The following is a 110,531-nucleotide window of genomic DNA, read 5'->3' as shown; positions in this document are numbered from 1 at the left end:
TACGGGTGCATATATCCTTTCATCTCTTGCCTCGGTCAGTTCCTGCATTCGCTCGACGTAAATTCCGCCTTCGCATTCAATGCTAAATAGGCCGGGTGCTTCGGCGGATTTCGCCGAAGGTTATCTATCCTGATTAGCAACTCACACGAAGGCGAACCTTGTGCACCGATAAGGGATAGCAGGTATTGCCGAAAAAATTCTAATGGCCGTTCACAGTACCCTTCGTGCGGCAGCGAATGATAAAATTTTTACGGGTGACGCGACCGAGCCTTTTGTCGCACAGGGGCGCTACGGCGATGTGCTATACCACGATCGGATCGCACTACGCCTCATCGGTCACAGCCCCTATAGAACAAAAGGCGAGGGAGCGGCAGGACCCGTAAAAATTTGCCCATGGGAGATACCCCACCGGAGAGGGGACCGGATAGAAGACGAAAAATTTTAGGGCGACCTAGGATGGGACCCTCAAATTTTCTGTGCTCGGTAAATCGTAGGATTCTACTGGCTTAGCCAGCAAAAAAAACGGCCTTGAAGACGGCGCGTATTTATGCTATCATATTGCTATTATGAGAAGATTATCACCTGTTACTATAAGCATCGGCATATCCATGGCCCTTGCCATCGGCCTGATATCGGCGGGTTGCGGGAAGAAGGGCACCGGCGATAAGGTGCTTGCGAACGTCAGCAATAAGGCCATAACCACGAAGGACTTCGAGCGCCGGATAGCCCGGCTTCCAGCCTATTACAGGGACATCGCGGACAAGAATAAAAAGCGGTTCCTGGACGAGTACGTCATGGAGACGATATTCTATGAGGAGGCGGTCAGGAAGGGCATCGACAGGGACCGGGAAGTGAAGGATATACTGGAAGAGGCGAAGAAGAAGATATTGATCACCAAACTGCTCAAGAACGAAGTCGATGACAAGATACAGATAAGCGACGGGGAAGTGACGCAGTTTTACGAAGACCACAAAGATGATTTTAAGACGCCGGAACTGTGGAGGGCGTCCCACATACTTGTAGCTACCGAAGAAGAGGCGAGGGCGGTCCAGGCGGAACTTGCCGGCGGGGCCAGCTTTGAAGAGCTCGCCAGGGCGCGCTCAACGGACGCCACCGCCAGCCGCGGAGGGGATGTGGGATATTTCAGGATGGGACAGCTCGTCCCGGAGTTCGAGAACGCCTGCCTTAAACTGAAAGTGGGCGAGACGAGCGATATAGTCCGTACCCAGTTCGGATACCATATAATAAAATTGACCGACCGGAAAGAGCCGGGCGTGGAGACGTTGGACAGGGTCAGGCGGGCCATAGAAGAAGAGCTCAGGAAGCGTAAGCGCGCCGATCAGTTCGATCTCTTTATGGCCGGGCTGAAGGAGAGGTACAACGTCCGCGTTGACGAAGACGCGGTAGGGCCGGACGGGGGAGATGCGGATAAGCCCGCAGCGCAATGAAGACCATGAAAAAAATATTGACGACAGCATTCATCTGTTTCGCGGCGGCGGTCCAGGCGATGCCCGCCTTCGCCGAGGTGCTGGACAAGATAGAGGTGGTGGTCAACAGCGAGCTCATAACGCGGCGCGAGATCGACCGTATACTTGAACCCATATATGAGCAGTACCGTACGGTCTATTACGGCGACGATCTCATACAGAAGCTGGATGAGGCCAGGCAGAAGGTCCTCAACCAGCTTATAGAAGACCGTCTTATCCTGAGCGAAGCGAAGCGCCTTAATGTGACGGTGGACGAAAAAGAGGTGGATGAAAGGCTGGATGAGGCCAAAAAACAATTTGATTCCAACGAAGCGTTCGAGCGCGCCCTCCTGGAGCAGGGCATTGCGGCCAAAGACCTGAGGAAGCGTTACAGGGAACAGCTCATGATGAGACGGCTGATCGACCAGAAGGTCGGGTCGAAAGTGAACGTGACCCCGGGCGAGATATCCGATTATTACAAAGCGCATATAAACGAATACGAGCAGGGCGAGGACCTCAAGGTCAGGAATATACTTATAAGGCCGGAAGAAGGTCCCGACGGCGCCGGTAAGGCCTTAAGCCTGGCGAACGAGATCCTTAAACGCATCAAAGACGGGGGCGACTTCGATGCGCTCGCCAAGGGGTATTCGCAGGGGCCCTACGCCGAAGAGGGCGGCCTGATGGGGTATGTCAAGAAGGGCGACCTCCTGCCCGAGATAGAGTCGGTCGTATTCAGCATGAAGGAAGGGGAAGTGTCGGGCGTGATCGAAACGAGCCTCGGATATCACATATTCAAGGTCGAGGAGAAGCGGAAGGGCAGGATAAGAGAGCTTTCCGAAGTGAAGAGGGAGATAGAACAGGCGATATTCAGGGAAAAGATAAAGGGAAAGATAGAAGGGTGGGTTGAGGATCTGAAGAAGAATGCCTACATCGACTTCAAATAAACCCTCCGTCATCATCACCATGGGCGACCCCGCCGGCATAGGCGCGGAGGTCACGGTGAAAGCGCTGGCAAGCCGGGAAATTTCAGGGCTTGCCAATTTTTTGGTCATAGGGGACCTTTCCGTAATAGAAAAGGCGGGAAAAAGGTCCGGCGTAAGATGCGGGTTCGATATCCTCGACCTCGCGAACGTCAGCCGGAAAGATCTCCGGTGCGGCCGATCGCGCCCGGAATACGGCAGGGCGGCGATCGAGTACCTGGATACCGCGCTGGAGATACTTAAAAAGGGAAGGGCGGACGCCCTCGTCACCGGGCCCGTCAACAAAGCGTCGATCAATCTATTTTTACACGATACCCTATACCCTAAACCCTATACCCTATTCGAAGGCCACACCGAGTACCTCGCCGCCAGGACGCGCACCCGGCACGTGGCGATGATCTTCGTATCGCAAGACCTGAAGATAACCCTTGTCACAAGGCACATAGCCCTGAAGGATGTCCCCGGCGCTATAACCTCCGATGCGATATACCGGACCATAGAGCTCACGCGCGCTTCCCTGAAATACTTTTTCGGGATACGCCATCCTAAGATATGCGTATCCGGGCTGAACCCCCACGCCGGAGAGGGCGGGCGTTTCGGTGACGAAGAGAAGAGGGTGATCCTGCCGGCGGTCAGGCGCGCCGCTCTAAAATTCGGCGGTATATACGGTCCGGCGGTGCCGGACGTGGTATTCTACGACGCGCTCAATAAGAAGTATGATGCCGTGGTCGCGATCTACCACGACCAGGGTCTCATACCTTTCAAGATGCTCCATTTTAAAGACGGCGTGAACCTGACGGTCGGCCTCCCTTTCATCAGGACATCCCCGGACCACGGTACGGCGTTCGATATCGCCGGCAAAGGCATTGCCGACCCGTCATCGATGAAAGAGGCGATACGCCTGGCATGCCGCCTTGCGGCAAAACGGGACCGATGCTCACGATAAGCCAGCTGAAAGACGTCTTCTCCGGATACGGTTTCACCCCGCTGAAACGGCTCGGTGAAAATTACCTTGTCGACACCAATATAAAGGACAAGATAATAGCCGAGGCGCGCATAGGACGCGGCGACACGGTCCTGGAGATAGGCCCCGGGCTGGGGGCCCTGACGATAGACCTGGCCAAGACAGGGGCGAGGGTCTGCGCCGTAGACAAGGACAAGAAGGCTGTCGCGATCCTGCGCGATCTCGCCGGAGGAGACCACCCCAACCTTAAGATACTTAACGGCGACATCCTGTCGTTCGATATAGGAGAGATCGCCGCCGGTAAAAAGATAAAGGTCGTCGGGAACCTCCCGTATTACATAACCACGCCCGTCCTGGAGCACCTTATAAAACACCGCGCATCGATAGAGTCGATACTCGTAACCGTCCAGAAGGAAGTGGCCGGCCGCCTGATGGCTTCGCCCGGCGAGGATGATTACGGGGCCATCAGCTGTTTTGTCCAGTATTACATGTCGCCGACATATCTGCATACGATAAAGCGCAACTCTTTCTATCCCGTGCCGGGCGTAGATTCGGCGCTGATGCGCCTGGACGTCCGCGAACAACCGCCGGTGAGCGTCGCGGACGAGGCCATATTCTTCAGGATCGTCAGGGGCGCATTCAACCAGAGGCGGAAGGTGATCCTGAACTCGCTCTCCCGGAAGGGTGTCCTCAATATATCCAAGAAGCGCCTCCAGGAAGTGCTCGCGGAGAACGGCATATCCGCCGATTCACGGCCCGAGCGCCTGGCCCTCTCCGACTTCGCCGCCATCTCCGACGCATTCTCGGGTTGGTAAGAGTGACGCCTCGTTAATGTCCAATGTCAAATTAACCTGGCATTTGACAAAGCGAACGGCGTGTGGTAAGTTATAACAAAAGCGAGGTTTTTGGGACGTGAAGATCGACACGGATACCGTGAAGCACGTTGCTCTCCTTTCGCGCCTGCGCCTTAGCGATAAGGAGCTCGAGCTCTATTCGAGACAATTAGCTGCTATATTAACATATATAAAGAAATTAGATGAATTGAATACCGCCGATACCCCGCCAACGAGTCATGTCCTCTCTGATCTCAGGAACGTAGACCGCAAAGATGAAGTCCGGCCGTCTCTTCCGGTCGAAGATGTGCTGGCGAATGCGCCTGAGAGAGAGGAAGATTTCTTCAGGATACCCAAGGTGATAGAGGGGAAATAGCGCCGATGGAAAAGATCTGTGAGCTCACCGCGCACGAACTCAGAGCGAAGATGGAAAAGGGGGAGCTGGACGCGGCCTCGCTTCTGGACGGGACGTTCGCGCGGATAAAGAGCGTCAACCCGAAAGTGAACGCCTGCATAACTCTCAACGAGGCCGGTGCGCGCAAGGCGGCGGCCTCAGTCGATATCTCCGTCCCCGGAAGGCCTCTTGCCGGCATATCCATAGCCATAAAAGACAATATCTGCGTAAAAGGCGAAGAGACGACATGCGCCTCCAGGATCCTGAAAGGTTTTAAACCGCCGTATGATGCTACGGTCATAAAGCGCCTGAAGGACGCGGGCGCTCTCCTGATAGGGAAGGCCAATATGGACGAGTTTGCCTTCGGATCGTCCTGTGAGACGTCATGCTACGGCCCGACGCGTAACCCATGGGACCCATCCCGCATACCGGGCGGATCGAGCGGCGGTTCCGCGGCCGCCGTGGCGGCCGGTCTTGCCGCCATGGCCATAGGCTCTGACACGGGCGGCTCGATACGCCAGCCGGCGGCGATGTGCGGTGTCGTCGGGATGAAGCCGACATACGGCAGGGTCTCCCGTTACGGGCTCATCGCGTTCGCTTCGAGCCTGGACCAGATCGGGCCCATAACCAGGGATGTAGAGGACGCCGCGTCGCTCTTAAGCGTTATAGCCGGATACGACGATATGGATTCGACGTCCGCCGATATGGCCGTGCCGGACTACCGCCTGTCCATGAAAGCCGGGATAAAGGGGATGAGGATCGGTATACCGGGCGAATACTTTATAGAGGGGATAGACCCCGAAGTGCTGAAGGCGGTGAAGGACGCCGTAAAGCTTTTCGAAAAGCTGGGCGCCGCCGTAAAGGAGATATCGCTTCCGCATACCGATTACGCGGTAAGCACCTACTACATCGTTGCGCCGGCAGAGGCGAGTTCGAATTTGGCGCGGTTCGACGGCGTCCAATACGGCCTGCGCGCCGCCGGCTCGAAAGACCTTATCGACATGTATATAAGGACGCGCTCGCAGGGGTTCGGCGATGAAGCGAAGCGCAGGATACTTCTCGGGACTTACTCGCTTTCGAGCGGTTATTATGACGCGTATTACCTGAAGGCATTGAAGGTGAGGACGAAGATACGGGAAGATTTTATAAAGGCGTTCTCGGCCGTCGACTGTATAGTCACCCCGACCGCGCCGACCGCCGCGTTCGGGATCGGCGAGAAATCGGAAGACCCGCTCAGCATGTACCTCTCCGACATATTCACGATCCCGGCGAACCTTGCCGGGATACCGGCGATGTCGATACCGTGCGGTTTCACGAAGGAAGGTCTGCCGGTGGGGCTCCAGATACTCGCGGACGCGTTCTGCGAAGAGAAGATATTCAGCGCGGCGTACGCATACGAGCGCGCGACGGAGTGGCATAAGAGACACCCGGCCTTGTGAGGCATAGATGGAATACGAACCTGTCATAGGACTTGAGGTGCACCTCCAGCTTTCGACGAAGACGAAGGCGTTCTGCGGATGCTCCACGCGTTTCGGCCAGAGGCCGAACTCCCAGACGTGCCCGGTCTGCCTCGGCTTCCCGGGGTCCCTCCCCAAGCTTAACGCCCGGGCCTTCAGTTACGCCGTAAAGGTCGCGCTGGCGCTCAAATGCGAGGTGCAGAAGACGATAAAATTTGACAGGAAGAATTATTACTATCCCGACCTGCCGAAGAATTTTCAGATCTCGCAGTTCGACAAGCCGATAGCATATAACGGGGAAGTCATGATCCTCTCCGGCGGCAAGACCAAGAAGATCCGCATCCGCAGGGTCCACCTGGAAGAGGATGCGGGGAAGCTCATACACGACACGCCCGGCAGTTACAGCCTCGTCGATTATAACAGGGCCGGCATACCCCTTCTCGAGATCGTCACCGAGCCGGACATAAATTCCCCGGATGAAGCGTACGGCTATCTCACGAACCTGAAGGCCATCCTTAAGTACCTCGACGTATCCGATTGCGATATGGAGAAGGGGAGCCTGAGGTGCGATGCGAACATATCCGTAAGGCCCAGGGGCACGGACGGGCTCGGTTCGAAGGTCGAGCTGAAGAACATGAACTCGTTCAAAGGCGTAAAGGGCGGCCTCGAATACGAAGTCAGGCGGCAGGTCGAGGCGGTCGCCGCAGGCGAGCGTATCCCGCAGGAGACGCGCCTCTGGGACGCCGAAAAGTCGGTCACGGTATCGATGCGCACGAAGGAAGAGGCGCACGACTACCGTTATTTCCCGGAACCGGACCTCGTCCCGTTCGTCGATAGCGGCATAGCGAAGGATATAACCGTGCCGGAGCTCCCGGAGGCAAAGGCGAAGCGCTTCCGTGATACATTCGGACTGTCGGAGTACGATGCCGGGGTGCTCACGGCGGAAAAGGAGATGGCCGATTATTTCGAGCGCTGCGTAGCCATCCACGGCAATGCGAAGACGGTCACGAACTGGCTCACGGGCGAGATGATGGCGCAGTTGAACGAGAGGAATATGACCATAGGGGCGCTCGGCGTCCCGGCCGAAGGACTGGCCGGCCTGCTCAAGATGATCGATGACGGGTCGATAAGCGGAAAGATAGCCAAGACGGTCCTTGCGGAGATGATAGAGACAAAGTCATCCGCCGCCGACATCGTGAAGGCGAAAGGGCTGGCGCAGATAAGCGACGCGGGTAAGATCGAGGAGATAGCGAGGTCCGTGATCGCGCGGGAAGAGAAGACGGCAAACGATTATAAGAACGGGAAGACCGCGGCGCTCGCTTTCCTGGTGGGCCAGGTCATGAAGGAGACGAAGGGTAAGGCGAACCCCGCGCTTGTGAACGGCCTTCTTAAGAAACTCCTCGGGGGAGAGAAATGACGAAACGGCTAAGGATACTCCTGGCGGTGCTCGCCGCGGCCCTCATCTCGTCTATCGCCATAGGCGCCTACGACCAGCCGCGGAAAGAGACCGCGAAGTCGAAAGACGACCTCTACGCCCAGGTGGAGCTCTTCGCCGACGCGATAAGCGTCATCCGCAGCGGTTACGTAGATGAAGTGGAGTCGAAGAAGCTCATCCACGGCGCGCTCCGGGGTATGCTGGGATCGCTGGATGACTTCAGCGAGTTTATGGAGCCGGACGAATTCAACGAGATGCAGATGGAGGCCAAGGGTGAATTCGGCGGCATAGGGATAGAGGTGGGCATGCGCGACGGCGTCCTGACCGTTATCGCTCCCATCGCCGGCACTCCGGCCGAAGAGGCCGGCATCAAGCCCGGCGACAGGATAGTGCGGATAAACGGTAAATCCACAAAAGATATGACGCTGGACGAGTCGGTAAAGACGATGCGCGGGGAGCCGGGCACGCCGATAGCGCTTACGATATGGCGGGAGAAGGACGAAAAGGCCGTCGACCTTGCGATAAAACGCGATATCATAAAGATACACAGCATAAAGAACGCGGTCATCCTGGAAGACGGTATCGGCTATGTGAAGATCGCGGAGTTCCAGGAGAATACGCCGCGTGACCTGGAGACGGCGCTCAAAAAGCTCGAGGCCGGCGGGATGAACGCGCTCATACTTGACCTGCGGAACAACCCCGGCGGGCTCCTGGAGACGGCCGTCGAGGTATCGGAAAAGTTCCTGCCGAAGGATACCCCGATAGTTTCCATAAAAGGGCGTGCGGCAGAACAGAATACCGTCTTTAGGTCTTCGGGGAAGTTACTGCACCCGGATTATCCTGTGGTAATACTGGTGAACGAAGGGTCGGCAAGCGCCTCCGAAGTCGTCGGCGGCGCCCTGCAGGACAATAAGCGCGCGATCATAATGGGGATGAAGACATTCGGCAAAGGTTCAGTCCAAACGGTAATACCTCTGCGGGACGGCTCGGCCCTCAGGCTCACAACGGCGTCTTATTTTACGCCGGGCGGCAGGATGATACGCAACCAGGGTGTGATCCCGGATGTGACGGTAGAGTGGGAAGACGCCCGGGATGAAGCGGAGCATACGGAAGCAGGGGCCATCTTCGAAAAGGCAGAGAAGGGCCCGAAGACGGGCAAGACAGTCCCCGGGGAGGACAAGGTGGTATACGATTCCCAGCTCAAGAGGGCCGTGGACCTGGTGAAGGCGTTGAAGATATATAGGAAACAATGAAGACGAAGATCATCATGGCGGCTGTCGTGGTCCTGGCGCTTTGCGCGGCCTGGATATTGTGGCACCGCGCCTCCGGCACCGTTAAGATCAGGTATGCGCCCGGGAAGCGCGAGGCCCCGCGCGCTGTCGCGAAGAAGGGAGAGCCGCTCCCGCAAATAACGAAGCGGTTCAATAACCCGAAGATAGCCATAGTCATGGACGATTTCGGTTATAACATGAATAACATCGAAGCGTTCTTCGCCATAAAGAAACCCGTAACGCTCTCGATCCTGCCCAACCTGCCGCATTCACGCCAGATCGAAGAGATGGCACGGGCGAGGGGCTATGAGACGATACTGCATCTTCCGCTTGAACCTCACGGTAAGGGAGTGGGTCTGGAGAAGGGTACGATAAACTCCGCTATGAGCGACCGGGAGGTCCTCGCTCAGCTGGGGGAAGACCTGGACGGGCTCCCGGGCATAAAAGGGGTATCGAACCACATGGGGTCCAAGGCGACGGAAGAGAGGCCGCTTATGGCGCTCATCATAGGCGAACTCAAGTCCCGCAACATGTACTTCTTTGACAGCGTGACTTCGGATAAGTCGGTATGCCGGTCTGTCGCGAAAGAGGCCGGGGTTAGGTGTGCCAGGCGCAATGTCTTCCTGGATATGGGTAAGGCCGATGACCCGAATTACATAAAGAAACAGGTACTGGAATTGAGGCGGTTCGCGTTCAAGAACGGCCGCGCCATAGCGGTCTGCCACGACCGGAAGAATACGGTAAAGGTCCTGGCCGAGATGATGCCGCTCCTTGCCCGCGACGGCGTGCGTTTCGTATATCTGTCGGAGCTGGTCAATTAACGCGTTAAGAAGGGTGCTATGCTCACATTGGGGATAGAGACGTCGTGCGACGAGACGGGCGTTTCGGTCACGGAAGGCCGGAAGGTCCTCTCCAACATCGTCTCCTCGAGCGTCCACCTGCATAAACGTTACGGCGGGGTCGTCCCTGAGATAGCGTCGAGGTACCACGTCGAATATATACTTGAGGTCCTGTCGGAAGCGCTTAAGGTATCGGGCCGCCCGCTCAAAGATATTAAACTCGTGACCGTTACGAACGGGCCGGGGCTTGTCGGAAGCCTGCTTACGGGGATATCGCTTGCGAAGTCGCTCAGCTATGCCCTTGGGATGCCGCTCGTCGGCGTGAACCACGTCCTCGCGCACCTGTACAGCGCCTTCCTCAACGAGGGCCGGAGGCCGGAATTCCCGTTCGTAGGCCTGGTGGTCTCGGGCGGCCACACCGCCCTGTTCTACTGTGAGGATATAGGCAGGCAGAAGCTTATCGGGCAGACGCAGGACGACGCGGTCGGCGAGGCGTACGACAAGGTCGCCAAGATGCTGGGCCTCGGATATCCGGGCGGCCCGGCGGTCGAGAAGAGGGCGCGCCTGGCCGGGGACAGGAAGAGGGTCGTCTTCCCGCGTTCGTACCTTGGGAAAGATTCTTTAGATTTTAGTTTCAGCGGCGTGAAAACTGCGGTATTATATTACATACAGAAGCTCAGGGCCCAAAGCCCAAAGCTCAAAGCCACGATCGTCGATGACGTCTGCTACGCTTTCCAGGAGGCGGTGCTCGATGTGCTGGTCGAGAAGGCGAACAGGGCATGTGAAGCGAAGAGGACCGATACAATGATAGTGGGCGGAGGCGTGGCGATAAATTCGCGTCTCAGGGAGAAGTTCAGGGACTCTTCCGGCAGGAGAGGCACGAACGTCTATTTCCCGGAAGCGGAGTACTGCATGGATAATGCCGCGATGGTCGGCGTGCTGGGCGAGGCGCTCTATCGAAAAGGTGAGAGGTCGGACCTCTATCTGTCCGCTCAACCAAATCTGGAGGTGAATTGATGTTAAGCGAATGGATCATAATCTTCCGGCTTGTGATGGCGGCGGTCCTGAGCGGCGTCATCGGTTTTGAAAGGGAATTCCACGGCAGGGCCGCCGGGTTCAGGACCCATATACTTCTCTGCGTCGGCTCTACGCTCATAATGCTCACCTCCATGCATATCTTCGATGTATATGCGGCGAGGGTCGCCTGTGACCCGGCAAGGATAGCGGCCGGTGTCATAACCGGTATAGGGTTCCTCGGCGCGGGCACCATCATGCACTCCAAGGCATCGGTAAGAGGCCTCACTACGGCGGCGAGCTTATGGGTCGTTGCAGGCATAGGGCTCGCCGTAGGTTCCGGGTTCTATCTCGCGTCTGTAGTAACGACCGTCATAGTCATGGTGACCCTGATGCTATTCTCCCAGCTGGAACACGCTATGATACGGAAGGACTGGTATAAGACGATACACATAGAGATGAGAGGCGGGGTGGACCAGCTGAAAGGCATACGCGAGATCCTTTCGGAATACCGCATAGAGGTCACCGATTTTGAGGTGGAGAGGGGTAAGGAGGAGGGCGATATGGCCCTCAAGCTTGGCATAAGGTTGAATTCCGCCCGTTGTGACGACAGTTTTGTGCGGGACATAAGCCGTCTCGAAGGCGTTAAGCATGTTAAGTGGGCGGTCGATTGAGTGTAGCTTTCAGCTATCAGTCGTCAGCTTTCAGCTTTTTTGCTGATAGCTGATAGCTGATAGCTGTAATAATTTTAAAATTACGACGGAGGTGAGTATGATGGGAAGAAAAGGGAAGAAGGATGAAGGGGAAAGGATATTGGATGTAGACGCGTCGATGCAGGGGACCCTGACCTTCAGGGAGGCCGTCAACCTGAGGATAAACGGCCGGTTCGAGGGGAGCCTGAATATGAAGGGTAACCTCATGATCGGCGAGCACGCCACCGTCAACGCCGATATATCCGGCGAGACGGTCGTGATAGCCGGCAAGGTGAACGGCAATATCAACGCGGTCAAGGAGCTGAAGCTCATAGCGCCGGGATGTGTGGTAGGGGACATAAGGACGCCGCTCCTCAGCGTGGCGGAAGGGGCAGTCTTCGAAGGGAACTGCTCGATGCTGTCGAGATCGAAGCACGATACGGCCTCGCGCCAGAACGTCCTTACGCCGGAAGAGCTGGCCAAGTATCTAGAGGTCGATGCCGCGCTCATCCTCGAATGGGCAAATTCGGGGAAACTCCCCGGGATGAAGGACGGCAACTCCTGGAGATTCGACCGTCTCAAGGTCGACGAGTGGGTAGCGACAGAGAAGATTAAATAGTTTTCAGCTTTTTTTGCTGATAGCTGATAGCTGAAAGCTGATAGCAGCAATATGGTGAGTTTATGCCTGAGAAGTTATATAACATACGCGAAGTGGCGGAGTACCTGGGCGTTTCCGAAGAAGAGGTGAAGCGCCTTGTGGACGAGGGGGAGGTCCCTGCCTACAAGATAGGTGGCACGTTCCTGAGGTTCAGGAAGGAGCAGCTTGACGCGGTCAAGGCAGAGATAGCTTCTTTCGAAGAGGAGAAGCCCGCGGAGGTGAAGCCGGCCTCCGGCCCAGGGGGAAAGGAAGCTCACCCGTATACCGACATGGAGCGGGTCATAAAAGAGAAGGAGCCGGTCACCCGGCAGTACGACTACACCATTGGCGAACGGGTGATGGACTTCTTCTATTTCAACGATTTTTATATCGTCTCGCTCGCGCTCGTCGCGTCCCTTCTCTACCTCATACTCAGGACATAGAGATGAGATCCGATAGGGTGGAGAGATTGTTGGGCGACATGAAACGCGGGCGGGTCTCCGTACAGAAGGCGTTGAAGACGTTGTGCGCTCTTCCTTACGAAGATATAGGATTTGCCAAGATCGACAGCCACAGGGCGATGAGGCGCGGTTTCCCGGAGGTCATATTCGGTAAAGGGAAGACCGCCGCGCAGATAGTCGGCATCGCGAAGAGGATACTGGCGCACGACGGCATACTTTTAGTCACCAGGACGACCGGAGAGGTCTACGCTAAATTAAAGAAGGCCTGTCCCGGGGCGAGATTCGATAAAGACGCCGGGGTGATATATTTCAGCAAGGTCCGGCCCGCGCCCAAAAAAGGGACGGTTCTCATTATAACGGCCGGCACCGCGGACCTTCCCGTGGCAGGTGAGGCGAAGGTCACGCTCGAGCTCATGGGGAATAAGGTCGAGATACTGAGCGACGTCGGGGTGGCCGGCCTGCACCGGATCCTGGATAAACGGGGGGCGCTGGAGGCGGCGAACGTCATCATAGTCGTTGCCGGGATGGAGGGGGCGCTCGCGAGCGTCGTGAGCGGGCTCGTCTCTAAGCCGGTCATAGCCGTTCCGACGAGCGTCGGCTACGGCGCGAGTTTCGGCGGGATAGCGCCGCTCCTTACGATGATGAACTCATGCTCTCCGGGTGTCAGCGTCGTCAATATCGATAACGGCTTCGGCGCGGGCTACTTCGCGTCGTTGATAAACAGATAATTATGCGCATCGCCTATTTTGACTGTTTCTCCGGTATCAGCGGGGATATGACTCTCGGCGCTCTTCTGGACGCCGGGCTCGACATGAAGGTCTTATCGCGCGGGCTTAAGAAATTGAAGCTCGGCGGTTATACGATAAAGGCGTCTAAGGCCAGGCGCGGCGAGTTTGTAGGGACGAAGTTCGACTGCGTCATTACGGGCCGGGACGGCCACGACCACCGTTCTTTAAAAGATATCCTGCGTCTGATCGAGAGAAGCCCGTTGAAGCCGGACGTGAAAGAGGCGGCAAGGGCGGTATTCCTTGCAATAGGCAGGGCGGAAGCGAAGATACACGGTGTCCGGAGCATCGATGAGGTGCGGCTCCATGAGCTCGGCTGGACCGATTCCCTGGTGGACATCGTAGGTACGGCCCTCGCGCTCGACGCTCTCGGTATAGATGAGGTCCGCGCGTCGCCCGTGACGCTGGGACGCGGTTTCGTGAAGGGCGCCCACGGCGCCATCCCGCTTCCCGGGCCTGCCAGCGTCGAGCTCCTTAAGGGCGCGCCCGTTAAGATGTCACAGGTAGAAGCGGAACTCGTCACACCGACCGGCGCGGGGATATTGAAGGCGCTTGCGGGCGGTTTCGGCTCCGTGCCGGATATGAAGATATCCGCCGTAGGGTACGGCGCGGGGACCAGGGTCCTGAAAGAGATACCGAATATGCTCCGCGTCATAATAGGCGAGACCGGCAGTTCCTTTAAAGATGACGCCGTCTTTGTGATAGAGACGAATATAGATGATATGAGCCCGCAGTTCTTCGAATACATCTTTGAGCGGCTCTTCAAGGAGGGGGCCCTTGACGTTTACGCGACGCATATACAGATGAAGAAGTCGCGCCCCGCGTTCAAATTGACGGTGCTTGCGAAGGAGAAAGACCTGGAGGGTTTGAGCGCCGTCATATTCAGGGAGACGACCGCCATAGGCGTGCGGTACCATGAAGCGAAAAGGTTTAAGCTCGAACGGGAAGATATACAGGCAGGGACAAAATACGGGAAAGTGGGCGTAAAGGTAAGCACGGGCCCCGGCGGCATAAGGACCGTATCTCCGGAATATGCGGATTGCATCCGTATCGCCCGGGCTAAAAAAGTTCCATTAAAGGTGGTATATGCCGAAGCGCTTAGAAAAACTTTTTAAAAAGAGGGGTCAGGCACCTTTTATTGTTTTTTTTATCTGTGGACTGTTGACCGTGGACCGTGGACCATCATTCGCCGACACCATCCACACGCGCGACGGCAAAGAGATAAAGGGCATCGTCGTCGAAGATTACAGGGACCGGCTGACACTATCCACCGTGGACGGCGAGATAAGCGTGATGAAGACCGATATAGCGGACCTGCTCTTCGATACGGAAGAAGAGAACCTCATAAAACTCGGCGAACAGGCGCAGGGGCGCGGGGATTACTCAAGGGCGTACGCTTACTACGAACTGGCGCTAAAGATAAACCCGAATTCGAAGCCGGCCAGGGACGGCATGGTATTCACTCACGGTTACGTCCTCAGGAAGGAAGAGTCGCGGAAAGAGGCGGACATAGCCAGGCGCGATGCGATCGAGCGTTACGGCGCATTCATACAGTCGGCCGTGAGCGAATCCGACGAGCTTATAAAGAATTCCGAAAAGCTGCGGCGCGAGGCCGGCATCATACTTAAAGAGGGCGGCACCTTCCCGGAGATCGACTATGTCGCCCCGGATTCCCCGGCACATGAAGCCGGCATGCGCAGGAGGGACCTCCTCGTCGCCGTATGGGGCCGCCTGACGGGGTACCTCCCCCTGAACGCGGTGCTCAGGACGCTTACGGACAGGTCGTCGCTGGAGGTCAAGTGCACGATCGAGAGGGCGGTCGATATACGGATGCCCGAAAGAGGGGCTTCGTTGAGCATGGAGTTCGACGGCCTTATGGTATCGAACGTGAAGGAAGAGAGCCCGTCCTTCAAATACGGCCTGAGGAAGGGCGATTTTGTCGTGGCCATAGACGGTGAATCCACCCGGTACATGCCGCTTAAAAAAGCGATCGAGCTTATGAGACGTTCCAAAAAAGGTATCGTCAGGGTCACTATCAGGAGAGAGGTCATATTATGGAGAAGAGAGGGAGGACAATGATGGAGAGGAAAGCGCCTGACTACGTAAGGAAACAGTACTTCGTCGCCAAAAAGTTCCAGCTGAAGTATGTCGGCCTCATATTGCTTCTTATGTTCATGACCGCAGCCCTTTGCTCTTACGTCGTCTACTATACGAGCATGCTGCTGCTCGGTGAAAAGCTTGCGAACGTCTACCCGCAGGGGCGCCTCGTCTCGATCGTGCGCATAGTCAACTTCAGGATACTGCTGAGCGTCCTCCTGGTGACGCCGCTTGTGGCAATGATAGGCATATTCCTGTCGCACAGGATAGCGGGCCCGATATATCGCATGGAGAAGTTCCTGAACGATTTTGCCGGCGGCAATCTATCTTCCCGCCTCATACTGAGGAACGGAGATGAGCTGATAACGCTCGCAAACGGTATAAATAAGGTCATAGACAGCATGAAATCGGCCGTGGGGGAGGAGAGGACGATACTGGCGCGGGCATCAGTCGAATTGAGCGGCCTGAAGAGGGCCCTGGAGTCAAAACCATCCGATCCTTCTATGGCAAAGGATATGGCAGAACGGCTTGCCAGGGAGATAACCGCCCTTGATAAGGCGCTCAATAAATATAAGTTATAATCTATAACAAAAAAATATAGCATTAACTCTTTTATTACCAATAAGTTACAATTATATCCTGCCAAAAATCCAGTTCCTAACTATTGACAACATAGAATCTTAAGGTATACTTTATATCACCGCGAAGGAAACGGCGCGCCCTTATACGCATTAGTGTAAGGGCGTATCAGTCTATACTAATGCAGCGTAAAGTATAGAAAAGGTGGCTCAAGTATGCCAGAAGAGAACATGTTCACTGTTCAGGAGTTGGCTACTTACCTTAGGATGAAGCCCGTCACCATATATAAACACGCGAAGGCGGGCAAGCTTCCGGCTTTCAAGGTTGGCGCCAATTGGCGGTTCAAGAAGTCGACGATCGACCGATGGATCGCTGAGCAGGAAGCGAACGAAAATAACGGTTTCGCGAGATAATACCCAGCTTCATTTATATGGAGGTGGGTTTTTTATTTCGGGATGATCCAGCATAAGAGAATATATGCGTAAGCGGGTTGTTATAACAGGTATAGGTGTCCTTGCCCCTAATGGTATCGCGAAGGGCGAATTCTGGAATGCGCTTAAAGATGGGAAGAGTGGGATAAAGAGAGTGACACTTTTCGATACCGAGGGCCTGCGTAGCCGCACGGCCGGCGAGATAAGTGACTTCTGGCCTGAGACGATATTGGGGGTCAAAGGGTTGAGGAACCTGGACAGGGCTACAAAGCTGGTGCTATGCGCGTCTAAATTGGCTATGGATGATGCCGGCCTCGATACACCGCTCCCCGAAGAGGTCTCCTTAAGGACGGGCGTCTCCATCGGCTCGACGCTCGGGAGCGTCTGGTCCATAAGCGAATTTGATAAAGAGGGCCTGAGGGAAGGGCCGGGCTCGGTCAACCCGGCGCTATTTCCGAATACCGTCATCAACGCGCCGGCGAGCCAGGTCTCGATACGGTTCAACATTAAAGGGTTCAACTCTACGATATCGACAGGATTCGCCTCTTCGCTCGATGCCATCGATTACGCCGCGAACTTCATCCGGCTGTATGACTATGACGTCGTTCTGGCAGGGGGCGTCGAAGAGCTCTGCCTGCAGACGTTCCTGGGCTTTTATAAGATCGGCCACCTCGCCGGTTCAAGGGAAGGGAAGACGGAGATAAACTGCCCGTTCGACAAGAGGAGGAACGGTATCGTCCTCGGCGAAGGGGCGTGCGTCCTGATCCTCGAGGAACTCGGCCATGCCACTAAGCGATCGGCAAATATCTATGCCGAGATACTGGGTTACGGCACCAGTTTCGACCCGGATAGCAGGAATATATATAGCCCCGGGGCGAAGGGCGCCTCGGCTGCGATAGGGCTCGCGCTCGAAGACGCCAAAGTACCGGCTGAGGATATAGATTATATAGCGGCATCTGCCAATTCGACGCTCGATTGCGACGCTATGGAGACGACGGCGATAAACAGGGTATTCGGCGCACGCGCCAAAGATATCCCGGTTAGCGCCATCAAATCCATGACGGGTGACACCTTCAGCGTATCAGGCGCCATGAGCGTCGCCGCATCGGTGGGCGCGATCACCAAGGGTTTCGTCCCCCCGACGGTCAATTATGAAGTTAAGGACAGGCGCTGTGACCTCGATTATGTTCCGAATGTTTCACGGGAATCAGAGGCGGAAAAAGTGCTTGTAAACGCCTTCACTCCCACCGGGGTAAATTCGAGCATGGTGATAGGGGCTATTCAATCATGATCAACGGACTCGGTTTCATAGGACACCCGATAGATTTTGAACATCTCTATAAGATGCTCGGGCCATTCGGCCTTATTGCCAGGAAGATGCCGAAGTTCCGCGTGAAGGAATTTTTGAAAAATGTTCCGCCATACCGGCTGAGCAGTGTCCGTAATATAAGGTCGGCCAAGGGTTCCCTCATCGACTGCCATACAATAATATGCCCGCTGCTCCCGGAAGATATGGTGGCGCTGGATGAGGGATTTGTCCTTAACAGGATAGAACAAGCCGTGAGGCGGGCCGGGCGGCTAGGCGCGAAGATCGTGACGCTAGGCGGATTCACTTCGGTTATAGGTAATGAAGGCGAGGCGATCTCAAAGAGAGTCGATATTGCAGTTACCAACGGCAATACCTATACGGCGTCACTTGCCATAGACGGAATAACAAAAGCCGCTTACTGTATGGAGAAGGATCTCGGCGCTTCTACGCTGGCCGTCGTCGGTGCGACAGGCGATATCGGCTCTATCTGTACGAAAGTTCTGTCCGGCAAGGTCAGACGGCTCAACCTCGTGGCGCGAAATGAAGCGCGCCTCGAAAAATTTGCGGAAGAGGTGGGGGATAACTGCACTGCGGAAGTTAAAATTTACAAATATGCCAAAGACGCCATACAGGATGCGGATATAATACTCACCGTTACAACCGCCATCTCCTCGATTATCGGCCCTATGGATATAAAGCCGGGCGCGATCGTCTGTGATGTGGCTATCCCGGCCAATATCGCCAAGGATGTCGCGAGTACACGGGATGATGTCTTTGTCTTTGAAGGCGGATTGGCCAAACTGCCGTACCAGCACGAGATAACCGACAGGACGTTTAACGAGCTAATGCCTGCGGGCAGCATATACGGTTGTCTTGCAGAAGGGGTGGTCCTGGCGTTTGAGGGAAAATTCGAAAATTATTCCATAGGCAGAGGTGCTATTACGGAAGAAAAGATAAGCGAGATAGCAAAGATCGCGAAGAAGCACGGCCTCCAACTGGCCGATTTTTTCTGCGGGTATAGGTTCTATTCAGAGGAAGATATAGAGGCGATAAAATCTAATGCCAAAAGGAGAATTTTAAGTGGGAAATTTGTTAAAGGATAAAGTTGCATTGGTTACGGGAGGCACGCGCGGCATTGGCCGTGCCATCGTATTTGATCTTGTTCAGAACGGAGCCAAGGTATTATTTACTTATTTGCAGAGCGATGAATCCGCAGGGATAATCCTCGATGAGATAAAAGAACTTAAGGGTGAAGCGGAGGCGATAAAGGCGGACGTGCGGCTATATGATGATGCCAAAAGGGTCGTAGAGGAGACGCTCTCAAAATTCGGCCGGCTCGACATCCTTGTTAATAATGCCGGTATCGTAAAGGATAAGGCGCTCATGCTCATGGACCCTGCCGATTGGGCAGAGGTCATAAATACGAACCTCACCGGATACTTCAATATGTCAAAGGCGTCCATCGTTACGATGATGAAGGCGAAGCAAGGCGTTATTGTAAATATCTCATCCGTGGCCGGAGTTGTAGGGACCGCTCGGCAGGTGAACTATTCAAGTGCCAAGGCGGGCATTATAGGGCTTACGAAGTCGCTCGCTAAAGAGGTGGGGCCGTATGGCATCAGGGTGAACGCGGTCGCCCCCGGTTACATCGAGACGGATATGACGAAAGATTTGAAGCAGAAAGATGACTTTATAAAAAAGATACCGTTTGGCCGGTTCGGAAAACCAGAAGAAGTAGCGAACGTGGTCTCATTCCTGGCGAGTGACGACGCCAAATATATAACAGGCCAGGTGGTTAAGGTAGATGGGGGCCTGGCGATATGAGAGGGGTGATCTTATGAGTGCTATGATAACCGATAATATAGATAAAGTAATACGTGCTATTGTGGCAGAGATACTCGAGATAGAGGAAGATAAGATTACTCCAGATGCCAACTTTGTCGGAGAACTCGGCATGGACTCTATGATGGCGCTCGAAATACTCGCTTCTCTCGAAAAAAAATATAAGATAAAAATTCCAGAAGAATATCTTACAAAAGTCACAAGCTTACAGGATACGATCAATATAGTAAAAAAGATAGTCGAAAAAGATTAATAATGACAGATAGAAAAGTTGTGGTTACAGGAATAGGTATCATCTCATCCATAGGGATAGGGAAGGATGAGTTTTGGTCCAATTTGATAGGCGGAAGGTCCGGGATAAAAGAAGTGGACACTTTCGGCACCTCCGATTTTCCTATTCACAGGGGAGGGGAGGTTGGAAATTTTGAGCCGGAGAGATTTATCCCGAAATCTAAGTTAAATGGGATGGCGAAGGCATCGCAATTTGCAGTAGCGGCTACGAAACTGGCGTTTGAGGATGCCAAACTGGATCATAATAGAGTCGAAAAAGGGCGAACGGGTGTTATTGTGGGGACAACGATGGCGGATATACAATCACTCGAGCAAATAGATAAATACTGGACAAGAGACGGGGAAAAAGAAGTCTGGCCTATCAATATCATAAAATATCCCAGTAATTCTTTGGCCGATCATATCGGTTATTTTTTCAAATTTGCCGGGCCCAATTACGTTATACCCACTGCCTGTTCGGCAGGCAACTATTCCATAGGTTATTCGTTCGATTTGATGCGTGAAGGAAAAGCGGACATGATGATAGCGGGCGGGGCAGACCCGTTTTCACGTATAACCTTTACCGGTTTTAACCGTCTCTACGCCATGGCCCCTGAAAGATGCCAACCATTCGATAAGAACCGTAAGGGCATGATGATAGGTGAGGGCGCCGGAGTCCTCTTATTGGAACTATTGGAACATGCCCTTGAAAGGAAAGCCCGTATTTATGCGGAGGTCCTTGGATACGGCTTGAGCTGTGATGCCCACCACATGACGGCGCCATCCGTAGATGGAGTGGTCCATGTCATGGAGAGGGCTATAAAAAATTCAGGTATCGATAAGAGTAAAGTGGATTATATATCAGCCCATGGTACGGGGACGCCGGCAAACGACAAGACAGAGTGTGAGGCGATAAAAAGGGTATTTGGCATCCGGTATAAACAGATCCCTACAAGCTCCATAAAGTCGATGCTCGGACACACCATGGGTGCGGCAAGCGCGATAGAGGCAATTGCGTGCTGTTTAGCAATAAAGGAGAGCGTCATCCCGCCAACCATAAACTATGAAACGCCGGATCCCGAGTGTGATATTGACTGTGTCCCGAATAAGGCGCGCAAACAAGCGGTAAGAATAGCGCTAAACAATTCTTTAGCGTTTGGTGGGAATAATGCATGTTTGGCACTACAAAAGTATAATTAGGTACAATGAATAGCAAAAACAAATTTGATGTAGTCATAATTGGCTCTGGTATAGGAGGGCTAGTATGCGGATGTTACCTTGCTAAGCACGGGTTGAATGTGCTGATAGTAGAACGTCAAACATCTCCAGGGGGGTATTGTTCTTCGTTTAAAAGAGACGGTTTTACCTTCGACGTGGGAGTTCATTATTTGGGTAGTTGCGGTGATGGAAGGATGCTTCGCAAGGTTTTTGATGAATTAGAACTTTCAAACAGTTTAAAGTTTAATAGAATAAATCCTTCTGATGTAATTATTTTTCCAGACTTTGAGGTACCAATAAGAAACGATTGCTTTGAAACAGCCGATAAGCTATGTCAGGTTTTTCCACAAGAAAAAAGCAACATTGTATCTTTCTTCGAAACGATTAACGAAAAAAACTTCCTTAAAATATATAGCGAATTTCGAAACCAAACATTTAAAGAAATGCTCGATAGATATTTTAAAAAAGATGAATTAAAATCGTTTTTCCAAGTTTTATTAGGTAATGTTGGGCTCCCATCATCAAAAGTTGCGGCCATAACGGCGATAGTCATGTATAGACAGTTTGTGTTTGATGGAGGTTATTATCCCACAGGCTCAATGCAAGCCATTCCTAATGCGCTTGTGTCAAGATTTAAAAGTTACGGCGGGACTATCTTATTTTCAGCTACTGCAACTTCATTGAAGGTTAAAAATAAAAAGGTTACAGGAGTTGTTATTAATAAGGAAGAGATTGTACATTCAAAATATGTAGTATCCAATTCAGATGCAAAGAGTTTGTTTGAAATTATTGAAAATAAAGAGACCGCTCCAAATAGGTTACGAGAGAAGTTAAATACATTGAAGACATCTATCTCAGCTTTCATTGTGTATCTTGGAGTTAAAAGCATTTCATGTTCACACAAAAGCAGCGTTTGGTTTTTTAATACGTATGACGTAGACAAGGTGTACCTTAAGGCATATGAAGGCATTTTTGATCCCGCCGACGATTATTGTATATGCACATTTCCTTCATTTCACGATGATACATTGGCGCCTAGCGGTTATGATTCTATGAGCATAATAATTGCAGCTCCGTCAGAGAATAAAACAAAAGAGTTTATTTGGAGCAAGGAAAAAGAAACGGTTACAGAAATATTAATTGGCCGCGTCAAAAGAAACTTGTTGCCCAATCTCAATGAGATAAAAATCAAAATAGCGGCTACGCCTTCTACCTTAGAACGATATACGCTGAATAACGGCGGCGCTCTTTACGGCTGGGCTTCCACCCTTGACCAAATAGACGCCGGCATAGTTCCACAAAAAACTTTTTTTGAAAATCTGTATATGGCAGGCCACTGGGTTACTCCTGGACTAGGACAGGGGGGTGTAACAGGTGTTGCTTTTTCAGGACGCAGTGCGGCGAAAAGAATATTGTTATTAGAAAAGAAGCAGAATTTAGAGCTCGTGAGAAACTAAAAACATGTCACCATATTCATATCCACCACTTATAGCCGGGTTTTCCATAATGGCACTGGGCGTATTTGTTTTTTTGCACAATAAGAAAGCCGCGCTCAATAGAGTTTTTGCACTTATGTGCTTCAGTATTTTTATTTGGCTCGGAAGTTATACAATAGCTTTCTCGGTAAGGTCTAAAGAGCTTGCGTTATTTTGGGCACGCTTCAGTTATATAGGTGTAATTTTTATACCGATCACAGTTCACCATATTTCGGTACTATTTTTGAATGCCCTCGACACCGTCAATAAAAAATTAATTTTTGTTAGCTACATATTGGGTTTCCTATTTTTAATTATTAGCAGAACGCCGCTTTTTTTTAACGACGTCTATTCTTATTTTTGGGGATATTATCCAAAGGCAGAAATTCTTTATATCCCTTTCCTCGCGTTTTTCGTATTTTTTTATGGAAGAGGATTATTGCTGCTTTTGTTGTATTTATTGCGTCGCTTTCCAGCCAATTACTACGACGCTCGCAAGTATGGCCAAAACAAATATGTATTTTGGGCTCTTGCCATTGCCGTCCTGGCATCAATAGATTATATAGCAAAGTTTGGAATTCAATTTTATCCTTTTGGTTATATTTTTATGACGTGCTATGTTGTAATTTTGGCGTATGCCATTGTGGCCCATCAGTTGATGGATATAGAAGTCATTATAAAGAAGACCCTCGTCTTCGCCGGTCTTCTTGCCTCGGTCTTCGCTATACTGATACTCCCTACCCTTATCATCCAGGAATATCTCCTTAGAGGTGCTGGAACTACTGCCCGGCTTATAGGCCTTACCATAAGCGGTATCATTATAATAGTTACCATGCGTCGTATCGAAACCTTCCTAGTAAACGTCACCGACAAATACCTCTTCCAGAAGAAGTATAACTATAAGGAACTCCTCAGGACATTCACTGGAGAGGTATTGACGGTCCTGGATATGGACAGCCTGGTCAATCTCACCGTGAATAAACTCTCGGATATAGTAAAACTCACTTCATGCGCTGTGCTACTATTGGATGAGGATAAACAGCAATTCAACGTGATGGCATCGCAAGGTATCAAGGACCCGACCGTCACACTGGTACGCCCGGATGGCATAGTTACATTCCTGGAGCAGACGCACGGCTACTTATTGAGGTCAGACCTTGCGGAGAAGAAGGTATTGATACCTGACTCTATCCAGGAGATCATTGCAAAACTCAATGCTGAGCTGATCATACCTATGGTCCTGCATGAAGAAGTGATGGGGGTACTCTCACTCGGCAAGAAGAAATCTGACGAAAGCTACACCCAGGACGACCTTGACATACTACTACCGCTTGCCAAGACGCTCGCCATAGCCATCTCCAACGCGAAACTCTTCGTGGAGCTTGGCAAGACGCAGGCCGAGGCCGCCCAGAAGGAGAAGATGGCGGTCATCGGGACGCTCTCGGCAGGTATCAACCACGAGATCTGTAACCCGCTCGGTATCGCGCGGGGGCAGTGCGAGGCATTCCTCCTTAATATCAAGGACGGCTTATATAAAGAGATAAAGACCGATGACCTGCTCGAAAAGGCGAAGGAGATAATGAGAAAAGTCATAAAGGAGACCGACCGGGCTACCGCCATCACCAAGAAGTTATCGACGTTCGCTAAGCCGGCAAAGGGCGAGTCGGAGCTCGTTACGATCGAGAAGGAGATAGACGACGTCATAGGGCTCGTCGGCTACGAGTTGAAACTGGAGAAGATAGAGATAGTGAAGAACCTCCAGGATAACCTTCCCAATATCATGGTAGACAGGAAGCAGTTCCAGGAGGTCCTCTTCAACCTCATACGGAACGCGGGCCAGGCGATAGGCGAGAAGGGCAAGGTGACCGTAACGGGATATAAGGAGAAGGGCAGGGTATTCATCGACATTCAGGATACCGGCTCCGGTATCCCCGAGGATAAGCTTAAGATGTTATTTAACCCTTTCTTCACCACGAAGGAGCCGGGCAAGGGGACAGGGCTTGGGCTCTTCATCGTCCGGCAGGTGGTCGAGAAGAACGGCGGCAAGATATATCTCAAGAGCAGCAAGGTCGGCGAGGGTACGACGTTCACCATCGAGTTCCCTATGGCCACCGCAGAGAAGGTAAAGGTATAAAATGGCAAAACCAAGGATAGTGGCGATAGACGACGAGGCGGAATTCATCGACATGCTCCAGAAGTACTTCGAGCCGAGGGGATACGAGATCTCGGTGGCGATACGCGGGGCAAAGGGGATAGAGCTCGTGAAAGAGAAGAAGCCGGACGTCGTCGTGATGGACTTAAAGATGCCCGGGATAGACGGCGACGAGGTGCTGCGGCTCCTGAAGTCGCTTGTGCCGTCGCCCAGGGTGATATTCGTGACTGCGTACGACGACGGGGGAAAGACGAAGGCGCGGCTTTTGAAGCTGGGGGCATTCGCATGCATGGATAAGCCCTTACCGTCGCTTAGGGACTTAGAGGAGACGATTAACCGGGCAACGCAATAACTAGAGGTGCGGTATGCGTAAGCTATTGGTGGTCGACGATGAGCATGACATATGCGACTTCGTGAAGAACTTCTTCGGGGAGAGGGGTTTTCAGGTCTTTACGGCGCTGAACGGCGATGAGGCGCTCGCGCTCGTGAAGAAGGAGAAACCGGAGATAGTCCTCCTCGATATAAAGATGAACGGGATGGACGGGATCGCCACATTGAAGCACCTTAAGGCGATCGACCGGAATATAAAGGTGATCATGGTTACGGCGATGGAAGACCAGGACAAGATGAACGAGGCGTGCCGCCTCGGGGCGTGCGAGTACATCACCAAGCCGCTCATCCTGGACCATCTGGAACAGACGGTAGAGAAGATATTAAAATGAGCACAGACAACAAGACACCAAGCTGGGACAAACTGCACCACTGGTTCGTGGAGAAGGTTTCGTCTCACCACGACGCGGTGCCGGAGCACGGAGGGGAGGCCCCGAAAGTGATAAATGGATTTGGCAGGCCGATACCGCCTGAGAAGCTCAACTACCAGTCGTTCCTGGAGAAGGCCTCGAGGACGATGATACGGTTCAAGAAGCCCGAGCACCTCATCAAGATGATAGTCCGCACCATAGACGAGCGGCTGGGCGTGACCCATACTGCCGTACTGCTATATAAAGAGGATAAGCAGTCTTACGTCCTCATCGACTCCAAGGGCGCGGAAGGGCTCAAGATACCGGTCGGTTACATACGGCTCGACCTGACCAACCCCCTGATCCAGATATTCAGCGAAAAGAACAATTACCTCATCTCGGAGACGGGCACGGTCAGCTACGTCGATATAGTGACCGGCCTAAGGAACAGGGAGATACTGGAGAAACAGCCCGACCTCTACGACAGCCTCCTTGCCATAAAGAAGCAGATGGACCTCCTGAAGGCCTCTTTCTGCGTGCCGTGCTACTTTAAGCGGGACCTCCTCGGCATACTTATATTGGGCGAGAAGATGTCGGGAGAGGACTTCACCAGGGAGGAGATGGGGTTCTTCGTCACACTTGCCAATGACGCCGCCATGGCCATAGCGAACGCCCAGCTCATCGAAAACCTCCAGCAGAAGATAGAGGAGATAAAGGACCTCTACATGCGCGAGCACAGGATATTCATACATACCGCCATTGCGCTTGCCGCCGCCATCGATGCCCGTGACCCGTACACGCACGGCCACACCGAGCGGGTGACGAACTACTGCCTCGCCATCGCCAAGGAGCTCGACGGCGTGCCGGAGATGGGGCGCTACAAGAACTTCCGCGAGACGCTCCAGATAGCGGCCCTTCTGCATGATGTAGGTAAGATCGGTATCCCGGACTATATATTGAACAAGAGCTCGAAACTGACGCCGGAAGAGTTCGAAGAGGTGAAGAAACACTCCATTATCGGTGCCACCATCCTCAACCCCATCAAGGAGTTAGGAGATGTGGTCAGGGAGGTCCGTGCCCACCAGGAATGTTACGACGGCTCCGGATACCCCGACGGCCTCAAGGGCAGCGACATCCCGCTCATCGCCCGCATCATCGCCGTGGCCGACGCCTTCGACGCCATGACCTCGAACCGCCCCTATCGCCGCAAAAAGGAGATAGAGGAGGCCCTCCAGGAGCTGAAACGTGTATCCGGCACCCAGTTCGACCCCGTCATCGTAAGCGCCTTCCTCCTCGCCTTCGAGAAGGGCAATATCATAGTGAACGGCAAGAAGGACAGGTACCTCTACAACGGCAATAACGGTAACCACGAGTAGCAACCTCCTGGCAAAAACCCAATTAACTTGGTTGATGATAAAATAAGAAATTCAGGCACGGGATCATAGAAATGAAAAAGATCATATACGGAATAGCGCTGGCGCTATTCCTTTTGATATTGGCCGACAGGATAATGAAATTTTGTGAAGAGTCACAAAGGCCTGCTAATGCGCGAAAGGGCAGGCCGGGCACACTATTGACCGGTAAAGAGATGGCTGAGTATGAAGATGCCCAGAAATTCTGTTTATACCCCTATACGGTCTTCGGCCTCCCGGCGAACTACCATTCCGACACGGTTAATTTGAATTCTATAGGATTGAGGGGGCCTGAGGTAGGAGAGAAGAAGGCAGGGGCGTACAGGATAGCCGTCCTCGGGGGCTCGGCGGTATTCGGCGCGGAGACGACGAATGATAACCTGACATTTTGTAAGCTGCTTGAGAGCGACCTGAAGAGCGCGACAGGCAGGGATGTGGAGGTGATAAACGCAGGCCTGCCGGCGTACGTGTCGATGCAGGAGCTGGTATTGTTCGAAGACAAGATCATAGGATTAAAGCCCGATCTCGTCATCGTCTTCGACGGCTTCAATGACGTCTTTACAAGTTTAAAGAGGGACAAGAGGCCGAATTACCCGCGCTGGTTTGCCGAGATAGAGACGGTGTACTATACATCGATGCCGAAGCTTTTCGTCGAAATGAAATTAAAGAGATACCGGCCGACGAAACGTATCTTCCGTTGGCTTGAAAGGCGCAAGGCAAAGCTATCGGAAGATTTTACGGTGAACCCGGAACAGATATCTTTCTATGGAAGGAACCTCGATCTCATATGCCACCTGGCGAAGTCATACGGCATAGATGCCGTGCTCGTATTTCAACCGCTATTATATTACAAGACGCCTCTTACGGAGAACGAAAGGGCCATTATCGGTCGTCTTGATAAAAAATATGTCCTGAGCGTTGTGGAGATGTGCAATATGGCGCGCGAAGCCATGCGGAAGACCGCGGAAGCGAACAGCGTCCCTTACATAGACGGGACCGGTATATTCGACGGCTTGAACGACGATATATTTCTCGACGAGTGCCATTTTAATCAGGCAGGTCATAAGATGATCGCTGATACGTTATCCGCCGCACTGAAGGAAGGCCTGAAGGAATAGTTAAGGTAAATCATAAGATGGCAAAATTCAACAGAGTATTATCGCGCCTCGTACCGCCGGGGCCCGTCAAAGATATCCTGAGAAGCGTCTACTATCGATCCTACTACAATCTGAGACATGCGAAAGATAACGGTTTTCGCATGTACTATGAGAGGGGGCACTATAAGTTCTCGTTCGATAATGGCGTTGTCTTCAAATGCCATACCGATATCTCTGATGAGCTGAAGAGGACCCTGCCCGGATACCTGGCCAGATACGGATTAAAGAAAGGCGATACGGTCATCGATTGCGGCGCTTATACGGGCGAATTCGCTCTATATGCCGCTAAGGCGGTCGGGGATGACGGCATGGTCATAGCGTTTGAGCCGGATCCATACGCATGCAAAAAGATAGCGGAAAATCTCAGTTTGAACAGATCGAAGAATATGCTGTTGGTCGAGAAAGGCGTATGGTCGAGAGAGGATAAGATAAGATTTGCGGGAGGGACACAGGGCGCGAATCTCTTTTCGGAGAGGCTGGCTGATAACAAAGCCCTGCAGGATGTGGATGTCACGACGCTTGATGGGGAGTTGCGGAAACACGGCGTGACAAAGGTAGATTTCATAAAGATGGACATAGAGGGCGCAGAGATAGAGGCGCTTAAAGGCGCCGGAGAGATACTGGGGAAGAATAACGTACATCTCGCCATAGCATCATACCATGGAGTCGGCGGGCAACAGACATATCATGAACTGGAGAGGATGCTCAAAGGATATGGGTATGATGTCGAGACGGGATATCCGTCCCATCTGACGACTTATGGATGGAGACGCGATCAATTAATCAAGGAGAAGAGATGAATACGAGCGGTGCCGGCAGGGTAAGATCGGTCTTATATTTACTATTCTTCCTATCGGGGATAGCAGGGCTCATATATGAGGTCCTGTGGAGCCGGTATCTTTCGCTTATATTCGGCAATACGACCTACGCCAATACGCTCGTCCTGGCCACCTTCATGGGAGGATTGGCCCTGGGCAGCTTCTTCTTCGGGAAGTTCGTGGACAGGGTCGGCAATAAGCTCGCGCTGTACGCATGGGTGGAGATGGCAATAGCCGCATTCTGTATCATCACCCCAAACCTCCTCGTCTTCTCAAAGAATATCTATGTGGAGGCGGCGAAGGGGCTCCTAGTCCCGCCGCTGGGTATGGTGGCCCTGAAGTTCCTGATAGGCGCCCTCATAATGCTCCCGCCGACCATACTGATGGGAGGGACGCTCCCCATCTTGAGCAAATTTTTCGTCCAGGCAATATCCGAGCGGGGCAAGGTGGTGGCGCGCCTCTACTATATAAACTCTTTCGGCGCAGTCGTCGGCACATTCCTTGCCGGGTTCTACCTGATATACCATTTCGGGCTTGCCTTCTCGGTGACCATAGCCGCCCTCGTCAATTTCGCCGTAGGTTTCACCGCGTTCCTGCTCAGCAAGAGGTATGAGGCGGAGGCCCGCGCCGTCCCGGCCGCGGACACATTCGAGGAGAAGGACTATTACGGGAAAGATATAGTGACCATAGCGGTCATTGCCATATTCATCTCCGGTTTCGTCTCGATGCTGTACGAGATCGTCTGGATACGCCTCCTCTCCATGATACTCGGCTCCTCGACGTACTCGTTCTCGCTGATGCTGGCGGCGTTCATCTCAGGTATAACGATCGGCTCTTTCATCATATCGAAGAAGATGCCGAGGCCCGGCAGGACGTTCCTCTATTTCGGCCTGTGCGAGCTGGCTATAGGGCTTTCCCTCGTCCTAACGCTGCCGTTCTACGAAAAACTGCCGCTTCTTTTCGTGCACCTCTCCTGGATATTTTCGAGGAACGCGGAGACCTTCGTATTATACAGGATGTCGCAGTTCCTATTCTCGTTCCTGGTGATGTTGCCGCCGACCATATTCCTGGGGATGTCGCTTCCCCTGGCGTGCAAGATAGGGTCGCGCGCGTACGAATTCCTCGGCAAGAAGGTGGGCGGGGTCATCGCATCGAATACGGCCGGGAATATATCGGGCGCACTGGCCGCGGGGCTGGTGCTCGTGCCGCTTCTCGGCCTGAGGCACGCGCTGGAGCTCGGGATAGTGACCAACCTGGCGCTCGGCGCCGTCATGGTCTTCAAGGATGCGACTATGGCCGTGAGAAAGAGGTTCTTCACCGTCCTGGCGTGCGGTGCTATTTTCATCGCGTATGAGCTCACCGCCGCGGACTGGAACAAGGGCAATTTCAGCGCACAGATATTCAGGCGCAACATGAGCCCGAGGCAGTTCAATGACTTTGTGAAGAGGTTCGATAAAAAGGATATACTCTTTTATGAGGATGGGCTGAACGATACCGTCTCGGTGATAAAGCCGGAAGGAAAGCTATTCCTCTTCGTTAACGGTAAAGCTGACGCCTCGACCGACCGTGACATGGCGACCCAGATACTCGCGGCGCACATCCCGCTCATCCTGAAGCCGGAGGCGAGGGACATCCTCCTGGTCGGGCTCGGGAGCGGTGTCACCTGCGGTTCGGCGCTCGTACATCCGATCGGACGCCTCGACGTAGTGGAGATATCGCCTTCCGTGGTGAAGGCGAGCCGGTACTTTTCGGAATTCAACCACGATCCTCTGGATGACGCGCGGCTCCGCCTTTACGTGGAGGATGCCAAGACCTTTCTCCAGCGGATAGACGACAGGTATGACATCATAATAAACGAGCCCTCGAACCCGTGGATGGGGGGCATAAGCGGGTTATTCTCGACGGAGTTCTTCACCGACTGCTACAGGCGCCTCAACGATGGCGGCCTGATGGTCCAATGGGTGCAGGCATACGAGATGGACGATGAGACGTTCGAGATGATACTCAGGACCTTCTCGTCCGTATTTCCCGAAGTGGCCATATGGAGCACGGGTGTGAATGATGTCATACTCGTCGGGTCAAAGGAGAAGCATGCGGCGGACCTGTCCGGATCGGAGAAGAGGATGCTCCTGGAAGGGGTGCGGAAGGACCTGGAGAGGATAAAGATAGAGAGCCCGTCGACGTTCTTCGCCCTCCAGCTCTCCTCGGGTATAATGGAGCGCGGCGTGATAGAGAGGGCGGGGCCGGTGAACAGCGACTACTTTCCCGTGCTCGAGTACCGGGCGCCCCTCGGCCTCTATACCGACTCCACGATAATCGACTTCCTGAAGAATATCGATGAAAGGCGGCTGCCTTTAAAGAAGGGCGGCCTCCTGCTTAAGGGCTATCTCGGAGAACGCCCGCTGGGGCAGGGCGAATACGCAAACCTATATGAATTTATATCCCAGGAGAACGCTCGTTATAATACAGATATACTGCCTGCCCTCGCGGCAAAATGGCACGAAGAATATCCGGACGACATAGAAGGGAGTATCGCTTACGCTTCCCATAATAGGGCCTCGCTCGAAGATGCCGTGGATACCATGGCAGACGTTGTAGAGGCGGACAAGAGCTTCGATAACCTCGACTTCTACGCCAAGCTGCAGCTGGAGAGGTATCTCGTCATGCGCTCGTTCCTGACGCCGGAGGCGGCCGATGAGGCGGTGGCGGGCCTCGCAAGGTGCATCGAGCTTTCAGGAGGAAGGCCGGCGCGCTTTTATCATATCGCAGGGAAGGTCTTCTTCAAGGGTGCGGAATACGGGAGGGCCATAGAATATTTCGCGAAGGCCGAGTCGTCCGCGCGTTCCGCCGGCGAAGCCGGGGAGAGGGAGATAGACCGGGCCGACCTCATGAACGATATGTGCATGGCATACCTTAAAGAAGGCGACGTCGATAGGGCGCTCCAATATGCGGAGAAGGCCCTGTCGGAGGACGGAGACAACGCCCGTGCCCGCGAGATCATAAAACTGATCGGCTTCAGGATAAATTCCCGCCGTTAAAAAATGATCAAAAAAACTTGACATGGCCGGCCGCAGATGCTATACTTCACAGAATTGATAGTTAACATACTTAACTATTAAGGAGATTAAGCATGTCAAATATATCGCTTGCGGAGTTCGCGGACAGGATGACCGAGATCATGAGCATCATATCCCGGGAGTTCATGCGCCAGCAGTCGAGCACGTTCTACAAGGTAAAGGTAACTATGCCGCAGTTCGTCATACTCAATTTCCTGAAGAGGGAGGGCGAGTTGACGATGACCGAGATAGCCCGCTTCCTGAACGTCACCACGGCCGCGGTGACCGGCATCATCGACCGCCTGGTGAGAGAGAGGTACGCCGTAAGGATGAGCGACCCGAAGGACCGGCGCATAGTGAGGATAAAGATGACGCCTAAAGGGACAAGGGTCGTCGACAGCATACACCAGCACCAGCACAGGATGCTCATAGACATCTTCGGGAGGATAACGCAGGAAGAGCGCGAGCAGTATCTTAAGATACTTATGCATATACGGGAACACCTGAAATGAATCGTATAATAAAGGCCCTGGCGGTCTCTTTCCTTATATTAGGTTGCGGCGCGGGATACGCGGCGCAGGAGGATCTGCGCGCCGAGCCCCTGACCCTTTCCGAATGCTACGACCTGGCATTGAAGCAGAGCGAGCTTATAGCGATAAACGCGGACCTCATCAAAGAGACAGAGGCGCATTTCCTGCAGGCGCTCTCCATCATGCTCCCGCACGTCTCATTCATATCGACCGATAGCCAGGAGCAGGAGCCGGAAGATAAGGGCACGACATTCTCGACCCTGAAGCCCACTAAGAGTTCCTCCAGGAGATTAAATGTCACCGAGACGCTCTTCAGCGGATTCAAGGCCTTCGCCGCCATGAAAGGGAGCGGCTATGAGAAGGAACAGCGGACGAAGGAGAAAGAGCGCGCCGAGCAGCTGCTTATGGTGGACGTCGCGAACGCGTTCTATCTCCTGATGGAGGAGAGGGAAGATATCAAGGCCCTCCTGAATATAAAGAAGGCGCTCATAAACCGCATAATAGAGCTCAGGAAGAGGGAAGACCTCGGCAGGTCGAGGCCGAGCGAAGTCGTAAACGCCAAGACACAGCTGTACAGCGTAGATGCCACCATCGATGTCGTCAAGAGCCAGGAGATAGTCGCGCGCCAGCTGCTCGAATTTTTGGTCGGAAGGTCCGTCGGGAGGGTGGCCGATCCATACGATATACCGTCTTCCCTGATGCCGGAGGAGTATTATGTGGCCAGGTATATAGTCCGGCCGGACGTCGAGGCGGCCAGGTACGCGTGGCAGTACGCCGAAAAGGCGGCCGATGTCGTGGACAGCGATTTCCTGCCGACCGTAAGCGTGGAGGGGAATTACTATACGCAGAGGACCGCGTTCAATAAAGGGACGGACTGGGATGTGATGCTTACGCTGGACGTCCCGATATTCGAAGGGACCGAGGTCCTCGGCCGGTCCAAGGAGGCCGCGCTGAAAGCGCACGAAAGTTCGCTGGAATTCGCGAGGTTAAAGCGCAAGACGCCGTACGACATAAAGGACGCGTACGTGAAGCTGAAGACAGCCATGACGGTGCACGATACCCTGAGGAAGGCCTTCGCCACAGCAAAGCTTAACTATTACCTGCAGAGGAAGGACTACGAGCGGAGTCTGGTGAATAACCTCGATGTATTGACCGCGATACAGACGCTTGAGGACGCGCAGAGGAACTACATCCACGCGCTCTATGAGGCGAAGCGCCTCTACTGGCAGCTCCTCGTCGCCGCCGGAGAAAACATAAAGGAAGGACCGCATGACACTTTCTGACCTGTCCATCAAGAACCCCGTATTCGCGTGGATGCTCATGGCTGCCCTCATGATATTCGGTTTCATCAGTTACACGCGCCTCGGGGTCAGCCAGCTGCCCGATGTCGATTTCCCGGTCGTATCCGTGAGCATGACGTGGGAAGGCGCGGCTCCCGAGGTAATGGAGACGGACGTCGTAGATATAGCGGAAGACGCCATGATGAGCATCCAGGGGGTGCGCGAGATATCATCATCCATACAGCAGGGCTCGGCGAGCATCTCGATAGAATTCGAGCTGGGGCGCGATATAGACGCCGCTGTCCAGGATGTCCAGACGAAGATAGACCAGGCCCAGAGGCAGCTCCCGAAAGACCTCGACCCGCCCATAGTGACGAAGGTCAATTCGGAAGACCACCCCATAATAATGCTTGCGGTATCTTCGAAGACGATGCCGCTTCGCGACATAATGTCGTACGTGCAGGACCACCTGAAGAACCAGTTCGCCATGTTGAGCGGCGTCGGCGATATATTCCTGGGCGGTTTCGTCGACAGGAACCTGAGGATATGGGTGGATGCCGATAAGCTCGATGCCTATCAGTTCACGGTGAAGGATATCATAGACGCCGTCCAGGCGGAGCACGAGGAGCTGCCGGCCGGACGCATAGAGACCGCCGTCAAGGAATATAACGTGAGGGTCATGGGCGAGGCGCGGACCACGACGGAGTTCGAGAACCTCCTCCTGCCCAAAAGGTCGGGCCAGCCGGTGTTCAAACCTCTGTACCTGAAAGAGGTGGCGACGATCGAGGACGGGCTGGCCGACATCCGGCGCATAGCCCGCTCGGACGGCGAGCCGACGGTCGCCCTGGGCATACGGAAACAGCGCGGCGCCAACGAAGTGGAGGTGGCGCATAAGGTCCTAAAACGGCTGGAGGAGATCAAGAGATATATCCCGAAAGAGCTGAACGTGAGCGTCAGGTTCAACCGCACCAAGTTCAGCGAGGACTCCATAAACGAGCTTGTCTTCACCCTGGTCCTTTCGGCCATAGTCACTTCTCTCATATGCTGGCTCTTCCTGGGCTCATGGAGCGCCACGTTCAACATATTGCTTGCCATACCGACGTCGATACTGGGCGCGTTCATGGTAATAAATTTTCTCGGTTTTACGCTGAACACGTTCACGGTGCTGGGGCTCTCGCTTGCGATAGGTATCGTAGTTGACGACGCCATCATGGTACTGGAGAATATCGTCAGGTACAGGGAGAGGGGTGTCGAAAAAGTAGAAGCCGCCAGGCGGGGCGCCCGGCAGATCACATTTGCCGCGCTCGCCGCGACCATAGCCCTGATCGCCATATTCCTGCCCGTCGCTTTCATGAGCGGTATCATAGGAAAGTTCTTCTTCCAGTTCGGCGTCACGATCTCGGTGGCGGTGGCGCTCTCGCTTCTGGAGGCGCTGACGCTGGCGCCGATGAGATGCGCGCAATTCCTGGAAGTGGGCTCAAGGCACACCGCGATAGGCAAGGGTATCGACAGGAGTTTTAAATGGCTCGCCGCCAAATACCATACCCTGCTCGGGATGGCCCTGAATAAGCGGGCCATGGTGATAATAGCCGCCGTACTCTTTTTTATATCCTCGATCTTCATCATTAAGCTGATCCGCAAAGAATTTTTGCCGTCACAGGACATGAGCATGTTCATGCTGCGGCTCCAGACACCGGTCGGTTCCGCGATCACATTCACCGACGAGAAATTCAAGGTGGCGGAGAAGTTCATCATGTCGAGGCCCGAATTGCTCGGGTACTTCTCGCTGGTCGGAGGTTTCTCAGGCAGCGAAGCGAACTCCGGCGTTATGTTCATAACCTTCAAGGAGCCCAAAAAACGGCCTGTCGTCCCGCCGGCCAGGCACCCTCTGTCCCAGAGGGAGCTTATGGACCTCTTCCGCGCGGAACTGAACAGGATCCCCGACCTGAAGGTGACGGTCCAGGACCTGTCGCTCTCCGGGTTTTCCGCGCAGCGCGGCATGCCTATAGAGCTCTCCGTAAGGGGACCCGACTGGGAGAAATTGGGTGACTATTCCGAAGAGATACGCCAGCGTATGAGTAAGAGCGATCTCATGACCGACGTCGATACCGACTTCCTGGAGAAGATACCCGAGATAAGGGTCGAGCCTGACCGGAGCAAGGCGGATGAGCGCGGTGTGAGCGTCGACAGCATAGGGGATGCCGTTAACGCGCTGATCGGAGGGCAGAGGATAGCCAAATATACGAAGGACGGCCGGCGTTACGATGTGAGGATACAGCTGGTGCCTTCCCAGCGTACGGAGAGGGAGGACATCGAAAAGTTATGGGTCTGGAATAACAGGAACGAGCTCGTCCAGCTTAAGGATGTGGTCAATATCACCCAAAAGCTGACGCCGCTCACCATCACCAGGCGCAACAGGGAGAGGGCCATATCTCTCTTCGCTAACGTCGCGCCCGGCAAATCACAGACGGACGCTATTGCGCAGGTGGACCGGATAGCAAAAGAGGTTCTCCCTGCCGGATACCGGGTAGTCTTCGGCGGAAGCACCCAGACCTTCAAGGAATCGTTCGCGACGCTCGTCCTGGCGTTCTGGCTCGGTATCATCGTCGCCTATATGGTCCTCGCGTCACAGTTCAACAGCTATCTCCATCCGCTCTCTGTGCTGGTTGCCCTGCCATTCAGCATATCCGGAGCGTTCATAACGCTCTTATTGGGCGGCCAATCGATGAATATATACAGCATCATCGGCATAATACTCCTGATGGGCATAGTTAAGAAGAATTCTATCCTCCTGGTCGATTTTACGAACCAGCAGCGAGACCAGGGGCTCGATGTCAGGTCAGCCCTGCTGAAGGCGTGTCCTATAAGGTTACGCCCGATACTCATGACTTCTATAGCCACAATATCCGCAGCGATCCCGCCGGCCCTTGCCATGGGGCCCGGCGCCGAGACCCGCATACCGATGGCCATCACCATCATCGGCGGTGTCATCGTCTCCACGCTATTCACTCTCTTCGTAGTGCCGTGTGTATACAGTCTATTTTCAAAGATAGAACGGAAGCGCTACGGCGTGAAGTTTGAGGAGATAGAGGATAGAGAGGACGCGGTCCTGTCATAAATTTCCACCTATTTTGTTATCCACCTTTTTAGCATAACCAATTTACAATAAATGTGTTATGTCTATTAAGATTTAACAAATATCGGCACGATTTTTGCTTGCTATTGATTATTCTAATTCCTGTGTTATACTTACTTGGTTTAGGACAAAATGATCTCATTCCGCTTGGCAAATTTTGAATGGCGGTCGCTTGGCAGAGGGGAAGGTGAGAATGAGATGAGGGTGCTGATAGTGATAGAGCAAAGCCCGAAACAGAGGTTCCTCGTCACTCTTCACACGAAAGAGATCGCTGAAGAAGTGAAGGATCTCGTAAGGAGAAAAAGGCATTCTCAGGCCATGGCCACGGCCTTTTCAAGGGGTAGGTTGGAGAGAGAGGTCCTGCACCACGAAGTGTCGGGACTGAAAGTCGACCTGATCCTATCCGGCGAAACCGCGAACTGGGATCTTATGAAATAAAAAAGTGAGGGGTAATCTCCCGGTTTTGGCCTTAGAGAAGCGGAGGGCAGGCGACGCAGATGATACGGGCGTCACCCCTTCCGGTGTTGGTGAAGTAGTGAGGTATGGCAGATTCGAAATAGAGCGTGTCGCCTCTGGCCAGGTTGTATCGTTCCTCTCCTATAGTCGCCTCAAGGTTGCCTTCCAGGACGTAAATAAATTTTTCAACTCCTGTCTTTGTCTCTTCTTTTTGTGTTGTCCCGCCTTTATGTATCTTTACCAATAGAGGCATCATCTTCTTGTTGGCTGTTTTGGAGACGAGCATCTCTACGGATGAGCTCTTGGTGTGGCGGAGCACATCTGTCTTGGTCTCTTTTGTACGCCTTTCGACCTCTCTTTTGCTCAGGGCAAGGCTACTATATAGGTCAGGCAGGGAGATCTCGAGCGCTTTCGCTATGCTAATGTGTGAATCGAGGGTGCCGGTCATCTTGCCGTTCTCCATCCGGCTCAGCGTGGCGAGGGCGACGCCCGATGCCGCGGAGAGCTCCGCGAGCGTCATCTTCTTGTCCTTCCGTAACTTATGTATGATTTCTCCGATATTCATATTTTTTCCTTCCTAACCAAAGTATATCACGATTTTAGTTTTTGTCAAGATTTGTTGATTATTCAGAAAGTACACAGATGATCACAGACGGGAGGAATGGGCCCGGTCACACAGATTATCGTAGATATGATTGAAATATCGGGGACGGTGTGTTAGAATTAAACGGCTTTTGTGACTTTGCCGGCCTTGAGGCACTTTACGCAGACGGTGATCCTCTTCGAGGCGCCGTTGACGAGCGCCCTGACCGTCTTAAGGTTGGGAAGAAACCTGCGCGCCGTGATTCCGGTTATCTTCTGGCCGACGCCGCCTTTCTTCTTGGCCAGGCCGCGACGGACGATGGTCCTGCCGGCTACCGGTTTCTTGCCGCAGATCTCGCATATTTTTGACATTTTTTATACCTCTCGTTTGGGCAGTATACTAACATAGCTCAATAGATGATGCAAGAGAAAAATATTAATTTAAAGACACCGGTGAGGTATTTCAAGGGGGTAGGGCCGAAGAAGAGCGCGTACCTGGCGAAACTCGGCATAGAGACGGCGCTCGACCTGCTCTACTACCTGCCCGCGAAGTACGAAGACCGCTCAAGCATAGCGGCCATACGCGACCTGAAGGAAGGCGCGCCGGCCACCGTGCAGGGCGAGGTGATAACCCTCTCATCGCGCACAACGAAGAGCGGCATGCCGTTCTTCCAGATAGCCGTCACGGACGGCACGGGGTTCATCCACGCCATATGGTTCAACCAGCCGTATCTCAAAGATCATTTCAAACGCGGGCAGAAGGTGGTCCTGTACGGCAGGGTCGAGCGTTACGATAAGCTGCAGATCGTCCAGCCGGAGTACGAGATAGCCGAAGAGGGGGAGAAAGATTCGATAAACGTCGGCCGGATCGTCCCGATATATCCGCTCACAGCGGAGATCACACAGCGGTATATGCGTTCCCTTACACACGCGGCCCTCTCCGATTACGGGAAGGCCCTCGCCGAGAAGCTGCCGACATATATCATCGCCCGCGGCCGCCTTGTGGACGTGAAGTTCGCCATACGGAATATACATTTTCCGACAACGCCCGACGCCCTCGACAAGGCGTACCGCAGGATCGTCTTCGAGGAGTTCTTCCTGCTCCAGCTGGCGCTCGCATTGAAGAAGAAGGGGATAAAGGAGGCCGTGGCGGGTATAGCCCACAATGTGCGCGGAGAGCTTATAGACACTTTCAGGGATTCTCTCCCGTTCGAACTTACCGCAGGGCAGAATAAGGCGATCGCCGATATAGAGCGCGACATGTCGTCAACGAAACCGATGAACCGTCTCCTCGAAGGGGATGTTGGGAGCGGCAAGACGGTGGTGGCCGCGCATGCGCTAGTCCTGACCGTCCAGAACGGCTTCCAGGGGGCAATAATGGCGCCGACGGAGGTACTGGCGCGCCAGCACTTCATCGTCCTGAGCGAGCTCCTGATGCCGCTCGGGATAAACGTCGTCCTCCTGGTGAGCGGCATAGAGGGCGGGGCGAAGTCGCGGATATATACAGAGATAGAAGAGGGCAGGATGAATGTCGTCGTCGGCACGCATGCCGTGATACAGGAGGACGTCAGGTTCAAACGGCTGGGGCTCGTAGTCATAGACGAACAGCACAAGTTCGGCGTCACGCAGCGCGCCGTCTTGAGGGAGAAAGGGTATAACCCGCATGTCCTGGTGATGACGGCGACCCCGATACCGCGGACGCTCGCCCTTACGGTATACGGCGACCTCGACATATCCGTGATACGGGAGATGCCGAAGGGTCGTAAGCCGATAGTGACTTACTGGGTCGAAGAGGCGAAACGGGGCAGCGTCTACTCATTTGTTAAGGAGGAACTGGCGAAGGGGCGCCAGGCGTATGTGGTCTGCCCGCTGATCGAGAAGACGGCCAGGAGCTTGGAGCTGGGAGCCAGGAGCCTGGAGGAAACGTTTGACAAATTGAAGAACGAGATCTTCACAGATTTCAAGGTGGGGCTGCTTCACGGGAAGATGTCGACGAAAGAAAAAGACGCGGTGATGAAGGATTTCAAGAAAGGGAAGACAGCCCTCCTCGTCTCGACGATAGTCATCGAGGTCGGTATAGATGTCCCGAACGCGACCGTGATGCTCGTGGAGAACGCCGAGCGGTTCGGGCTGGCCCAGCTCCACCAGCTGCGCGGCAGGGTCGGCAGGGGCGAGCACGAGTCGTACTGCATCCTCCTCGCGGACCCGAAGACGGAGCGGGCGGCCCAGCGGCTCAAGGCCGTCGAGGGGACGCTCGACGGGTTCGAGATCGCAGAAGCGGACCTCGACATACGCGGCCCCGGAGAATTTTTCGGGACGAAACAGCACGGCCTTCCCGAGATACGGTTCGGGAATATCATTAAGGACTTCGATATCATGGAGCTTGCGCGTAAAGAGGCGTTCGCGCTCGTGGCACGCGACCCCGGTTTCAGGGAAGAGCACCACAGGGCGCTCGCCGCGAACCTGGCGGAACGGTTCAAAGGGAAGTTCGAACTGGCGAAAGTAGGATAAAACTAGACCCCGGGGGTCTATGGTGGTTCTATGCGGATAATAGGGGGCGAATACAGGAGCCGGCTCATAGCGATGCCTAAGGGCGTCGAGATAAGGCCGACACAGGACAAGGTCAGGCAGGCGATATTCAATATCCTGGGTGATATTTCGGGAAAGAGGGTCCTTGAGCTCTTTGCCGGGACCGGTGCCTTCGGCATGGAGGCGCTTTCCAGAGGCGCCGGATACGTGACTTTCGTCGATAACAACTTCAGGTGCGTCCAGACCATAAAGGCAAACCTCGACTCCCTCGGTGTCGACGGCTCCAGGTACGAGGTTATGAGAACAAATGCCCTGAGCGTCCTGCCGCGGCTCGGTAAAGAGGAGGAGAAGTATGACATCGTCTTCCTCGACCCACCTTATCATAAGGGGATGGCCAAAAAATGCTTGATAAATATAGATGATTATGATATATTATCGCCCATTAGTCTGGTAATAGCCGAACATTTCAAAAAAGACGCCCTTGACGCGGTCCTGAAGCGCCTGATCCTGGACAAGGAACGTAAATACGGCGATATCGTAATAACCGTATTCCGGAAGAAAGAATATGAGCCGAGCGAAAGTAGCGGTCTACCCGGGGACGTTTGACCCGGTCACATACGGTCACATAGACCTTATAAAGCGCGCGTCAAATATATTTGACAGGGTGATAGTCGCGGTCGTGCGAAAACCGCATAAGTCGGTCCTCTTCAGCGTCGAGGAGAGAGTGGCGATGTTGAAGGACGCCGTCCGGGATATGCGCAATGTAGTCGTCGATGAATTCGACGGCCTTGCCGTAGATTACGTCAGGAAGAGGGGCGCCAATGTAGTTCTGAGGGGCCTCAGGATGCTCTCCGACTTCGAATATGAATTCCAGATGGCCCTTACCAACCGCAAACTAGATCCGGGGATAGAGACGATATTCATGATGCCGCACGAGTCGTATTCCTACATTTCTAGCAAACTTATCAAAGAGGCCGCGGGCCTCGGCGCCGATCTCAAAAATTTCTTGCCGAAGAAGGCGAGCGCCCTGTTAAAGGAAAAATTAAAATATAAGAAAGGCAGGTAGGTCTTGACTCTTTTAGAGGAAATCAGGATTAAGGCGGCTAAAAATTTAAAGAAGATTGTCCTTCCCGAAACAGATGACACGCGCACTATAGATGCAGCGAATTATATCCTGGAGAAGGGCATAGCTAAACTTTTACTCGTGGGCAAGGATGAAGTCAGGAAGCTGATAAAGGCGAAGGACCAGAAGAACCTGGAGTTGATCGACCCGGAGAAGTTCAGGGAGACGGCGGGTTTTGCGAACGAATATTATGAGCTGAGGAAGACGAAAGGCATGACGCCGGAACAGGCGGCTGAGGCGATGAGAAAAGATTACCTCACCTTCGGCGCGATGCTCGTGAGGAAGGGCCTGGCCGACGGTTTTGTTGCAGGCGCTAACCATACGACCCCGGATGTCATCAGGGCCGCGCTCAGGTGCCTCTCGATCGACAGGTCGATAGCGGTCGTCTCGGGCGCATTTTTGATGGAGGTGCCGGCCTCGCCGTACGGCGATAAAGGCGTCTTCATATTTTCGGATTGCGGGGTGAACCCCACGCCGAACGCGAGGCAGCTTGCCGGCATCGCGGTATCATCCGCAGACCTATTCAAGCGGCTAGCAGGGACGGCGCCGAAGGTGGCGTTCCTCAGCTATTCGAGCAAGGGGAGCGCGGAAGGCGATGCGGTGAATAAGGTCCGCGAAGCGGTGGAGAAGGCCAGGGAGATCGCGCCGGGCCTGCTCGTAGACGGCGAATTCCAGGTCGACAGCGCTATCGTGCCGGAAGTGGCAAAGATAAAGTGCGCCAAGAGCGACGTCGCCGGGAGCGCCAACGTCCTCATATTCCCGACCCTCGACGCCGGAAACATCTCCTATAAACTGGTCCAGCGGCTTGCGAACGCCAGGGCGGTCGGCCCGCTGCTCCTGGGCTTCACCAGACCATGCAGCGACCTTTCGCGCGGGTGTGACGCGGACGATATAATAGATGCGGTCGCGATAACCGCGCTGAGGGCCATAAATTAAATGTTAATCCTTGTAATCAACTGCGGAAGCTCCTCGGCGAAATACCAGTTATTCGATATCAGGAGGTACCGCTCCCTTGCAAAGGGCGTCGTCGAACGTATAGGGCAGAAGGACCCGCGGCTGCACCACCAGCGCGACGGGCACGGCGGCGTGGACCGGATGGTCGATTGTAAAGATCACCATGTCGCCATCGAGATGATCGTCGACGTCCTGACGGACCCCAGGCACGGCGTCATAAAGTCAAAGAGCGAGATAAGCGGCATAGGCCACAGGGTCGTCCACGGCGGCGAGGAGTTTAAGTCGTCGACCCTCATCACCGGGAAGGTGATACGGTCGGTGGAGAAGTACAGCGATCTGGCGCCGCTCCATAACCCTCCGTCCCTTTTCGGCATAAAGGCCTGCGCGAAGATCCTCGCGGGCATACCCCAGGTAGCCGTATTCGATACCTCGTTCCACCAGACGATGCCGGAGAAGGCGTTCCTTTACGGCCTTCCCTTCAGGTATTATAAAAAATACGGTATCCGGCGGTACGGTTTTCACGGCACTAGCCACAGGTTCGTGGCCGAAGAGGCGGCCCGGGAACTGAAGCGGCCGCCGAAGGCCCTCAAGCTGGTCACCTGCCATCTCGGCAACGGCTGCAGTATGGCTGCGGTCGACAGGGGGGTCTCCGTAGATACTACGATGGGCTTCACCCCTCTTGAGGGGCTCATAATGGGGACGCGTTCAGGCGACCTCGATCCGGCGATAGTATTTTATCTAATGGAGAAGGAGCGCCTTTCGCCGCACCGTATCAACGATATACTCAATAAGGAGAGCGGTCTTCTCGGCATCTCGGGCATCAGTAACGACATGCGGGATCTGTTGAAGTCCTCCAAGCTCCAGGCCCCAGGCTCCAGGCTCGCTAAGCTGGCGATCGAGATCTTTATCTACAGGATCGAGAAATATATAGGCGCATACCAGGCGGCCATGGGCGGCCTGGACGCCGTCATATTTACGGCGGGCATAGGAGAGAACAACCCCTGGATCAGGAAGAGAATAGCTAAGGACCTCGCGAACGTCGTTTCCGGGAAGACAAAATTTCTGACGATCCCGACGAATGAGGAGTTGCTTATCGCGAGGGACACGTACGAGATAATAAAAAAAGGAGTCTGAGATGGCACTGCCTAAACGTAAACATTCGAAGTCGAGGCGCGATAAGCGGCGCAGCGCGAACAGTAAGGTCTATATGCAGAACCTTTCCGTCTGCCCGAACTGCAAAAAGCCGCGCCTCCCGCACAGGGTCTGTCCCCATTGCGGTTTTTACAAGGGGAAGCCGGTGGTCGTGATCGAAGAGAAGGTGGAGAAGAAGAAGTAGGACAAGGTATATTTAACGAAGAGGCTAAGGCATGAAGATAGTCCTTGATGCAATGGGCGGCGATAACGCCCCGGCGGTAGAGGTCGAAGGCGCGATCCAGGCGATGCAGGAGTTCGGGCACGACATCGTGCTGGTCGGCGACGAGAAGCGCATCAATGAGGAACTGGCCAAACACGGAGGCAAACCCGATAAGGTCTCCATACTTCACGCGCCCGAAGTGATCGAGATGAGCGAACCGGCGGCCATATCGGTACGGCGTAAGAGGCATTCCTCGATAGTCGTAGGTCTGGAGCTCCTGAAACACGGCGAGGCGGACTCATTCGTGAGCGCCGGCAATACGGGCGCGGTGGTTTGCGCGTCGACGCTCTCACTGAGGCTCTTGCCCGGCATAGAGCGGGCCGGCATCGCGATCGTGATCCCGGCCCTGACCGGGACCTCGCTCATCATCGACGTAGGAGCCAACATAAATCCGAAGCCGATACATCTGCTGCAGTACGGCATCATGTCGGACGCCTATTCGCGGTATATACTGCATAAGGATGATCCGACCGTCGGTCTTCTCAATGTCGGCGAGGAGGAGACGAAGGGGACGGAGTTCATAAAAGAGGCGCACACGCTCTTGAGCGAGTCGAAGCTGAATTTCATAGGCAACATGGAAGGCCGCGATATCTATTCCGGGAAGGCGGACATAGTATTATGCGACGGGTTCGTCGGCAACGTGATCCTGAAGGTCTCGGAGAGCGTCGTGGACACGATCATGCAGCTCCTGAAGAAAGAGATAAAGTCGAGCATCATAGCAACGGTGGGGGCGGTCCTGTCGAGCTCGGCCTTCAACGAACTGAAGAAGAAGATGGACTACTCAGAATACGGCGGCGCTCCGCTTCTCGGAGTCGACGGCAGCTGTATCATAAGCCACGGGTCATCGTCGCCCAAGGCGATAAAGAACGCGATACGGGTCGCCGCAGAGTTCGTGCGGCAGGATGTGAATAAGCATATAGTCGAGGAATTGGAGAGCTATTGAGATATGTGTGAGACGAAAAAAGTCGGGATCATAGGGCTGGGTGCGTATCTGCCGGAGAAGGTTCTGACCAATGCGGAACTGGAGCGCATGGTCGACACTACCGACGAGTGGATCACGACGAGGACAGGCATCAAGGAGCGCAGGATCGCCCGGAAGGATGAGGCGACGAGCGATATGGCCGCCGAGGCGGCGAGGCGCGCCCTGAGCGACGCAAAGTTGAAACCCGAAGACATAGACCTCATCATCGTAGCTACGATCACCCCTGACATGTTCTTCCCGGCTACGGCCTGCCTCGTGCAGGAGAAGCTCGGCGCGCGCCAGGTCCCGGCCTTTGACATAAGCGTAGCCTGCTCCGGATTCATCTACGGCCTCGCTATCGCCAATCAGTTCATAAGCTCAGGCGCCTACAAGCACGCCCTGGTGGTGGCCGCCGAAAAGCTTTCCTCGGTGACCGACTGGAGCGACCGTTCCACGTGCGTCCTATTCGGCGACGGCGCGGGCGCGGCGGTCCTGGGCCCCGTGGAACGGGGCGGGATACTCTCCGTGCACCTGGGCGCGAACGGCAAGGCGGGCGACCTGATAAAACTTCCGGCCGGCGGTTCGAGGATACCCGCTACGAAGAAGACGATCGAAGACAGGCTCCATTTCATCAAGATGAACGGCGCCGAGCTCTTCAAGCACGCAGTGAGGGTCATGGCGGACGCCGCCCTCAACGCTACAAGGCCCCTCAACCTCAAGGCGGAAGATATAAGCCTTGTCATACCTCACCAGGCGAATATAAGGATACTCGAAGCGGTCGCGAAACGGATGGGGCTTAGCAAAGAGAAGATATACCTTAATATAGAGAAGTACGGGAATATGTCCGCGGCCTCGAGCGCGGTGGCGCTCGTCGAAGCGGTCAAAGAAGGGCGCATCAAAAAAGGCGACAAGATACTGCTCGACGCCTTCGGCGGCGGGCTGACATGGGGAGCGATAGTAATAGAATGGTAGACGCGGCATATATATTTCCGGGGCAGGGGGCGCAATACGTGGGGATGGGCAAGGACCTGTATGGATCATTCCCTGCGGCCCGGGACATATTCGATAAGGCGAACACCCTCCTTAAATTTGACCTGAAGAAGTTATGTTTTGATGGACCGCAGGAGGAACTCGCAACGACCGAGAACAGCCAGCCGGCGATATTGACGACGAGTATCGCGGCCCTAAGGGCATATGAGGCGTCAGGCCTCGCGGCAGAATTCTCTCCTAAGTTCTGCCTGGGCCTTTCACTGGGGGAATATACGGCGCTCGTAGCGGCCGGCAGCATTTCGTTCGAGGATGCCCTCCTCCTGGTCAGGAAGAGGGGGGAGCTGATGGAGGACGCTTCGCGGAAGACGCCTGGCAAGATGGCATGCGTCATAGGCATGGAGCTTCAGGCCGTCGAAGGCCTATGTAAAGGGATCGGCTGCGAGGTCGCGAACCTCAACTGCCCGGGCCAGGTGGTCGTATCCGGCAAGACGACCAATATAGAGCTCCTGGCGAGTTTAGCCAAAGAGAAGGGGGCCAGGAGGGTGTTGATGCTTGAGGTGAGCGGGCCGTTCCATTCCTCGCTCATGACCGGCGCCCGCGACAAGCTGCAGAATTTCATCGACAAAGTCCAGATACTCCCGCCGAAGTGCTCGTTCATAAGTAACGTAGACGCCGCGGTCCAGGCCGACCCCGTGAAGATAAAAGATAATCTTATAAAACAGGTCAATTCGATGACGCTCTGGGAAAGATCGATAAGGGCCGTTGCCGCAAGCGGCATAAAGACCTTCCTCGAGATAGGGCCCGGTCAGGTCCTTAAAGGGCTCCTGAAGAAGATCGACCCGAAGCTCGAAGTCAGGAATATCGGCACCGCAGGCGATCTCCAGCCGCAGACGCAGACCCAATAAACTTGTTTTTCCGCGCCCGCTCATATGCTATTTAAAAAAGTGCCTGTAGTAACAGCCGTTCTACTCTTTGCCGCCCTGGTGTTGGTATACAGGTCCGGCAGCCGCGCCTTCCTCCGCAGCACACCCGGGTCATTCGAATACGTGCGAAAGGGCGACGACCTTCTCGATAAGGGGAAGTATAGAGAAGCGGTCGGCTCATTCGAAAAAGCGTACGAGGCGTCTCCGGATAACAGGGAGATAAAACTCGGCCTCATATATGCCTATTCAAAATATGCGGCAAGCTTCGCCGAAAAGGACGACCATGACCGCGCCGTCGAATATCTCGCAAAGGCCCGCGAAGTCCTGCCCAACGCGCACACGGGCCAGAACCTGGCGCTCATGTTGGCCCGCCGTTCGCTCAAGAGGGCCCGCTCAGGCGACTGGGCGGGGGCCATAACGGACCTGCGGGAAGCCAGGACGCTTACCGAAGGTTCGGCGGCAGCTTCGCGTAACCTCGGCATATCGCTCTTTAACGATGCCTTCGGCGAATATAAGGAAGGGCGGGAGAAGATAGCGATATTCTTATTGAAAGGGGCCGAACTCGCATATCCCGACGCGCGCATCCTGCGGTTCATCGGCGACATCTATTACAGGCGCAATGAGCCTGAAACCGCCGCTTTTTACTGGGCCCGCGGACTTGCCATGGACCCCGCCGACAAGACCCTTGCGGAAGACCTGGAAAAGGCCGCGAAAGAGGCGGGGCTGGCGGCTTCAAAAGAGAAGATCGAGCTGCCCAATTTCAATATCGTATACGGCAGGGGCCTCTCGGTGGAGATCGGGCGCGTCAGCCGCATACTCTCCGGCGCATATATGGATATAGGCAAGGACCTGGCTTATTTCCCTTCGGCAAAGACGACCGTATTCTTCTATTCCGAAGACGATTTCAGGGAGATATTCAAAGTGCCGGGGGCCGTGCGCGCCTTTTACGACGGAAATATAAGGATGCCATTCTACCGGGACACCGCGGACGATGAAGAGCTCGGCAGGTACCTGTACCATGAATATACGCACGCCGTAGTATCGGCAAAGACCAAAGGCAACTGCCCGGTATGGTTCAGCGAAGGGATAGCGACATGGGAAGGCCTCAAGGGGCGCGAAGATGAGGCAAAGGGGTCCCTGTCCGGTGATATCCTCCCGTATCTTTCCATCGACGCGCTTGACAGGGCCTTCAAAGACGGCGCCAAAGATGCGGACATGCGCGCCTGTTACATTTTATCGTATACTGTGGTAAGATATGTCATCGATAATTGGGGCATAGGCGGCTTGAGGGCCCTCCTTGACAGGATGGCAACGGGGCAGCATATAGCCAACGCCATAGACGATGAATTTCTCATGTCCGAGAAGGAGTTCGGGCGCCGCTGGGCGGAGTATGTAAGGGGTAGATATTTAAACTAAATGCGAGGTGCTCTATGGCAGTGGAGAAGACGGGTGAGAAGTACAGGTGCAACGTATGCGGCAATGAGGTGGTGGTGACCGAGGTGGGCGGCGGGACGCTCGTCTGCTGCGGCAAAGAGATGGAGAAGATAGAAGGTTAAAAAAGGGGGCATAAAAGATGGGGAAATCGATCAAAGGCTCGAAGACGGAGCAAAATCTGTTGAAGGCGTTCGCAGGCGAGTCGCAGGCGCGTAACCGCTATACCTACTTTGCGAGCGCCGCCCGGAAGGAAGGGTATGAGCAGATAGCCAATATCTTTACCGAAACGGCGGAGAACGAGAAGGAGCACGCGAAGGTCTTCTTCAAGCATCTCGAGGGCGGCGATGTCGAGATCACGGCCGTATATCCTGCCGGCGCCATAAGGGATACGAAGTCGAACCTGGAATCTGCGGCGGCAGGGGAGAAGCTTGAATGGACGACGCTCTATTCGGATTTTGGCCGTATCGCGAAGGAAGAGGGTTTTCCTGAAGTATCGCAGTCGTTCGAGCAGATAGCAAAGGTTGAGAGGTTCCACGAATCGAGGTACAGGCGGCTGATCGCCAATGTCGCGAATAAAGAGGTCTTCAGGAAGAAGACGGCCGTGAAGTGGCATTGCACGAACTGCGGCTACGTCATGGAGGGGAATGAGCCGCCGAAGGAATGTCCGGCGTGCAAGCACCCCCAGTCGTTCTACGAGGTGCTGGCGGAGAATTTTTAGGCCGTATCTACAAGGGCGAGCATACCGTCGTATGTCTTGACGGAGCACACCTTTTCGCGGATCCGCCTTGCATTCGGGAAACCGCGTATATACCACATGACGACCTTCCGCATGTATCCTACCATGGAACGTCCCGGGACCGTCTTAAGGTCGTTGATGTATGCAAGGTGTCTTTTGAGTATCTTTTTGACCGTCTCGACACCCGGCTCCGGGATGATATCGCCCGTTTCAAGATAGCGCTCTATCCTTTTGAAGAGCCAGGGATTCCCCAGCGCGCCCCTGGCTACACATATGCCGTCGCATCCCGTCTCGTCGAACATCCTCTTTGCCATCTCCGGCGTCCAGATATTCCCGACCCCGAATACGGGGACCTTCACCGCATCCTTTATCCTGCGTATTGCCGCGTAGTCGATGTCGCCCTTGTAGCCGTCTGCGCCGGTCCTCCCATGGACGAATAACGCGGATGCGCCGCTCGTTTCGCATCTTTCGGCGACCTTTACGATATGGGGCGTATCTTTACTCGTGTGGCCCAACCGCATCTTTACCGTCACCGGGACGGGGAGGGAGGAGGCCATCTCCTTCACTATCTTTCCGAGCGCCGCCGGGTCCTGCAGGAGATATGCGCCCGACTTTTTCCTGATCACTTTCCTCGCGGGGCAGGCGGCATTCACGTCTATGAAAGGCACATTTACGACATCGAGGAGCCGCTTCGCCGCGACGACCATCATACCGGCGTCCGAGCCGAGCAGCTGGGCGGCGACGGGCGTGTCTTCGGATGTTGTCTTGAGCGTCATGAGCGTCTTCCTGTACGTGCCGTGGAAGAAGGTATTGGCGTCGACCATCTCGAAGAAGCAGAAGCGCGCGCCGTGTTCGCGGGCGATCAGCCGGAATGCCAGGTCCGTGCAGCCCGCAAGCGGCGCGAGAAAAATGTTCGTATCGATATTCACCGACCCTATCTTCACCATTCCGCTATTATAGATTAAGCCATGGATTTGTCAACCTCTCATTCTCGCGACGAGATTTTGGCAATATCGTTAAGATATAAAATAGGTGCTTGACGATTTCGATATCATAATGTATATTTGTAACATAATTTTTTAACTGCACTTTGACTAACCAAAAACTGCTTGGCGAACATGCCAGGCAGTTTTTTAATTTAGTAAGTGATTTTAATAAGTCGAACAGAAAGTTAAATAAACCTCAAAACAGGGAGAAGTAAAATGATGAAGAAATTGATATCGCTGGTTACGGCATTGTCATTCTTATTTTCGAGCGTCGGCCTCGGCACAGACGCGTTCGCTATGAGCGGCTCGGGCGGCGGCATAAACCTCGCGCCGGCGCTTGTGCTTGACGACCTCGGCGATGATTCCCCTCACTACAAGAATATCGCCCTTGCCCGCATTGCCCTCCAGATGGACCTCGTGGAGCTGGACAAACTGACGGAGATCGACAGGGCCACCGATATCGGCGTGATAAGGAAGGCATTCGAACGCTTTGAGGCTGTCCATGAGATCCCGGAGAAGACGATCTTGCAACCGGCAAAGATACGGACATTCTTCAACCAGGTCGAACCGGTAGGCGGGCACATATTCAGGGTCCCCGTCTCTGTGAATAAGGGCGGCAAGACCTATAACTATCAGCTGGTCTTCTCAACTGTCCGTAACGCGGGTGATCCGTTCCCCGTAGAGTTCCTTACAGATGAACAGCTGGATGGATTAAGAGGAGCCATAGTGCTCCGCGATTCCCTGCCAGTCCGCGTCGGCACTAACACCGCCGCCATCAGTAATTATATGCAACACGAGCGTTACGACATCGTAATAGATTTTGCCCACAAGAGCCGTCTGGCTCTTCCTGTTGCAGAGTCGGCCCGGGGTTACGTAAAGGAGATAAGCGCAATTGCCGGTTTGATAATAAAAGGCAGCGCGTCGGTCGAAGGGCGGCCGCTTTACATTATCCCAATGACCGGTGATGTCAGGGATATGCTTGACAATAATAAAGTAACGGTGGTCGCGCGGAACGGGGAGGAGAAGAAGGTGATCGCCCATTCCCATGCAAGTAACGGAGCTGTCCACATATTCCTGGAGGAGCGCGAGGTTGCGGCACTGATGAGCGGAGAGAGATCACCTGCGGCGGAGTTTAAAAGGCGGGAGACGGTGAATAAGATAAAACGTCTCCTCGCTCACGAGATAGGTGTCATGCTGGGATGCCCCGTGCTGCGGTTTGACGGTGAGAGCCCGGTCAACGAGATAGACGACAGGTATAGAGAAGGTCTGCGTATACAGGAAGCGCTGAGGGCGGGCGGCGAACCGCATACGCTCAATATGAGAGAATACGCCGTTGCGGACCTCGATGCCAACCTCAAGACCCGCGACTACGCCGGGATCTTCGGCCACGGGAAGAGAGCGGAACCGGTTGTCAATATGGGCGGGGTCAACGTGCCTGTGCGCGTGATCAGGGAGCTGAATATAAGACAGGATGGTATTAGGGCCATATTCCAGACCGTATCCGGGTATACGGTCCTGGTGCCCACGTCAAGAATAATATCCGTCCTTGACCCACAGGGTAATATCGTAATAAAAGCCAAGGATGCGCAGAACGGTTACTTCGTCAGTCCGAACGGCAGGTATCTCCTCTTGATAGATCTTGAATCGCGGGCAACCGTATTTGACATCATGGCCGGCAGGCCTCTCATTGAGAATGTCAATGCATGGAGCGGGGCCGTCTTCACCGGGGACTCAAAGTTCGTCAGGACAAAGGGCAGCGATTCATTTGAAAGGATCTACGGCCTTGAGGATAGAGGCGAAACAGGCATCGTCAGTCCCGACGGCGCATATGCCGCGATCACCAATTCCGGGACATCCCGTACGATGGTGATCGATCTGAAGGACGGAAGAGCGATCCTGAAAGATATCGATGCCTCAAATGGGGCGATCTTCAGCAACGATTCAAAATATTTGAGGGTGGCGGGGCAGAATCGCGCCCCGGTCATGTATGACCTGCGGACAGGAGAGGCCGTCAAACCCGCGGTGGAGCCCAAACCGGCTGCGGCGGCCCGGGGCCAAAAACAGAGCAAAGGCCCAGAGGGTGCAAGTGGTCCGATTGCGCAAGCTGCGCCGGCGGCAAGATCGATAGCCCAGATCGCCGTAGAGTGCGGCATCGATCCCAAAGATGCGGCCAGGGTGAGAGTCCTTGAGGCGATAAGCAAGGGCGAAGTGTCCAGCATGGACATAGGCGTAAGACAACTGGAACAGGTAGGCGTAGCGCCGGATAAGGCCAAAACCGTATATGCGGAACTCTTCCGCATGCGCCTGCTCGCGAAACCGGAAGCTGCGGCAGCAGCAGCCGTTGCAGACATCCCGCAGGATATGAGGGAAAAACTTGAAAAAATTGCCAGGGAACAGGGCATCAATACGGCGGACCCGAGGCGCATAGGGGTTCTTATGAGGATACTGTTGTTCAATGGCGAAATGGCGCCGGACGTCCTCGAAAGTGCCGCTAACGCTCTCTACAGGATATGTGACGTCAATAGAAATATGGCTCCCGAGGTGGTTAAACAGATCCGGATGCTTCGCCCCGCTGTAGTGCAGCCGCAAGGTCCGGGAGTCACCGCGATGACCGGCGTTGGGGAAGCAAAGAGCGAGACGCCGGAGACCGCAAAAATATATAGGGCCGGCCAGCAGAAGCCGGGCGGGAGCCCCGTTGACATGCTCATGATGTTTGGTGAGGATCCGGATCGTTTCTTCGTTGCAGTCGGATTTACCGACTTTGACCAGCTGCAAATAGGGCATATTGCCGGATTTGAGGTGAGCGAACGTACGCGGCAGAGGGACAGGAAGGCGCTTATAGAAGCCGATTATATCAAGATGATCAGGCCCGGCCATTACAGGATCACGAAGGAAGGCATCAGGGCGGTGCTATATCTAATTAAGCATAATACAAATGGAATGGCCTCATATAGATTAACCGAGGGAGCGGCGTTGGGGTTTCCCGGTTTTCCTGAATATCTAAAGGAGAACCCTCTTTCAGATTTCAAGCTTGCGGTCCCGCTCAAGAGCGCTGTATACAGTTTTGACGACGAGAGCATAAGGACTGCCAGACGGGATGAATATGAAACGAGCCGCAAGATCGCGACCGAGCACGGTACAAGCTACGTTACAGAGGGCGGTATACCTCGGACCGGCCGCGGCTCGTCAGACGGCACGGGAAGGGTCGGAAGGCCGACAGAACCGGGCAAGAGCCCGGAGGACGCCAAAAAGGTCTTCGCGCTCTCTCAGGGACTGCAGACGCTGCTGAATAATGTGGGTTTTGTCACTACCCAGCAGTACAGGGAAGGCCATGACGAGGTGCGCGCGGCGCATCCGGGGTTAGGGTTCGGCCGCCCATCAGAGACGACCGCAAGAGACGATCTCAACAAGCTGGTAAGGGCAGGATTTTTAAGGATGCCGAACAGGGGAAAGTACGCAGTAACGATCGCGGGATGGAAAGAGATAGAAGAGATAACGGCGGCCGAGTCGGGCAGGGATACCGCGGTCCGAGAGATGGCGATCCTCCGGTCCGAGAACGGCAGAGAGAGAGTGGAGAATCTTCTGCGGCAGGTTGCGCTCAAGGCGGCGGCCGATGCCGGGATCTCATACGATCCTCAGGAGGCGTCTTTGCCTCTGGGAGATCTGCTGCGTGATATCGCAGGGAGGGCCGGTGCTATAGTGTCCGATGTCGAGGAAGAGTCCCTCAGGGCGCTTAAGGTCTTGGATGATAAAGGTGCCTACGACCGTGAATTCGCTTATTCAATAAAACGAGGAGAGATAGCTTACGTCAGAAAGTCGGCTCTTACGGGTCTTCTTGGCATGGCCCCGGCGGTGCTAAATGGTATAGAGAGAGGTGAGGGGGAAGCTTCGCTTATCGCGAGAATAAGAGGGGTTATTGCGACGGTGGCCCCGGCATCTCGGGAGATGGCCAATATCATAGGTGTCCCGGCAGAGAAGACGGCCCCGGCAAAAGATCCTCAGGAAGTCATAGAGATGATGAAGGAGTTTGCCCGGGAACCGTTATCGGCGCCGCTTCCTGCCGTCATGCGCACTTACCCGCCTGATGCGCCTGTCATAACGGTAGTGGGGAGCATTGTGGCTGACATAATCGTGCCTCTGGGGAAGGATAGCCAGTATCCGCTGCCTTCAGACCCGCGGCTTGCCTGGAAGGGCGACAAGGTATTTGTCACCCCTCCGTCAGAGGCTACGGACGGTTATCTGAACGGTCTTACGTCTGAGTTGAGAGGTCGGTTGAAGGTGACGTATGGGGGCCCCGGCTTTGCGTCCGCGATGGTCCTTAATGAGCTCGGCGCGCGCGTTAAGTTGATAGGCGCCGTAGGAGACGATGAGCTCGGGCACGGCCTGATCAAGTTGATGCGGGACAAGGGGATGGATACAACCGGCATCAGGGTAGTCAAAGATGTCTCCACCTCGACGAACCTGATCTTCTCAAACCAGGATACCGGCGAGACAGCATATAATCTATCTTTAGGCAGCGCAAATGAATATCTGACCGAAGCCGATATACCGGATGAGGCGCTGAGATGTTCGGTATTGCACTTCGGCGGCATCGCGTTGAATAAACAGCTTATGCCCCGGATAGGCAGCTTGATAGACAGGGCAAAGAGGATGGGCGCCAAGGTAGGATGGGACACGGTTGTGGACCTGTACGGCCTGGAGGGATCGCCCAAGGCCCGGGAGGCCATGTCTAAGTTGGATTATCTCACACCCAGCATAAAAGAAGCCCGTAAAATATCCGGCAAAGAGGAGACTGGGGATATCATTCAATTCTTTGGCGAAACGCTCGGTATCCCGGCCGTCTTCCTTAAGCTCGGAGAGGGCGGGAGCGAAGTAGCGATATCCGGGAAAGGTGTGTCCGGAGCCGCGCAGAGATTTCATATGCCTGCGGTACGGGGCGTGAAGATCGCCGATACCACAGGCGCAGGCGACAGCTACAGTGCTTATATGGCTTATGGTTTCGCCAAAGGTATGACTCCCAAGGAGGCGGCGAAAGGCGCCACCGTCTGCGGCGCGCTTACCTGTGAGAGAATAGGCGGCGGGAGTATAGGCGAAGAGCCGCTTCGCGCGTTCAATAAAAAAATGCTTGTGTTCGAAGCGCAATTGGAGGATCTTGAGAATTATGGCTTCGGAAGCGATATATCGGTAAAGAGTTTCTACAACCATATCAAGGCGAAAGATTACGCGGCATGCGCACTGGCTTTGAGAGAAGGTGTGGCCGAGATGGGTGATGTCCAGAGGGCGGAACGGATATTCAAGGAGAGGCACCTGCCTTATATCCTGACGAATAGTCCGCCGCTCTACCGTGAAGAGTTGCGCGCCAGCCTGTTGAAGAAAAAGGATATGATGCCGTTCGCGCTGGCGATCGCTTCGGACGAGCAGGCACGGCTCGAGGCGCTGCTCTATTCGCGCGACGCCGACAAGAGGGTCCGCGCTCTCAAACAGTTGAACGGCATGATAAGGAGGGGAGAGATCATCTGTGCCCCGGAGACGGAGGAGAATAACGTACACGTCCACAGCAAGTTCTCATTCAGCCCTTATTACCCTGAAGCGATCGCCTACTGGGCAAAACGCGGCGGTTTAAGGAACGTTGGTATCATCGATCACGATACGACGGACGGCATCCCTTCATTCCTAGCGGCGGCCGGACTCCTGGGCCAGCAGGTGACTTCCGGTTTCGAGATGCGCGTGAGCATGCCGGAACGATTCGCGAAGCATGTCATCAATGCGCCCGGGATAGCGAATATGGCATATTTCCTGTGCCATGCCCTGCCCGACGGAAGGCACCCGGCCATCCTGGAGATGCTCGAAAAGGTACGGGCATCCAAGGAGAGAAGGAACCGCGCCATGATAGAGAAGGTAAACAAGAGGATGGGGGCCGCAGGCCTCGATGTCATGGTGCCTTATGAAGAGGATGTCTCCGCCCTGGCGGAAAACGGAAATTGCACAGACCGCCATCTCATGATGGGGCTTGCCATAGTGATCAACGACCGGTACGGAAGGGGCGAGGCGCGCAAGAACGCTTACGAGGCCGTATTGGGCCGTAAACTGAGCGCCGGAGAAGAGGAAAATATCGACAATGAAGAGAGCGACATGGAGATCCTGAGGGGGGGCCTCCTGAAGCCGGGATCCCCGGTTTCATGCTTTATCGCCCCGGACCCTGAAGAGTGCCCGTCGATGGAGTACGTTGTAGATTCCATAATAGCGGCCGGCGGTGTACCCGTCTATCCGTACCTCGGCGATTCCAAGCGCAACGGCACGGACGAAGAGAATATCCTGCGGGAGCTCTTCCCGTACCTGAAGTCGATAGGCGTACTGGGTATAGCCATAATGCCGCACAGGAATACGGATGAAGAGATAAAGGGCGTAGTGGCGCTAGCCGAGGAGTTCGGGCTGAAGGTCTTCAGCGGCGTCGACATCAATAAGGATACGATGCCGTTCATCGAGGAGAGGGCGCGCGTAGCGCAGTACCCGCAGTTCAGGCAGGGCGGCGACTTCCTCGTAGGGCACGAGTTCATGGAACGCCGTTTCGGCTTCGGATATTACAACGAGAACGCGATCAGGACCATACCTGACGACAGGGAGCGCTTCGGCTTCTTCGCCTCCGTAGGCGCCCTTGGCTTCGAGACGTTGAACAGATTTAAAGATAAGCCGGCCGGAGCCGTCTCATCCCGGTCCGGGCGTATATTATACAGAGAGATCCTGGATGTTCATTCGCAATTGCCGGAAGGTGCCGCTGAAGCGCGCTCATATCTTACCAGACAGATGACCGTTTCTCCTGAGGATATGGAGCGCGTACAGTCAGGCATGATGGATCAGATGGATTCAGGTCTCGCCGCCAGGCCGAGCTCTCTCAAGATGCTACCCGCCTTCGTAGGCGTGCCTACAGGCCGGGAGACCGGAGAGTACCTGGGGGTCGATGTGGGCGGGACGAACCTCCGCGTACTGAGGGTCCGGCTTGAAGGCAACGGCAGGTTCTCGATCGTCGGTGATATCGGCAAATTCAAATTCGAAGAGAGGCACATGCATGGCACAGCCGAAGAACTCTTCGATTTTATCGCCGGGTCGATAGGATCGTTCATGGCGGCGCAGGGTATGCCGCTCGACAGGGAGATAAAACTGGGTCTTACATGGTCTTTCCCCGTAGAGCAGACCGGGGCAGCTTCCGGTATACACAAAGAATGGACAAAAGGCTGGACCACGAGCGGTGTGGTCGGAAATGATGTTGTGAAACTTCTTGAGGCAGGGCTTGACCGCAAAGCGCCCGGCAGCGTAAAGGTAGCGGCGCTCTGTAACGATACGGTAGGTACGCTCGCCACCGCCAGGTACCAGGACCCTGACTGCGACATGGGGATCATCCTCGGCACCGGTACGAACGCGGCCTTCTGGCTTCCTATAGGCCAGATCGCCAAGTGGGTAGATGACGGACTCTCCAGACAGAATATGATGATAAACATGGAATGGGGCAACTTTGACTCTGTCCCGCGCACCCCCTGGGACTTTGTCCTGGACCTGGAATCGAATAATAGCGGAAGGCAGTTATTGGAGAAGATGGTCTCCGGCATGTATCTGGGCGAGATCGCGCGCATTATAATGGCCCGCCTCATATCCAACAACCTTCTCTTTGGAGGTGTTTCCTCGCCTATTTTCAACACGGTGCCGGCCGAAATGGGCAAAGACGGTTTTCTGACGGAGCATATGTCCGCCATCGAGTCCGATGATTCGAAAGACCTGGAAGGCGTGGGATCACTCCTCGCGGAGTTTGGGGTCAATAATTCCACGGTGGAAGACCGCCGCCTTGTAAAGTCGGTATGCGAGCTCGTTTCGACAAAGGCCGCCCGTGTCACCGCCGCGGCGATAGTCGCGGTAATAAGGAAGATGGATCCGGCCATCTCGCGGAAGCATGTTGCGGCAGTCGACGGATCTCTTTACAAAAATTATCCTTATTTCAAGGAGAGGATAAGGGCGGCCCTGAGGGAGCTGCTCGACTCCGGGGCCGGCGAGAACGTCTCCGATAATATCGAGATAGTGATGACCGAGGATGGCTCCGGCGTAGGCGCGGCGATAATAGCCGCGGCGGCGGCTGACATGGTCCCGCAGAAAGCGGCAGCCGCCGGCGGATCGCCGCGGCAGCTCGAAGCGCTTCGTCCCATGGAAGGTATCAACATAAAGGTCGCGGCGCTCGACTGGGACGGTACAATATCGCGTATACGCGAAGGGTGGGAAGGGATAATGACGCCCATAGTCGCCGCGATCATCGAGGGTAAGGAACTGACGGAAGAGGAGTTCAATGACCTTATAGACAGCGTTAAGGATATAGATGATATACGATTCGATAGCGATATCATGACTCCGGCCATGCGGCGTCTCGTCGATCAGGGCAAGATCTCGCGCGAAGCGATGATCTGGGCACGCGGTATGATAGAGGAGACGAAGGGAGAGCCGACGCCGACTCAGTTCGGCCGGGCATGCGACGAGGCGATAAAGAGAGGCAAAGGGGCGATCTTCCAATGGGCGTTCGACTACTGCCGCGCAAAAGAGGCGGCGGAAGGCAGGCCCATGGTCGAGTCGGAGCCGGGACGTTATTTCTGCAAGATGTACCTGGAGAAGCTCTTCGCGGTCAGGAACTACCGCCTCGGGCTCGTCGATAGCGGGGCTGTCCAGCCGGGAGCGTTCCTCGTCCCCGGAGGCGTTGAATTCGTCAGGATGCTGGCCGCGCGCGGCGTGGTTATAAATATCATAACCGGTTCAGATAAAAAAGGTGTCCAGGAGGAAGTGAACCTCCTCGGCCTCGGCGATTGGGTGACGGTGACCGGGTATGACGTCGATAAGGCGATCGCATCGAAGTACGATGTCACCAAGAATATAAAAGAGACGGGTAATCTTGCCGATAACGAGTTCCTGGTGGTCGGGGACGGGAAGGTCGAGATAAAGGCGGGCGTGGAGCTCGGGAGCGTCGTCATCGTGATACGCTCACGCGACAACGCGAGCAACTTCCAGCGTCTGCTTGACCTCAGGCCGAATTACGTAATGGGTGCAAGCTTCGAGCCGGTCGAGGAGCTTGTGGCATTCCTCGTTCCGCAGATGTCTCCGGACGAACAGCCGCGCGACGCGAACGGGCAGTTCGGTAAGAAGCCGTTCAGGGATGCCCGGGGCGCGCTCACGGTCATCGCGCTGTCGATGACGCTGAAAGGCACTTCCCTGTCAATAGATAAGAGAGATTTTACTCTTGCTGCGTTCAGGTCGGAATATAATGAGGTGAAGAGCCGTTTTCCCAGGCTTGGGATGCCCGGTCTGCCTGAAGATATGAAGAATGATTCGCAGACCCGGCGGGACCTAGACGCATTGGCAGCGGAAGGTCATCTTGTTAAGCGCCCGATAGGAGCGGTAGATGGTTATTCCGTCACGGAAAAAGGCATGGATGCTATCGCGGATATACTGGTATCGTACAGTGCGAGAGATAGCTCGGCCATAGAAGGGCTATTGCGGATATGGAGGTTTGATAAAGTCGCAGGGATATTGCGTCATATCGTAGAGCATTATACAGAATTAAGACTGGATGAACAGAAGATAGAGATGGCGAGGTTGAGAGAGATGGTCCGCGTGATAAATTTCAGTACAAATAAGGACGTATTCCTGATCTCCAGGGCGTTCACGGAACTGCCTGAGTTCGTGAGGAGGTATCTGTCGGGGACGCACGGGCTCGGACCGGCCGAAGCCGCGGCAGCTGCAGCAAAGAAAGCAAACCCCGGAGTTGAGGGGACCTCGAATCCCGAACCCGCGAAGGGCATCGGCCAGTTTGTCAGGTCAGATGAATTCCCGGCCAATTTTACCGAGGTGGAGCGTGAGACATGGGAATTGCTGGAGAACGGCAGGTTTGCTATGATAGCTATCTCGATGAGTGATGCCGTAGAGTCGCTATCCGGCCTCACAGACGAAAAGCAGAGCGAAGAGAAAGAAAAACTCCGCGGCATGTGCCGTACGATCAATTCGAGTAATAAGAGGAATGGCTTCCTTACCTCAGCGGCATTCAGGAATCTGCCCGAACGGGTAGTCGTATCTTTGAGAGGGGACTATGGTCTCGTAACAGTTATAGCCGGAGCGAATAGCGTCATGCCATTGTCTGAGACAGCCTCAGCGCTGCTCGGGAAGGCACAAGATGCCGTCCCTGCCTGGTACAGCCAGAACGGATGGACGCCGGAGGAATTCGGCATGGCGCTGCGGAAGAACGAGTGTACGATGGGACAAGATATAAGAGTCGATGATCGCTCCATGCTCGTCTTTTCGGAAAGGGCGACTTTCGGCCGCCGTGTCGAAGGGAAAGAGGAGTACGAGCCGGGGCTCGGTATAGCGCTTCCGCGGCTTACGCAGTCAGGCGTCCGCGTCGCCGTCATAGCCGCAACCGCCGCCCAGGCCGCTCTCATCGATAGGCTCAATTCGGGACGTCCCGAGAACCAGAAGATAGTATACGGCAGCTCCGTATCGGATATCATGGCAAAGGTGACGGGTATAGCGCGTTACTATTACTTCAGGGTGGCAGACGAAAAGTCCATGCCGGATGTGAACGTTGCCGGGATATTTGACATCACGGTAGAGAATATAATAAGGGCGCTCGGCCAGGTCTGCAATATCACCAGGCCCGAAGAGCTCGAAACGCTCCGCAGAGCGTTCATTAAATTCGCGGTGGCGGCGTAACCCGCGCCATCTATTCCAGGCCCCGGGAGGCTGTATCTCCCGGGGCTTTCTTATTGCCTTGACTTTTCCGGAGGTGCCCATATAATATTACTATTATCATCTATTTCCATTGAAAGGCAAAAAGAAAGGGAGAGCGGACAATGGCGGTATTTGAGGCGAAGGATATCAGGAACCTGGTATTTTTGGGACATTCCGGGAGCGGGAAGACGTCGCTTGTGGAGGCGGTCCTTTACGGCGCCGGCGCTATACCCAAGATGGGGAGCATAGCTGAAGGGAACACCGTTTCCGATTACAATGAGGACGAAAAGGAACGCAAGTGCTCTCTCGGGTCGTCGCTCATGTCATTTGTCTATAACTCTAAGAAGATAAATATAATAGATACCCCCGGCTACACCGATCTTGCCGGCGAGATGGTGGGCGCCTTAAGGGCCGCGGACACGAGCGTCATAGTCGTGAACGCGACCGGCGGCATAGAGATAGGGACCGAACGCGGATTCAAGTTGTCCCGCGAGAGAGGCATCCCCTGCGCATTCTTCATAAGCCGCCTCGATAAGGAGCATGCCGACTTTGAAAAGTGCGTGGATGGCATAAAGAAAAAGTTCGGCAAGGCCTGTGTCCTTGTGACATACCCGATAGGTACGGAGTCGTCCTTCAAAGGGGTAGCCAACCTGGTGACGCGGCAGGGGATGGAAGGCCTCTCCGAAGATGCCAAGGCCGGGGCCAGGACGGCCTCCGACAGCCTGGCAGAGGCGGTAGCGGAGACCGATGACGCCCTGCTCGAGAAGTACCTGGAGAAGGGTGAGCTTGCGCCCGACGAACTGAAGGGCGCGCTCAAAAAGGGCATCTCCGAAGGCAAGGTCTTTCCGATACTTTGCGGTTCGGCTACAGGCGCGATAGGCATAAAGGAGTCCCTGGACCTTATAGTGAACTATCTGCCGTCGCCTGCCGACAGGCCCAGGGTTACCGCGACCAGGCCGGACAGTTCCGAGAAGATCGAGGTGGATATGAACCCTAAAGGGCCGTTCTCCGCGCTCGTCTTCAAGACGCTCTCGGACCCGTTCCTGGGCCAGATATCGATATTCAAGGTCTTCTCCGGCACGCTGCAGACGAACTCCGGTTTCTACAATGTGACGAAGGGCACCAGGGAGAAGATAGGGCAGATATTTTCCCTATCCGGGAAGTCGCAGGCATCGATGGACTCGGTGCAGGCGGGAGATATAGGGTGCGTGTCAAAATTGAAGGAGACCGGGACCGGCGATTCCATAGGGGACGAGAAGAACCCTCTGAAGTTAGACGATATCCAGTTCCCGGAGCCGGCCATATCCTTCTCGCTCAAGCCGAAGACGCGTTCCGATGAAGATAAGATATCGAACGCCCTTCACAAACTGACCGCGGAAGACCCGACGTTCAAGGTCACCAGGGACGAGCAGACCAAGGAGATGATAGCCCACGGCATGGGCGACATGCATATAGGCATGATGATAAACAGGATGAAGGTCCGTTCGGGCGTACAGGTCGACCTCGGCACGCCCAAGGTCGCGTACAAGGAGACGATCACAGGTAAAGGGGATTCCCAATACCGGCATAAGAAGCAGACCGGCGGCGCCGGCCAGTTTGCCGAGGTATGGATGAAGATAGAGCCGCTCCCGCGCGGGACCGGGTTTGAATTCGTCGATGAGGTGGTGGGCGGCGCGATCCCAAGGCCTTTCGTGGTGAGCTGCGAAAAGGGCATAAGGTCGGCCCTGAACGGGGGCGTCCTGGCCGGTTTCCCGGTCGTAGATGTCAGGGCCATCGTTTATGACGGCAAGACGCACCCCGTCGATTCCAAAGATATAGCGTTCCAGATCGCGTCGCGCCAGGCCTTCAAAGAGTCGATGCAGAAGGCGAGGCCGGTGATACTTGAGCCTATCATGGACGTCGACATCGTGGTGCCGGAGGAGTTCATGGGTGACATAACGGGCAGCCTGAACTCGCGCCGGGGCAGGGTCATGGGGATGGAGCCGGGAGACGGCGTCCAGACGATAAAGGCGAAGGTGCCGCTCGAAGAGATGTACAAGTACGTGAACGAACTGAAGTCCATAACAGGCGGGCGCGGCACATATACGATGACGTTCTCTCATTATGAGGTGGTGCCTTCAAACCTGACGGCGACGATCGTCGAAAAGGCAAAACAGGGGAAGAAGGAAGAGACGGAAGAATAAGCGTAACGTGTAAACCGAGAGGAGAAACATGAGCGGACATTCGAAGTGGGCGACGATCAAACACAAGAAGGCGGCTACAGACGCGAAGCGCGGCCAGCTCTTCACGAAGCTGATCAAAGAGATAACGGTTGCGGCCAGGAGCGGCGGCAACCCGGATACGAACCCGCGCCTGAGGGTCGCCATAGACAGGGCGAAGGACGCGAGCATGCCGGCCGATAACATCGACCGCGCGGTCAAAAAAGGCACCGGCGAGCTCGAGGGCGTGAATTACGAGGATGTGACGCTCGAGGGATACGGCCCGGGCGGCGTGGCGATCTATATCGAGGCGTTGACCGACAACAAGAACAGGACCGCCAGCGAGGTGAGGACCATCTTTTCGAAGAAGGGCGGGAATATGGCGGGCGCCGGTTCCGTGGGCTGGATATTCGAGAAGAAAGGATATATCGTCGTGAATAAAGAGGCTATCGACGAGGATAAGCTGATGGGGATCGTCCTCGACGCAGGCGCCGAAGATATGGTGGTCGAAGACGAGAGTTACGGGGTAAAGACATCTCCGCAGGATTTCTACAAGGTGAAGAAGGCGATAGAGGACAATAAGATAAAGACGGAGTCGGCGGAGATAACGCTCATCCCCAAATCGACCATCAAGGTAGTAGGCGACGACGCAAAGAGGATACTGGACCTTGTGGATGAGCTCGAGGGGAACGATGACGTCCAGAACGTCTACGGCAATTTTGACATACCGGATGAATTATTGAAGGAAGAATGAGGATATTAGGCATAGACCCCGGGCTGAATACCACCGGTTACGGCCTCATAGATGCCGGTACCATGAAGGTCGTCGAGGCCGGTGTGATACGGACCAAAAAGAACACCCCCATACAGGAAAGGGTCACGAAGATATTCGACGGCATCTCCGGTATCATAGATGAATATGCGCCCGGTGTCCTGGTGCTCGAAAAGATATATTCCCACTACCAGCATCCCACTACAGCGATACTGATGGGCCACGCGCGGGCGATGGCCTGTCTTGTGTGCGGCAGGTCCAATATAAAACTTGTCAATTATCCATCCACGAGGATAAAGAAGGTCGTCACCGGGAACGGCCAGGCCTCTAAGGTGCAGGTCCAGCGCATGGTCCAGAATATACTCAAACTGAGGAAACCTCCGGAGCCGGTAGATGTGAGCGATGCGCTCGCCATGGCGATAAGCTATTGCTATATAGAAAAGGTTCCAGTTGCCAGTTACCGGTTGCCAGGAAAAATATGATATCGCGTATATCGGGAAAGGTGAAGGAGAGGAAGGAGACGAGCGTCATAATAGACGTGAACGGCATCTCTTATGAGGTGCTCATCCCTCCGGCGGTCATGCGCGCGATCGAGGACGGCATGGGGGACGACGGCACCATAGAGCTCATAACCTACCACTACTACCAGATGGACCCGTCGAGGGCCATACCTGTGCTCGTCGGCTTCCTGAACGAGATAGAGAGGGAGTTCTTCGAGCAGTTCATAAAGGTCTCGGGCGTGGGGCCTAAGGCGGCGTGCAAGGCGCTGAGCATGTCGTTCTCCGTCATAGCGGATGCCATCGACAGGGGCGATATGCCGCTTTTAAAGACGCTGCCCGGCATAGGAGAGCAGAAGGCGCGCGAGATAATAGCAAAACTTCAGGGTAAGGTAGGCAAGTTCGGACTTATAAAGGATAAATTCAATGACGGCGAGCCTAGACCGGTGGCCGCGGAGGATATCAAGGCGGAGGCGGTTAACGTCCTGCTCCAACTGCAATACAAGAAGCAGGAGGCCAAAGAGATGGTGGAGAGGGCCGTAGCGCGCAATTCAAAGCTATCGACGTGTGAAGAGATATTGAACGAGGTGTATAAGGGGAGTAAACGGAAATAGCTATCAGCTGTCAGCTCACAGCTATCAGCTAAAACAAAAGCTGATAGTTGCTGAAAGCTGAAAGCTGAAAGCTGAAAGCTGAAAATGGCCAAGCACGATAATAAGAAGGTGAAGATCGCGGAGGGCGGCAGGGAGAAGATCATCGCCCCCCAGGAGACGGAAGAGGATATAATACTCAATATCTCGCTCCGCCCGACAAAGCTTAAAGACTTCGTGGGTCAGACGGAGATCGTCGAGAACCTCAAGGTGTCTCTGGAGGCGGCGAAGAAACGGAAGGAGCCGCTTGAGCATATCCTCCTTTCGGGTCCGCCGGGGCTCGGCAAGACGTCGCTCGCGCACATAGTCGCTCATGAGATGGGCACCAGGATAACGGTCACGAGCGGACCTTCCATCACCAGGCCCGGGGACCTCGTGGGGCTTCTGACCAACCTGGAAGAGGGCGACATCCTCTTCATAGACGAGATACACCGGCTTTCGAGTTCCGTCGAAGAGTACATATATCCGGCCATGGAGAACTTCGAGATAGACGTCATCATGGACAAGGGGCCATATGCCAAGACGTATAAATTCAACCTCAAGCATTTCACCCTTATAGGCGCGACGACGCGCGCCGGTCTCCTCACGTCCCCGCTCAGGTCCAGGTTCGGCCTATTTTACCATCTCGATTTCTACGAGACGGAAGACCTGGTCAGGATACTGACGCGTTCGGCCAGGATCATGAATGTCTCCATAGAGAAGAGCGCCGCGGAAGAGATCGCAAGACGCGCGCGCGGGTCCCCCAGGGTCGCCAACCGTCTGTTGCGCCGGGTCAGGGACTGGGCCGAGGTGAAGCTGGACGGCAGGATAACGCTCGAAGCGACTTTCGAGGCGCTGAAGAGCCACGGTGTCGATTCCATGGGTCTCGACAGCGTCGACCGCAAGGTGGTGAGCGCTATGTACGAATCGTTCGGCGGGGGTCCCGTAGGCATAGAATCGCTCGCCGCGACGCTTAACGAAGAGCCCGACACCATAGTGGATATAGTGGAGCCGTTCCTGCTGAAGATCGGTTTTCTGAAGAGGACGCCGCGGGGGCGGGAGCTCACAAGATCGGCGTACGAGCATATGGGGTTCCTGAAGTCGAAAGAGAGCCAGAAAGAGATGTTCAAGTAGCGCCATGAATATCCTGCTCCATATCTGCTGTGCGCCGTGCGCCATATTTCCCGTAGAAGACCTGAAGAGAGACGGGCATAAGCTGGCGGGATTCTTCTACAACCCCAACATACACCCCTACTCGGAATATCTTAAGAGGAAGCAGGAGGTCGAGCGTTACGCCGGCGATGCCGGCATCAATGTCCTGTATGGCGATTACGATATAGAGAACTATTTCCAGCATATCGTATATAATGAGGCGCTCCAGAGCAGGTGTCCCGTATGCTGGTGGCTCCGGCTGGAGAAGACGGCCAAATGGGCTTTGGAGAACGGTTTCGAGGCGTTCACGACCACTCTCCTGGGGAGCCCTTACCAGGACCAGGGTGTCATAAAAGAGCTGGGCGAGTCGGTTGCGGCCGGGGCCGGCCTGAAATTTTACTACAAGGATTTCAGGACCGGTTTCAGGGAGGCCCATGAGACGGCCAGGAAAAAGGGTATCTATTGCCAGAATTACTGCGGATGCCTCTTTTCGGAAGTAGAGCGGGCGGAGGCGCGTAAAGCGAAGAAAGGTCGGCGGTCTACGGTCGACGGTCCACAGAAGAGAGCATAACCGTGGACTATGGACTGTGGACCATGGACAATCAGGATATATGAATTCGATAGGAAAGACGTTGATCATATTCGGAGCGGCGCTGATCGTCCTCGGCGCCATATTCACGTTCGGAGGGAAGTTCTCCTGGTTCGGACGGCTGCCCGGCGACCTGTATATACAGAAAAAGAATTTTACATTCTTCTTTCCCATAACCACCTCCATAATCATCTCTGTCCTGATCTCCGTAATTATGATGTTCCTAAGGCGAAGATGAGAAGAGCCGCCGTTATCACATGCGTCCTCTTATCGGTATTATACGCCGGCCGAGCGCCCCAGGCCATTCCTGACACCGGCCAGTCCGTATTGAGGGTGCTGGTAATTGACAACAGGCCCAGGATCTCCCTGGTCATAAAAGGGCCGTATAAGGTATATGCGCCGAATTCAGAGAGGGTCGTAATGGAAGGGCCTCGCCTCAGGGCCGGGGTGACAGGGTCCAGGGGCAATATATTAATAGGCGCTAAAGAGATAATGCTCCCGGCCGTTAAGGTGAAGGCATACAAGGATGCCGACATCTACGTCGACGGAAAGCGCTTCAGGGGGAATGTCCATATAGCGCTTAAGGACGATCTGAGCATCATGGTCATAAACGAAATAGGCGTAGAGGACTATCTTTACGGGGTCCTGTACCATGAGGTGTCCCATAAATGGCCCATGGAAGTCCTGAAGGCGCAGGCGATCGCGGCACGTACGTTCGCGTTGTATCAGAAGTCGCAGAACAGGCTTCAGCCGTACGACCTCCGTAATGACATATACTCCCAGGTCTACGGGGGCCGCGCATCCGAAAAATGGGCGACCACCAGGGCCGTTGACCTGACGAAGGACAAGGTCCTGGCATATAAGGGTAAGATATTCCCGGCATACTATCACGCAACATGCGCCGGATATACGGAAGATGCCTCCGTCCTGTGGAATATAGACCTTCCTCCTCTCAAGGGCGGGCCTTGCCTCTACTGCCGGAATTCGCCCCATTACGAATGGACGACCGATATCCCGTTGTGGGAACTGAAGAACAGATTAAGCGCAGGCGGATATAATATAGGCGAGATATCCTCCGTGAAGGTGCTCTCGAAGAACGGTTCCGGCAGGGTCGAGCAGGTAGAGATAAAAGACGAAGCGGATACCTCGGTGATGTTGAAGGGGAAGGACTTCAGGCAGATGCTCGGTCCGAACGAACTGCGCAGCACGAAGTTCGATCTCTCGTTAAAATGGGGCACGCTCGTATTCAAGGGTTCCGGGTGGGGCCATGGTGTCGGTATGTGCCAGTGGGGCGCGTTCGGCATGTCACGGAAGGGGAAGAAGGTCGAAGAGATACTCTCATATTACTACCCCGGCGCCGAGATCACGACGACAGACAAGTTACGCTGATGCGCCTCTCCGATTTTGACTACACATTGCCGAAGGAACTTATAGCCCAGCATCCGGCGAAGGAACGGGAGAAGTGCCGGTTGATGGTGCTGGACCGCGCGAACCATTCTATCGAGCATAAGACATTCGAGGATTTAACTGGGTATTTCAATGAAGGCGACTGCCTTGTCCTTAATGATACCAGGGTGATCCCCGCGCGCCTGTTCGGCAGGAGGAAGACGGGCGGAAAAGTAGAGCTCTTCCTCCTCGAAAAGAAGGACCCGGTCTGTGAGGCGCTCATAAGGCCTTCCGGCCGGCTGAAAGAAGGCGAAAGGATAACCCTCGAGTCCGGTGATGAGGTCGAACTCCTCGGCAGGGGCGAGGCCGGCAGGTTCGTAAGATTCGGGAGGCCGGTCGGGGAGGTATTAGAGGAGGCCGGCCATGTCCCGCTGCCGCCATACATAGACAGGCAAGACGAGGAATCCGACAGGTCCGGGTATCAGACCGTTTACAGCGCGCGCGAAGGCGCGACAGCGAGCCCTACGGCAGGGCTCCATTTTACGGAAGAACTGCTCGATAGGGTATCGGGTATAGGGGTCAGGGTATCATATGTGACGTTGCATACAAATTACGGGACGTTCGCGCCGATAAAGAGCGATGAGGTTGAAGGGCATAAGATGCACAAGGAGTATTTTGAGCTTCCCGTGGAGACGGCGGAAGCGGTAGCCCGGACTAAGGATCGCGGCGGCAAGGTCTTTGCGGTAGGTACGACATCTACGCGCGTCCTCGAGCATTGTGCTGGAACGGTCCATAGTCCACGGTCCACAGTCCACGGCCCAAAGCCCAAAGCCCAAAGCCAATCAGGGTATACCGACTTATTTATATATCCAGGGTTTAAGTTCAAAGTCGCTGATCACCTGATCACAAACTTCCACCTGCCTAAATCGACGCTCTTACTGCTCGTTTCGGCGTTTGCGGGGAAGGAGTTCATTTTCGAGGCGTACCGGAAGGCGATAGAGGAGCGTTACCGTTTCTTCAGCTACGGTGACGCGATGCTGATATTATGAAAGAGTCACCAAGTCACAAGGTCACAAAGTCACCCGTAAAAGATTTTAGCGGTGACCTGGTGACGTGGTGACCTGGTGACGTGGTGACACTTAATGTTTCAACTCATTCACAAAGACAAGACGAGTAAGGCAAGGTTGGGGAAGCTCGTGACGGCGCACGGAGAGGTCGATACGCCCGTATTCATGCCTGTCGGCACACAGGGCACAGTCAAGGCGATCTCGAACGACGAGTTGAAAGGATGCGGGGCCGAGATCATACTCGGGAACGCCTATCATCTCTATCTGAGGCCGGGGATAGAGCTGATCAGAAAGGCCGGAGGCCTCCACAAATTTATGGGCTGGCAGGGGCCGATATTGACGGATAGCGGCGGTTATCAGGTATTCAGTCTGGCGGTACTGCGGAAGCTGAGCAGGGAAGGGGTTGAATTCTCTTCTCACATCGACGGTTCCAAACACTTCCTTACCCCGGAGAAGGTGATCGATATCCAGGACGGCCTCGGGAGCGATATAATGATGATGCTCGATGAATGTGTCCATTACCCTGCGGCCCGCGACTACGTCGAGCAGTCACTCGACCTGACGACCGCCTGGGCCCGTCGCTCTAAAGACCATTTCTCCCAACTCCCAACTCCCAACTCCAAACTTCTCTTCGGCATCGTGCAGGGAAGCACATACCGCGACCTTCGCAAGAAGGCGGTGGACGACCTGCTCGCGATCGGCTTCGACGGATACGCGGTCGGAGGAGTGAGCGTAGGGGAGCCGGAAGACCTGATCTACGAGGTGGCCGGATATACGGCGGACCTCCTGCCGGAGGATAAGCCGAGGTATCTGATGGGCCTGGGCACCCCGCCTGACCTGCTGGAGGCGATAGGCCGCGGTCTCGACATGTTCGACTGTGTCGTCCCGACGCGTAACGGCAGGAACGGCCAGGCCTTCACATGGAACGGTGACCTCCAGCTCCGCAACGCCCTGTATAAGGAGGACTTCCGGCCCATAGACGGGACCTGCGGTTGTTTCGCCTGCAGGAACCACACCCGCGCCTACATAAGGCACCTCTTCAACACCGAGGAGCTCCTGGGTTTACGGCTTGTCTCATTGCATAATATACAATTTTATGTTAAACTTATACATTATGCCAGAGAGGCGATCAGGGATGACCGTTTCGACGCATTCAGAGAGGGATTCATGAGCAGTTACAAAAAGGAGAAAGGCAAATGAACGCAGCGCAGAGCCCGTTATTTAACATGTTACCCATAATATTGATATTCATCATCTTCTATTTTCTCCTGATAAGGCCGCAAAAGAAGGCGCAGGATGACCACAAGAAGATGGTGGCGTCTCTGAAGAAGAACGACGAGGTCATAACGTCAGGCGGCATCCACGGCACGATAGTGAACGTCAAGGACCACAGCGTCGTGCTCAAGGTGGACGACAATGTCAAGATAGAGGTGCAGAAGAGCTCGATCTCCGTGATGAAACGGAAGACGACGGAATAATAAAATCTGGAGGATAGGCATAATGAATAAATCGTTACAATGGAAGCTGGTGGGCATCATCGCGATAGCGGTCGCCTGTATCTGGATGATACTGCCGCCGTTCACTGTCAGGGACAAGGACGGCAAGGTGGTGCAGAAGGGAAAGATCAACCTCGGGCTCGATCTGCAGGGCGGCATGCACGTAGTCCTTAAGGTAGATACGTCGAAGGTCCCCGCCGACACCCGTAAAGACGCCCTCGACAGGGCGATCGAGATAATAAGGAACAGGATAGACCAGTTCGGCGTGGGAGAGATGGCGATCCAGAAGCAGGGTAAAGAGAATATAATAGTCCAGCTTCCGGGCGTGACGGACAGGGACAGGGCCCTGGAGATCATAGGGCAGACCGCCCACCTCGAATTCAGGATCGTATCCGATAATACCGACGACGTGAAGAAGGCGCTGAATAACGAACCCGTCGAAGGGTACGAGGTCTTATACGTAGAGAAAGAGGGCACCGGCCGCGAGCCGATACTCGTCTCAAAGGAAGCCGCGCTCACCGGAGACCTCTTGGTGAACGCGAAGACGGAGTTCAGCTCGAGCGGTTTCGGCGAGCCGTACGTCTCGATCACCTTTAACGGAAAAGGCGCCGAAATATTCGCGAAGGTAACGGCCGCCAATGTAGGCAAACGGCTTGCCATAGTGCTAGACGGCAAGGTCCAGTCGGCCCCGGTGATACGCGAGGCGATCCCGTCCGGCCAGGCGCAGATAACGGGCAGCTTTTCGGTCGATGAGGCCAACGATCTTTCCGTAGTACTAAGGGCGGGCGCGCTGCCGGCGCCGGTGATAGTGGAGGAGGAGAGGACGGTAGGGCCGCTTCTGGGGGCCGATTCGATAAGGAGCGGTATACGCGCAACGCTCCTGGGAGGGCTGCTTGTCTTCATAGTGATGTTGATATATTACCGTTTGGCCGGCCTGATCGCGAACTTTGCGCTGGTCCTCAACATATTGATAATACTGGCGTGTCTTGCGATGTTCAAGGGCACACTTACGCTCCCCGGCATAGCGGGTTTGATCCTGACCATAGGTATGGCTGTCGACGCGAACGTCCTTATATATGAGAGGATGCGTGAAGAGCTTGCGCTCGGCAAGTCACTGAGGGCGGCCATAGCGGCCGGTTACAACAGGGCCTTCTCGGCTATAATGGACTCGAACGTTACGACGATCGTGGCGGCCGCGCTGATATTCAAATTCGGCACCGGTCCGATAAGGGGTTTCGCGGTGACCCTTACCATAGGTCTTGTAGCCAACCTCTTTACGTCAGTGGTCTGTACCAGGGTGGTATTTGAACTTATGTGCGATCAGTTCGGGCTGGCAAAACTCAGGTTCATGCAGTTATTCCCGGCAACCAAGATAGATTTTATAGGCAAGCGCAAGATATGCTACGTCATATCGGCCGTGGTCATAATCGCCGGTATCTCCATATTCGCCATGCGGGGAGAGAAGAACCTGGGGGTAGATTTCTCAGGAGGCACACTCCAGCAATTCCTTTTCGAGAAAGAGGTGAGGGTCGACGACATGAGAGGGGCGTTGAAGAGCATAGGATACGGCAACGCCTCGATACAGCAATACGGGAACCCAAGGGAAGTGATCATCAGGACCCAGCAGGATATCACCAAGAAGCTGAAAGAGCTCTTCAGGGAGCAATTCAAGGATAATTCGTTCGAGCTGCTGCGGGTGGAGACGGTAGGCCCCGCTGTAGGCAAAAACCTGCGGCAGAATGCCAGCGCATCTCTCCTGCTCGCCATAGCCGGCATCCTGATATATGTAATGATCAGGTTCAACCTGAAGTACGGGATAGCCGGTGTGGTGGCGCTATTCCATGATATATTCGTCGCGGTGGGCGCCCTTGCCCTCACGCAGAGACAGTTGGACCTTACCGTCGTTGCGGCGCTTCTCACCATCGCCGGTTATTCGATAAACGACACCATAGTCATCTTTGACAGGATCCGGGAGAATATGCGGCTCGTCAAGAAGGGCAGCTTCGCGGAGATCCTGAACCTCAGCCTGAATCAGACCCTGTCCCGGACGATCCTTACCACGGGCGTTACGATGCTCGTCGTCATCGCCTTATTGGCGTGGGGCGGGGAGGTCCTGAACGGTTTTTCGTTCTGCCTTTGTGTCGGTTTCCTGTCGGGCGTCTACTCCACCGTCTACATAGCGAGCCCGCTGATACTCTCCTGGCAGAAGAAACCGGTCGTAAGAAGATAAGGAGCGCGCGGTGTCGGAGAACGGAGGCGCGTACAGGGATGCGGAGAAGGGGTCCGTGGTCAGCATCGCGGTCAACGGCGTCCTGTTCCTCTTTAAGATATTCGCCGGCGTAGTAGGCCATTCCAACGCGATGATCGCCGACGCGCTCGACACGCTGGGCGACGCCATGACGAGCGCCGGCATGCTCATAGGGTTCAAGATAGCGAAGAAGCCGGCAGACCGCGACCATCCTTACGGCCACGGCAAGGCAGAGTCGATCATAGCTAAGCTGCTCGCCATATTTTTAATAGCCCTCGGAGTCAAGGTAGGTTATAATTCCATCCACGTCATAGTCGTTTCGCACCAGACGTATGTCCCCGGAAAGATAGCCCTCGTCGCCGCGATCGTCTCGATAGCGGTAAAGCTCGGCCTCTTCCAGTATACGAATGTGCTCGGGAAGAAGATATCGAGCACCGCGATGACCGTCTATTCCTGGAATATCGCCTCGGATGCCTTCTCGTCGCTCGTTGCCCTCATAGGCATCGCGGGCGCGCGGCACGGTTTTCCCATGCTCGACCCCCTGGCGGCATTCCTGCTGTCGCTCCTGGTCATACGGACAGGGGTCCTGGGTTTCCACCGGGCGTACGATGAGCTTATGGACGGCGCCCCGCCGGAATCCGTCATAGCCGGCATACGCGTCATCGCAATGACCAATAATAGCGTGAAGGCGATAAAGGATATAAAGGTGAGGAAGATGGGGCTTGAGCTCATGATAGATATGACGATCGAGGTGGACAAGGATATGAAGGTCGAGAAGGGCCACCTGATCACGGACGCTATACGGGGAGATATAATGGCGAAGATATCCAACGCCAGGGAAGTCTTCATCCACGTTGAGCCCTTCATAAAGTGATATAGTGCAAATATGAGAAAGATCTGGAGAATAAAAGATTCAAATCCCGCGGTACAGGAGCGGCTTGCGTCCGAGCTCAGGATATCGAAGGTCACCGCACAACTCCTGGCGAACCGCGGCGTTGACGATCCCGCCAAGGCGAGCGAATTCCTGACCTCCTCCATATCCTCCTGCCACGACCCGTTCCTCTTAAAGGACATGGATAAGGCCGTGGCGCGTATCAGGGAGGCGATAAGGAAAAAAGAGCGGATACTAGTATACGGCGATTACGACGTCGACGGCATAACGTCCGTCGCCCTGGTAAGCTCCGCCCTGAAGATGCTGGGAGCCGTCGCGGAGTGCTACATACCTAACCGCCTGGAGGAGGGGTACGGCCTCAACCTCTCCGCCATAAAGAAGGCGCACAAGAACGGTATCACGCTGATCGTCACCGTGGATTGCGGCATAGGTTCTTTCAATGAGATACGCCATGCAAAGGCCTCCGGCATAGATGTCATAGTCACCGATCACCACGAGATACCGGCCGGAAGGGTCCCCGACGCCTGCGCGATCATAAATCCGCTGCAGGAGGGCTGCAGATACCCGTTCAAGCACCTGGCCGGGGTGGGCATCGCGTATAAGCTGGCAAAGGCGCTCTTCGACGGCACGAGCCATTTCGCGGAGGACTTTCTAGACCTGGTCAGCCTGGGGACGGTGGCCGATGTCGCGCCGCTTATCGGGGAGAACCGCACCCTGACAAAACACGGCCTCGGGGAGTTGAACAGGAGGAAGAGGGCGGGGTTGAACGCCCTTATGGAGGTCGGCGGCCTGAGCGGTAAGGATATATCGAGCGGCCATATAGGGTTCATACTCGGCCCGAGGATCAATGCCATGGGCAGGGTCGGTTCACCGCTCAAGGCGCTGGAGATGCTCCTCACCGATGACGAGTCGGAAGCCATGCGTCTGGCGAAGATGCTCGATACCGAGAACAGGGCCCGCCAGAAGATAGAGGGCAAGATACTCGAAGAGGCGATGGCCAAGGTCGAACGCGAGATCAACTTCGCCCGGCACCGCGTCATAGTCCTCGCCAGCGAAGGGTGGCATCCCGGGGTCATAGGTATAGTTGCCTCCAGGATCGCGGACAGGTTCTACCGGCCGGCCATAATGATATCTCTCGACGGTAAGTATGGGAAAGGGTCGGGGCGCAGCATATCCGATTTTCACCTATTCGACTACATGCTGCGCTGCAAGGACCTCCTGGTCGGGTTCGGGGGGCATGAATCGGCATGCGGCCTCACCATAGAGAAGGACAGGATAGAAGAGTTCACCGGCAGGATAAACGAAGAGGCCGCCTCGAACGCCCCGGAAGAGACCTTCAGCCCCAAGCTCGATATAGAGATGGACGTCCCGCTGAACGCGATCGGGGAAGCGGTCATAGATGAATTTGAAAGCCTGTCGCCGTTCGGGGAAGAGAACCCCAGGCCCGTGCTTGCGTCCCGCCGCCTGATCGTCAAAGACCCGCCCAGGAGCATAGGTAAGAACGGTTTCAAGATATGGGTGACGGACAATACGATCACCTGCGAAGCCGTCTCGTTCGGCAGGAACAACCTCTCCATCCCGAAGGCAGGGGACAGCGTAGACCTGGCATATACGCCCTCGATCAATAACTGGCAGGGCGTCCAATCGATCCAGCTTGAATTGAAAGATATAAAGTAGAAAAGAGCCCGCCACCGCACCCCTCCCACGGGTCCGTTCTATTTGATAAATAGCAAAATTAATATTGACAAATCACGAAAAGTGTTATATCATCGCCTCTGCCATGAGGAGGGCCTTAAGATGAGGAGATCGGTCATAACACTATCTTTGGGTTTTTTATGCGTCGCCTTTCAGGGCGGATCCGCGGCCGCGCAGGAGGTATGGGCGGGGAAGGACGGCTGGATAAGGAACGCCGACGCCAGGGGGATGGTCATGGACGACCGGCGTCTCTACCTGGCCACCAGGAACGAAGTATATGTGGCATACGACATGAAGGAGAAGTGGGAACCTGTATTCTTTGTGCCGTCGGGAGAGAACGAGATAAGGTGTATTTCAGGCGGCGGGAAGAGCGTATTTGTGGGGACGAAGAGGGGGCTCTTCAGGTCCGCCGACGGCGGTAAGGCGTGGGATAAGGTCTTTTCGTCGTTCATGCCCTCCCGGAGCGACGTCCTTTCTATAGGGACATCGGGCGCCGGGGGAGAGAAGGTGGCCGTCGGGACGTCACACGGCATATTCGTCTCCGAAGACGGCGGCACGCGCTGGCGTGACACGAGCTACAACCTAAAGGGCATTCCGGCAAGATGCCTTGCCTACCACAGGGGCATGCTCTATGCGGGGTGTGAAGGCGGGTTGTACGTAAGAGGGGAGGGGGAAGACGGATGGAACCGTATCCTGGTCCGGAGCGTTCCGGAGGAAGGCGGCGGGGAGAGCGACGCGATCGACCCAGCCGGCCGTGAAGAGGAGCCGCGCTACGGATCCGTCAATTGCATCAGTTCCTCCGGCGGCAAGATCTACGCCGGGTTCGACAGGCGGATACTCTATTCCGGCGACAACGGCGCGACATGGACCGGTTTCCCGGAGGCCGGACTTTCCGGGGCCGTAAATCATATACTGCCCGCCGGGAAGGGTGAGGAGCTCTACTGCGCCACCTCGAAGGGCGTATTTGAATTCACGCCTTCGACCGGCGCATGGCGCGAGCTGTATAAGGGGATCGACGGCCGCATCGACGCGAAGCAGGTGCTCTTCGATATCGTCAGCCCGCGGTCCCTGTGGGCGGTGACCGACAAAGGGGTGTACCGCATGGAGCGCGGCGACTATCTGGCCGACCACTACCCGGATGTCGAGAAGAGCATCAAGACGCTTGAGGTGAGGTTCGATGAGGAGCCGGCGTTCAGGGAACTGCAGGCGGCGGCGATCAGGTTCGCGGACGTGAGCCCGGATAAGATAGAGGACTGGAAAAGGGAGTCGCGGCTGAGGGCGGTCCTGCCGAAGGTCTCCGCGGGGATGGATAATGACAGTTCGACGAATTACGAGATATATACCAGCGCCACCAGGGACTACGTCTTCGCCGGACCGGATGAGATATCGAGCGGATGGGACCTCTCGGTATCATGGGAACTGGGGGATCTCATATGGAGTGACGACCAGACGAATATAGACGTCAGGTCCCGCCTCATGGTGCAGCTGAGGAACGACATACTGGACGACCTGAGGCGCGCTTACTACGAGCGGAAGCGCGTGCAGTTCGAGCTGATCACGGCGCCGCCGAAGGAGTTGAAGGCGCGCTTCGAAAAGGAACTGCGCCTGCAGGAGCTCACATCGCATATCGATGATCTTACGGGGAACTACTTATCGGATCATCTGAAGAAAAAAGGCGGGAAGGCCGACTAATAAACTGACTCGAAGAGGCGGTTTGCGCGGCTGTGGTCGATCTTTATGAACTCTACGCCTGCGTCCATTTCCAGCCGGGCCAGGCGGTTTATCGGCCTCGTCCAGACCACTTTGCCGGTAGCGGATACAGGCCCTTCCTTGTGCTTCGGCTCTATGTCGAGGTTTATCACGTCCCCCTCTTTCACTATCCTCGTTATGGGCATGCGAAGGCCGACTCTCGAAATGTTTTTACTTACTGTGTAGCCCTCTATTGCAGCTATTCCCGGGGTGGAATATCTCACTTCTATAGCGTGGTCGTATCTGGGGAACCTTCTACGCTCTTTCATTGTATCACCTGTTTAGTATAGCATATCTTGTCGATAGTGACAATAGCGGCGGCGCGGAAGGGATGATCGTGAGAAATAGCGGCTCTCTCCGACGGAGGAATGGCCCATGGCCCCGTTAAGGAATAAAATATTTAGTTTTTCCAATGCAGTGCTTTTTTATCTTGACAAATATATATGTTAATGTATACTTATATCAAACAAACCGGAAACCCTCTAGATAAACATATCCGTATATATCCGTTAAGTTGATTCAACACAATCGAAAGCAATATCCCTAGAAAACTCGCCAGCTGATGTCTAAACAACAACTATACCTGATAGACGGGAACTCGTTCTGTTACCGGGCGTTCTACGCGATACGGACCCTTTCCAATTCCAAAGGCCAGCCTACGAATGCCATATACGGTTTTATCACGATGCTCAACAAGATCGTGAAAGACCATAAGCCCGATATGCTGGCCGTCGCATTCGACCTTAAGGGGCCGACGTTCAGGCACAAACGGTTTGACGAGTATAAGATACACCGCAAACCGATGCCGGACGACCTGGCGAGCCAGATACCTTACATAAAGAAGCTGGTGCGCGCTTATAATATACCTATCTACGAAATAGAGGGATATGAGGCGGACGATGTCCTGGCCACCCTGGCCAAAAAGGCGGAAGGGCACGGCATAGATACGTTCATTGTGACCGGTGACAAAGACGCGCTGCAGATGGTGGGCCCGCACATAAAGGTCCTGAGCACCCACAAGGACGGTTTTGTCTACGATGCCCGGAAGGTCGAAGAAGATTTCGGCGTCGGCCCCAAAGGTATAACGGACATCATGGCCCTCATGGGCGACCCTACGGATAACATCCCCGGCGTCAAGGGAATAGGCGAGAAGGGGGCCATAGAGCTGATAAGGGAGTTCGGGGACTTCGAGTCGCTCATCAAGAATATCGATAAGGTCAAGAGCGAGGCCAAGCGGAAGATGATAAAGGATAACATAGATATGGCCCGCCTCAGCAAAGAGCTCGCGGTGCTCGATACCGAGGTCCCGCTGAAGATAGATTTCAAGGATATGGAAATTAAGGCGCCCGACCAGCCGAACCTGGTAGAGCTCTTCAGGGAGCTGGAATTCAAGTCGCTCCTGAAAGATGCGACCCCCAAAGAGAAACTCGATTCGGATTACGAGACGGTCGATGACCGGAAACGGTTCGAAAGGCTGGTCTCCGAGTTGAAGGGCGCGAAAGAGTTCGCGTTCGATTCCGAAACGACGAGCGAGGACCCGGTGCTCGCCCGGCTCGTCGGGATATCGTTCTCCTGGAAGGTGGGCAAGGCCTATTATGTCCCTTTCAATAAGGACCTCGAGCCGGAATATATCCTGGGTGAGCTGAAGCCTTTATTCGAAGACGGGAAGATAAAGAAGATCGGGCAGAATATAAAGTATGAATACATAGTCCTCGCGAACTGCGGGATACGCCTGGCGGGGATATCGTTCGATACGATGGTGGCGTCATACCTCCTGAACCCGTCGAAACTTAACCATAACCTGGAGGACATCTCGCTCGAATATCTCAACCACAGGATGACGACGCCCATAGAGGAGCTGATCGGCAAGGGCAAGAAGGCGATCACGATGGATCAGGTGGATGTCGATAAGGTCTCGGCTTACTGCTGCGAGGACAGCGACGTCACCCTGCGGCTTAAAGAGGTGCTGGAGAAGGAGATATCGAAGAAGGACCTTGCGGGCCTCTTCCACGATGTGGAGGTGCCGCTCATAGAGGTCCTGGCCACCATGGAGATGAACGGTGTTTCGATCGACAGGGAGTACCTGGGCACCCTCTCGGCCGAGATGGATAAGAAACTGGAGAAGCTGACAAAAAAGATATATGAGCTTGCCGAAGGGGAGTTCAACGTCAATTCGCCGAAGCAGCTCTCCGTGGTCCTCTTTGAAAAGTTGAAGCTCCCCGTAGTGAAGAGGACCAAGACGGGGATATCGACCGACGAAGAGGTGCTGACAAAACTTGCATCAAAACATGCGTTGCCGAAGATCCTCCTGGAGTACAGGGAGCTGGCGAAACTGAAATCGACATATGTCGACTCGCTGCCGGAGCTGATAAACCCGGCTACGGGAAAGGTCCATACGTCATTCAACCAGACCGTCACGGCTACGGGGCGCCTTTCGTCGAGCGGGCCGAACCTGCAGAATATACCGATAAAGACGGACGAAGGGAAGAAGATACGGCGGGCTTTTATCACATCCGGCAAGGACCGGGTCCTGATATCGGCCGACTATTCACAGATAGAGCTCAGGGTGCTGGCCCATCTATCGGGCGATAAGCACCTGAGGGCCGCTTTCAGGGAGGGGAGAGACATCCATGCCTTCACCGCCCATCTTGTGTTCGGCGTGGAGGAGGGCGAAGTGACGACAGAGATGCGCAATATGGCCAAGACGGTAAATTTCGGTATCATATACGGCATGAGCCCTTACGGCCTGTCACAGGGGCTCGGCATAGAGGTGGAGAAGGCAAAGGAGTTCATAGACGCGTATTTCGAGCGCTACCCGGACGTTCGGGAATACCTCGAAGGTTTGATAGGGTACGCGCGGGAGAACGGCTTCGTGACCACGATACTCGGCAGGCGCAGGTACATACCCGAGATCAATAGCCGCGATATGCGCCTCAGGCAGTTCGCAGAGAGGACCGCCATAAATACGCCGATCCAGGGTTCCGCCGCCGATATAATAAAGGTAGCCATGATAGCGATACACGAGCGGCTGGAGAAGAAGAACCCGTCTAGCGCCATGGTCATGCAGGTGCACGATGAGCTCGTCTTCGACGTCCCGAAGAGAGAGCTCGATGATGTCCTTCCTGTCATAAGGGATGGGATGGAGAATGTCATAAAATTGGATGTCCCGGTCGAGGCGCATGTCGAGGCCGGTAAAAACTGGCTGGATATGGAGGGGGTATAATGGAGAAGTTGAAAGTTCTGCTGGCGTCCAGTGAAGTGGCGCCGTTCGCGAAGACGGGAGGCCTGGCGGATGTCGCGGGGAGCCTGCCGCTCGCGCTGGAAGCGCTCGGTGTAGACGTCAGGGTCATAATGCCCGGGTACGCTTCGATAAAGGTGAAGGGCGATGAGACGACCATAGGCAAGTCCGTGAAGGTGTACTTCGTCCGTAACGACGACTATTATAAAAGGCCTGAGCTGTACGGTGATAAGTTCGGCGACTACGGCGATAACCTGGACCGGTTCGCCTTCTTCTCCCGGGAGGTGCTGGAACGGTCCCTGCGCGAGGGGTTCAGGCCGGACATCATACATTGCAATGACTGGCAGACGGCGCTCGTCCCCGTCTACCTCAATACGTTATATAAGTACGACCCGTTCTTTGCCGGAACGAAGACGCTCTTCACCATACACAATCTTGCATACCAGGGGATCTTCCCGAAAGAGGAGTACCCTAAGATAGGCCTCGACTGGGTCCTTTTCCATATAAACTATTTCGAATTCTACGACAAGGTCAACCTGATGAAGGCAGGCATGGTCTACTCGGACCGGATCTCGACGGTGAGCCCAACATACGCCAGGGAGATACTCACCAGAGAGTTCGGGTACGGCCTTGAGGGGGTCCTGAAGAACCGGGAGAGTTCGTTATGCGGAATACTGAACGGCATCGATTACGATGCGTGGAACCCGGCGACCGATACGAAGATATTCAAAAAATATTCGGCCGGGGAGATATCGGATAAGTACGCCAATAAGGAGGGGCTCCAGAAGGAGCTCGGCCTCAGGATAGACAGGAACATCCCGATGATCGGCCTGATCACGCGCCTTGCGGACCAGAAAGGGCTGGACCTCCTGGCTAAGATCATCGACCAGCTGCTGTCGATGAAGGTCCAGTTCGTCCTGCTGGGGACCGGAGAGCAGAAGTATCATGTCCTTTTCCAGAAGATGGCAAGGAAACACGCGAGGAACGCTTCGATAAATCTGCGCTTCGACGCGACGCTCGCCCAGAAGATATATGCCGCGAGCGACCTCTTCCTGATGCCGTCGAAGTATGAACCGTGCGGCCTGAGCCAGATGATCAGCTTCAGGTACGGCACGATACCTATAGTCCGGCAGACGGGCGGGTTGAAGGACAGCGTAGAGGAGTTCAGCCCGAGGTCCGGCAGCGGCAACGGGTTCACGTTCACCAACTATAAGCACGAGGACTTCTTCGACGCCATAAAGAAGGCGCTGACCGTTTACAGGGACAAGGAGCTGTGGGCGGAGCTTGTGCAGCGGGCTATGGCGCTCGATTTCTCATGGGCCAGCTCGGCCAGGACTTACGCGGACCTTTACACCGGCATGAAGGCGAAATGAAGACGATAGGCCTTACGGGAAGCTTCGGCACCGGGAAGACGTTCGCCGCCTCCGTATTCAGGCGTCTCGGCGCGGATGTCATAGATGCCGACAGGATAGCGCACAGGGCGCTTAAGAAAGGGTCGCCGGCCTATAAAAAGACCGTGCGCCTTTTCGGGAAAGAGATACTGGGCCGGAACGGGGATATCGACAGGAAGAGATTGGCCGGTATCGTTTTCGGTAACCCGGGTAAGCTGGCCCTGCTCAACAGGATAGTGCATCCGGTCGTCACGAGCCGGATAAAGGAGAGGATCTCCGCCGGGAAAAGGATAAAGGTGATCGACGCGCCGCTCCTTATCGAGGCGCGCCTTACAGGGCTTGTCGATATGCTCATCGTGGTTAAGGCATCGAGGAAGGCGCAGATAGAGCGGTGCGCGAAGAAGTTCGGCATGACGGAAACGGAAATAACGAAGCGGATACGGAGCCAGATGCCGCTTCAGAGGAAGATAGAGATGGCGGATCTCGTGATAGATAACAGCGGTACGAGATCCGAAACGAGGAAGCAGATAATGAAACTATGGAGGAAAGTGAGGAAGGTATGGAGATAGCAGATCTTAAGGCGATGAGCATTGCGGAATTGACCAAGCTTGCCAAGGAGTTGAACGTAAACGGTATAAGCGGCCTCAAGAAGCAGGACCTGATATTCAAGCTCCTGCAGGCGAAGACCGAAAAGGAGGGGCTCATATTCGGGAAGGGCGTCCTGGAGATACTCCCCGACGGGTTCGGGTTCCTGAGGAGCCCGGACTATAACTATCTGCCCGGGCCGGACGATATATACATATCGCCGTCCCAGATCCGCAAGTTCGGCCTGCAGACCGGAGACACCGTCAGCGGCCAGATACGGCCGCCGAAAGAGGGAGAGCGCTACTTCGCGATGCTCAAGGTCGAGGCGGTCAATTTCGAGAACCCCGATGAGGCGAAGGAGAAGACGCTCTTCGACAACCTGACGCCGCTCTATCCGAACGAACGGTTCCTGCTCGAGACGAAACCCCAGGAGGTCTCCATGCGCATCATGGACCTCCTGACACCGGTCGGCAAAGGGCAGCGCGGCATGATCGTGGCCCCGCCGTACAGCGGGAAGACGGTCCTGCTGCAGAAGTTCGCGAACGCCGTCACCACCAACTATCCCGAAGCGGTCCTTATAGTGCTGCTCATCGACGAGCGGCCGGAGGAAGTGACGGACATGCAGAGGTCGGTCAAAGGCGAGGTCATAAGCTCGACGTTCGACGAGCCGGCCGAGCGCCATATACAGGTCGCCGAGATAGTCCTCGAGAAGGCGAAGCGCCTTGTGGAGTGCAAGAAGGACGTCGTGATACTGCTCGATTCCATCACCCGCCTTGCGCGCGCATACAATGCCTGCGTCCCGCATTCGGGCAAGATACTCTCCGGCGGAGTCGATTCCAACGCGCTCCAGAAACCGAAGAGGTTCCTGGGAGCCGCCAGGAACATCGAGGAGGGCGGGAGCCTGACGATCATAGCGACGGCGCTTGTGGACACCGGTTCTAGGATGGACGAGGTCATATTCGAAGAGTTCAAAGGGACGGGCAACATGGAGTTGCAGCTCGACAGGAACCTCTTCCAGAAGAGGATATACCCGGCCATAGACATAAAACGTTCCAACACCAGGAAGGAAGAGCTACTGGTCCACGAAGACGAATTGAAAAGGATATGGCTCATGAGGAAGGTCCTGAATGAGCTTAATACAGACGAGGCGATGCAGCTTCTGATAGAGAAGTTGTCGAAGTCGAAGACGAACGCCGAGTTCCTGATGAGCATGAATAAGTAAAGAGAGCGAAACAAGGAGGAAGACGTGAAAGAGAAGATACACCCGCAATATAAAGAGACGACTATAACGTGCGTATGCGGCGCGACGATACATACCCGCTCGACGAAACAGAATATCCACGTGGATATATGTTCCGAGTGCCACCCGTTCTTCACGGGCAAGCAGAAGCTGATAGATTCGGCCGGGAGGGTCGAGAAGTTCGCCAAGAGGTACGCCGGCAAGGTGAAGTCGAAGAAGGCGAAGGGGAAGGCCGCCGAAGCGGCGGCACCGGAGGCCCAGGCGCCGGCAGAACCGCCGGCACCCGCGGAACCGGCATCACCCGGAGCGGAAGGGGCCAAGGGCCAATAGATCATGTTCGAGAAGGTGCTGGAAGACAAGAGCAGGCGCTACGAAGAGCTCCACCGTCTTGTGGCCGATCCGAAGGTCATAGGGAATACGGCTGAGTATCAGAGGTATGCGAAAGAGCTTTCCGGTATAACTCCCGTCGTGGAGGAGTACAGGGAATATCTGAAGATCTCCCATGACCTCAGGGACCTGGTCAAGGTGCTGCACGAGAAGACGCACGATAAGGAGTACCTTGTGCTGGCCGAAGAGGAGAGGCACCATCTGGAGAAAAAATTGAAGGAGTCGGCCGCCAGGATAGAGGATATGATGCTCGAGGGAGAATCGGACGGCGACAGGAATATCATAATGGAGATACGCGCCGGCACCGGGGGGCTGGAGGCGAGCCTCTTCGCGGCGGACCTCCTGCGCATGTACTCGAAGTATGCCGCCAAAAAGGGATGGAAGGTGGAACCGATCGACGCGAGCACCACGGAAAAGGGCGGCTACAAGGAAGTAATATTTTCGATATCCGGGAAGATGGCATACGGACGGCTTAAGTTCGAGAGCGGCACCCACAGGGTGCAGCGGGTCCCGGAGACGGAAGCGAGCGGGAGGATACATACGTCTGCCGCGACCGTCTGCGTCCTGCCGGAGGCGGAGGATGTAGAGATGGAGATACGTCCCGAAGATATCAGGATCGACGTCTTCAGGGCAGGCGGCAAGGGCGGCCAGGGCGTCAACAGGACAGATTCGGCCGTGCGCATTACATATCTCCCCACGGGGATGGTCGTCACGTGCCAGGACGAGAGGTCCCAACTCAAGAATAAGGCGAAGGCGATGCGTGTGCTGAGAGCCCGGCTCTTCGACATGAAGAGAGAAGAGCACGATAAGAAGATATCGGCCTCACGGAAGGCCCAGGTGGGTTCCGGCGACAGGTCGGAGAAGATAAGGACGTTCAACTTCCCGGACAGGCGCGTGACCGACCACAGGATCGGGTTGACCGTCCATAACCTCGAAGAGGTGCTCGAGGGGGGATTGGACGATATCATAGATGCCCTGAAGGCGGAAGAGAAGAAGATGAGACTGGCGGCCTCGAGATGATAGCTACGGTAAAACCTTTTACGCCTATCCAGTATATAATAGGGAGGACCGAGTTCTGCGGTCTCGATCTTGTCGTGGATGAACGCGTGCTCATTCCGAGGCCGGAGACGGAGCTTGTTGTAGGGCGGGTGATAGATATATTGAAAGGTCCACAGTCCATAGTCCACAGTCCACGGTTGCTCGACCTCTGCACAGGATCCGGGAACATAGCAATTGCTTTGACAAAAAGCGTAACTCAATGTAAAATAATCGCTTCCGACATATCGGAAGAGGCGCTGGCTGTGGCCCAGCTCAATGCCGGACGCTTCGGCGTAAGGGAGAAGATAGAGTTCGTAAAGAGCGACCTCTTTGACGATATAGAAGGCGAGTTCGACATCGTGGTCTCAAATCCGCCATATGTCGCGCGCCGCGAGTTTGACGGTCTCCAGAGAGAGGTGTTGCAGGAGCCGCGCATAGCCATAGACGGCGGGGAGGACGGCCTCGATTTTTATCGCAAAATATTGAGGGACGGCCCGCGCCATCTTAAACGGGACGGTCTCATCGTCTTCGAGATAGGCTACGGCCAACTCGACGGGATACTGGGTATCGCAAAAGAGCGCGGCCGGTATGAGCCGGTGGATATCGTAAAAGACCATAACGGGATAGAGAGGGTGCTCACTCTTAAATGGATAAGCTGTTAGTAGAAGGCGGCAGGCGGCTTGAAGGCACGGTAACTATAAGCGGGGCAAAGAACGCGTGCCTGCCTATCCTGGCGGCGACGCTCCTCACGGATGATAAGTCGGTGGTGAGGAATATACCGGCGCTCCGGGATATGTCGACGATGCTGAAGATCCTGAAGAACTTCGATGTCAGGGTCCAGCAGGACCGCGACAGGATAGCGGTCGAGCCGGCAGGATACAGGAAGAGCCGCGCGCCTTACGAGCTCGTGAGCACGATGCGAGCGTCGATCTGCGTCCTGGGACCGCTGCTCGCGAAACAGAAGTATGCGGAGGTCTCTTTCCCGGGCGGCTGTGTCATAGGCCCGAGGCCGATAGACCTGCATCTCAAGGGGCTCAAGGCCCTGGGCGCGAAGATAAAGGTCGAGGCGGGTTACATCATAGCCGACGGCAGCAGGATGCGGGGGACGACCGTATACCTTGGCGGCCACTTCGGTTCGAGCGTCCTCGCGACGGATAATATAATGACCGCCGCTACGCTCACGAAGGGCATCACTGTCATAGAGAACGCGGCGTGCGAGCCGGAGGTGGTGGACCTTGCCACATTCCTTGTCAGGATGGGTGCGAAGATAAAGGGTTACGGCACGCACAGGATCATCATCGAAGGGGTCAAACGGCTGCACGGCGCCGAGCACGACGTCATATCGGACAGGATAGAGGCCGGCACTTATATGGTGGCGGCGGCCATCACAAAAGGGGATATAACGCTCAAGAACGCGAAGCTTGAGCACCTGATGGCGCTTGTCGACAAACTGACCGAGGCGGGGCTCGATATAAAGAAGGTGCCTAACGGTTTCCGCGCGCGGTACGTGAGGAAGCTGAAGCCGGTGGACGTGACGACGCTCCCGTTCCCGGGATTTCCCACGGACATGCAGGCGCAGGTCATGAGTTTGATGGCTGTGACGGACGGGATAAGCGTCATCACGGAGAAGATATATCCGGACAGGTTCATACATATAAGCGAACTGGGCAGGATGGGGGCCGACATAATACTTGAAGGGCCGACCGCCATCGTGAAGGGCGTCAGGAACCTGAGCGGTGCGCCGGTAATGGCCTCCGACCTGAGGGCCTCCGCCGCTCTCGTACTGGCGGGGCTCGTAGCGAAGGGCAGGACCGAAGTCCAGAGGATATACCACCTTGACAGGGGATACGAGAAGCTTGAGGAGAAGCTGACGAGTTTAGGCGCGAAGGTGTGGAGGGAAAAAGATAAATAGTCCACCGTCAACGGTCCACAGTTAATTTTTACCGTGGACTATGGACCATGGACTATAGACCACTAGTTTATAACGAGGAGGAAAAATGCCAGCAGTAATACGACTTAAGAGGATCGGGGCGAAGAAGAAGCCGGCCCACAAGATCGTCGTCATGGACAAGCGCAGGGCCAGGGACAGCAAATCGATAGAGATACTCGGCTCCTACGATCCGAAGACCGACCCGGCAACGGTGAGGGTGGATAAAGAGCGCGCGGAATACTGGCTCGGTGTGGGCGCCGTGCCGACGCCTATAGTGGCGACGCTTTTGAAGAAGCAGGGGATCAAGAAGCCGGCGGCGAAAAAGTAAGGCGTATCCCATGATGCGGATAGACGTCCTGACGCTCTTCCCGGCCATGTTCCCGAATATCCTGGGCGAATCGATGCTGAAGAGGGCCCAGGCGAAACGGCTCGTTGCGATAAAGGTCCATAACCTGCGCGACTGGACGGATGACGCGCACAGGACGGCTGACGATAAGCCGTTCGGCGGCGGCGCAGGCATGGTGATGAAGGTCGAGCCGGTGTATCGGGCGCTGAGAGAACTGAAGAAAGGGTATAGGGTATCGGGTATAGGGTGTCGGGTAGTATTGTTGACGCCGCAGGGGAAGAAGCTGGAACAGAAGGCGGTGAAGCGGCTCGCGCGATACAAACGGATCATCCTCGTCTGCGGGCACTACGAAGGTTTTGACGAGCGGATACGCGGGTTTGCCGACGAGGAGATATCGATAGGCGATTATATATTGACATGCGGAGAGCTGCCGGCGCTCGTCCTTATAGATTCTATAGTGCGGCTCATCCCGGGAGTCCTCGGGCATAATGAGTCGGTCAAGGACGAGTCGTTCGAGAGCGGACTGTTGGAATATCCGCAGTATACGCGTCCTGCGGAGTTCAAGGGTATGAAGGTCCCCGATATATTGATAAGCGGCGACCATAAGAAGATAGCGGAATGGCGGAAGAGAGAAGCGACTGAACGTACCAGAGAGCGAAGACCCGATCTACTGAGGATAAAGGGTCAAGAGGCAAGTAATAGAAAGGATGAAAAACATGCATAAACTCATCAAATTGATGGAAGCGAAATATATGAAGAAAGATATTGGCGCTTTCAACATCGGCGACACTTTAGACGTCCAGCTTAAGATCGTCGAGGAAGGGAAGTCCAGGATCCAGACGTTCGAGGGGATACTGATCGGGCGCCAGGGCTCAGGCCTGAACGAGACGATAACCGTCAGGAAGATATCCTACGGAGAAGGGGTGGAGCTTGTCCTCCCGTTACATTCGCCTTCGATCGATAGCATCCGTCTTGCCAAAAAGGGCGATGTCAGAAGGGCGAAGCTGTACTACCTTAAAAAGAAGATCGGGAAGGCGACCAGAGTTGAAGAGAAGATCGAGCACGCGGAGTCAGGCGCGCCGGCGTCTCCTGAGACACCGACTGCTCCTGCAGGAGAAGCGTCTAAATAGGGCAGGCTATAAGTCGATAGCCGGTATCGACGAAGCCGGCCGCGGCCCGCTGGCCGGGCCTGTCGTCGCAGGCGCAGTCATCCTGAAGGACTTCGACCTCAGGACGACGGTGAATGATTCAAAAAAACTCTCTTCCGCACAGCGGGAGAGGGCCTACCGGGAGATCCTGGAAAAATCCGTTGTCGGCGTCGGGATAGTGGACGAGAAGACGATCGATGACATAAATATCTACCGGGCCACCATGAAGGCGATGGAGATCGCCCTGGCCAATCTGTCAGTCCCTCCGGATTACATCCTCGTTGACGGCAACATGAAGATAAGGTCCCGCTGCGGTTCCCGATGCATCGTCTCGGGCGATTCCAAGAGTTTATCAATAGCCGCCGCCTCAATAGTCGCCAAGGTCACAAGAGACCGTCTAATGGTCGAATACGACAGGGTATACCCGCAGTACGGTTTTTCGAGACATAAAGGGTATCCCACCCGCGCCCACAAAGAGAGCCTTAAGGCACACGGCCCCTCACCGATCCACCGCCGCTCATTCAGGCCTGTCAGGGATTGTCTAGCCAAGTAAATTCTGTTGACCCATCTGTGACTTTATAATAAAATGATTACCTTAATATAATATCATATGAAAGATCACGAGATCGCGCGAAGAGCCGTATTGAAACCTATAGAGTCGATCGCCTCCGCATCAGGCATAGGGAAGAGATATCTCGAGCCCTGCGGCAGATATAAAGCCAAGGTCTCGCTTGAGATCCTGGATAAGACCGCTTCCCGTAAAACGGGCACCTACGTAGTGGTGACGGGGATCACCCCGACGCCTCTCGGCGAAGGTAAGACCGTTACCACCATAGGCCTCTCGATGGCCCTGAACCGTCTGGGCAGGAGGTCCGTCTCTACGATAAGGCAGTCGTCGCTCGGGCCTCTATTCGGCATAAAGGGCGGCGGGACCGGCGGCGGGCTCTCCCAGGTCGTCCCGAGGGACGACATAAGCCTGCACCTGACCGGCGATTTCCATGCCGTGACGGCGGCCCACAACCTGCTGGCCGCGTTCCTCGATAACCATATTTACAGGGGCAACAAACTCGGCATAGACAGGGAGCGTATATTCTGGGACAGGGTGGTCGACGTAAGCGACCGGTCACTGAGACATGTCAGGGTGGGCGTTGGCGGAGGCGAATCGGGCATCGAGCGCTCCTCCAGGTTCGACATTACGGCGGCGAGCGAGATCATGGCCATACTTGCGCTCGCCGATTCATTGCCGGAGCTTTACAGGCGTATCTCCAAGATAGTGGTGGCCCTTACAGAAGATGGGGAGCCCGTGACCTGCGCCGACCTCAAGGTGGCCGGCGCTATGACGGCCCTCCTGAAGGACGCCATAAAGCCGACGCTCGTACAGACGCTTGAGCATACACCGTGCCTAATACACGCGGGCCCGTTCGCGAATATACTGCACGGGAACAGTTCCGTTATCGCCGATAAGATAGCGCTCAAGACGGCCGATTTTGTCGTTACAGAATCCGGTTTCGGGGTAGATTGCGGGGCCGAGAAGTTCTTCGATATAAAGTGCAGATACGGACGCCTCGTCCCGGATGTAGCCGTTCTCGTCTCCTCCGTAAGGGCACTGAAGGCGCATTCGGGCCGTTTCAAGGTCTCGCCCGGCAGGCCTCTCGATAAGGGTCTCCTGAAAGAGGATATAGGTGCCCTTGAAGAAGGATGCGCAAACCTGGAAAAGCAGATAGAGAATGTAAAGACGTTCGGCATACCGTGCGTTGTGGCCATAAACAGGTTCGGGAGCGATACGAAACGGGAGATCGAGACCGTGAAGAGGCGTTCCGGCGCCGCCGGCGCTTTCGCCTGCGCGGTGAGCGAGCTTTACCGTCATGGTTCCGGGGGCGGGATCGAGCTGGCGGAGGCGGTCGTCAGGGCGAGCGGCGCCAGGCGGAATTTCAGATTTTTATATCCTGCCGGCCTCCCGATAAAGGATAAGATAGAGACGATAGCAAAGAAGATGTACGGGGCCAGGAGCGTCCAGTACGGAGCCGTTGCCGAATCGGATATCGCGCTCTGGGAAGGGCTGGGCTTTGGAAGATTCCCCGTATGCATGGCCAAGACGCACCTCTCCCTTTCGCACGACCCTTCCCTCAAAGGACGGCCCCGCCATTTTGACCTGCCCGTCCGGGGCGCGCGCCTCTTTGCGGGTGCGGGGTTCATCTCGCCTCTGTGCGGGAATATAATGACGATGCCGAGTTTACCGTCCCGGCCGCTGGGCGAGAAGGTGGGCATCGACTCCAAAGGAAATATAAAGGGGATATGATATGTACATCGAAAGATCGATAAAGACGTATCTCGATGACCTCGCGGCGCGGAAACCGGCTCCCGGGGGCGGGAGTGCCGCGGCGTTGAGCGCGGCAACGGGTGTCGCGCTCATCTCTATGGTCGCCAACTATACCGTTGGGAACCCGAAATATAAGGATGCCGAGAAGAAGATAGCGGACCTCCTGGTAAAGGCAGGGAATTTTCGGGACGAGCTCGAAGAGCTGGTGGACCGGGATGTCGAGGCGTACGGAAAGCTGTCGAACGCGATGAAGACGCTCCAGAAAAATTCGCCGGAACTGGAGAAGGCCTATAAAGAGGCGGCGGCCGTCCCGTTCGAGATATGTAAGATAGCATCGGAATGCCTCAGGCTGTGCGGGGTGCTTGCGGAGAGCGGGAACAAGAACCTCGTCACAGACACGGCGATCGCGGCAATAATGCTTGAGGGGGCGTTCCTCTCCGCAAAGTTCAATGTCTATATCAACCTCAAATACATGAAGGATACGGCCTACATAGGCACGGTCCACAGGTCTCTGTCGCCTCTGGAGGGAGAGATGAAGCGTCTGAAAGAGGAGATACTGGAAAGGTGCGAGGACGTAATATCGAAATAAGGAGAATGAGATGTCGACGCTTTTAGAAGGGAAGCCTATAGCTGAGAAGATAAAAGGATCGCTGGCGAAAGAGGTCGCCGAACTCAAGGCAAAGTACGGCCGGGGCCCGAAGCTGGTCGCGGTCCAGATAGGCGAGAATGCGTCTTCCGCGGTATATGTAAAGGCGCAGAAGAAGGTCGCGGAAGGGCTCGGAATAGAGTACGAGTTGAAAGTGATACCCGGCATGGTAACGGGACCCGAGGCCGAACGGCTGATAGGGGACCTTAACAGGGACGAAACGGTCACCGCCGTCATACTCCAGCTCCCCGTCCCGAAGGGGATAGACGCCAAGGGGTTGGTCAACCTCATTTCACCGGAGAAGGACGCGGAGGGGATGCATCCCGAGAACCTGGGGAGGATAACCCTCGGGAATTATAAGGTCGGGCCATGCACGGCTATGGCTGTCATGGAACTGCTGGAGTCGACCGGGATGAAGCTTTACGGCAAAGAGGCGGTCATAGTGGGCCATTCGGAGATAGTAGGCAAACCCCTCTCTCTGATGCTCCTGAACAAATTTGTCACCACCACCGTGTGCCATATAGCAACGGGCGAGCGCGGTGTCCTGGCCGACCACGTGAAGCGCGGCGAGATACTCGTAGTGGCGGTAGGGAAGGCGGGCCTGATAAAGGGCGAATGGGTGAAAGAGGGCGCTGTCGTAGTGGACGTTGGTATAAACCGCGTGGGCGATAAGATAGTCGGGGACGTAGAGTTCGAAGCCGCGTCGCAAAGGGCGGGGTCCATAACGCCTGTCCCGGGCGGCGTCGGCCCTTTAACGACCACGATCCTGATGCGCAATACGGTCGAGCTGTACAAGAGCCAGGCCGGGGCGAGGCAAAAATGACCTTCTGCGACAAGGTAAAGGCCGGGAAATTTATCGTAACGAGCGAAATAGGGCCGCCCAAGGGCATCGACATCAAAGAGATGCTCGACGATGCCGACCTCATAAAGGGGAGGGTCGACGCGATAAACGTCACCGACCTCCAGAGCTCGGTGATGCGCCTGGGGTCCCTGGCCGTATGCCATCTCTTGAAACAACGCGGCCATGAGCCCATATTCCAGGTGACGTGCAGGGACAGGAACCGGCTTGCCTTGCAGTCGGACCTCCTATCGGCATCCGTCCTGGGCATTGAAAATGTCCTGGCCCTCACAGGGGATTATCCTACGCTCGGGGACCATCCCGAAGCGAAGCCGGTCTTTGACCTCGGTTCCGTACAGCTCCTGGAGGTCATAAGGACCCTCCAGTCGGGGAAGGACATGAAGGGGAACCCCCTTAAGGGGACGCCTAAATTCTGCGCCGGCGCCGTCGTGAACCCCGGCGCGGACCCCCTGGAACCCGAGATCATAAAGATGGAGAAGAAGATCGCCTCAGGCGCCCTCTTCTTCCAGACGCAGGCGGTATACGATGTGGAGCTGTTCAAAAGATTCCTGGAGGGCGCGAAACACCTGAAGACGGCCATATTTGCCGGCATCGTCCTTCTGAAATCGGCCGGGATGGCAAAATATATGAATAAGAACGTAGCGGGCGTATCCGTGCCCGATGCTCTTATCAGGGAGATGGAGACGACGAAAGATAAGGCGGCGACGTCCATAGATATAGCCGTCCGCCTCATAAAGGAACTGAAGCCGCTCTGTCAGGGCATACATATAATGCCGATAGGGTGGGATAAGAAAGTGCCGCTCGTATTGGACGCGGCGGGGATCTAAATAGCTTTCAGCTATCAGTCTTCAGCTTTCAGCAGCTATCAGCTTTTGATCTTTTGCTGATAGCTGACAGCTGAAAGCTGATAGCTAACAAGGAGGAGCGATGTCAAAAGTTGTAGCCGGTCTCATAGTGAAGGGCGCGGAGAAGATAGTCAAAGAGGGTGAAGAGTTCCTGGCCAGGGCCATCAAAGAGAAGGGCGAAGGCCAGGCGGTGGCGTTCCCGGAAACGGCATTTTATCTTCCGCTGGCCAACGGGCTCCTGGGCGCGGAGGTGAAGGTTCTGGCGGATGTCAGGAAGGTGCTGGGCACGGCCAAGACGCTCCTGCCGAAGGTCCCCGCCGAAGATAAGTGGGATACGTTCCTGAAGGACGCGCTCAATGCAGGCGTCGCGGCCATATTGACTGAGGAGATCATCTGCGTCCTCAGGTATCTTTACGGCGAAGAACCCCAGAAGGACTGTCCCGGATTTTTTTCCGATACCCTACTGAGGTCTCTCGGCATACAGCTCGTCGACGGCAGGATAGCCGGTATAGCCGTGGTGCTCGGCAAGGCGCCTGACGCCAAAACGGCGGTCAGCATCGTGCGCGACCTGCAGAAGAGGAACATCCTGACGCTCGTAGGCGGTAACGTGGACGGGACCAGCATAATAGAGCAGCTCAAGGAGGGCGGGCTCCATATGGGGCTTGAGTCGTATGTCGTGCCGTTCGGCCGGGATACGATCTCCGTAGTATTCGTCCTGAATTTTGCCATAAGGGCGGCGCTCACGTTCGGCGGGATAAAGGCCGGCAATACCAGGGCGTGCGTCGATTATATAAGGGAGAGGGTGCCGGCGTTCGTCCTGCTTCTGGGCGGCGTGGATGAGGTGAAGGCGGCGACAGGCGGCGGGGCGCTCGCGGCGGGCGTGCCCATCATAACGGACCTCGACCTGCCCGAGATAAAGGTCCCCGGGGTATGCGCCCACGAAGAATGCCTCGTCAAAGAGCCGGACCATTCGAAGATAGTCCAGAAGGCGATCGAGGCGCGCGGGATAAAGATAAAGGTGGCCAAGGTCCCCATACCGGTCCCGTTCTCCGCGGCATTCGAGGGCGAGCGGGTGCGGAAAGAGAATATGTATGTCCAGTTCGGCGGGAAATATTCGGCCGCCTTCGAATATCTTAAGATGAAGAAGATGGACGAGATCGAAGACGGGGCGATAAAGGTCGTCGGCCCGGAGGCGGATGCGATGACGGAGGGCGGCAGTTACCCGCTCGGGATATTCGTGGAGGTCGCCGGACGGAAGATGAACATGGACTTTGAGCCGATACTGGAACGGCAGATACACAAATTCCTGAATTACGCGATGGGGATATTCCATATGGGGCAGAGGGACATGAACTGGGTGAGGATATCCAAAGACGCCAGGAAGGCGGGATTCAATATACGCCATTTCGGCGATATCCTGGTCGCAAAGCTCCACGATGAATACGGCGCGATAGTGGACAAGGTGCAGGTGACGCTCTATACGGATAAGAAAGACGTCGACAGGATGCTGCCCGAGGCGCGGAAGGCGTTCGCCTCACGCGATGAGCGGCTGTCCGGCATGACGGACGAATCGGTCGACACGTTCTACAGCTGTACGCTGTGCCAGAGTTTCGCCCCCGACCATGTCTGCGTCGTGAGCCCCGAGCGCCTGGGCCTGTGCGGGGCATATTCATGGCTTGACGCAAGGGCGGCGCACGAGATAACGCCCACCGGCGGCAACCAGCCGATCAAGAAGGGGAAGGTGCTCGACGCGCCAAAAGGCGTCTGGCACGGCGTGAACGATTTTGTTAAGGATAAGTCGCACCAGAAGACGTCCGTGATGTCGATATACTCGATCATGGATTCGCCTATGACTTCATGCGGCTGCTTCGAGTGCATAGTGGCGATAGTGCCGGAGGCGAACGGTGTCATGGTGGTGAACAGGGAATACGCGGGCGAGACGCCGGCCGGGATGAAGTTCACGACGCTGGCAAGTTCCGTCGGCGGCGGCGCGCAGACGCCCGGTTTCCTGGGTGTAGGGCGTCTATATATAACGAGCAAAAAGTTCATATCTGCCGAAGGCGGGCTTAAGCGGGTCGTCTGGATGCCGAAGGAGCTCAAGGAGGCGCTTTCGGATAAGCTGAAGAAGCGGTGCGCCGAGATAGGCGAGCCGGACCTTTTCGGCAAGATCGCCGACGAGACGGTGGCCACCGACGCGGCTGCGCTTGTGGAATACCTGGAGAAGGTAAAACACCCGGCATTGGGCATGCCGCCTTTGGTATAACTCACGAGGAGAATACATGGCGTTATCAGGACTCGATATCTACAAATTGCTGCCTAAGACGAACTGCAAGGAGTGCGGGTTCGCTACGTGCCTTGCGTTCGCGATGGCGCTTGCGCAGAAGAAGGTCTCGCTCGACAAGTGTCCGCATGTGACCGCCCAGGCCAGGGAGGCGCTTGAGTCGGCCAGCCAGCCGCCGGTGAAGCTGGTCACGATCGGGGCGGGAGAGGCGAAGACAGAGATAGGGAACGAGACGGTGATGTATCGTCACGAGCAGAAGTTCTATCATCCGGGCGCGGTCGGCTTCCTTATGGAAGATACCCTTCCCGCCACTGCTATAGACGAACGTCTCGGGAAGATAGAGGGCCTAAGGTTCGAACGCGTAGGCCAGGTATTGAAGCCGGAGATCATCTGCCTTAAAAATTCATCCGGTAAGAGAGACCCGTTCCTCGGCCTGCTGAAGAAGGCCATGTCCGCCTCACGTCTTGCCATAGCGTTATATACGGACGATGCGGTCGTGCTTGAGGAGGCCTTGAAGCTGTGTGGGCCCATCCGTCCGCTCGTGATATGGGACGATGACGCGACCCTCGAGAAGGCGGCGACTATAGCCAAGAACTACAGGGCGGCCCTTGCCATAAGCGCCGGAAGCGTCGAAGAGGCGGCGGCTCTCACCGACAGGGTCAGGAAGAGCGGTGTAGACGAGATAGTGATCAATATAAAGGGCAAGGGGCTCTCGGATACGATACAGGACTTTACGCTGATCCGGAGGACCGCGCTGAAGAAAAATTTCCGTCCGCTCGGTTACCCGGTCATGGCATTCACCGGTTCTTCCGGACAGGACCAGGAACTGGCCGAGGCGGTATCGTACATTCTCAAGTATGCAGGCATCGTCATAGTGAAGAATATAGAGAAAGAGTTCGTCTTCCCGCTTCTGGTGGCGCGGCAGGATATTTACACCGATCCGCAGAAGCCCGTGCAGGTGGAGCCGCGCATATATGAAATAGGCAAGGTCTCAACGCATTCGCCGGTCCTGGTCACGACCAACTTCTCGATCACTTACTTCACGGTGGCCGGCGAGGTGGAGTCGAGCAAGGTCCCGTCGTATGTCATCTGCTGTGACGCCGAGGGGATGTCCGTCCTGACCGCATGGGCGGCGGAGAAGTTCACCGCGGAGAGGATCACCGATACTATCGCAAAGTCCGGCATCGGGCAGATGGTTTCGCATAAAAGGATCGTCCTGCCGGGGTATGTCGCCGTATTGAGCTCGAAGCTGGAAGAGCTTTCGGGATGGAATGTCCAGGTGGGTCCGCGGGAGGCCTCCGGGATACCGGCATTCTTAAAAGGATGGAAATGAGGGTACGATGAAAAAGGTATATCTTACGCAGAAGGGGTATCAGGACCTGACGAAGGAGCTTGAGCACCTCAAGAAGACGAAGAGGCGCGACGTGTCGAAGGCCATAGGAAAGGCGCGCGAACTGGGCGACCTGAGCGAGAACGCGGAATACCACGCCGCCAAGGAAGAGCAGGGGCACATAGAGAAGCGGATAGCGGAGCTAGAGACGACGCTGGCCAATGCCACGATCATAGAGAATACGGAGATGAGCGTGGATGAGGCGAATATAGGCGCTACGCTCACATTGAAAGATATGGATTCGGGCGAGGAGATGTCCTATTACCTCGTATCTGAGGAGGAGGCCGACATCGCCGAGAACAAGATATCGATCACCTCACCGGTGGGGGCGGCCCTGATGGGCCATAAGGTAAAGGAGATCGTCGAGATAAAGGTCCCGGCAGGCATTCTGAAATATAAGATACTTAAGATAACCAGGTAGCCGAAAGCTGAAGATGAGCGAATTCACCGTAAAGTTCAAACCGGGAGATAAGACGGTCCGCGTGGCGGGCGGGACGGACCTCCTGACGGCCGCTTTCAGGGCGGGCGTCATACTCAACTCCAGCTGCGGGGGAGAGGGACTGTGCGGCAAATGCAAGATCATTGTAAAGAAGGGCACGGTGAAGAGCTCCTCTTCGCGGCTTATAAGCGAGGCCGACCGTAAGAAGGGTATGGTCCTTGCCTGTGAATCGATAGTCGAGAGCGACGCGGAGGTCATGGTTCCTGCAGGGTCGCTCGATATGCAGGAGAGGTTCGAAAAGAGGCGCGAAAAGGCGGAGGAGTTCCCCAAAGGCGTCATAACGAAGAGGGAAAATGTTTACGCCCGGCTGCCGCTCGTTCGTAAGATATATACCGAGATACCGAAACCGACTATTGACGACAACCTTAGCGACCTGGACAGGATATACCGCGCGGTGGAAGCGAGGTCGGCGGGGCCTTTTGTGATGACGAAGCTCGCCAACGTAAAGCATCTGAGCGACCTCCTGCGGGACAGCGACTTCAGGGTGACGGTAGCCGTCAGCCACAGGGAAGGCGCCACCGAGATACTGGCGATAGAACCGGGGGACACGACGGCGGCCGGTTTTGCCTTCGCGTTCGATATAGGGACGACTACGGTCACGGGACAGCTCATAGACCTGAATACGGGAGAAGTACGAGGGACCCGCATCTCATATAACAGGCAGGCGCGGTTCGGGGGCGACGTCATAACGAGGATAATCTACGGCTCCGAGCCGAAGGGGCTTGAGGAGCTTAATGAGGCGGTCCTCGATAACATAAACGAGATAGTGGAAGAGCTGGCCGAGGCGTGCTCTATCCGCCTGACGGACATATATGCGGCGGTATTCGCGGGCAATACGACTATGATGCATCTCCTCTTCAAGGTGGACCCGGCCAATATACGCAAAGAACCTTATGTCCCGACGATGACATCGTTCCCGGTGATGAGCTCATCCGAGGCGGGTGTCGAGATAAACCCCAAAGGGAACATATTCTCTTTGCCGGGGGTGAGCACCTATATCGGCGGCGATACGGTCGCGGGGGTCCTTTCGTCCGGGCTCTTTGAGGCGAAGGCCCTTACGCTCCTCGTCGATATAGGCACGAACGGAGAGATAGTGCTGGGCAACGACGAATGGATGATGGCCTGCGCGGCGAGCGCCGGCCCTGCCTTTGAGGGGAGCGGCCTGACCTGCGGGATGAAGGCGGTGAAGGGGGCCGTCGAAAAGGTGAAGATAGGCAAGGACCTCGGCATTGAGATCGAGACCGTCGGCGGCGGAGCGGCCAGGGGGATATGCGGTTCCGGCTACATCGACCTTCTCGACCAGATGCTGAAGAGCGGGATCATGGGCAAGGACGGCAAGCTTAATAAAGACGCCGCCCCGAAAGCGGTAAGAGAAGGGAAGGCCGGCAGCGAGTTCCTCATCAGGGCGAAGGGCGAGGACCGCGCCGCAGGCGATATAGTCGTCAATGAGGACGATATCGAGAACCTGAAGCGGGCCAAGGGAGCGATCTACAGCGCCATAGTGACCCTCCTTAACAAAGTCGGTAAGACGCTGGCGGATATCGAGAAGATATATATAGCGGGCGGGTTCGGGAATTATATAGGGATAGACTGCGCCGTCTCCATAGGGCTCCTTCCCGACATCGACCGTAAGAGATACGAGTTCATCGGAAATTCGTCGCTTGCCGGCGCGCGCATGTCGCTCCTGTCGCAGGAGGCCTTTTCCAGGACGAAAGAGATATCCGGGGGTATCACCTACCTCGACCTCAGTTCCGAGCCCGGTTACATGGACGAGTACATAGCGGCGCTCTTCTTTCCGCACACGGATATCCGGAGGTTCCCATCGGCACGATAATAGCGCTTAACGGAAAAGGCGGGACCGGGAAGACGACGTTGTCCGCCCTGATCATAGGGCATCTGGCGGGTAAAAAGGCGGGGAGCGTGCTGGCGGTCGACGCGGACCCTAACTCGACCCTCCACGAGGCGCTGGGAGTGGAGGACCCCGAGACGATAGTCGGGGTGGTCGAAGAGATCGCCAAAAATATGGAGAGCATCCCACAGGGCGTGACCAAGGAACGGTTCATAGAGATGAAGGTCCAGGAGGCGCTTGGTGAGGAGAAGGGTTACGATCTCCTCGTCATGGGCAGGCCGGAAGGGCCGGGGTGCTATTGTTACGTGAACAATCTCCTCCGGGAGATGATAGGCAGAATAACCAAAAATTACGATTTCGTCGTAATAGATAACGCGGCCGGCATGGAGCATATCTCGCGGCGCACGACACGGACGATAGACAAGCTCGTCCTTGTGAGCGACCATTCCGTCGTCGGCGTCCGTTCCGCCGGCAGGATCCACGGCCTTGCGCGTGAACTGGATATAAAGATAGGCGGGTCTTTTCTCGTCCTGAATAAGGTCGCCGATGCGGCGGAGAAGGTCGATGCCGAAGTGAAGAAGACGGCCCTGGCGCTTGCAGGCACGGTCCCGTACAGCGGCGAGCTGAAACGCTTGAGCCTTGAGGGGCGGGCCGTGTCGTGTCTTGAGGACAAAAAGGTCAAAAGCGCCGTGGAGGATATAGTGAGAGAGGTATTAAAATAATACGGAGTGACTCATGGGAATAGAGATCGCGAAAGAGAAGATAGCCGGGTCGATCAATACGGTAGAGATCGGCGCAGCGGCCAGGTTGCAGGTAGGCGGCGAAACTACGCTCCCGTTCCTTTTTTCCGAAGGCGGGATGCCGAATGCGCCGGTCGTCGTGCCGGAGATACTCGACTGCGAACCGGCGGACTGGCCTGACCACCTGGCCGGGGCCGTCAAGGGCGTATCCGGGGACCCGGTGGAGTGGGCGCGTTTTATGCTCTCCGAAACCGGCGCGAAGGCGCTCTGCGTGCGTCTTCAGGGCACGCATCCCGATTACGGCGGAAAGTCACCCGACTCTGCCGGGGCGCTTATCGGGAGGATAGCGAAGGAAGTGAAGGTCCCGCTGATAGTGGTCGGCTCGGGGGATGAATCAAAGGACAGCGAGACGATGCCGAAGATAAGCCAGGCGCTCAAGGGCGGGAACTCTCTCCTTGGGATCGCCACGCAGAACAATTATAAGACGCTGGCCGCCACGTGCCTGGCGGACGGCCATTCCATAATAGCGGAATCGCCGATCGACGTGAATATAGCCAAGCAGGTGAATATCCTGATAAGCGATATGGGTTTCGACCCCGGGAGGATAGTGATGCACCCGACTACGGCCTCCCTCGGTTACGGTATGGAGTATGTATACTCGATAATGGAGCGGGCTCGCCTCGCCGCTTTCATGGGGGATGCGATGCTTTCGATGCCGTTCATACTCTTTGCCGGGCAGGAGGTATGGCGGACCAAGGAGGCGAAAGAGTCCGGTGAGGGACAGGGCGTGAACTGGGAGATCGCCACTTCTGTGGCCATGCTCCAGGCAGGAGGGGAGATCATAGTGATGCGCCATCCGGCGGCGGCAAAGTCGGTGATCAAGTATATAGATCGTGCAATGCGGAAATAAAGCTTTCAGCTTTTGATCTTTTGCTGATAGCTGACAGCTGAAAGCTGATAGCCAAGAAGGAGTTTTTATGATAGTGATAGGTGAGCTCATAAACGGCATGTATAAGGATGTCGGGAAGGCGGTGGCGAACCGGGAGGTGGACGTCATACAGCACCTTGCCGCCGACCAGGTGAAGGCGGGCGCGAGCGTCCTCGACGTCAATACCGGACCGTATTCGAAAAATCCGAAGGACGACATGAAGTGGCTGATCGATTCGATCCGGGCAGTCACCGATGCGGCCCTTTCGATAGATTCGACAAAGGCGGATGTGGTGGAGGAGGGGCTTAAGCTGGCCGGGCGCCGCGCTATAATAAACTCGACGAGCGCGGACGATGATAAGATGGACAGGGTCTTCGGCCTCGCCGCAAAGTATAACGCGCAGGTCATAGGCCTCACCATGGATAAGGGCGGCGTGCCTAATAACAAGGATAAACGGCTGGAGCTTGCCGTGAAGATCGTCGCAAAGGCGATGGAGTGCGGGATAGCCGCCGAAGACCTATTCCTCGACCCGATAGTCCTGCCGGTCAATGTCGCGCAGACCCAGGGGAAAGAGGTGCTTGAGTCGATCCGGGAGTTCCGGCTCTTGAGCGATCCGGCGCCTCAGACGGTGGTGGGGCTCTCGAACGTCTCGCAGGGGACGAAGGCGCGCTCGCTGATAAACAGGACATTTCTGGTGATGGCGGTCGCGAACGGCCTCACCTCGGCGATCCTGGACCCGCTCGACAGGGACCTTATGGACGCCATGATATCGGCGGAACTGGTGCTGAACAAGAACATATATTGCGATTCGTTCCTGGACGCATACAGGAAAAAATGAACTGGAGGAAATGATGGAACGGAAGAAATTCATGATAACGGACTTTTATGAGAAGAAGCGTTCGGGCAGAAAGATCACCATGCTCACCGCTTATGACTATCCCATGGCGCGGATAGTGGACGGCGCGGGGATCGACTCGATACTGGTGGGTGATTCCCTCGGCATGGTGGTGCTCGGATACGAATCGACTGTGCCCGTGACTATGGACGAGATGATACATCACGCGAAGGCGGTGCGCAGGGGGACCAAATACGCGTTCCTTATAGGCGACATGCCCTTCATGTCGTACCAGGTATCCAAAGAGGAGGCGGTACGCAACGCCGGGCGGTTCATGAAAGAGGCGGGCTGCGACGCCGTGAAGCTCGAAGGCGGGGACGAGGTCTTCGAGGCGACGGCGGCGATAGTCGACGCGGGTATCCCGGTCCTGGGCCATCTCGGGTTGACCCCGCAGAGCATCTCGAAGCTGGGCGGCTACAGGGTGCAGGGCAAGTCGGCCGAGTCGGCGAAGAAGATCCTCGACCAGGCGCTGAAGCTGGAGAAGGCGGGGTGTTTCGGCATAGTCCTCGAATGCGTGCCGGACAAGGTCGCCCGCCTGATAACGAAAGAGCTGCGCATAGCGACCATAGGCATCGGCGCGGGGCCGTACTGCGACGGCCAGGTCCTCGTCACGAACGACATGGTGGGCCTCTTCGACAGGTTCGTGCCGAAGTTCGTCAAACAGTACGTCAAGCTGTCGTCTCTCATAGGGGACGGCGTGAAACAATATAAGGAAGAGGTGGAGGGCGGGAAGTTCCCGGACGAAGCGCACAGTTTCGTCATAAAAGAGGAAGAGCTGAAGATGCTGGGGAAGAAAAGATGAAGATCGCGATCGTCGGACCGGGAGCGCTGGGGTGTCTCGTTGCGGGGTTCATCAAACACCGGACCAAAGAGGATGTCTGGCTTATCGACTATTCCAGGGAGCGGGCCAAGAGGATAAGCGACGGCGGGATCAGGATAGAAGGCGCCGCCGGCTCTCCCGCGGTGAAGTTGAACGCTACGGCAGACCCGAAAGACGTCGGGCCGTGCGACCTCGTCATCATATCGGTGAAGAGTTACTCCACCGAGGAGGCATGCAAGGGGATAAAGGAGCTCGTGTCGGACTCCACGCATGTCCTGAGCCTGCAGAACGGCATAGGCAACGTGCAGATACTGAACGACCAATTCGGGCCGGAACGGGTGATCGCGGGCATAACCAACCATGGCGCAACGCTCCTCGATGTGGGGAATGTGCGGCATGCCGGAAAAGGGGAGACGGTGATAGGCAGACCCGACGGGCGGCTCTCGGGCCCGTTGAGAGACATAGCTAATCTCCTGGCAAAGGCCGGCTTCGAGACGAGGGTATCGAAAGATATAGATTCCGTCATATGGGGCAAGCTCATAGTGAACGTCGGCATAAACGCGCTCACCGCCATAACGCGTCTTCATAACGGGCAGCTGGTCGAGCATGAAGAGACGCGCGAGCTCCTGCGCGCATCGGTCCAGGAGGCGATGAGGATAGTCAAACGCAAGAGGATAAAACTGGCCTACGACGACCCCATCCAGAAGGTCGAGTCGGTCTGCAAGGCGACGGCGAACAATATATCGAGCATGCTCCAGGACGTCCTGAATAAAAAGCGGACGGAGATCGATTTTATAAACGGCGCGATCGTCAGGCAGGGGAAGGCGCTCGGGATACAGACGCCGGTGAACGATACGCTGACGAATATAGTGAAGTCGCTGGAAGCCAGTTACGAAAAATCCGTCACTAAATAGCTGAAGAGGGGCCGATGCTGATAATAGGCGAGAGGATAAATTCCACGCGGAGGAGCGTCCAGGCTCTCATCACCTCGCATGACGCGCCCGCCATCCTGAAAGCGGCGAAGGAGCAGCTTGACGCGGGGGCCGACCTCATAGACATAAACTGCGCGATGGGGAGCGGCGATGAGCTTGCGGATATGGATTGGGTGATGAACGTCATCCAGGGCGGGTTCAGGGACGCGAGTATCTGTATCGACAGCCCCAACCACCTTGCTATCGATAAAGCCCTGACGGCTTATAAGGGAAAAGGCCGTATCATGCTCAACTCGATAAGCGGCGAGGAGGAGAGGATCAGGCATATATTGCCTCTTGCCGTTAAGCGTAAGGCGAAGCTTGTCGCGTTGACGATGAACGATAAGGGTATGCCGGAGACGGCAGAAGAGAGGTTGATGATCGCGAAGGATATCCTGGCGCGGGCGGTCAAAGAAGGCATGGATCCGGAAGACCTCTATTTCGACCCGCTCATACGGCCCATAGCGACTGAGCCGAAGCAGGCATCCGAGTTCCTTAAGTCGATCCCTATGATAAAGGGCCTCGGTGGGGTGAAGACGGTATGCGGGCTGTCGAACGTCTCGTTCGGCCTGCCGGACCGCAGCCTGATAAACGCGGCATTCCTCGCGATGGCGATCCACGCCGGCCTTGACGCGGCGATCATGGACCCTCTCGACAGGAACGTGATCTCCGTCCTGCGCGCCTCCGAGGCGCTCCTCGGCACCGACGAGTACTGCGCCGGCTACATCAAGGCATTCAGGGATGGTCGGCTGATATAAAATTTTATCCGGAGTAAAATGGCAAAGAAAATATTCGTAGCGGCGACGATGCAGAATGACGGCAAGACGACCGTATCGCTCGGCCTCATCGCGGCCCTCAAGAAACGTTTTGACCGGATCGGATTCATAAAGCCGATCGGCCAGCGCTATCTCATGGAGCAGGGCTATAAGGTCGACGAGGATTCCGTCCTCATCGAGGAGGTCTTCGGCATAAAGTGCAACATCAAGGACATGTCGCCCGTAGCCATAGAGAAGGGCTTCACCGAACGCTATATACAGAAAGGCGCCGACGAGGACTACGCGAAACTCATAAAGGCGTCCTATGAACAGGTCGCCAAGGATAACGACCTTGTGATAATAGAAGGGACCGGCCATGCGGGCGTGGGTTCGGTCTTCGGCCTTTCCAACGCGACCGTGGCAAAGCTCCTCGACACCAGCGTCCTTCTGATATCGTCCGGCGGCGTCGGCAAGCCGATCGACGAGGTCTGCCTCAATAAGGCGCTCCTGGACAAGGAAGGAGTGAAGCTGGCCGGCGTCATAGTGAATAAGGTGCTCCCCGAAAAATATGAGAGGATCTCGCGCCTGGTCCGCATGGGGCTGGAGCAGAAAGACCTCAACGTCTGCGGCGTCCTGCCGTACCAGAAGGTCCTCGACATACCCACCATGCGCGAGATAATGGAGGAACTGAAGATCGAGGCCCTGTACAAGGGGCACGACCTGGACAGGCCCGCCGAAAAGGTGCTGATCGGCGCCATGAACGTAAAGGACGCGCTGGAGTTCCTGGAGGATAACTGCCTCATGATAATCCCCGGCGACAGGGACGATATGATAAAGGCGGCCTGCGAGATAAATGCCGGCAAGCTCAAGAAGAGGTACAGGGTCTCCGGGGTCATATTGAGCGGAGGGATACTTCCCAACCGCGGTTCGATGAAGGCCCTGGAGAGGTCCGGCATACCCGTCCTCATCACGAAAGAAGATACATATTCGATCGCCTCCCGCGTCCATTCCCTCGTAGTGAAGCTGAAACCGCAGGACATCTCCAAGATCGACATCATAATAAAGATGGTCGAGAAGTATATCGATATAGATAAGATACTTGCCGCCCTGAGATGATACCTCGATCCGAAAAAGTAGCCGTTGCCATGTCCGGCGGCGTCGATTCGTCGCTCGCCGCGGCGCTCCTCAAGCGCTCCGGGTACGGCGTCATCGGCGTCACGTTCAAGATGTGGCCGAAGGAGGAGTGCGGATCGAGCGTAGGCCGGTCCTGCTGTAACCTCGAGGCGATCACCAGGGCGCGCGCGGTAGCCGGGGACCTCAAGATACCTTATTATGTCCTCGACTTAAGCGCGGAGTTCAAGAGGGACGTCATCGACTATTTCTGCGAAGAGTACCTCAGGGGTTCGACGCCGAATCCATGCGTCATCTGTAACGATAAGATAAAGTTCACGCTCCTCCGCGAGAAGGCAAGGGCTCTCGGCGCGGACCTCATAGCGACGGGCCATTATGTCAAGGCGCCGTTCGACAGGAAGCGGAAGAGGTTCGTGATAAAAGAGGGCAGAGATAAGGCGAAGGACCAATCGTATGTACTCTTCGGTCTCTCGCAGGACCAGCTGGCGCACGCGCTCTTCCCGCTCGGAGATCTCACCAAAGATAAGACGCGCGTGCTTGCAAAGAGGTTACGGTTGAAGGCATATGATGCCGTCGAGAGCCAGGACATATGTTTCGTGCAGGACGCCCATTACGGCGACTACATCAGGAAGAAGACGGGTGTCGCGTTTGGCGAAGGTGATATCGTAGATAAAGACGGCAAGGTCCTCGGCCGGCATAAAGGGATACCGTTCTATACGATAGGCCAGCGTAGGGGGATGGGCATAGCGTATAGTGAACCCTTGTATGTCACGGGGATCGATATAGGGAATAATCGCATCATCGTCGGGACGAAGAAGGACGTCCTGAAGCGCGGCCTGATAGCGCATCGCCTGAATTGGGTCGCCATAAGCGGCATAGATAAGCCGCTCAAGGTGAAGGCGAAGATACGGTACAATCACAAGAAGGCACCCGCGGTCGTTACCCCGATAGGCGTGGACCTGGTGAGGGTCGATTTCGACGAACCGCAGGAGGCGCCGACGCCGGGCCAGGCGGTCGTATTCTACGAGCGCGACGTCGTCCTCGGCGGAGGATGGATAAGGGAAGGAATATAGGATGAGTCCACGGTCCACGGTCCACAGTCCACAGTTAAAAAGAATATTGAAAAAGCTGAAGAGCGTTGTCGTCGCATACTCCGGAGGACTCGATAGTACGTTCTTGCTCAAGGTTGCGGTCGATGCGCTCGGGAAGCGGAACGTGCTCGCCGTTACGGCACGGTCCGAGACATATCCGCTATCGGAATATAAAGAGGCGAGGCGGCTCGTGAAGAAGATCGGTGCGCGCCACCTTACGATATATACGAGAGAACTCGGGATAAAGAACTTCAGGAAGAACCCGGTCAACCGTTGCTACTACTGCAAAAGGGAGCTCTTCAGGAAGCTCGATTCGCTGAAGTCCAAATATGGCATGAGCTTCGTGATAGATGGGACGAATTACGACGACCTCAAGGACGTTCGGTACGGGCGGAGGGCCGCCAAAGAGCTCGGTGTGAAGAGTCCGCTCCTCGCGGCGAAACTGACCAAGGACGATATCCGGCGACTCTCGAAGCGTCTGAAGCTTCCCACATGGGACAAGCCGTCATTCGCATGCCTCGCATCGCGCGTGCCGTTCAATATGAACATCTCGAAGCAGGACCTTGCCAGGATAGACAGGGCAGAGGCATCCTTGAAGCGGCTCGGTTTCAGGCAGGTGAGGGCGCGGCTGCATAAAGAGACAGTCCGCCTCGAATTCTATCCGGATGACTTCAGGAAGGTCCTGAGCGCGAATATCCGCCATCGTCTCGTCCGCGACCTCAAATCCCTCGGATTCAAATACGTCACCCTCGACCTCGAGGGCTACCGCACTGGCAGTATGAATGTAACGACGTAAAATTTTTACGGGTCCCCTCCTTTGCAGCTTCTGCCATTCAGAGATCTTTTGCTTCGGAGGGCAGGCTGCCGCTCCCTCGCCTTTTGTTTCTATAGGGCATTCAACGCTCTCGAGGCGTATCAATGACAGATCGTGGATCCTAGGCGCCGTAGTGCCCTAATACTCCAAAAGGCTCGGTCGCGTCATACTAAAAAATTTTACAAAGAGGGGCCAGACACCTTTTTACGGATTTCTTTCTAGGGGAGGGTGGATGATATTTCTAACCTGGCAATTCTAACCAGGTTAGAATTGTTAAAGGGGTTTGATTTCTGTTTTTAATAAACGACGAGCATGGAGAATATCCTCCATCTCTTTCCCGTGAAGCAATTCCTGGATTCCTAACTCTTGCCTCATCCCATCTGCTAATGCTGCGATACCAGCATGGTACTCATCAAAAAAGCCGTTGGGGTCTTTTGCAACGTTATCAGGTGTCTTTCTAAACAATGGCTTAGTTATTCTTAAAATGTCAGAGCTTATATATAGGCTTCTCTGTAAAAGATAGTTAAGGATATCTATAAATTTTTCGGATAGCTTAGCTGGTTGAACTGCCTTTATATCCTTGTTTAATGCAAATACAAATTCGTGAACAGTTTCTCGTGTGTCCATCGCTTTATATAAAAGCGTTTCATACGTTTCTAATTTTCGTTTATGATAGAATTTTCGATACTCTGACCTTTCCGCATCTTTTAATTGCCTTTTCCAATAATAGTTATTTAATAATGCCGTTATGAATGCCGTTGTTATTGCTACGAGCAAACTGATTAAAAGAGTATGCGTATCCATTTATCCTTTCCAATTTTGTTCATACTAATCGGTCCGTTCTTTAGAAAATAAGGACACATCCCTATCTTCTAAATAAATCGGCCGTGTTCCTATTTTTTAAGAATAGGAAAATAGGGACAGCTACCATCTCTTCTGCCTCAAAAACGGTCGCCGTTCCTATTTTCCTTACTGATTAGAATAGCTTGACTGTTTTTGTCAAAACTTCGCCCTTTCTTTCAATTTTGAATGTATATTTTTCTCCTGCCTTTGTTTTTTTCTGAAATTCTGTGTAGTCCATTTGAGTTTTGAAATCAACCCCATCAGCTACCCCTAATAATATATCATTTTTTTCAATGCCGGCCTTATCTGCTGCTTTGCCTTTTTGTACATCCAAAACAATTGGACGACGTGTTGAAAATCTAAAAATCAATCCAAGATGGCCAAATTTTTTGTTTTCGTCTGCAAGGTCTTCCGGATTTCTTTCTCTATTTTGGTATATTAAGATAAAAAGAGGAAGCACCGATGCCTCTATTTTTGGGTTGTCTTTCTTGATCTTTTCCATAAATGTTGTAACAAAATCTTTGTCAAACCTTCGGACGCATATTCCCATTTCATCGCTTGCCGATTTCGCTTTAGCCCAATCGGGAGAAGGGAAATATACACCGAATGCGTTGGGAGACTTATTTTCAAGCGCTGCTATTAATTTATTCGAGGATTCCAGAGCTTCGCTTATAGAGTTAATTACTCCTTCCTTTAATTTTTGCAATTCTGTATCAGATGTACTAATCTCATTCAAGTCTTTATACGCAGTTTTGAGTACTTGATTTGCAGTATAAATATCGGGATTAATAGCAAATTTGTCATTTTTGAATTTATACTTATGAGGCTCGCCGGTTTTTTCTAAACCTTCAACGCTATTTTCCCACGATGCAAATAACATACTGATTGCATTGTTGGTCTTTTCTAATACCTTCTTATTGTCTACCTGTTCAGATTTCTTTAATTCTGATAGCATAGATTTATCTTTTTCAAGGCCTGCAAATTCTTTTAATGTGCACTTAATTGGACTATTTATCATGCCCCTGGCGTAATTAATTGGAACAGAAAAATTTAAGTTCTGTCCAAGAGTGTCTGACATGGTTGCTATACCAATAACTTCTCCGCTCAAATTAAATACAGGACTACCGCTACTTCCAGCAGATATTGGGGCACTTATTTGATGGAGTTTATACCCCTCCCCCGTATCTCTTATTTGTGATAATAAACCATCTGATATTGAATTTTCTAGTCCATGGGGGTTACCTATGACAACTATCTTTTCGCCAACTTTAGTATTATTCGAATTGCCTAAATTCACCGTAGGTAAATCAAAGCCCTTTATCCTAATAACAGCAACATCCTGTCGAGCGTTATAGTCTATTACCGAAATATCATCAAATACGTCACCGTTCTTGAGTTTCACCATTGCGGGGTAGGCGCCCTCTATAACATGATAATTTGTTACTATAACTCCATCACTCTTAACTATGAAGCCACTTCCTAGCCCTACTTCTTTATTATCTTTCACAGTTGCTATTAGGACTACTGAGTTTCCGTATTGTTCCATAATTTGTGCGGGGGATAATTCATCGGCACTATAAACGCTTATTGTAAATAACAAACAGCCCAAAATAAAAAATATAACTATTTTTTTCATGTAATCTCCTCTATAATTTAAGCCGTCCGTGCTCTCATCGGGTAATGTAAAAGTTATTTACTGACTTCTGTTCTTTTTGTGTTTTTGGGGACGGTTCTCGTGGGCATCCTATTCCTTTTGGTGCCATCCTAGTTGGGGACACCCTAGAATCGGATAGGGTGGCACTTTGTGGGATGGCACCTTTTATCGTAGATGAGGGACACTTCTGAGATTGCCTCTCGAACCGTCCCCAAACATTTAGTTCTGTAATGCCATCTCCTTTTAGTTTTATTTTTTAATATCTATTATCGTCTAATAGCGGTAATTATGAATCCGAATATTAAAAACCCACAACCTATCTTAAATAACAATGGGTGCAAGAATGAGGCGAGATAAACTTTTATCGGCTTTTTATTTATCAGCCTTACTCTTTCCTGATATGCACCTTCAAGATTTCTGCCAAATGAAAAAGCAATACAAAAAGTGCCTATTATGTTGAGAAGCAAATCAATATTCTTGACTATCCAAATCATCTTGCACCTCGGGAAGTTTTACCTTATCGTTTTGTTTCTGCTATTTCGGTGCCATCCTAGTTGGGGAAACCCTAGAATCGGATAGGGTGGCACTTTGTATGTTTTTGGGGACGGTTCTCGTGGGCATCCTGGATCTGTCCCTCAGCCAATCCCAGACCTGTCCCCAAAAGGGGTCTGACCCCTATTTTTAAAATGTTTTAGTTCTCCAATAAAAAAGGCACCGGTGGTTGCCAATGCCTTACCATCATTTATCTGTAATGATCTACTGCCATGGTGCGCCTCTCAGAGATGATTATAGCACCGTTGAGAGAGGAGTCAATGAGGAAATAGAGGGGTGGAGCGGGCGGAAATTTTTACGGGTGACCCCAAATTTTTATAAAGGAAAAATTTGGGATAATCTATAGGCTATTAAAATACTAAAATTTCACAGAGGAAATTTTAGTATGACGCGACCGAGCCTTTT

At 54.7% G+C, this 110,531-nt stretch carries 98 protein-coding genes; 92 read left to right on the top strand and 6 right to left on the bottom strand.

The genetic code is table 11. From position 1 onward, the window contains the following. Positions 1-566: 566 nt before the first annotated feature. The 35 genes from WC515_07025 to WC515_06855 all read left to right on the top strand — a co-directional run bounded on the left by WC515_07025 (position 567) and on the right by WC515_06855 (position 37,168). Complete coding sequence (locus WC515_07025) at positions 567-1,448, top strand: peptidyl-prolyl cis-trans isomerase (protein MFA5147107.1); 882 nt, start codon at positions 567-569, stop codon at positions 1,446-1,448. After that, the gene (locus WC515_07020) at positions 1,445-2,410 is read left to right on the top strand and encodes a peptidylprolyl isomerase (protein MFA5147106.1); all 966 of its coding nucleotides are present in this window, start codon (positions 1,445-1,447) and stop codon (positions 2,408-2,410) included. Before WC515_07025 ends, WC515_07020 begins: the two co-directional genes overlap by 4 nt. After that, complete coding sequence (pdxA, locus tag WC515_07015) at positions 2,388-3,392, top strand: 4-hydroxythreonine-4-phosphate dehydrogenase PdxA (protein ID MFA5147105.1); 1,005 nt, start codon at positions 2,388-2,390, stop codon at positions 3,390-3,392. The genes WC515_07020 and pdxA overlap by 23 nt, the downstream gene beginning before the upstream one ends. After that, positions 3,380-4,225, top strand: a complete 846-nt coding sequence (gene rsmA, locus WC515_07010; protein ID MFA5147104.1) for a 16S rRNA (adenine(1518)-N(6)/adenine(1519)-N(6))-dimethyltransferase RsmA — start codon at positions 3,380-3,382, stop codon at positions 4,223-4,225. Before pdxA ends, rsmA begins: the two co-directional genes overlap by 13 nt. 97 nt (positions 4,226-4,322) lie before the next feature. Further along, positions 4,323-4,619 carry an Asp-tRNA(Asn)/Glu-tRNA(Gln) amidotransferase subunit GatC gene (gene gatC / locus WC515_07005; protein MFA5147103.1) on the top strand — a complete coding sequence of 99 codons (297 nt, stop codon included), beginning with the start codon at positions 4,323-4,325 and terminating at the stop codon, positions 4,617-4,619. 5 nt (positions 4,620-4,624) lie between these two features. Further along, a complete protein-coding gene (gene gatA, locus WC515_07000; protein ID MFA5147102.1) occupies positions 4,625-6,076 on the top strand; it encodes an Asp-tRNA(Asn)/Glu-tRNA(Gln) amidotransferase subunit GatA in 1,452 nt (483 codons plus the stop codon). A gap of 7 nt (positions 6,077-6,083) precedes the next feature. Continuing rightward, a complete protein-coding gene (gatB, locus tag WC515_06995) occupies positions 6,084-7,511 on the top strand; it encodes an Asp-tRNA(Asn)/Glu-tRNA(Gln) amidotransferase subunit GatB (protein MFA5147101.1) in 1,428 nt (475 codons plus the stop codon). After that, entirely contained in the window at positions 7,508-8,782 is a 1,275-nt protein-coding gene (locus WC515_06990) for a S41 family peptidase (GenBank protein ID MFA5147100.1), read from the top strand. Before gatB ends, WC515_06990 begins: the two co-directional genes overlap by 4 nt. Beyond that, a complete protein-coding gene (locus WC515_06985) occupies positions 8,779-9,621 on the top strand; it encodes a divergent polysaccharide deacetylase family protein (protein MFA5147099.1) in 843 nt (280 codons plus the stop codon). The genes WC515_06990 and WC515_06985 overlap by 4 nt, the downstream gene beginning before the upstream one ends. Before the next feature lie 18 nt (positions 9,622-9,639). After that, complete coding sequence (gene tsaD, locus WC515_06980; protein ID MFA5147098.1) at positions 9,640-10,656, top strand: tRNA (adenosine(37)-N6)-threonylcarbamoyltransferase complex transferase subunit TsaD; 1,017 nt, start codon at positions 9,640-9,642, stop codon at positions 10,654-10,656. Then, positions 10,656-11,327, top strand: coding sequence for an MgtC/SapB family protein (locus tag WC515_06975; GenBank protein ID MFA5147097.1), 672 nt, complete (start codon positions 10,656-10,658; stop codon positions 11,325-11,327). The genes tsaD and WC515_06975 overlap by 1 nt, the downstream gene beginning before the upstream one ends. 97 nt (positions 11,328-11,424) lie before the next feature. Further along, entirely contained in the window at positions 11,425-11,964 is a 540-nt protein-coding gene (locus WC515_06970; protein MFA5147096.1) for a polymer-forming cytoskeletal protein, read from the top strand. Between the two features lie 62 nt (positions 11,965-12,026). Then, complete coding sequence (locus WC515_06965; GenBank protein ID MFA5147095.1) at positions 12,027-12,425, top strand: helix-turn-helix domain-containing protein; 399 nt, start codon at positions 12,027-12,029, stop codon at positions 12,423-12,425. A gap of 2 nt (positions 12,426-12,427) precedes the next feature. Then, on the top strand, positions 12,428-13,171 hold the full coding sequence (gene larB / locus WC515_06960) for a nickel pincer cofactor biosynthesis protein LarB (protein ID MFA5147094.1): 744 nt from the start codon (positions 12,428-12,430) through the stop codon (positions 13,169-13,171). Between the two features lie 2 nt (positions 13,172-13,173). Further along, positions 13,174-14,343: a nickel pincer cofactor biosynthesis protein LarC gene (gene larC, locus WC515_06955; protein MFA5147093.1), complete on the top strand. Its 1,170-nt coding sequence runs from the start codon at positions 13,174-13,176 to the stop codon at positions 14,341-14,343. 52 nt (positions 14,344-14,395) lie between these two features. After that, positions 14,396-15,307: a PDZ domain-containing protein gene (locus WC515_06950; protein MFA5147092.1), complete on the top strand. Its 912-nt coding sequence runs from the start codon at positions 14,396-14,398 to the stop codon at positions 15,305-15,307. After that, the gene (locus WC515_06945; protein ID MFA5147091.1) at positions 15,304-15,906 is read left to right on the top strand and encodes a hypothetical protein; all 603 of its coding nucleotides are present in this window, start codon (positions 15,304-15,306) and stop codon (positions 15,904-15,906) included. Before WC515_06950 ends, WC515_06945 begins: the two co-directional genes overlap by 4 nt. 213 nt (positions 15,907-16,119) lie before the next feature. Next, positions 16,120-16,317, top strand: a complete 198-nt coding sequence (locus WC515_06940; protein ID MFA5147090.1) for a helix-turn-helix domain-containing protein — start codon at positions 16,120-16,122, stop codon at positions 16,315-16,317. A gap of 64 nt (positions 16,318-16,381) precedes the next feature. Then, positions 16,382-17,626: a beta-ketoacyl-[acyl-carrier-protein] synthase family protein gene (locus tag WC515_06935; protein ID MFA5147089.1), complete on the top strand. Its 1,245-nt coding sequence runs from the start codon at positions 16,382-16,384 to the stop codon at positions 17,624-17,626. Beyond that, positions 17,623-18,747: a shikimate dehydrogenase gene (locus WC515_06930; protein ID MFA5147088.1), complete on the top strand. Its 1,125-nt coding sequence runs from the start codon at positions 17,623-17,625 to the stop codon at positions 18,745-18,747. The genes WC515_06935 and WC515_06930 overlap by 4 nt, the downstream gene beginning before the upstream one ends. Then, complete coding sequence (fabG, locus tag WC515_06925) at positions 18,725-19,468, top strand: 3-oxoacyl-[acyl-carrier-protein] reductase (protein ID MFA5147087.1); 744 nt, start codon at positions 18,725-18,727, stop codon at positions 19,466-19,468. Before WC515_06930 ends, fabG begins: the two co-directional genes overlap by 23 nt. Before the next feature lie 13 nt (positions 19,469-19,481). Further along, complete coding sequence (locus tag WC515_06920; protein MFA5147086.1) at positions 19,482-19,739, top strand: acyl carrier protein; 258 nt, start codon at positions 19,482-19,484, stop codon at positions 19,737-19,739. Positions 19,740-19,741: 2 nt separating this feature from the next. Further along, the gene (locus WC515_06915) at positions 19,742-20,956 is read left to right on the top strand and encodes a beta-ketoacyl-[acyl-carrier-protein] synthase family protein (protein MFA5147085.1); all 1,215 of its coding nucleotides are present in this window, start codon (positions 19,742-19,744) and stop codon (positions 20,954-20,956) included. 5 nt (positions 20,957-20,961) lie between these two features. Next, positions 20,962-22,431, top strand: coding sequence for an NAD(P)/FAD-dependent oxidoreductase (locus WC515_06910; GenBank protein ID MFA5147084.1), 1,470 nt, complete (start codon positions 20,962-20,964; stop codon positions 22,429-22,431). A 4-nt stretch (positions 22,432-22,435) separates the two neighbouring features. Further along, the gene (locus tag WC515_06905; GenBank protein MFA5147083.1) at positions 22,436-24,583 is read left to right on the top strand and encodes an ATP-binding protein; all 2,148 of its coding nucleotides are present in this window, start codon (positions 22,436-22,438) and stop codon (positions 24,581-24,583) included. A gap of 1 nt (position 24,584) precedes the next feature. Next, positions 24,585-24,953 (top strand): response regulator, encoded by a 369-nt coding sequence (locus WC515_06900; GenBank protein MFA5147082.1) that lies wholly within the window; start codon positions 24,585-24,587, stop codon positions 24,951-24,953. A gap of 13 nt (positions 24,954-24,966) precedes the next feature. Beyond that, on the top strand, positions 24,967-25,323 hold the full coding sequence (locus WC515_06895) for a response regulator (GenBank protein MFA5147081.1): 357 nt from the start codon (positions 24,967-24,969) through the stop codon (positions 25,321-25,323). Next, the gene (locus tag WC515_06890) at positions 25,320-26,717 is read left to right on the top strand and encodes an HD domain-containing phosphohydrolase (protein ID MFA5147080.1); all 1,398 of its coding nucleotides are present in this window, start codon (positions 25,320-25,322) and stop codon (positions 26,715-26,717) included. Before WC515_06895 ends, WC515_06890 begins: the two co-directional genes overlap by 4 nt. A 71-nt stretch (positions 26,718-26,788) precedes the next feature. Then, the gene (locus WC515_06885) at positions 26,789-27,871 is read left to right on the top strand and encodes an SGNH/GDSL hydrolase family protein (protein ID MFA5147079.1); all 1,083 of its coding nucleotides are present in this window, start codon (positions 26,789-26,791) and stop codon (positions 27,869-27,871) included. 17 nt (positions 27,872-27,888) lie between these two features. Further along, the gene (locus tag WC515_06880; protein ID MFA5147078.1) at positions 27,889-28,710 is read left to right on the top strand and encodes an FkbM family methyltransferase; all 822 of its coding nucleotides are present in this window, start codon (positions 27,889-27,891) and stop codon (positions 28,708-28,710) included. Next, positions 28,707-31,766 carry a fused MFS/spermidine synthase gene (locus tag WC515_06875; GenBank protein MFA5147077.1) on the top strand — a complete coding sequence of 1,020 codons (3,060 nt, stop codon included), beginning with the start codon at positions 28,707-28,709 and terminating at the stop codon, positions 31,764-31,766. The genes WC515_06880 and WC515_06875 overlap by 4 nt, the downstream gene beginning before the upstream one ends. A 92-nt stretch (positions 31,767-31,858) precedes the next feature. Beyond that, a complete protein-coding gene (locus tag WC515_06870) occupies positions 31,859-32,296 on the top strand; it encodes a MarR family transcriptional regulator (protein MFA5147076.1) in 438 nt (145 codons plus the stop codon). After that, positions 32,293-33,597: a TolC family protein gene (locus WC515_06865; GenBank protein MFA5147075.1), complete on the top strand. Its 1,305-nt coding sequence runs from the start codon at positions 32,293-32,295 to the stop codon at positions 33,595-33,597. The genes WC515_06870 and WC515_06865 overlap by 4 nt, the downstream gene beginning before the upstream one ends. After that, on the top strand, positions 33,584-36,712 hold the full coding sequence (locus WC515_06860; GenBank protein MFA5147074.1) for an efflux RND transporter permease subunit: 3,129 nt from the start codon (positions 33,584-33,586) through the stop codon (positions 36,710-36,712). The genes WC515_06865 and WC515_06860 overlap by 14 nt, the downstream gene beginning before the upstream one ends. 150 nt (positions 36,713-36,862) lie before the next feature. Beyond that, positions 36,863-37,168 carry a hypothetical protein gene (locus tag WC515_06855; protein MFA5147073.1) on the top strand — a complete coding sequence of 102 codons (306 nt, stop codon included), beginning with the start codon at positions 36,863-36,865 and terminating at the stop codon, positions 37,166-37,168. Between the two features lie 31 nt (positions 37,169-37,199). Here the strand turns inward: WC515_06855 and WC515_06850 are convergent, their stop codons facing one another. Both WC515_06850 and rpmB read right to left on the bottom strand, forming a co-directional pair. After that, the gene (locus tag WC515_06850) at positions 37,200-37,751 is read right to left on the bottom strand and encodes an XRE family transcriptional regulator (protein MFA5147072.1); all 552 of its coding nucleotides are present in this window, start codon (positions 37,749-37,751) and stop codon (positions 37,200-37,202) included. 158 nt (positions 37,752-37,909) lie between these two features. After that, positions 37,910-38,140 (bottom strand): 50S ribosomal protein L28, encoded by a 231-nt coding sequence (rpmB, locus tag WC515_06845; GenBank protein MFA5147071.1) that lies wholly within the window; start codon positions 38,138-38,140, stop codon positions 37,910-37,912. 45 nt (positions 38,141-38,185) lie between these two features. Here rpmB and recG point away from each other — a divergent pair, with 45 nt between their 5' ends. The 12 genes from recG to WC515_06785 are packed head-to-tail and all read left to right on the top strand — an operon-like array spanning position 38,186 to position 48,814. After that, positions 38,186-40,279 (top strand): ATP-dependent DNA helicase RecG, encoded by a 2,094-nt coding sequence (gene recG / locus WC515_06840; protein ID MFA5147070.1) that lies wholly within the window; start codon positions 38,186-38,188, stop codon positions 40,277-40,279. Positions 40,280-40,309: 30 nt separating this feature from the next. Then, positions 40,310-40,903, top strand: coding sequence for a 16S rRNA (guanine(966)-N(2))-methyltransferase RsmD (gene rsmD, locus WC515_06835; protein ID MFA5147069.1), 594 nt, complete (start codon positions 40,310-40,312; stop codon positions 40,901-40,903). Further along, positions 40,863-41,363, top strand: coding sequence for a pantetheine-phosphate adenylyltransferase (gene coaD / locus WC515_06830; protein ID MFA5147068.1), 501 nt, complete (start codon positions 40,863-40,865; stop codon positions 41,361-41,363). The genes rsmD and coaD overlap by 41 nt, the downstream gene beginning before the upstream one ends. A 3-nt stretch (positions 41,364-41,366) precedes the next feature. Next, positions 41,367-42,356, top strand: coding sequence for a phosphate acetyltransferase (pta, locus tag WC515_06825; GenBank protein ID MFA5147067.1), 990 nt, complete (start codon positions 41,367-41,369; stop codon positions 42,354-42,356). Continuing rightward, on the top strand, positions 42,357-43,508 hold the full coding sequence (locus WC515_06820) for an acetate kinase (GenBank protein ID MFA5147066.1): 1,152 nt from the start codon (positions 42,357-42,359) through the stop codon (positions 43,506-43,508). It begins immediately after the preceding gene. A 1-nt stretch (position 43,509) separates the two neighbouring features. Next, positions 43,510-43,710 (top strand): 50S ribosomal protein L32, encoded by a 201-nt coding sequence (gene rpmF / locus WC515_06815; GenBank protein MFA5147065.1) that lies wholly within the window; start codon positions 43,510-43,512, stop codon positions 43,708-43,710. 31 nt (positions 43,711-43,741) lie between these two features. Further along, positions 43,742-44,731 carry a phosphate acyltransferase PlsX gene (plsX, locus tag WC515_06810; GenBank protein MFA5147064.1) on the top strand — a complete coding sequence of 330 codons (990 nt, stop codon included), beginning with the start codon at positions 43,742-43,744 and terminating at the stop codon, positions 44,729-44,731. A 3-nt stretch (positions 44,732-44,734) separates the two neighbouring features. Beyond that, the gene (locus WC515_06805; protein ID MFA5147063.1) at positions 44,735-45,721 is read left to right on the top strand and encodes a beta-ketoacyl-ACP synthase III; all 987 of its coding nucleotides are present in this window, start codon (positions 44,735-44,737) and stop codon (positions 45,719-45,721) included. Next, positions 45,715-46,644, top strand: a complete 930-nt coding sequence (gene fabD, locus WC515_06800; protein ID MFA5147062.1) for an ACP S-malonyltransferase — start codon at positions 45,715-45,717, stop codon at positions 46,642-46,644. Before WC515_06805 ends, fabD begins: the two co-directional genes overlap by 7 nt. Positions 46,645-46,668: 24 nt before the next feature. Next, positions 46,669-48,078, top strand: coding sequence for a hypothetical protein (locus WC515_06795; GenBank protein MFA5147061.1), 1,410 nt, complete (start codon positions 46,669-46,671; stop codon positions 48,076-48,078). A gap of 14 nt (positions 48,079-48,092) precedes the next feature. Further along, positions 48,093-48,218: a desulfoferrodoxin FeS4 iron-binding domain-containing protein gene (locus tag WC515_06790; GenBank protein ID MFA5147060.1), complete on the top strand. Its 126-nt coding sequence runs from the start codon at positions 48,093-48,095 to the stop codon at positions 48,216-48,218. Positions 48,219-48,235: 17 nt separating this feature from the next. Beyond that, a complete protein-coding gene (locus WC515_06785) occupies positions 48,236-48,814 on the top strand; it encodes a rubrerythrin family protein (protein MFA5147059.1) in 579 nt (192 codons plus the stop codon). Here the strand turns inward: WC515_06785 and dusB are convergent. Continuing rightward, positions 48,811-49,779: a tRNA dihydrouridine synthase DusB gene (gene dusB / locus WC515_06780; GenBank protein ID MFA5147058.1), complete on the bottom strand. Its 969-nt coding sequence runs from the start codon at positions 49,777-49,779 to the stop codon at positions 48,811-48,813. The two genes, WC515_06785 and dusB, sit on opposite strands and share 4 nt — an antisense overlap. Before the next feature lie 255 nt (positions 49,780-50,034). On the opposite strand from dusB, the gene WC515_06775 reads away from it, so the two are divergent. From WC515_06775 to WC515_06700, 16 genes are all read left to right on the top strand, one after another. Then, complete coding sequence (locus WC515_06775) at positions 50,035-60,552, top strand: PfkB family carbohydrate kinase (protein MFA5147057.1); 10,518 nt, start codon at positions 50,035-50,037, stop codon at positions 60,550-60,552. A 140-nt stretch (positions 60,553-60,692) separates the two neighbouring features. Next, the gene (gene fusA, locus WC515_06770; protein MFA5147056.1) at positions 60,693-62,753 is read left to right on the top strand and encodes an elongation factor G; all 2,061 of its coding nucleotides are present in this window, start codon (positions 60,693-60,695) and stop codon (positions 62,751-62,753) included. Positions 62,754-62,781: 28 nt separating this feature from the next. Next, the gene (locus WC515_06765) at positions 62,782-63,522 is read left to right on the top strand and encodes a YebC/PmpR family DNA-binding transcriptional regulator (GenBank protein MFA5147055.1); all 741 of its coding nucleotides are present in this window, start codon (positions 62,782-62,784) and stop codon (positions 63,520-63,522) included. Beyond that, entirely contained in the window at positions 63,519-64,022 is a 504-nt protein-coding gene (ruvC, locus tag WC515_06760; GenBank protein MFA5147054.1) for a crossover junction endodeoxyribonuclease RuvC, read from the top strand. The genes WC515_06765 and ruvC overlap by 4 nt, the downstream gene beginning before the upstream one ends. Further along, positions 64,019-64,651, top strand: a complete 633-nt coding sequence (gene ruvA / locus WC515_06755; GenBank protein MFA5147053.1) for a Holliday junction branch migration protein RuvA — start codon at positions 64,019-64,021, stop codon at positions 64,649-64,651. Before ruvC ends, ruvA begins: the two co-directional genes overlap by 4 nt. Before the next feature lie 84 nt (positions 64,652-64,735). Then, entirely contained in the window at positions 64,736-65,800 is a 1,065-nt protein-coding gene (ruvB, locus tag WC515_06750; GenBank protein ID MFA5147052.1) for a Holliday junction branch migration DNA helicase RuvB, read from the top strand. A gap of 4 nt (positions 65,801-65,804) precedes the next feature. Then, positions 65,805-66,389 carry an epoxyqueuosine reductase QueH gene (locus WC515_06745; protein ID MFA5147051.1) on the top strand — a complete coding sequence of 195 codons (585 nt, stop codon included), beginning with the start codon at positions 65,805-65,807 and terminating at the stop codon, positions 66,387-66,389. Between the two features lie 40 nt (positions 66,390-66,429). After that, a complete protein-coding gene (locus tag WC515_06740; protein MFA5147050.1) occupies positions 66,430-66,645 on the top strand; it encodes a DUF2905 domain-containing protein in 216 nt (71 codons plus the stop codon). Next, positions 66,642-67,796: a SpoIID/LytB domain-containing protein gene (locus WC515_06735; protein ID MFA5147049.1), complete on the top strand. Its 1,155-nt coding sequence runs from the start codon at positions 66,642-66,644 to the stop codon at positions 67,794-67,796. The genes WC515_06740 and WC515_06735 overlap by 4 nt, the downstream gene beginning before the upstream one ends. Then, a complete protein-coding gene (gene queA / locus WC515_06730) occupies positions 67,796-68,842 on the top strand; it encodes a tRNA preQ1(34) S-adenosylmethionine ribosyltransferase-isomerase QueA (protein ID MFA5147048.1) in 1,047 nt (348 codons plus the stop codon). Before WC515_06735 ends, queA begins: the two co-directional genes overlap by 1 nt. A 93-nt stretch (positions 68,843-68,935) precedes the next feature. Continuing rightward, positions 68,936-70,060 carry a tRNA guanosine(34) transglycosylase Tgt gene (gene tgt / locus WC515_06725; protein MFA5147047.1) on the top strand — a complete coding sequence of 375 codons (1,125 nt, stop codon included), beginning with the start codon at positions 68,936-68,938 and terminating at the stop codon, positions 70,058-70,060. After that, positions 70,057-70,338 carry a preprotein translocase subunit YajC gene (gene yajC / locus WC515_06720; GenBank protein MFA5147046.1) on the top strand — a complete coding sequence of 94 codons (282 nt, stop codon included), beginning with the start codon at positions 70,057-70,059 and terminating at the stop codon, positions 70,336-70,338. The genes tgt and yajC overlap by 4 nt, the downstream gene beginning before the upstream one ends. Before the next feature lie 22 nt (positions 70,339-70,360). Beyond that, the gene (gene secD / locus WC515_06715; GenBank protein MFA5147045.1) at positions 70,361-72,586 is read left to right on the top strand and encodes a protein translocase subunit SecD; all 2,226 of its coding nucleotides are present in this window, start codon (positions 70,361-70,363) and stop codon (positions 72,584-72,586) included. 10 nt (positions 72,587-72,596) lie between these two features. Then, positions 72,597-73,478 (top strand): cation diffusion facilitator family transporter, encoded by an 882-nt coding sequence (locus tag WC515_06710; protein ID MFA5147044.1) that lies wholly within the window; start codon positions 72,597-72,599, stop codon positions 73,476-73,478. Between the two features lie 12 nt (positions 73,479-73,490). Beyond that, positions 73,491-75,173, top strand: a complete 1,683-nt coding sequence (gene recJ / locus WC515_06705) for a single-stranded-DNA-specific exonuclease RecJ (protein ID MFA5147043.1) — start codon at positions 73,491-73,493, stop codon at positions 75,171-75,173. Between the two features lie 120 nt (positions 75,174-75,293). Beyond that, complete coding sequence (locus tag WC515_06700) at positions 75,294-76,883, top strand: hypothetical protein (protein ID MFA5147042.1); 1,590 nt, start codon at positions 75,294-75,296, stop codon at positions 76,881-76,883. On the opposite strand, the gene WC515_06695 is transcribed toward WC515_06700, so the two are convergent. Next, positions 76,880-77,209 carry a PilZ domain-containing protein gene (locus WC515_06695; GenBank protein MFA5147041.1) on the bottom strand — a complete coding sequence of 110 codons (330 nt, stop codon included), beginning with the start codon at positions 77,207-77,209 and terminating at the stop codon, positions 76,880-76,882. The two genes, WC515_06700 and WC515_06695, sit on opposite strands and share 4 nt — an antisense overlap. Before the next feature lie 293 nt (positions 77,210-77,502). Between WC515_06695 and polA the strand changes: the two genes are divergently transcribed. The 29 genes from polA (at position 77,503) to larE (ending at position 107,059) form a co-directional block, all read left to right on the top strand. Next, positions 77,503-80,163, top strand: coding sequence for a DNA polymerase I (gene polA, locus WC515_06690; protein MFA5147040.1), 2,661 nt, complete (start codon positions 77,503-77,505; stop codon positions 80,161-80,163). Beyond that, on the top strand, positions 80,163-81,551 hold the full coding sequence (glgA, locus tag WC515_06685) for a glycogen synthase GlgA (GenBank protein MFA5147039.1): 1,389 nt from the start codon (positions 80,163-80,165) through the stop codon (positions 81,549-81,551). The genes polA and glgA overlap by 1 nt, the downstream gene beginning before the upstream one ends. Continuing rightward, entirely contained in the window at positions 81,548-82,138 is a 591-nt protein-coding gene (gene coaE / locus WC515_06680; GenBank protein MFA5147038.1) for a dephospho-CoA kinase, read from the top strand. Before glgA ends, coaE begins: the two co-directional genes overlap by 4 nt. After that, a complete protein-coding gene (gene rho, locus WC515_06675) occupies positions 82,129-83,376 on the top strand; it encodes a transcription termination factor Rho (GenBank protein ID MFA5147037.1) in 1,248 nt (415 codons plus the stop codon). The genes coaE and rho overlap by 10 nt, the downstream gene beginning before the upstream one ends. Before the next feature lie 24 nt (positions 83,377-83,400). Beyond that, the gene (gene rpmE, locus WC515_06670; GenBank protein ID MFA5147036.1) at positions 83,401-83,724 is read left to right on the top strand and encodes a 50S ribosomal protein L31; all 324 of its coding nucleotides are present in this window, start codon (positions 83,401-83,403) and stop codon (positions 83,722-83,724) included. Positions 83,725-83,727: 3 nt separating this feature from the next. Beyond that, a complete protein-coding gene (gene prfA, locus WC515_06665; protein ID MFA5147035.1) occupies positions 83,728-84,801 on the top strand; it encodes a peptide chain release factor 1 in 1,074 nt (357 codons plus the stop codon). After that, on the top strand, positions 84,798-85,481 hold the full coding sequence (gene prmC / locus WC515_06660; protein MFA5147034.1) for a peptide chain release factor N(5)-glutamine methyltransferase: 684 nt from the start codon (positions 84,798-84,800) through the stop codon (positions 85,479-85,481). The genes prfA and prmC overlap by 4 nt, the downstream gene beginning before the upstream one ends. Next, on the top strand, positions 85,466-86,731 hold the full coding sequence (gene murA, locus WC515_06655) for a UDP-N-acetylglucosamine 1-carboxyvinyltransferase (GenBank protein MFA5147033.1): 1,266 nt from the start codon (positions 85,466-85,468) through the stop codon (positions 86,729-86,731). The genes prmC and murA overlap by 16 nt, the downstream gene beginning before the upstream one ends. Positions 86,732-86,816: 85 nt before the next feature. Continuing rightward, positions 86,817-87,077, top strand: a complete 261-nt coding sequence (gene rpsP, locus WC515_06650) for a 30S ribosomal protein S16 (protein MFA5147032.1) — start codon at positions 86,817-86,819, stop codon at positions 87,075-87,077. A gap of 10 nt (positions 87,078-87,087) precedes the next feature. After that, entirely contained in the window at positions 87,088-87,819 is a 732-nt protein-coding gene (gene trmD, locus WC515_06645) for a tRNA (guanosine(37)-N1)-methyltransferase TrmD (GenBank protein ID MFA5147031.1), read from the top strand. Then, complete coding sequence (rplS, locus tag WC515_06640; protein ID MFA5147030.1) at positions 87,812-88,225, top strand: 50S ribosomal protein L19; 414 nt, start codon at positions 87,812-87,814, stop codon at positions 88,223-88,225. The genes trmD and rplS overlap by 8 nt, the downstream gene beginning before the upstream one ends. After that, positions 88,140-88,796, top strand: coding sequence for a ribonuclease HII (locus WC515_06635; GenBank protein ID MFA5147029.1), 657 nt, complete (start codon positions 88,140-88,142; stop codon positions 88,794-88,796). Before rplS ends, WC515_06635 begins: the two co-directional genes overlap by 86 nt. A gap of 57 nt (positions 88,797-88,853) precedes the next feature. After that, on the top strand, positions 88,854-90,542 hold the full coding sequence (locus WC515_06630; protein MFA5147028.1) for a formate--tetrahydrofolate ligase: 1,689 nt from the start codon (positions 88,854-88,856) through the stop codon (positions 90,540-90,542). A gap of 1 nt (position 90,543) precedes the next feature. After that, a complete protein-coding gene (locus tag WC515_06625; GenBank protein ID MFA5147027.1) occupies positions 90,544-91,152 on the top strand; it encodes a cyclodeaminase/cyclohydrolase family protein in 609 nt (202 codons plus the stop codon). 10 nt (positions 91,153-91,162) lie between these two features. Then, positions 91,163-92,032 (top strand): bifunctional 5,10-methylenetetrahydrofolate dehydrogenase/5,10-methenyltetrahydrofolate cyclohydrolase, encoded by an 870-nt coding sequence (locus WC515_06620; protein ID MFA5147026.1) that lies wholly within the window; start codon positions 91,163-91,165, stop codon positions 92,030-92,032. Then, positions 92,029-92,895 (top strand): methylenetetrahydrofolate reductase, encoded by an 867-nt coding sequence (locus WC515_06615; GenBank protein ID MFA5147025.1) that lies wholly within the window; start codon positions 92,029-92,031, stop codon positions 92,893-92,895. Before WC515_06620 ends, WC515_06615 begins: the two co-directional genes overlap by 4 nt. A 100-nt stretch (positions 92,896-92,995) precedes the next feature. Next, positions 92,996-95,176: an acetyl-CoA decarbonylase/synthase complex subunit alpha/beta gene (acsB, locus tag WC515_06610; protein ID MFA5147024.1), complete on the top strand. Its 2,181-nt coding sequence runs from the start codon at positions 92,996-92,998 to the stop codon at positions 95,174-95,176. A gap of 16 nt (positions 95,177-95,192) precedes the next feature. Next, complete coding sequence (gene acsC, locus WC515_06605) at positions 95,193-96,527, top strand: acetyl-CoA decarbonylase/synthase complex subunit gamma (GenBank protein ID MFA5147023.1); 1,335 nt, start codon at positions 95,193-95,195, stop codon at positions 96,525-96,527. 7 nt (positions 96,528-96,534) lie between these two features. Beyond that, positions 96,535-97,005 carry a transcription elongation factor GreA gene (greA, locus tag WC515_06600; GenBank protein MFA5147022.1) on the top strand — a complete coding sequence of 157 codons (471 nt, stop codon included), beginning with the start codon at positions 96,535-96,537 and terminating at the stop codon, positions 97,003-97,005. 13 nt (positions 97,006-97,018) lie between these two features. After that, positions 97,019-98,917 carry an ASKHA domain-containing protein gene (locus WC515_06595; GenBank protein MFA5147021.1) on the top strand — a complete coding sequence of 633 codons (1,899 nt, stop codon included), beginning with the start codon at positions 97,019-97,021 and terminating at the stop codon, positions 98,915-98,917. 38 nt (positions 98,918-98,955) lie between these two features. Next, positions 98,956-99,654: a carbon monoxide dehydrogenase gene (locus WC515_06590; protein ID MFA5147020.1), complete on the top strand. Its 699-nt coding sequence runs from the start codon at positions 98,956-98,958 to the stop codon at positions 99,652-99,654. 13 nt (positions 99,655-99,667) lie between these two features. Next, positions 99,668-100,582 (top strand): acetyl-CoA decarbonylase/synthase complex subunit delta, encoded by a 915-nt coding sequence (locus WC515_06585; GenBank protein MFA5147019.1) that lies wholly within the window; start codon positions 99,668-99,670, stop codon positions 100,580-100,582. 67 nt (positions 100,583-100,649) lie between these two features. Continuing rightward, positions 100,650-101,438: a dihydropteroate synthase gene (locus WC515_06580; protein MFA5147018.1), complete on the top strand. Its 789-nt coding sequence runs from the start codon at positions 100,650-100,652 to the stop codon at positions 101,436-101,438. A gap of 13 nt (positions 101,439-101,451) precedes the next feature. Continuing rightward, the gene (gene panB / locus WC515_06575) at positions 101,452-102,297 is read left to right on the top strand and encodes a 3-methyl-2-oxobutanoate hydroxymethyltransferase (protein ID MFA5147017.1); all 846 of its coding nucleotides are present in this window, start codon (positions 101,452-101,454) and stop codon (positions 102,295-102,297) included. After that, on the top strand, positions 102,294-103,229 hold the full coding sequence (locus tag WC515_06570) for a 2-dehydropantoate 2-reductase (protein ID MFA5147016.1): 936 nt from the start codon (positions 102,294-102,296) through the stop codon (positions 103,227-103,229). The genes panB and WC515_06570 overlap by 4 nt, the downstream gene beginning before the upstream one ends. A gap of 14 nt (positions 103,230-103,243) precedes the next feature. Then, positions 103,244-104,044, top strand: a complete 801-nt coding sequence (locus tag WC515_06565; GenBank protein MFA5147015.1) for a dihydropteroate synthase — start codon at positions 103,244-103,246, stop codon at positions 104,042-104,044. 18 nt (positions 104,045-104,062) lie between these two features. Next, a complete protein-coding gene (locus tag WC515_06560; GenBank protein MFA5147014.1) occupies positions 104,063-105,157 on the top strand; it encodes an AAA family ATPase in 1,095 nt (364 codons plus the stop codon). Beyond that, positions 105,154-106,245 (top strand): tRNA 2-thiouridine(34) synthase MnmA, encoded by a 1,092-nt coding sequence (gene mnmA, locus WC515_06555; protein ID MFA5147013.1) that lies wholly within the window; start codon positions 105,154-105,156, stop codon positions 106,243-106,245. Before WC515_06560 ends, mnmA begins: the two co-directional genes overlap by 4 nt. A gap of 1 nt (position 106,246) precedes the next feature. Continuing rightward, positions 106,247-107,059: an ATP-dependent sacrificial sulfur transferase LarE gene (gene larE / locus WC515_06550; GenBank protein ID MFA5147012.1), complete on the top strand. Its 813-nt coding sequence runs from the start codon at positions 106,247-106,249 to the stop codon at positions 107,057-107,059. 291 nt (positions 107,060-107,350) lie between these two features. Here the strand turns inward: larE and WC515_06545 are convergent, their stop codons facing one another. Beyond that, a complete protein-coding gene (locus WC515_06545; protein ID MFA5147011.1) occupies positions 107,351-107,881 on the bottom strand; it encodes a hypothetical protein in 531 nt (176 codons plus the stop codon). A gap of 172 nt (positions 107,882-108,053) precedes the next feature. After that, a complete protein-coding gene (locus tag WC515_06540) occupies positions 108,054-109,556 on the bottom strand; it encodes a trypsin-like peptidase domain-containing protein (protein MFA5147010.1) in 1,503 nt (500 codons plus the stop codon). Between the last annotated feature and the right edge of the window lie 975 nt (positions 109,557-110,531).

The sequence above is a fragment of the Candidatus Omnitrophota bacterium genome, assembly GCA_041650805.1.
In the GTDB taxonomy this organism is placed as follows: domain Bacteria; phylum Omnitrophota; class Gorgyraeia; order 2-01-FULL-45-10; family 2-01-FULL-45-10; genus JBAZKM01.
This window is presented reverse-complemented; position numbering and strand designations above follow the sequence as displayed.

Bases quoted from the DNA above. Each gene is read 5' to 3' on its own strand.
- WC515_06855 (MFA5147073.1), top strand. From the start codon at position 36,863: ATGATCTCATTCCGCTTGGCAAATTTTGAATGGCGGTCGCTTGGCAGA.
- rpmF (MFA5147065.1), top strand. From the start codon at position 43,510: ATGGCACTGCCTAAACGTAAACATTCGAAGTCGAGGCGCGATAAGCGG.
- acsC (MFA5147023.1), top strand. From the start codon at position 95,193: ATGGCGTTATCAGGACTCGATATCTACAAATTGCTGCCTAAGACGAAC.
- queA (MFA5147048.1), top strand. From the start codon at position 67,796: ATGCGCCTCTCCGATTTTGACTACACATTGCCGAAGGAACTTATAGCC.
- murA (MFA5147033.1), top strand. From the start codon at position 85,466: ATGGATAAGCTGTTAGTAGAAGGCGGCAGGCGGCTTGAAGGCACGGTA.
- WC515_06695 (MFA5147041.1), bottom strand. From the start codon at position 77,209: ATGAAAGAGCGTAGAAGGTTCCCCAGATACGACCACGCTATAGAAGTG.
- pdxA (MFA5147105.1), top strand. From the start codon at position 2,388: ATGCCTACATCGACTTCAAATAAACCCTCCGTCATCATCACCATGGGC.
- ruvC (MFA5147054.1), top strand. From the start codon at position 63,519: ATGAGGATATTAGGCATAGACCCCGGGCTGAATACCACCGGTTACGGC.
- WC515_06900 (MFA5147082.1), top strand. From the start codon at position 24,585: ATGGCAAAACCAAGGATAGTGGCGATAGACGACGAGGCGGAATTCATC.
- WC515_06560 (MFA5147014.1), top strand. From the start codon at position 104,063: ATGGCAAAGAAAATATTCGTAGCGGCGACGATGCAGAATGACGGCAAG.
- WC515_06895 (MFA5147081.1), top strand. From the start codon at position 24,967: ATGCGTAAGCTATTGGTGGTCGACGATGAGCATGACATATGCGACTTC.
- WC515_06805 (MFA5147063.1), top strand. From the start codon at position 44,735: ATGTGTGAGACGAAAAAAGTCGGGATCATAGGGCTGGGTGCGTATCTG.
- WC515_06735 (MFA5147049.1), top strand. From the start codon at position 66,642: ATGAGAAGAGCCGCCGTTATCACATGCGTCCTCTTATCGGTATTATAC.
- WC515_06775 (MFA5147057.1), top strand. From the start codon at position 50,035: ATGATGAAGAAATTGATATCGCTGGTTACGGCATTGTCATTCTTATTT.
- WC515_06580 (MFA5147018.1), top strand. From the start codon at position 100,650: ATGATAGTGATAGGTGAGCTCATAAACGGCATGTATAAGGATGTCGGG.
- WC515_06540 (MFA5147010.1), bottom strand. From the start codon at position 109,556: ATGAAAAAAATAGTTATATTTTTTATTTTGGGCTGTTTGTTATTTACA.
- rho (MFA5147037.1), top strand. From the start codon at position 82,129: ATGGAGATAGCAGATCTTAAGGCGATGAGCATTGCGGAATTGACCAAG.
- WC515_06585 (MFA5147019.1), top strand. From the start codon at position 99,668: ATGGGAATAGAGATCGCGAAAGAGAAGATAGCCGGGTCGATCAATACG.
- WC515_06785 (MFA5147059.1), top strand. From the start codon at position 48,236: ATGGGGAAATCGATCAAAGGCTCGAAGACGGAGCAAAATCTGTTGAAG.
- WC515_06820 (MFA5147066.1), top strand. From the start codon at position 42,357: ATGTTAATCCTTGTAATCAACTGCGGAAGCTCCTCGGCGAAATACCAG.
- WC515_06890 (MFA5147080.1), top strand. From the start codon at position 25,320: ATGAGCACAGACAACAAGACACCAAGCTGGGACAAACTGCACCACTGG.
- WC515_06620 (MFA5147026.1), top strand. From the start codon at position 91,163: ATGTCGACGCTTTTAGAAGGGAAGCCTATAGCTGAGAAGATAAAAGGA.
- trmD (MFA5147031.1), top strand. From the start codon at position 87,088: ATGATGCGGATAGACGTCCTGACGCTCTTCCCGGCCATGTTCCCGAAT.
- WC515_07020 (MFA5147106.1), top strand. From the start codon at position 1,445: ATGAAGACCATGAAAAAAATATTGACGACAGCATTCATCTGTTTCGCG.
- WC515_06570 (MFA5147016.1), top strand. From the start codon at position 102,294: ATGAAGATCGCGATCGTCGGACCGGGAGCGCTGGGGTGTCTCGTTGCG.
- gatA (MFA5147102.1), top strand. From the start codon at position 4,625: ATGGAAAAGATCTGTGAGCTCACCGCGCACGAACTCAGAGCGAAGATG.
- greA (MFA5147022.1), top strand. From the start codon at position 96,535: ATGAAAAAGGTATATCTTACGCAGAAGGGGTATCAGGACCTGACGAAG.
- WC515_06930 (MFA5147088.1), top strand. From the start codon at position 17,623: ATGATCAACGGACTCGGTTTCATAGGACACCCGATAGATTTTGAACAT.
- rsmD (MFA5147069.1), top strand. From the start codon at position 40,310: ATGCGGATAATAGGGGGCGAATACAGGAGCCGGCTCATAGCGATGCCT.
- WC515_06915 (MFA5147085.1), top strand. From the start codon at position 19,742: ATGACAGATAGAAAAGTTGTGGTTACAGGAATAGGTATCATCTCATCC.
- yajC (MFA5147046.1), top strand. From the start codon at position 70,057: ATGAACGCAGCGCAGAGCCCGTTATTTAACATGTTACCCATAATATTG.
- WC515_06880 (MFA5147078.1), top strand. From the start codon at position 27,889: ATGGCAAAATTCAACAGAGTATTATCGCGCCTCGTACCGCCGGGGCCC.
- WC515_06595 (MFA5147021.1), top strand. From the start codon at position 97,019: ATGAGCGAATTCACCGTAAAGTTCAAACCGGGAGATAAGACGGTCCGC.
- ruvA (MFA5147053.1), top strand. From the start codon at position 64,019: ATGATATCGCGTATATCGGGAAAGGTGAAGGAGAGGAAGGAGACGAGC.
- WC515_06920 (MFA5147086.1), top strand. From the start codon at position 19,482: ATGAGTGCTATGATAACCGATAATATAGATAAAGTAATACGTGCTATT.
- secD (MFA5147045.1), top strand. From the start codon at position 70,361: ATGAATAAATCGTTACAATGGAAGCTGGTGGGCATCATCGCGATAGCG.
- WC515_06615 (MFA5147025.1), top strand. From the start codon at position 92,029: ATGACCTTCTGCGACAAGGTAAAGGCCGGGAAATTTATCGTAACGAGC.
- coaD (MFA5147068.1), top strand. From the start codon at position 40,863: ATGAGCCGAGCGAAAGTAGCGGTCTACCCGGGGACGTTTGACCCGGTC.
- WC515_06865 (MFA5147075.1), top strand. From the start codon at position 32,293: ATGAATCGTATAATAAAGGCCCTGGCGGTCTCTTTCCTTATATTAGGT.
- WC515_07025 (MFA5147107.1), top strand. From the start codon at position 567: ATGAGAAGATTATCACCTGTTACTATAAGCATCGGCATATCCATGGCC.
- WC515_06885 (MFA5147079.1), top strand. From the start codon at position 26,789: ATGAAAAAGATCATATACGGAATAGCGCTGGCGCTATTCCTTTTGATA.
- WC515_06875 (MFA5147077.1), top strand. From the start codon at position 28,707: ATGAATACGAGCGGTGCCGGCAGGGTAAGATCGGTCTTATATTTACTA.
- glgA (MFA5147039.1), top strand. From the start codon at position 80,163: ATGGAGAAGTTGAAAGTTCTGCTGGCGTCCAGTGAAGTGGCGCCGTTC.
- WC515_06700 (MFA5147042.1), top strand. From the start codon at position 75,294: ATGAGGAGATCGGTCATAACACTATCTTTGGGTTTTTTATGCGTCGCC.
- prmC (MFA5147034.1), top strand. From the start codon at position 84,798: ATGATAGCTACGGTAAAACCTTTTACGCCTATCCAGTATATAATAGGG.
- WC515_06740 (MFA5147050.1), top strand. From the start codon at position 66,430: ATGAATTCGATAGGAAAGACGTTGATCATATTCGGAGCGGCGCTGATC.
- fusA (MFA5147056.1), top strand. From the start codon at position 60,693: ATGGCGGTATTTGAGGCGAAGGATATCAGGAACCTGGTATTTTTGGGA.
- acsB (MFA5147024.1), top strand. From the start codon at position 92,996: ATGTCAAAAGTTGTAGCCGGTCTCATAGTGAAGGGCGCGGAGAAGATA.
- rsmA (MFA5147104.1), top strand. From the start codon at position 3,380: ATGCTCACGATAAGCCAGCTGAAAGACGTCTTCTCCGGATACGGTTTC.
- ruvB (MFA5147052.1), top strand. From the start codon at position 64,736: ATGGCCAAGCACGATAATAAGAAGGTGAAGATCGCGGAGGGCGGCAGG.
- WC515_06990 (MFA5147100.1), top strand. From the start codon at position 7,508: ATGACGAAACGGCTAAGGATACTCCTGGCGGTGCTCGCCGCGGCCCTC.
- rpmB (MFA5147071.1), bottom strand. From the start codon at position 38,140: ATGTCAAAAATATGCGAGATCTGCGGCAAGAAACCGGTAGCCGGCAGG.
- polA (MFA5147040.1), top strand. From the start codon at position 77,503: ATGTCTAAACAACAACTATACCTGATAGACGGGAACTCGTTCTGTTAC.
- mnmA (MFA5147013.1), top strand. From the start codon at position 105,154: ATGATACCTCGATCCGAAAAAGTAGCCGTTGCCATGTCCGGCGGCGTC.
- WC515_06860 (MFA5147074.1), top strand. From the start codon at position 33,584: ATGACACTTTCTGACCTGTCCATCAAGAACCCCGTATTCGCGTGGATG.
- gatB (MFA5147101.1), top strand. From the start codon at position 6,084: ATGGAATACGAACCTGTCATAGGACTTGAGGTGCACCTCCAGCTTTCG.
- WC515_06625 (MFA5147027.1), top strand. From the start codon at position 90,544: ATGTACATCGAAAGATCGATAAAGACGTATCTCGATGACCTCGCGGCG.
- recJ (MFA5147043.1), top strand. From the start codon at position 73,491: ATGAGAAAGATCTGGAGAATAAAAGATTCAAATCCCGCGGTACAGGAG.
- WC515_06795 (MFA5147061.1), top strand. From the start codon at position 46,669: ATGCTATTTAAAAAAGTGCCTGTAGTAACAGCCGTTCTACTCTTTGCC.
- tsaD (MFA5147098.1), top strand. From the start codon at position 9,640: ATGCTCACATTGGGGATAGAGACGTCGTGCGACGAGACGGGCGTTTCG.
- WC515_06945 (MFA5147091.1), top strand. From the start codon at position 15,304: ATGATGGAGAGGAAAGCGCCTGACTACGTAAGGAAACAGTACTTCGTC.
- rpsP (MFA5147032.1), top strand. From the start codon at position 86,817: ATGCCAGCAGTAATACGACTTAAGAGGATCGGGGCGAAGAAGAAGCCG.
- plsX (MFA5147064.1), top strand. From the start codon at position 43,742: ATGAAGATAGTCCTTGATGCAATGGGCGGCGATAACGCCCCGGCGGTA.
- coaE (MFA5147038.1), top strand. From the start codon at position 81,548: ATGAAGACGATAGGCCTTACGGGAAGCTTCGGCACCGGGAAGACGTTC.
- WC515_06940 (MFA5147090.1), top strand. From the start codon at position 16,120: ATGCCAGAAGAGAACATGTTCACTGTTCAGGAGTTGGCTACTTACCTT.
- WC515_06985 (MFA5147099.1), top strand. From the start codon at position 8,779: ATGAAGACGAAGATCATCATGGCGGCTGTCGTGGTCCTGGCGCTTTGC.
- WC515_06905 (MFA5147083.1), top strand. From the start codon at position 22,436: ATGTCACCATATTCATATCCACCACTTATAGCCGGGTTTTCCATAATG.
- larC (MFA5147093.1), top strand. From the start codon at position 13,174: ATGCGCATCGCCTATTTTGACTGTTTCTCCGGTATCAGCGGGGATATG.
- WC515_06970 (MFA5147096.1), top strand. From the start codon at position 11,425: ATGATGGGAAGAAAAGGGAAGAAGGATGAAGGGGAAAGGATATTGGAT.
- WC515_06765 (MFA5147055.1), top strand. From the start codon at position 62,782: ATGAGCGGACATTCGAAGTGGGCGACGATCAAACACAAGAAGGCGGCT.
- WC515_06790 (MFA5147060.1), top strand. From the start codon at position 48,093: ATGGCAGTGGAGAAGACGGGTGAGAAGTACAGGTGCAACGTATGCGGC.
- larE (MFA5147012.1), top strand. From the start codon at position 106,247: ATGAGTCCACGGTCCACGGTCCACAGTCCACAGTTAAAAAGAATATTG.
- dusB (MFA5147058.1), bottom strand. From the start codon at position 49,779: ATGGTGAAGATAGGGTCGGTGAATATCGATACGAACATTTTTCTCGCG.
- WC515_06975 (MFA5147097.1), top strand. From the start codon at position 10,656: ATGTTAAGCGAATGGATCATAATCTTCCGGCTTGTGATGGCGGCGGTC.
- WC515_06545 (MFA5147011.1), bottom strand. From the start codon at position 107,881: ATGGATACGCATACTCTTTTAATCAGTTTGCTCGTAGCAATAACAACG.
- WC515_06565 (MFA5147015.1), top strand. From the start codon at position 103,244: ATGCTGATAATAGGCGAGAGGATAAATTCCACGCGGAGGAGCGTCCAG.
- panB (MFA5147017.1), top strand. From the start codon at position 101,452: ATGGAACGGAAGAAATTCATGATAACGGACTTTTATGAGAAGAAGCGT.
- recG (MFA5147070.1), top strand. From the start codon at position 38,186: ATGATGCAAGAGAAAAATATTAATTTAAAGACACCGGTGAGGTATTTC.
- WC515_06745 (MFA5147051.1), top strand. From the start codon at position 65,805: ATGAATATCCTGCTCCATATCTGCTGTGCGCCGTGCGCCATATTTCCC.
- WC515_06965 (MFA5147095.1), top strand. From the start codon at position 12,027: ATGCCTGAGAAGTTATATAACATACGCGAAGTGGCGGAGTACCTGGGC.
- WC515_06910 (MFA5147084.1), top strand. From the start codon at position 20,962: ATGAATAGCAAAAACAAATTTGATGTAGTCATAATTGGCTCTGGTATA.
- tgt (MFA5147047.1), top strand. From the start codon at position 68,936: ATGTTTCAACTCATTCACAAAGACAAGACGAGTAAGGCAAGGTTGGGG.
- fabD (MFA5147062.1), top strand. From the start codon at position 45,715: ATGGTAGACGCGGCATATATATTTCCGGGGCAGGGGGCGCAATACGTG.
- WC515_06870 (MFA5147076.1), top strand. From the start codon at position 31,859: ATGTCAAATATATCGCTTGCGGAGTTCGCGGACAGGATGACCGAGATC.
- WC515_06850 (MFA5147072.1), bottom strand. From the start codon at position 37,751: ATGAATATCGGAGAAATCATACATAAGTTACGGAAGGACAAGAAGATG.
- larB (MFA5147094.1), top strand. From the start codon at position 12,428: ATGAGATCCGATAGGGTGGAGAGATTGTTGGGCGACATGAAACGCGGG.
- rplS (MFA5147030.1), top strand. From the start codon at position 87,812: ATGCATAAACTCATCAAATTGATGGAAGCGAAATATATGAAGAAAGAT.
- WC515_06935 (MFA5147089.1), top strand. From the start codon at position 16,382: ATGCGTAAGCGGGTTGTTATAACAGGTATAGGTGTCCTTGCCCCTAAT.
- WC515_06630 (MFA5147028.1), top strand. From the start codon at position 88,854: ATGAAAGATCACGAGATCGCGCGAAGAGCCGTATTGAAACCTATAGAG.
- prfA (MFA5147035.1), top strand. From the start codon at position 83,728: ATGTTCGAGAAGGTGCTGGAAGACAAGAGCAGGCGCTACGAAGAGCTC.